The organism is Chitinophagales bacterium (genome assembly GCA_016787225.1).
In the GTDB taxonomy this organism is placed as follows: domain Bacteria; phylum Bacteroidota; class Bacteroidia; order Chitinophagales; family JADJOU01; genus CHPMRC01.
In genome coordinates this window covers 57672-173014 of record JAEUUY010000011.1, presented here as the reverse complement: position 1 = coordinate 173014, position 115343 = coordinate 57672, and the positions used below count along the sequence as shown (strand labels likewise).

110 protein-coding genes, 7 tRNA genes and 1 other RNA gene (2 of these 118 cut by a window edge) are annotated in these 115343 nt (G+C 36.1%); 62 read left to right on the top strand and 56 right to left on the bottom strand.

Annotated elements, in window-relative coordinates; genetic code table 11:
- From JNL75_03945 to JNL75_03925, 5 genes are all read right to left on the bottom strand, one after another.
- Nucleotides 1–1619: the 5' portion of a glutamine--tRNA ligase/YqeY domain fusion protein gene (locus JNL75_03945; protein ID MBL7788967.1), read on the bottom strand. It extends 49 nt beyond the left edge of the window; only the first 1619 of its 1668 coding nucleotides appear in the window; it begins with the start codon at nucleotides 1617–1619; its stop codon lies off the left edge, out of view.
- Between the two features lie 3 nt (nucleotides 1620–1622).
- Nucleotides 1623–2366, bottom strand: coding sequence for an META domain-containing protein (locus JNL75_03940; GenBank protein MBL7788966.1), 744 nt, complete (start codon nucleotides 2364–2366; stop codon nucleotides 1623–1625).
- Nucleotides 2367–2376: 10 nt separating this feature from the next.
- Nucleotides 2377–2604 carry a 4a-hydroxytetrahydrobiopterin dehydratase gene (locus JNL75_03935; protein MBL7788965.1) on the bottom strand — a complete coding sequence of 76 codons (228 nt, stop codon included), beginning with the start codon at nucleotides 2602–2604 and terminating at the stop codon, nucleotides 2377–2379.
- A 67-nt stretch (nucleotides 2605–2671) separates the two neighbouring features.
- Nucleotides 2672–3076: RNase P RNA component class A (rnpB, locus tag JNL75_03930), an RNA gene on the bottom strand.
- Between the two features lie 8 nt (nucleotides 3077–3084).
- Complete coding sequence (locus tag JNL75_03925) at nucleotides 3085–4011, bottom strand: sugar kinase (protein ID MBL7788964.1); 927 nt, start codon at nucleotides 4009–4011, stop codon at nucleotides 3085–3087.
- A gap of 167 nt (nucleotides 4012–4178) precedes the next feature.
- On the opposite strand from JNL75_03925, the gene JNL75_03920 reads away from it, so the two are divergent.
- From JNL75_03920 to JNL75_03910, 3 genes are all read left to right on the top strand, one after another.
- Nucleotides 4179–4252, top strand: a tRNA-Asn gene (locus JNL75_03920).
- 49 nt (nucleotides 4253–4301) lie between these two features.
- Nucleotides 4302–4607, top strand: coding sequence for a GIY-YIG nuclease family protein (locus tag JNL75_03915; GenBank protein ID MBL7788963.1), 306 nt, complete (start codon nucleotides 4302–4304; stop codon nucleotides 4605–4607).
- A 190-nt stretch (nucleotides 4608–4797) separates the two neighbouring features.
- A complete protein-coding gene (locus JNL75_03910) occupies nucleotides 4798–5523 on the top strand; it encodes a hypothetical protein (protein MBL7788962.1) in 726 nt (241 codons plus the stop codon).
- Between the two features lie 13 nt (nucleotides 5524–5536).
- On the opposite strand, the gene JNL75_03905 is transcribed toward JNL75_03910, so the two are convergent.
- Together JNL75_03905 and JNL75_03900 are read right to left on the bottom strand one after the other, a co-directional pair.
- Nucleotides 5537–6112: an N-acetyltransferase gene (locus tag JNL75_03905; protein ID MBL7788961.1), complete on the bottom strand. Its 576-nt coding sequence runs from the start codon at nucleotides 6110–6112 to the stop codon at nucleotides 5537–5539.
- Nucleotides 6109–7236, bottom strand: a complete 1128-nt coding sequence (locus tag JNL75_03900) for a DegT/DnrJ/EryC1/StrS family aminotransferase (GenBank protein ID MBL7788960.1) — start codon at nucleotides 7234–7236, stop codon at nucleotides 6109–6111. The genes JNL75_03905 and JNL75_03900 overlap by 4 nt, the downstream gene beginning before the upstream one ends.
- A 153-nt stretch (nucleotides 7237–7389) precedes the next feature.
- Between JNL75_03900 and nhaA the strand changes: the two genes are divergently transcribed.
- The 21 genes from nhaA (at nucleotide 7390) to JNL75_03795 (ending at nucleotide 25291) form a co-directional block, all read left to right on the top strand.
- Nucleotides 7390–8520 carry a Na+/H+ antiporter NhaA gene (gene nhaA, locus JNL75_03895; GenBank protein MBL7788959.1) on the top strand — a complete coding sequence of 377 codons (1131 nt, stop codon included), beginning with the start codon at nucleotides 7390–7392 and terminating at the stop codon, nucleotides 8518–8520.
- Between the two features lie 51 nt (nucleotides 8521–8571).
- Nucleotides 8572–9114 (top strand): YceI family protein, encoded by a 543-nt coding sequence (locus JNL75_03890; protein ID MBL7788958.1) that lies wholly within the window; start codon nucleotides 8572–8574, stop codon nucleotides 9112–9114.
- 271 nt (nucleotides 9115–9385) lie between these two features.
- Nucleotides 9386–9898 (top strand): YceI family protein, encoded by a 513-nt coding sequence (locus JNL75_03885; GenBank protein MBL7788957.1) that lies wholly within the window; start codon nucleotides 9386–9388, stop codon nucleotides 9896–9898.
- A 3-nt stretch (nucleotides 9899–9901) separates the two neighbouring features.
- A complete protein-coding gene (locus tag JNL75_03880; protein MBL7788956.1) occupies nucleotides 9902–10834 on the top strand; it encodes a hypothetical protein in 933 nt (310 codons plus the stop codon).
- 21 nt (nucleotides 10835–10855) lie between these two features.
- Nucleotides 10856–11191, top strand: a complete 336-nt coding sequence (locus JNL75_03875) for a hypothetical protein (protein ID MBL7788955.1) — start codon at nucleotides 10856–10858, stop codon at nucleotides 11189–11191.
- Nucleotides 11192–11243: 52 nt separating this feature from the next.
- Nucleotides 11244–11600 (top strand): hypothetical protein, encoded by a 357-nt coding sequence (locus JNL75_03870; protein ID MBL7788954.1) that lies wholly within the window; start codon nucleotides 11244–11246, stop codon nucleotides 11598–11600.
- 67 nt (nucleotides 11601–11667) lie between these two features.
- On the top strand, nucleotides 11668–12339 hold the full coding sequence (locus tag JNL75_03865; GenBank protein MBL7788953.1) for a zinc metallopeptidase: 672 nt from the start codon (nucleotides 11668–11670) through the stop codon (nucleotides 12337–12339).
- 17 nt (nucleotides 12340–12356) lie between these two features.
- Entirely contained in the window at nucleotides 12357–12665 is a 309-nt protein-coding gene (locus JNL75_03860; protein MBL7788952.1) for a rhodanese-like domain-containing protein, read from the top strand.
- Nucleotides 12666–12727: 62 nt separating this feature from the next.
- Nucleotides 12728–14560 (top strand): DNA mismatch repair endonuclease MutL, encoded by a 1833-nt coding sequence (mutL, locus tag JNL75_03855; GenBank protein ID MBL7788951.1) that lies wholly within the window; start codon nucleotides 12728–12730, stop codon nucleotides 14558–14560.
- Entirely contained in the window at nucleotides 14553–15227 is a 675-nt protein-coding gene (locus JNL75_03850) for a rhomboid family intramembrane serine protease (protein MBL7788950.1), read from the top strand. Before mutL ends, JNL75_03850 begins: the two co-directional genes overlap by 8 nt.
- A gap of 5 nt (nucleotides 15228–15232) precedes the next feature.
- The gene (locus JNL75_03845) at nucleotides 15233–16315 is read left to right on the top strand and encodes an endonuclease/exonuclease/phosphatase family protein (protein ID MBL7788949.1); all 1083 of its coding nucleotides are present in this window, start codon (nucleotides 15233–15235) and stop codon (nucleotides 16313–16315) included.
- A gap of 57 nt (nucleotides 16316–16372) precedes the next feature.
- Entirely contained in the window at nucleotides 16373–17140 is a 768-nt protein-coding gene (locus tag JNL75_03840; GenBank protein ID MBL7788948.1) for a hypothetical protein, read from the top strand.
- Between the two features lie 92 nt (nucleotides 17141–17232).
- Entirely contained in the window at nucleotides 17233–17829 is a 597-nt protein-coding gene (locus tag JNL75_03835) for a LemA family protein (GenBank protein ID MBL7788947.1), read from the top strand.
- Nucleotides 17830–17849: 20 nt separating this feature from the next.
- Entirely contained in the window at nucleotides 17850–18284 is a 435-nt protein-coding gene (locus JNL75_03830) for a TPM domain-containing protein (protein ID MBL7788946.1), read from the top strand.
- The gene (locus tag JNL75_03825) at nucleotides 18271–19056 is read left to right on the top strand and encodes a TPM domain-containing protein (protein ID MBL7788945.1); all 786 of its coding nucleotides are present in this window, start codon (nucleotides 18271–18273) and stop codon (nucleotides 19054–19056) included. The genes JNL75_03830 and JNL75_03825 overlap by 14 nt, the downstream gene beginning before the upstream one ends.
- A 15-nt stretch (nucleotides 19057–19071) precedes the next feature.
- Complete coding sequence (locus JNL75_03820) at nucleotides 19072–19755, top strand: Crp/Fnr family transcriptional regulator (protein MBL7788944.1); 684 nt, start codon at nucleotides 19072–19074, stop codon at nucleotides 19753–19755.
- 57 nt (nucleotides 19756–19812) lie between these two features.
- On the top strand, nucleotides 19813–20979 hold the full coding sequence (locus tag JNL75_03815) for a homogentisate 1,2-dioxygenase (protein MBL7788943.1): 1167 nt from the start codon (nucleotides 19813–19815) through the stop codon (nucleotides 20977–20979).
- A 255-nt stretch (nucleotides 20980–21234) separates the two neighbouring features.
- Complete coding sequence (locus JNL75_03810) at nucleotides 21235–22017, top strand: phenylalanine 4-monooxygenase (protein MBL7788942.1); 783 nt, start codon at nucleotides 21235–21237, stop codon at nucleotides 22015–22017.
- Between the two features lie 23 nt (nucleotides 22018–22040).
- Nucleotides 22041–23192, top strand: a complete 1152-nt coding sequence (gene hppD, locus JNL75_03805; GenBank protein MBL7788941.1) for a 4-hydroxyphenylpyruvate dioxygenase — start codon at nucleotides 22041–22043, stop codon at nucleotides 23190–23192.
- A 25-nt stretch (nucleotides 23193–23217) separates the two neighbouring features.
- Entirely contained in the window at nucleotides 23218–24168 is a 951-nt protein-coding gene (locus JNL75_03800) for a tryptophan 2,3-dioxygenase (protein ID MBL7788940.1), read from the top strand.
- A gap of 22 nt (nucleotides 24169–24190) precedes the next feature.
- Nucleotides 24191–25291, top strand: a complete 1101-nt coding sequence (locus JNL75_03795) for an acyl-CoA desaturase (GenBank protein MBL7788939.1) — start codon at nucleotides 24191–24193, stop codon at nucleotides 25289–25291.
- 255 nt (nucleotides 25292–25546) lie between these two features.
- Here JNL75_03795 and JNL75_03790 read toward each other — a convergent pair whose 3' ends face one another.
- Nucleotides 25547–30631, bottom strand: a complete 5085-nt coding sequence (locus tag JNL75_03790; GenBank protein MBL7788938.1) for a hypothetical protein — start codon at nucleotides 30629–30631, stop codon at nucleotides 25547–25549.
- Nucleotides 30632–30634: 3 nt separating this feature from the next.
- Nucleotides 30635–31486: a 50S ribosomal protein L11 methyltransferase gene (gene prmA, locus JNL75_03785; GenBank protein ID MBL7788937.1), complete on the bottom strand. Its 852-nt coding sequence runs from the start codon at nucleotides 31484–31486 to the stop codon at nucleotides 30635–30637.
- A 413-nt stretch (nucleotides 31487–31899) separates the two neighbouring features.
- Between prmA and JNL75_03780 the strand changes: the two genes are divergently transcribed.
- Nucleotides 31900–33354 carry a putative DNA binding domain-containing protein gene (locus JNL75_03780; GenBank protein MBL7788936.1) on the top strand — a complete coding sequence of 485 codons (1455 nt, stop codon included), beginning with the start codon at nucleotides 31900–31902 and terminating at the stop codon, nucleotides 33352–33354.
- A 245-nt stretch (nucleotides 33355–33599) separates the two neighbouring features.
- Here the strand turns inward: JNL75_03780 and JNL75_03775 are convergent, their stop codons facing one another.
- From JNL75_03775 to JNL75_03765, 3 genes are read right to left on the bottom strand one after another with little or no spacing between them, the layout of a single operon-like run.
- Nucleotides 33600–33776, bottom strand: a complete 177-nt coding sequence (locus JNL75_03775; GenBank protein MBL7788935.1) for a hypothetical protein — start codon at nucleotides 33774–33776, stop codon at nucleotides 33600–33602.
- The gene (locus JNL75_03770) at nucleotides 33766–34146 is read right to left on the bottom strand and encodes a hypothetical protein (GenBank protein ID MBL7788934.1); all 381 of its coding nucleotides are present in this window, start codon (nucleotides 34144–34146) and stop codon (nucleotides 33766–33768) included. The genes JNL75_03775 and JNL75_03770 overlap by 11 nt, the downstream gene beginning before the upstream one ends.
- Entirely contained in the window at nucleotides 34130–34546 is a 417-nt protein-coding gene (locus JNL75_03765; GenBank protein MBL7788933.1) for a hypothetical protein, read from the bottom strand. Before JNL75_03765 ends, JNL75_03770 begins: the two co-directional genes overlap by 17 nt.
- 119 nt (nucleotides 34547–34665) lie before the next feature.
- Between JNL75_03765 and JNL75_03760 the strand changes: the two genes are divergently transcribed.
- The 4 genes from JNL75_03760 (at nucleotide 34666) to JNL75_03745 (ending at nucleotide 39321) form a co-directional block, all read left to right on the top strand.
- Nucleotides 34666–36129, top strand: coding sequence for a GH3 auxin-responsive promoter family protein (locus JNL75_03760; protein ID MBL7788932.1), 1464 nt, complete (start codon nucleotides 34666–34668; stop codon nucleotides 36127–36129).
- A 109-nt stretch (nucleotides 36130–36238) separates the two neighbouring features.
- Nucleotides 36239–36754, top strand: a complete 516-nt coding sequence (locus JNL75_03755) for a hypothetical protein (GenBank protein MBL7788931.1) — start codon at nucleotides 36239–36241, stop codon at nucleotides 36752–36754.
- 78 nt (nucleotides 36755–36832) lie between these two features.
- On the top strand, nucleotides 36833–37324 hold the full coding sequence (locus JNL75_03750; GenBank protein ID MBL7788930.1) for a hypothetical protein: 492 nt from the start codon (nucleotides 36833–36835) through the stop codon (nucleotides 37322–37324).
- Nucleotides 37325–37461: 137 nt separating this feature from the next.
- Nucleotides 37462–39321 carry a DEAD/DEAH box helicase gene (locus tag JNL75_03745; protein MBL7788929.1) on the top strand — a complete coding sequence of 620 codons (1860 nt, stop codon included), beginning with the start codon at nucleotides 37462–37464 and terminating at the stop codon, nucleotides 39319–39321.
- Here JNL75_03745 and JNL75_03740 read toward each other — a convergent pair.
- The 12 genes from JNL75_03740 to JNL75_03685 all read right to left on the bottom strand — a co-directional run bounded on the left by JNL75_03740 (nucleotide 39318) and on the right by JNL75_03685 (nucleotide 50726).
- The gene (locus JNL75_03740; GenBank protein ID MBL7788928.1) at nucleotides 39318–40442 is read right to left on the bottom strand and encodes a glycosyltransferase family 4 protein; all 1125 of its coding nucleotides are present in this window, start codon (nucleotides 40440–40442) and stop codon (nucleotides 39318–39320) included. The genes JNL75_03745 and JNL75_03740 overlap by 4 nt on opposite strands.
- 35 nt (nucleotides 40443–40477) lie before the next feature.
- On the bottom strand, nucleotides 40478–41374 hold the full coding sequence (locus tag JNL75_03735) for a WYL domain-containing protein (GenBank protein MBL7788927.1): 897 nt from the start codon (nucleotides 41372–41374) through the stop codon (nucleotides 40478–40480).
- Nucleotides 41375–41403: 29 nt separating this feature from the next.
- A complete protein-coding gene (sucD, locus tag JNL75_03730) occupies nucleotides 41404–42294 on the bottom strand; it encodes a succinate--CoA ligase subunit alpha (protein MBL7788926.1) in 891 nt (296 codons plus the stop codon).
- Nucleotides 42295–42366: 72 nt separating this feature from the next.
- Nucleotides 42367–42651: a Rieske (2Fe-2S) protein gene (locus JNL75_03725; GenBank protein MBL7788925.1), complete on the bottom strand. Its 285-nt coding sequence runs from the start codon at nucleotides 42649–42651 to the stop codon at nucleotides 42367–42369.
- Complete coding sequence (locus JNL75_03720; protein ID MBL7788924.1) at nucleotides 42648–43352, bottom strand: RluA family pseudouridine synthase; 705 nt, start codon at nucleotides 43350–43352, stop codon at nucleotides 42648–42650. Before JNL75_03720 ends, JNL75_03725 begins: the two co-directional genes overlap by 4 nt.
- A 77-nt stretch (nucleotides 43353–43429) precedes the next feature.
- The gene (locus JNL75_03715) at nucleotides 43430–43783 is read right to left on the bottom strand and encodes a four helix bundle protein (GenBank protein ID MBL7788923.1); all 354 of its coding nucleotides are present in this window, start codon (nucleotides 43781–43783) and stop codon (nucleotides 43430–43432) included.
- 27 nt (nucleotides 43784–43810) lie between these two features.
- Nucleotides 43811–45565 carry an aspartate--tRNA ligase gene (gene aspS, locus JNL75_03710; GenBank protein ID MBL7788922.1) on the bottom strand — a complete coding sequence of 585 codons (1755 nt, stop codon included), beginning with the start codon at nucleotides 45563–45565 and terminating at the stop codon, nucleotides 43811–43813.
- A 92-nt stretch (nucleotides 45566–45657) separates the two neighbouring features.
- A tRNA-Ser gene (locus JNL75_03705) sits at nucleotides 45658–45744 on the bottom strand.
- A 49-nt stretch (nucleotides 45745–45793) separates the two neighbouring features.
- On the bottom strand, nucleotides 45794–47026 hold the full coding sequence (locus JNL75_03700; GenBank protein ID MBL7788921.1) for an imidazolonepropionase: 1233 nt from the start codon (nucleotides 47024–47026) through the stop codon (nucleotides 45794–45796).
- Nucleotides 47023–48303 (bottom strand): tRNA lysidine(34) synthetase TilS, encoded by a 1281-nt coding sequence (tilS, locus tag JNL75_03695; GenBank protein MBL7788920.1) that lies wholly within the window; start codon nucleotides 48301–48303, stop codon nucleotides 47023–47025. Before tilS ends, JNL75_03700 begins: the two co-directional genes overlap by 4 nt.
- Complete coding sequence (locus tag JNL75_03690; protein ID MBL7788919.1) at nucleotides 48293–50278, bottom strand: ComEC family competence protein; 1986 nt, start codon at nucleotides 50276–50278, stop codon at nucleotides 48293–48295. The genes tilS and JNL75_03690 overlap by 11 nt, the downstream gene beginning before the upstream one ends.
- 28 nt (nucleotides 50279–50306) lie before the next feature.
- Complete coding sequence (locus JNL75_03685; protein MBL7788918.1) at nucleotides 50307–50726, bottom strand: RidA family protein; 420 nt, start codon at nucleotides 50724–50726, stop codon at nucleotides 50307–50309.
- A gap of 520 nt (nucleotides 50727–51246) precedes the next feature.
- Between JNL75_03685 and JNL75_03680 the strand changes: the two genes are divergently transcribed.
- The 7 genes from JNL75_03680 to JNL75_03650 all read left to right on the top strand — a co-directional run bounded on the left by JNL75_03680 (nucleotide 51247) and on the right by JNL75_03650 (nucleotide 58647).
- On the top strand, nucleotides 51247–52332 hold the full coding sequence (locus JNL75_03680; GenBank protein MBL7788917.1) for a tail fiber domain-containing protein: 1086 nt from the start codon (nucleotides 51247–51249) through the stop codon (nucleotides 52330–52332).
- A gap of 1 nt (nucleotide 52333) precedes the next feature.
- Nucleotides 52334–52813, top strand: coding sequence for a hypothetical protein (locus JNL75_03675; protein MBL7788916.1), 480 nt, complete (start codon nucleotides 52334–52336; stop codon nucleotides 52811–52813).
- 8 nt (nucleotides 52814–52821) lie between these two features.
- Nucleotides 52822–53826 carry a T9SS type A sorting domain-containing protein gene (locus JNL75_03670; protein MBL7788915.1) on the top strand — a complete coding sequence of 335 codons (1005 nt, stop codon included), beginning with the start codon at nucleotides 52822–52824 and terminating at the stop codon, nucleotides 53824–53826.
- A gap of 11 nt (nucleotides 53827–53837) precedes the next feature.
- The gene (locus JNL75_03665) at nucleotides 53838–55172 is read left to right on the top strand and encodes a hypothetical protein (GenBank protein MBL7788914.1); all 1335 of its coding nucleotides are present in this window, start codon (nucleotides 53838–53840) and stop codon (nucleotides 55170–55172) included.
- A gap of 238 nt (nucleotides 55173–55410) precedes the next feature.
- Nucleotides 55411–56139, top strand: a complete 729-nt coding sequence (locus JNL75_03660; protein MBL7788913.1) for a hypothetical protein — start codon at nucleotides 55411–55413, stop codon at nucleotides 56137–56139.
- 153 nt (nucleotides 56140–56292) lie between these two features.
- Complete coding sequence (locus JNL75_03655; GenBank protein MBL7788912.1) at nucleotides 56293–57975, top strand: hypothetical protein; 1683 nt, start codon at nucleotides 56293–56295, stop codon at nucleotides 57973–57975.
- A gap of 84 nt (nucleotides 57976–58059) precedes the next feature.
- Entirely contained in the window at nucleotides 58060–58647 is a 588-nt protein-coding gene (locus tag JNL75_03650) for a hypothetical protein (GenBank protein ID MBL7788911.1), read from the top strand.
- Between the two features lie 63 nt (nucleotides 58648–58710).
- Here JNL75_03650 and JNL75_03645 read toward each other — a convergent pair whose 3' ends face one another.
- The 10 genes from JNL75_03645 to murQ form a co-directional block, all read right to left on the bottom strand.
- Nucleotides 58711–58995: a hypothetical protein gene (locus JNL75_03645; GenBank protein MBL7788910.1), complete on the bottom strand. Its 285-nt coding sequence runs from the start codon at nucleotides 58993–58995 to the stop codon at nucleotides 58711–58713.
- Nucleotides 58996–59037: 42 nt separating this feature from the next.
- Complete coding sequence (locus JNL75_03640; GenBank protein ID MBL7788909.1) at nucleotides 59038–59283, bottom strand: F0F1 ATP synthase subunit epsilon; 246 nt, start codon at nucleotides 59281–59283, stop codon at nucleotides 59038–59040.
- An 86-nt stretch (nucleotides 59284–59369) separates the two neighbouring features.
- Nucleotides 59370–60878, bottom strand: a complete 1509-nt coding sequence (locus tag JNL75_03635) for a F0F1 ATP synthase subunit beta (GenBank protein ID MBL7788908.1) — start codon at nucleotides 60876–60878, stop codon at nucleotides 59370–59372.
- A 119-nt stretch (nucleotides 60879–60997) separates the two neighbouring features.
- Nucleotides 60998–61813 carry a hypothetical protein gene (locus tag JNL75_03630; protein MBL7788907.1) on the bottom strand — a complete coding sequence of 272 codons (816 nt, stop codon included), beginning with the start codon at nucleotides 61811–61813 and terminating at the stop codon, nucleotides 60998–61000.
- On the bottom strand, nucleotides 61794–62801 hold the full coding sequence (locus JNL75_03625; protein MBL7788906.1) for a hypothetical protein: 1008 nt from the start codon (nucleotides 62799–62801) through the stop codon (nucleotides 61794–61796). The genes JNL75_03630 and JNL75_03625 overlap by 20 nt, the downstream gene beginning before the upstream one ends.
- A gap of 5 nt (nucleotides 62802–62806) precedes the next feature.
- Entirely contained in the window at nucleotides 62807–64327 is a 1521-nt protein-coding gene (locus JNL75_03620) for a hypothetical protein (GenBank protein MBL7788905.1), read from the bottom strand.
- Between the two features lie 57 nt (nucleotides 64328–64384).
- Nucleotides 64385–65836: an OmpA family protein gene (locus JNL75_03615; protein ID MBL7788904.1), complete on the bottom strand. Its 1452-nt coding sequence runs from the start codon at nucleotides 65834–65836 to the stop codon at nucleotides 64385–64387.
- Between the two features lie 46 nt (nucleotides 65837–65882).
- Entirely contained in the window at nucleotides 65883–67367 is a 1485-nt protein-coding gene (gene accC, locus JNL75_03610) for an acetyl-CoA carboxylase biotin carboxylase subunit (GenBank protein ID MBL7788903.1), read from the bottom strand.
- 90 nt (nucleotides 67368–67457) lie between these two features.
- Nucleotides 67458–68237 carry a hypothetical protein gene (locus JNL75_03605; protein ID MBL7788902.1) on the bottom strand — a complete coding sequence of 260 codons (780 nt, stop codon included), beginning with the start codon at nucleotides 68235–68237 and terminating at the stop codon, nucleotides 67458–67460.
- A gap of 977 nt (nucleotides 68238–69214) precedes the next feature.
- Nucleotides 69215–70021, bottom strand: coding sequence for an N-acetylmuramic acid 6-phosphate etherase (murQ, locus tag JNL75_03600; GenBank protein MBL7788901.1), 807 nt, complete (start codon nucleotides 70019–70021; stop codon nucleotides 69215–69217).
- 70 nt (nucleotides 70022–70091) lie between these two features.
- Between murQ and JNL75_03595 the strand changes: the two genes are divergently transcribed.
- The 7 genes from JNL75_03595 to JNL75_03565 all read left to right on the top strand — a co-directional run bounded on the left by JNL75_03595 (nucleotide 70092) and on the right by JNL75_03565 (nucleotide 74234).
- Nucleotides 70092–70448 carry a hypothetical protein gene (locus tag JNL75_03595; protein MBL7788900.1) on the top strand — a complete coding sequence of 119 codons (357 nt, stop codon included), beginning with the start codon at nucleotides 70092–70094 and terminating at the stop codon, nucleotides 70446–70448.
- A 40-nt stretch (nucleotides 70449–70488) separates the two neighbouring features.
- A complete protein-coding gene (locus JNL75_03590; GenBank protein MBL7788899.1) occupies nucleotides 70489–70695 on the top strand; it encodes a hypothetical protein in 207 nt (68 codons plus the stop codon).
- Nucleotides 70685–71014, top strand: a complete 330-nt coding sequence (locus JNL75_03585) for a hypothetical protein (protein ID MBL7788898.1) — start codon at nucleotides 70685–70687, stop codon at nucleotides 71012–71014. Before JNL75_03590 ends, JNL75_03585 begins: the two co-directional genes overlap by 11 nt.
- A complete protein-coding gene (locus JNL75_03580) occupies nucleotides 71011–71646 on the top strand; it encodes an MBL fold metallo-hydrolase (protein MBL7788897.1) in 636 nt (211 codons plus the stop codon). Before JNL75_03585 ends, JNL75_03580 begins: the two co-directional genes overlap by 4 nt.
- On the top strand, nucleotides 71643–72230 hold the full coding sequence (locus tag JNL75_03575) for a phosphoribosylglycinamide formyltransferase (protein ID MBL7788896.1): 588 nt from the start codon (nucleotides 71643–71645) through the stop codon (nucleotides 72228–72230). The genes JNL75_03580 and JNL75_03575 overlap by 4 nt, the downstream gene beginning before the upstream one ends.
- Nucleotides 72224–72805, top strand: coding sequence for a tRNA-(ms[2]io[6]A)-hydroxylase (locus tag JNL75_03570; protein ID MBL7788895.1), 582 nt, complete (start codon nucleotides 72224–72226; stop codon nucleotides 72803–72805). The genes JNL75_03575 and JNL75_03570 overlap by 7 nt, the downstream gene beginning before the upstream one ends.
- A 550-nt stretch (nucleotides 72806–73355) precedes the next feature.
- Complete coding sequence (locus tag JNL75_03565) at nucleotides 73356–74234, top strand: hypothetical protein (GenBank protein ID MBL7788894.1); 879 nt, start codon at nucleotides 73356–73358, stop codon at nucleotides 74232–74234.
- On the opposite strand, the gene JNL75_03560 is transcribed toward JNL75_03565, so the two are convergent.
- Genes JNL75_03560 through JNL75_03550 form a run of 3 tightly spaced genes read right to left on the bottom strand, consistent with a single transcriptional unit; the run spans nucleotide 74203 to nucleotide 77277 of the window.
- Nucleotides 74203–75177, bottom strand: a complete 975-nt coding sequence (locus tag JNL75_03560) for an SDR family oxidoreductase (protein MBL7788893.1) — start codon at nucleotides 75175–75177, stop codon at nucleotides 74203–74205. The genes JNL75_03565 and JNL75_03560 overlap by 32 nt on opposite strands.
- Nucleotides 75178–75180: 3 nt before the next feature.
- A complete protein-coding gene (rfbB, locus tag JNL75_03555; GenBank protein ID MBL7788892.1) occupies nucleotides 75181–76230 on the bottom strand; it encodes a dTDP-glucose 4,6-dehydratase in 1050 nt (349 codons plus the stop codon).
- A gap of 57 nt (nucleotides 76231–76287) precedes the next feature.
- Nucleotides 76288–77277 carry an FAD-dependent oxidoreductase gene (locus JNL75_03550; GenBank protein MBL7788891.1) on the bottom strand — a complete coding sequence of 330 codons (990 nt, stop codon included), beginning with the start codon at nucleotides 77275–77277 and terminating at the stop codon, nucleotides 76288–76290.
- 104 nt (nucleotides 77278–77381) lie between these two features.
- Between JNL75_03550 and JNL75_03545 the strand changes: the two genes are divergently transcribed.
- Genes JNL75_03545 through JNL75_03525 form a run of 5 tightly spaced genes read left to right on the top strand, consistent with a single transcriptional unit; the run spans nucleotide 77382 to nucleotide 80405 of the window.
- A complete protein-coding gene (locus JNL75_03545) occupies nucleotides 77382–78113 on the top strand; it encodes an OmpA family protein (GenBank protein MBL7788890.1) in 732 nt (243 codons plus the stop codon).
- On the top strand, nucleotides 78114–79154 hold the full coding sequence (locus JNL75_03540) for a hypothetical protein (GenBank protein MBL7788889.1): 1041 nt from the start codon (nucleotides 78114–78116) through the stop codon (nucleotides 79152–79154).
- A gap of 8 nt (nucleotides 79155–79162) precedes the next feature.
- Complete coding sequence (locus tag JNL75_03535) at nucleotides 79163–79531, top strand: hypothetical protein (protein MBL7788888.1); 369 nt, start codon at nucleotides 79163–79165, stop codon at nucleotides 79529–79531.
- A 6-nt stretch (nucleotides 79532–79537) separates the two neighbouring features.
- Nucleotides 79538–79840 carry a DUF3817 domain-containing protein gene (locus JNL75_03530; protein ID MBL7788887.1) on the top strand — a complete coding sequence of 101 codons (303 nt, stop codon included), beginning with the start codon at nucleotides 79538–79540 and terminating at the stop codon, nucleotides 79838–79840.
- Nucleotides 79841–79889: 49 nt separating this feature from the next.
- Nucleotides 79890–80405, top strand: coding sequence for a hypothetical protein (locus JNL75_03525; protein MBL7788886.1), 516 nt, complete (start codon nucleotides 79890–79892; stop codon nucleotides 80403–80405).
- A 22-nt stretch (nucleotides 80406–80427) separates the two neighbouring features.
- Here JNL75_03525 and JNL75_03520 read toward each other — a convergent pair whose 3' ends face one another.
- The 10 genes from JNL75_03520 to dut form a co-directional block, all read right to left on the bottom strand.
- The gene (locus tag JNL75_03520; protein MBL7788885.1) at nucleotides 80428–81120 is read right to left on the bottom strand and encodes an ABC transporter ATP-binding protein; all 693 of its coding nucleotides are present in this window, start codon (nucleotides 81118–81120) and stop codon (nucleotides 80428–80430) included.
- Nucleotides 81121–81127: 7 nt separating this feature from the next.
- Entirely contained in the window at nucleotides 81128–82288 is a 1161-nt protein-coding gene (locus tag JNL75_03515; protein ID MBL7788884.1) for an ABC transporter permease, read from the bottom strand.
- A 94-nt stretch (nucleotides 82289–82382) separates the two neighbouring features.
- A complete protein-coding gene (locus tag JNL75_03510) occupies nucleotides 82383–83462 on the bottom strand; it encodes an efflux RND transporter periplasmic adaptor subunit (GenBank protein MBL7788883.1) in 1080 nt (359 codons plus the stop codon).
- A 134-nt stretch (nucleotides 83463–83596) separates the two neighbouring features.
- Entirely contained in the window at nucleotides 83597–84013 is a 417-nt protein-coding gene (gene mscL, locus JNL75_03505; protein MBL7788882.1) for a large conductance mechanosensitive channel protein MscL, read from the bottom strand.
- A 34-nt stretch (nucleotides 84014–84047) separates the two neighbouring features.
- On the bottom strand, nucleotides 84048–85493 hold the full coding sequence (locus tag JNL75_03500) for a DUF5106 domain-containing protein (GenBank protein ID MBL7788881.1): 1446 nt from the start codon (nucleotides 85491–85493) through the stop codon (nucleotides 84048–84050).
- Between the two features lie 82 nt (nucleotides 85494–85575).
- On the bottom strand, nucleotides 85576–86859 hold the full coding sequence (locus tag JNL75_03495) for a peptidoglycan DD-metalloendopeptidase family protein (GenBank protein MBL7788880.1): 1284 nt from the start codon (nucleotides 86857–86859) through the stop codon (nucleotides 85576–85578).
- Entirely contained in the window at nucleotides 86846–87463 is a 618-nt protein-coding gene (locus tag JNL75_03490) for a DUF4292 domain-containing protein (GenBank protein ID MBL7788879.1), read from the bottom strand. The genes JNL75_03495 and JNL75_03490 overlap by 14 nt, the downstream gene beginning before the upstream one ends.
- A gap of 52 nt (nucleotides 87464–87515) precedes the next feature.
- On the bottom strand, nucleotides 87516–89246 hold the full coding sequence (locus JNL75_03485) for a tetratricopeptide repeat protein (GenBank protein MBL7788878.1): 1731 nt from the start codon (nucleotides 89244–89246) through the stop codon (nucleotides 87516–87518).
- Nucleotides 89247–89255: 9 nt separating this feature from the next.
- Nucleotides 89256–90251 (bottom strand): hypothetical protein, encoded by a 996-nt coding sequence (locus JNL75_03480; GenBank protein ID MBL7788877.1) that lies wholly within the window; start codon nucleotides 90249–90251, stop codon nucleotides 89256–89258.
- A 149-nt stretch (nucleotides 90252–90400) separates the two neighbouring features.
- Nucleotides 90401–90838: a dUTP diphosphatase gene (gene dut, locus JNL75_03475; GenBank protein ID MBL7788876.1), complete on the bottom strand. Its 438-nt coding sequence runs from the start codon at nucleotides 90836–90838 to the stop codon at nucleotides 90401–90403.
- A gap of 185 nt (nucleotides 90839–91023) precedes the next feature.
- Here dut and JNL75_03470 point away from each other — a divergent pair, with 185 nt between their 5' ends.
- On the top strand, nucleotides 91024–91647 hold the full coding sequence (locus JNL75_03470; GenBank protein MBL7788875.1) for a YceI family protein: 624 nt from the start codon (nucleotides 91024–91026) through the stop codon (nucleotides 91645–91647).
- A 59-nt stretch (nucleotides 91648–91706) separates the two neighbouring features.
- Here JNL75_03470 and JNL75_03465 read toward each other — a convergent pair whose 3' ends face one another.
- The 9 genes from JNL75_03465 to JNL75_03425 form a co-directional block, all read right to left on the bottom strand.
- Nucleotides 91707–92207: a T9SS type A sorting domain-containing protein gene (locus tag JNL75_03465; GenBank protein MBL7788874.1), complete on the bottom strand. Its 501-nt coding sequence runs from the start codon at nucleotides 92205–92207 to the stop codon at nucleotides 91707–91709.
- Nucleotides 92208–92229: 22 nt separating this feature from the next.
- The gene (locus tag JNL75_03460) at nucleotides 92230–94572 is read right to left on the bottom strand and encodes a hypothetical protein (protein ID MBL7788873.1); all 2343 of its coding nucleotides are present in this window, start codon (nucleotides 94570–94572) and stop codon (nucleotides 92230–92232) included.
- Between the two features lie 32 nt (nucleotides 94573–94604).
- On the bottom strand, nucleotides 94605–96212 hold the full coding sequence (locus JNL75_03455) for a hypothetical protein (protein ID MBL7788872.1): 1608 nt from the start codon (nucleotides 96210–96212) through the stop codon (nucleotides 94605–94607).
- Between the two features lie 83 nt (nucleotides 96213–96295).
- A complete protein-coding gene (locus JNL75_03450; protein MBL7788871.1) occupies nucleotides 96296–100669 on the bottom strand; it encodes a S8 family serine peptidase in 4374 nt (1457 codons plus the stop codon).
- A 380-nt stretch (nucleotides 100670–101049) separates the two neighbouring features.
- The gene (locus tag JNL75_03445; protein MBL7788870.1) at nucleotides 101050–102828 is read right to left on the bottom strand and encodes a hypothetical protein; all 1779 of its coding nucleotides are present in this window, start codon (nucleotides 102826–102828) and stop codon (nucleotides 101050–101052) included.
- A 67-nt stretch (nucleotides 102829–102895) separates the two neighbouring features.
- Nucleotides 102896–103360, bottom strand: coding sequence for a hypothetical protein (locus JNL75_03440; protein MBL7788869.1), 465 nt, complete (start codon nucleotides 103358–103360; stop codon nucleotides 102896–102898).
- 112 nt (nucleotides 103361–103472) lie between these two features.
- Nucleotides 103473–104129 (bottom strand): response regulator transcription factor, encoded by a 657-nt coding sequence (locus JNL75_03435; protein ID MBL7788868.1) that lies wholly within the window; start codon nucleotides 104127–104129, stop codon nucleotides 103473–103475.
- 15 nt (nucleotides 104130–104144) lie between these two features.
- Complete coding sequence (locus JNL75_03430; protein MBL7788867.1) at nucleotides 104145–105872, bottom strand: tetratricopeptide repeat protein; 1728 nt, start codon at nucleotides 105870–105872, stop codon at nucleotides 104145–104147.
- Nucleotides 105873–106239: 367 nt separating this feature from the next.
- Nucleotides 106240–107106 (bottom strand): hypothetical protein, encoded by an 867-nt coding sequence (locus JNL75_03425; protein MBL7788866.1) that lies wholly within the window; start codon nucleotides 107104–107106, stop codon nucleotides 106240–106242.
- 519 nt (nucleotides 107107–107625) lie between these two features.
- Here JNL75_03425 and JNL75_03420 point away from each other — a divergent pair.
- The 13 genes from JNL75_03420 to rpoB all read left to right on the top strand — a co-directional run.
- A tRNA-Thr gene (locus JNL75_03420) sits at nucleotides 107626–107698 on the top strand.
- Between the two features lie 31 nt (nucleotides 107699–107729).
- Nucleotides 107730–107813 (top strand) — tRNA-Tyr (locus JNL75_03415).
- A gap of 30 nt (nucleotides 107814–107843) precedes the next feature.
- Nucleotides 107844–107916: transfer RNA gene (locus JNL75_03410), tRNA-Gly, on the top strand.
- A gap of 91 nt (nucleotides 107917–108007) precedes the next feature.
- A tRNA-Thr gene (locus JNL75_03405) sits at nucleotides 108008–108079 on the top strand.
- Nucleotides 108080–108184: 105 nt separating this feature from the next.
- On the top strand, nucleotides 108185–109381 hold the full coding sequence (tuf, locus tag JNL75_03400) for an elongation factor Tu (GenBank protein MBL7788865.1): 1197 nt from the start codon (nucleotides 108185–108187) through the stop codon (nucleotides 109379–109381).
- Between the two features lie 57 nt (nucleotides 109382–109438).
- Nucleotides 109439–109514: transfer RNA gene (locus JNL75_03395), tRNA-Trp, on the top strand.
- Between the two features lie 23 nt (nucleotides 109515–109537).
- Nucleotides 109538–109732 (top strand): preprotein translocase subunit SecE, encoded by a 195-nt coding sequence (secE, locus tag JNL75_03390; GenBank protein MBL7788864.1) that lies wholly within the window; start codon nucleotides 109538–109540, stop codon nucleotides 109730–109732.
- Between the two features lie 24 nt (nucleotides 109733–109756).
- On the top strand, nucleotides 109757–110302 hold the full coding sequence (gene nusG / locus JNL75_03385; protein MBL7788863.1) for a transcription termination/antitermination factor NusG: 546 nt from the start codon (nucleotides 109757–109759) through the stop codon (nucleotides 110300–110302).
- 111 nt (nucleotides 110303–110413) lie between these two features.
- Nucleotides 110414–110860: a 50S ribosomal protein L11 gene (gene rplK / locus JNL75_03380; GenBank protein ID MBL7788862.1), complete on the top strand. Its 447-nt coding sequence runs from the start codon at nucleotides 110414–110416 to the stop codon at nucleotides 110858–110860.
- Between the two features lie 49 nt (nucleotides 110861–110909).
- Complete coding sequence (locus tag JNL75_03375; GenBank protein MBL7788861.1) at nucleotides 110910–111608, top strand: 50S ribosomal protein L1; 699 nt, start codon at nucleotides 110910–110912, stop codon at nucleotides 111606–111608.
- Nucleotides 111609–111610: 2 nt separating this feature from the next.
- Nucleotides 111611–112135, top strand: coding sequence for a 50S ribosomal protein L10 (locus JNL75_03370; GenBank protein MBL7788860.1), 525 nt, complete (start codon nucleotides 111611–111613; stop codon nucleotides 112133–112135).
- A 50-nt stretch (nucleotides 112136–112185) separates the two neighbouring features.
- The gene (gene rplL, locus JNL75_03365; protein ID MBL7788859.1) at nucleotides 112186–112560 is read left to right on the top strand and encodes a 50S ribosomal protein L7/L12; all 375 of its coding nucleotides are present in this window, start codon (nucleotides 112186–112188) and stop codon (nucleotides 112558–112560) included.
- Nucleotides 112561–112718: 158 nt separating this feature from the next.
- Nucleotides 112719–115343, top strand: partial view of a DNA-directed RNA polymerase subunit beta gene (gene rpoB, locus JNL75_03360; GenBank protein ID MBL7788858.1) — the 5' portion only. Its footprint extends 1182 nt past the window's final position; the window shows 2625 of its 3807 coding nt (coding positions 1–2625); the start codon lies at nucleotides 112719–112721; its stop codon lies off the right edge, out of view.

Genomic DNA, 115343 nt, shown 5'->3' with positions numbered 1-115343 from the left:
TTAAAGATGAGTTTATCTGCATTGGAGTTTTTATCTACTACAAAATATCCTTTGCGTATAAATTGAAAATTCTGCTTTAAGTGCGCATTTGCGAGCGATGGCTCTATATATGCTTTCGAAATAATTTGTAAAGAATCAGGATTCAAATAATCGAGAAAATCGCCTTCTTCGGCTGCAGGATTTTCTACTTTAAACAATCTGTCATAGAGTCGAACTTCGGCTGTGGCGGCATGTGCTTTGGATACCCAATGAATAGTCCCCTTCACATTGATACCACTTGTATCATTGCCTGATTTCGATTCTGGGATATACTCGCAGATAATTTCTGTGATATTACCTTGTTCATTTTTTTTATAATCTATGCACTTAACGATATAAGCACCTTTGAGTCTCACCATAGCGCCGGGAGCTAGGCGAAACCATTTCTTTTCCATGACTTCTTTAAAATCTTCTCGCTCTATCCATAATTTATTGGAAAAGGGCACTTCCCGCATCCCTGCATGTTCATCTTCTGGATTATTTTCTATAGAAACCATTTCTATTTGATCGCCAGAATAATTTAAAATCGTCAACTGAATAGGATCTAAAACCGCCATGACACGCTGTGCTGATTTATTCAACTCTTCTCGTACAAAAAATTCCAGCAAACCGATATCAACTAAATTCTCTCGTTTACCTATACCAATACGTTCACAAAAATTGCGAATAGCTACTGGCGGATAACCTCGACGGCGCATACCACTGATGGTAGGCATTCGAGGATCATCCCAACTCTCTACATGCTTGTCGGTGACTAGTTGAAGAAGTTTTCTTTTGGAGGTTATAGTGTAGTTTACATTTCTGCGAGCAAACTCATACTGATGGCTCGGATAGATTTCCAATTTTTCTATCAACCAATCATACAATTCCCTATGAGGAATAAATTCCATAGTACAAATACTATGCGTAATTTTTTCTATACTATCACTCTGTCCGTGAGCGAAGTCGTACATAGGATATATACACCACTTGTCTCCTGTTCTATGATGATGCGCTTTTTTTATTCTGTATAAGATTGGGTCTCGCATGAGCATATTGGAGTGCTTCATATCTATCTTGGCGCGAAGTGTACGACTACCATCAGCAAATTCTCCCGACTTCATTCTTTGAAACAAGTCCAGATTTTCTTCTACCGTTCTATTTCTATAAGGACTGTCATTTCCTACCTGAGTAGGAGTGCCTTTCATAGCGGCTATTTCCTCGCTAGTACTATCATCTACATAGGCCAAATTGTTTCTAATAAGCTTGACTGCATACTCATAAAGTGTATCAAAATAATCTGAAGCATACAGCTCGTGTTTCCATTCAAAACCTAGCCACTTTATATCCTCTTTTATACTATCTACATATTCCGTTTCTTCGGTACTCGGGTTCGTGTCATCGAATCGAAGATTGGTATATCCTGGAAATGTTTTGGTCAAACCGAAATTTAAACATATACTGCTTGCATGACCTAAGTGAAGATAACCATTGGGTTCAGGTGGAAAACGAGTTATAATTTGTGAGTACTTGCCAGCTTTTAAATCTGCTGCGATGATCTCTTCAATAAAATTTAAACTCTCGGTAGTAGACTCACTCATAATTTATTTTCTTCGTTTCTTTTTAGAAGCTTTTGCTTTAGTCTTCTTACTTCCTTTTTTTGATTTACGTGCTTCGCCTCGACCTTTTCTGCCTTTTTTGCCCTTTATAGATTTGCCCTTTCGTCCTTTTACTTTTCCTAGTTTTGCTTTTGATTGTAGCTTTATCAATTCTCGACGCTCCGCTTTGGTGAGCTTGCCTCTTTTTTGTTTTTTCTCAAGGTCGGCTTTTCTTCTCGTCTGCTTTTTATTTAATGCCGGTCTATCGTCATCGTCATAGTGAACTACTCTTTCTCGACGAGCTGATGGTGGCGGGGTATAGCTGCTTGGATTTCGTTCAAACTGAGAGTAAAATATAAGCATATCATTGCTTGTATTGATAAGTCGAAATTCGCTAGAGCCTTCTTCATATTCAAGTGTGTGAGACTGTGCCATAGCATTGAAATATTCAGACTCATCTAGTTCTAATGAGTTACATGCCATTCTAGTAGACATGATTTTATCGATTTGTAATGAATTACCATTGATAGTAAACTTAGTATGATAGGCATTACAACCTCCATTTCCTCGAATACTTCCACCACTAAATTGGAGGGTAGGTGCATTTGAATTTCCAGCTAAGGGATATTCTCTACCATTAATAACGGCATGTTTTAGTCTCCAGAATTTATTAGACAAATAGTATGAAATCTGAGACTGTGCTCCTAAATGAAATAAACAAATAGCAAGAAATACAAAAATCTTTTTCATAAAATCGAATTTAAATTTTATCAATGGCTGCGGCTAATTTTCTATCTTTTTCTGTAATAGTATTTCCCGCATCGTGGGTGGTTAATTCTATCATTACTTTATTGTAAACATTAGACCAATTGGGGTGGTGATTCATCTCCTCAGCTAAAAAAGCCACACGCGTCATAAAACCAAATGCTTGTTTGAAATCAGCAAACTCAAAGGTCCGTTTTAAAAAATTATTTTCTTCTACCCACATATTGTATAAAATTGAAAGTTAGCAAATTTATAAAAAAAGCTTGCCTTTGATTGGTTATAAAACTAAAAAAATCTGCAAATACCTAAGCCGGATTCTGTAATCTACCTAAAAGGCAGACGACTATCATTTATCTAGTCCCGATGTCACCATCGAGATCTAACGACCTACCCTTCTTGATTTCCAATAGATTTGCATCTAAAGGAGTGAGGCGAGCTACCTCGTACAAGATATATTTGGTCTTTCAGCGTCTAGGGTTTATCCGATTCATCGGTCACCCGATAAACCTGTGAGCTCTTACCTCACATTTTCACCCTTATCCCGACGATAAATGTCAGGACGGTTATTTTCTGTGACACTATCCGTTGCATTGAACTTGACTTCAACACACCTACCCGTTAGGTAGTAGACTGCTCTATGCTGTCCGGACTTTCCTCTTAATATGTTTCAATCAAGCGATAGTCGTATTTGCAGACGTTTTTTTTATTCTTCTATACTGACATCAAATTGTGACAGACTCACAAACTCTTCAACTCTATCATGAATCTCATCGATATCCAGCTCTTTGAGTCGTTCTGTTCCGAATTTCTCTACACAAAAACTCGCCATTGCAGAACCATAAATGATAGCTCGCTTCATATTATCAAAAGAGATATCTCCTGTCTTAGCTATATAGCCGATAAACCCACCTGCGAAGGTGTCTCCAGCACCTGTGGGGTCAAAGACTTCCTCTAATGGCAAAGCAGGAGCAAAGAAAATATTGTTGTCATGAAACAACAAGGCTCCATTTTCACCTTTCTTTATGATTAAATATTTAGGACCAAAGGTAAGGATTTTCTTAGCTGCTTTGACCAAAGAATATTCTCCTGAAAGTTGTCTAGCTTCACTATCATTGATAGTCAACACATCTACTTTAGCTATGACTTTCATTAAGTTTTCCAGAGCTACATCCATCCAAAAATTCATAGTGTCTAATACAACCAGTTTAGGTTTGCTAGGCATTTGATCAATTACTTTCATTTGTAACACAGGGTCAATATTTCCCAACAAAACATACTCACTACTCTTATAGCTTTCTGGCAAAATAGGATTGAATTCTAACAAGACATTCAAATCGGTAACCAAGGTGTCTCGGCTATTCATATCCATATGATATACGCCACTCCAAAAGAATGATTTGCCCTCCTTCTTGACCTCAACGCCACTCACATCGGCTCCTCGAGATTTCAAATTTTCCATTTCTTGAAAATCAAAATCTCCGCCAACAATAGACACCAGATTAATAGGCTGGTGAAAATAAGAAGCAGAATAAGCAATATAAGTCGCTGCCCCACCAATGATTTTATCCGTTTGTCCGAAAGGTGTCTTGATAGCATCATATGCCATCGTTCCTACTACTAGTATGCTCATTTTTAAGTGATTATTTGATTTTAAAAAAAATGTTTGCAAATATACGAATTCTCCTATATTTGCACTCGCTTTTGAAAAAATGCATTTTCTCGCTTAGCTCAATCGTTTGAGTCCCGCACATGTGGGATTAATCAGAGGGAAAAAGAGAAAAAAAAAGAGATAAAAAATCTCGCTTAGCTCAGTCGGTTAGAGCATCTGACTGTTAATCAGAGGGTCGCTGGTTCAAGTCCAGCAGCGAGAGCAAAGGAGTCCAGATTGGACTCCTTTTTTATTTAAAGCAATCCACGCTTATGTTTTACATATATATTATTCATTCAAAGACTGCTAATAAATATTACACGGGGTATTCAGAGAACCCATGGGAACGAATACAGCAGCACAATGAAAATGATTTGGATAAATTTACTGGAAAGTATGATAACTGGGAGTTAGCAGCTGTATTTAAAGTTTCGGATAATAGAGGTGAAGCTGTATTGATAGAAAAATTTATAAAAAAGCAGAAGTCAAGAAAATTGATTGAGAAGTTAGTCAATCCAAATTATGTTCCAACTGATAGCTTAGCTCAGCTGGTTAGAGTCCCGCACGTGCGGGATTAATCAGAGGGTCGCTGGTTCAAGTCCAGCAGCGAGAGCAAAGCCACCTCACAATGAGGTGGCTTTTTATTTAATATTATGTTTTTATCAATCATTTAAAGACAGCAGCAAGAGTATAACCCAATATAAAATTAATTGTCAGTTTAAATATTAAGGCTAATTTTGACTCTCAATTCAATAAACTTATAAGAACATGAATGCAATTCTAACACTTTTTTTAATAACAGTTTCATTACAAGTTACTAGTCAAAAGCTATATCAAATTAATACTCCCGTTGGCTATACTCTCCGAGCCACTTCAATAATGGACATGGAAATGAGCATGGATGAGAAGTCAAAACCTACGGTTTCTAAAACCAAAAGTTATTTTAGATTGATAGCTATAAAAGTCAATGAAAAAGATATAGATTTTAATATGATTATTGACTCTATTACCTTAACTGTAACTGACAAAGGAAAAACCAAAACAGCAAATAGCAACAAGCCAGAGACATTTAAAGATGATGAAAAATTATCTCGTACCTTTGAAGTTGTAGGACAAGAATTGAAAGTTAAAATAGGTAAGAATGGGAAGTTGATTAAAGATGAAATGACCCCGCAGATGGCAGAATATTGCGTGCTGGAATTTGGTGATAAACCAATATCTGTAGGAGATGAGTGGCAAACTAGTCAGGAGCTAAACAACTACGGTTTAAAAACAACTACAAACACAAAAAATAAATTAGAAAGTATCGACAATGGTATATTAAAAATATGGAGTGTTAGTCAGAATGATTTTCTCGGTCCAGAACCTGTATCAGCTTATATGTTAGCTTTTGAAAATTCGGGGTTACTCAAAAATTATGAATGTAGTGTCACTATGAAAATGTTTGGCACTATGGTAATGAAAATTCATTATAGTGCCGAAGAGGTGAAATAAAATTTATTAAGCTTTACATCTTAACCACTTTCCCTTCTCTAAACTCATAGATATCTCCACTTGGGCAATGGGCCTGACCTTTGTCGTCAAATTTTAATCTATGGCCTTTTTCGCTATACCAGCCTTTCTGCACAGCAGGATTACCTACGACCAGGGCATAGGGATCCACGTCTTTGGTCACTACACTTCCAGCTCCTATGAAGCAAAATTCGCCGAGTGTCACTCCACAAACTATGGTCGCATTAGCTCCTATTGAGGCACCTTTTTTTACCAGAGTTCTAGCATATTCCTCTTTGCGATTCACTGCGCTACGAGGGTTGATGACATTGGTGAATACGCATGATGGACCGAGAAATACATCGTCTTCGCATACGACACCTGTATAAACCGAGACATTGTTTTGTATTTTCACTCGCTGACCCAGCTTCACCCCTGGGCTAATAACTACATTTTGACCAATATTGCAGTTTTCACCTATTTCGCAGTCCTTCATAATATGGCTAAAATGCCAAATCTTAGTGCCGCTACCTATTTTACATGGTTGATCGATATAGGAGGATTCGTGACAAAAAACACCTTCTTGGGTCATAGAAAAAATGATTTTACGGTTTCAGTAATATAATTCAATTGTTCCTTATCCATTTCAGTATGAATAGGAAGAGAAATGACAGATTTAGCTAATGATTCAGAAATTTCAAAACTATCTCCCGGTTGCAGATTCTCTTTATATGCCAATTGATGATGCAATGGCACCGGATAATAAATCATAGAAGGAATATCTTTTGATGCTAAAAATTCTTTCAAAGCATCTCTGTCCACACCGTTTAACTTTAAGGTATATTGATGAAAGACATGGGTAGAATTAGAGGCCCTATATGGAGTCGTTATATTCGAGTGATTGGCAAATGCCTTATCGTAAAAGTCTGCGACTTGGTTTCTATTTTTCTCGTAGTCTCTGAGGTGCTTGAGTTTGATTTTTAGTATCGCCGCTTGAATGGTATCCAATCTAGAATTACAGCCTATAACATCGTGATAATATTTAATACGCTCACCATGATGCGCTATCATTTTCATTTTTTTAGCTAGATCCTCATCTTGAGTATAGATCGCACCTCCATCGCCGTAGCAACCGAGATTTTTTGAAGGAAAAAATGATGTAGTACCTACGTGTCCTATAGTGCCAGCTTGTTTTTTTGTGCCATCAGAAAACGTATAAACTGCTCCTATAGCTTGAGCTGTATCCTCGATGACAAATAAACTATGTTTCGCTGCTAGTTTCATAATTGGTTCCATATCTGCACACTGACCATAGAGATGAACGGGAACAATCGCTTTGGTTCTCGGAGAAATTTTACTTTCCAACTGGTTTACATCTAAACAGAAGGAATGAGGATCCACTTCAGCAAAAACGGGCTTTAATTTCAATAGCGCGATAACTTCTGCTGTCGCTACATAGGTCCATACGGGCACTATGACTTCATCGCCTGGCTGCAAGTCCATAGCCATCATAGCTACTTGGATAGCATCTGTGCCATTGGCGCATGGTATGACATATTTCGAGCCAGAAAAGCTAGCAAGGTCATCGCAAAATTCTTTAACAGCTGGTCCATTGATAAAGGTAGCCGCTTCCATAACTCCTATTACTGCTTGATCTACTTCTGATTTAATTTTTTGGTATTGACTTTTTAGGTCCACCATTTCTATTTTTCTCACGGAATATTACTTGAAATTCGAAGGCAAACTTATAAAAAAAAATATAGATGATATGTATCTCGAAGAAACGATTAATAGGTAGCTATCCTAAAATTTCCTAAATTAAAAATACGCAGCTGTTTATTTGTCTAACTTCGCCAAGTTAAAGTAATCATGCGGATAACCAAAATATTTACAAACTTTTTTGAAAGTGAGAAATCAGCTGGTCTCATACTCATCGCATGTACGGCAATTTCGCTCGTGTTGTCCAATTCCACTTCAGGTCATGAATATATTGATGTTTGGCACATCAAGTTCGCAGGAATGAGTTTAGAGCATTGGATCAATGATGGTTTGATGGCTATATTCTTCCTTATGGTAGGCTTAGAGCTAGAGCGTGAGATTTATAACGGAGAGTTGTCCAATTTTAAAGAAGCCTTGTTGCCATTTGGCGCTGCCTTGGGAGGTATGATCTTGCCAGCACTTATTTTTTATTTGTTGAATCGAGGAGAAACTACTCAGGCTGGAATTGGAATTCCGATGGCTACCGATATTGCTTTTGCATTAGGAATACTTTCGCTCTTAGGTTCTAGAGTACCTCTTGCTCTTAAAGTTTTTTTGACAGCCTTGGCGGTTATTGACGATCTAGGCGCCATTATTATTATAGCCCTGTTTTATACCAAGACCTTGGTTTGGCAATACCTACTTGGCTCGGCGATTATCATGTTAATTCTATTTATTCTGAATAGAAAAAAAATATATGTTCTATGGCCTTACCTTATAGGAGGGTTGATTCTATGGTACTGTATGCTAAAATCGGGAGTTCATGCTTCGATTAGTGGTGTACTTTTAGCATTTGTGATTCCATTTGGCAGTGGAAGTGAAAATTCTATTTCTAATAAACTCGAGAAATCGCTGCACACTCCAGTCGCTTTATTTATTATACCCATTTTCGCTTTAGCGAATACGGCTTTTGTTATCGAAGGCTTTTCTTTTATGACCTTGATGAGTTCCTTAGATGTAGGGATTATTCTCGGTTTGGTTTTAGGAAAACCTTTAGGTATTTTTTTATTCTCATATATTGTAGTATTATTGGGTTGGTCCAAGCTATCCACAACAATGAGCTGGAAGCATATACTAGGTGTAGGTTGTCTAGGTGGCATCGGTTTTACCATGTCTATCTTTGTTTCATTTCTTGCTTTTGACAATGTTCAATTCGTCAATCAAGCCAAGCTTGCCATACTCATAGCATCTACTATTTCTGCACTAATAGGATACTTGGTTTTATCCAAAGTATGTAAATAAAGGCAATATTAGTTTTAAGTTTTCTATCTTTGAATACCAAATTTTAAAAAAATGAAACAACTCATCCTTACTATTATTATGACATGGGTCATGTTTGATGCCTCCTCCCAAATTTGGATGGCAAAGAATGCTAAAATTCGATTTTTTTCTACGACTCCTATTGAGGATATAGAAGCTATCACACAAACTGCAGCGGGAGCTTTAAATTTGAAAACTGGAAGAATTTTCTTTAAAGCAACCATGAAGTCGTTTAAGTTTGAAAAGCCTCTGATGCAGGAGCATTTTAATGAAAACTATGTGGAGTCTGATAAATTTCCCTATGCGGAATACGATGGTGTTATACAAAACATACCTGAGCTTAAAGTAGATGGCACTTATGAAATATTAATAAAAGGATATCTAACTTTACATGGAGTTAAAGCACCGAGGGATGTAAAGGCTACTTTAAAGTTGAAGTATGGCAAGCTGGAAAGCAAAGCCGTATTCTTAGTTCCTTGTCACGAACATAGTATTAAGATTCCCAATGTCACGAGAAAGAATATTTCTGATAACATAGAAGTAACTGTTGACGCCAATTTTATTCTTAAAGGCTAAAAGTATTTTCTAGTGAAATATCATTTAGCTTATATTAGAGAGAACTACTCCAGTTGTAGAGGGCAAATTTGAAGTTGCTTTAGTCAGTTTGTTTTGAATTATAATAATAAATTCCTTATGAATTAATAGTTTAGTTAAAATACTTTATCATGGCTATTAAAACAAGTTTTAAAAAACTTTATGTTATCTTTGGTTGAAATAAAATTAAATTGACTACTTTTCGAGAATAATTCCTTAAATGAAAAAAATTATTATACTAACCTTGAATATTTTGGCTGTTCAAATTTTGTTAGCTCAAGTTTGGACATCTGCAAATTCAAGCGTACGTTTATTTTCAGAAAATGTAATTGAAGATATTGAAGCCAAAAGTGACAAGGCCAGTATCGCTTTTAATTCAGGATCAGGAAAAATTTTTGTTCGAATACCTATCAAAAGTTTTAAATTTGACAAGAAACTGATGCAGGAACATTTTAACGAGAATTATATGGAATCCGATAAATTTCCTTTCGCTGAGTTCACAGGGCAGATTGCAAATAAACCCGATCTTAGCATGGAAGGGACCTACCAAGTAGTTCTGAAAGGCACAATGACTATACATGGTGTCAAGAAAGAAGTTGAGCTTCCTGTAAATTTAACGGTATCTCAGGATAAAATTATTGGGAAATCTAACTTCAAGGTAAAATGCGTAGATTATAATATAGAAATACCCAAAATTGTTGTAAAGAATATCGCAGAGGAGATAGAATTAAATGTAAATGCAGAGTTAAAACCATATACCAAATAAATTATGAATAGGATAAAATTTAGTTCCACACTACTATTATGTTCATTATTTCTCAGCTTGAGCGCACAAGATGATGAATTGTCCAAATTAGTGGAAAGTCAAACAGACTCTAGCCTAGACAATCAAGTGACGGCTAGCTTTAAAACCACTCGCCTTATCAATTTGACCACGATAGAACAGGTGAAAAAAGGAGAATTGGATTTTCGTATAGCGCATAGATTCGGAAATCTGGCGGGACCCGGTGGGGGTAGTACGAATTTTTTCGGACTCGAAAATGTATCGGATATTCGTTTTTCTTTCGATTATGGATTGACGGATAGATTGGCTATTGGTATAGGAAGAAGTAAAGGCGCTTATGACCTCAATCAACTTTGGGACGCCAATTCCAAATATAAAATATTGATTCAAAATAAGAAAACCATTCCTATTTCACTCTCTGTCAATGCAGGATTGACATATACCACCATGCCTTCAGCGTCAGCTTCTAGTTCTGTAACACATTTTGACAGAAGTGCAGCCCATAGATTTAACTATTTTGGACAAGTATTAATAGCGAGAAAAATGAGCAATGCTATCTCTTTCATCCTAGCCCCTACCATAGTGCACCGCAATCTGGTAACTTTGGGTGATAACAATACGCATTATGCTATAGGTATAGGTGCTCGTGCTAAAATAAGCAATCGTGCAGCTATCATAGCCGATTACTATCAGCTAATAAACAAAAGTGGCTTTCAATCCCAAAATAAACACATACCACCTATTGGTTTAGGATTTGAGCTCGAGACCGGAGGCCACGTATTTCATATCATACTTAGCAATACGGGAGGGCTTATGGAAAATCAATTTATACCACTAGGCAATGAAGATCCAACCAAAGGCAATTTCCGTCTCGGCTTCAACATTTCCAGAGTATTTACCATTTTAAAAGATAAATAATAAACCTTTAAATTTTTAAATATGAAAAAAATTGTATTTGCTGTTTCCATTGTTTCATTAGTTACGATTTTAAGTTGTACAAAAGATACAACCTCGAATTGCGGTACCACTACATTTAAATATTCTTCAGATATTAGTGTTGTCCTCAATAATAAGTGTAATACTAGTGGTTGTCACAATGCAAGTGCCGCAGGCGGAATTAATCTAACAACTTATACCACCGTAAAAGATAAAAGCTCTAACATTAGAACTAGAGTAAATAATAATACCATGCCACCGGCTGGTTCTCCTGCATTAACAGCTGATGAAAAAAGTAAATTGTTTTCTTGGATAGATGCCTGTTCTCCTAATAATTAATATTTAGTATCTTTGTGTTACTTATGTGTTTATTCATTAAAACTTAATATCTATGACCAAATCTATTTATTTCATAACGACAATTTTTATACTAACTGTGTTAGGTTGCTCCAAAGACAACCATAGCCATGATTCTTGTACCACCTCAAATACTACGACAGTATCCTATAAGAGTTTCATAGCTCCTTTGATGACAGCTTCGTGCAATAGTGCCGGATGTCACAGTGTAGCTAGCAATGCAGGTGGCCATCAGTTTACTACGCATGCAGGGGTAAAAGAAGCTGTTGATCACGGACATTTTTACTCCGTAATGGCTAATGGTTCTATGCCCAAAGGTGCAGCCAAACTTCCCGACAGTATATTGACCAAAGTGAAGTCTTGGACGGATGCCTGCGGTCCTGATAATTAATTGACTTTTTTTTTGAAACCAATTTGCCCTAGTCTCTGTTATTAGGGAAAATAAATATTTACAAGATATGCAAATTTTAATTCTACTAGCCATGGGCGCTGGGTTTTTAGTGCAAATGATGCTTAAAAGCCGAATGAATAAGTATTCTCATGTAGTCAATCCACTCAATTTGACCGGTAAGGAAATCGCAGAAAAAATGCTCAAAGACAATGGAATCTTTGACGTACAAGTTATCTCTACGCCAGGTCAATTGACAGACCATTACAATCCTACTGATAAAACAGTCAACTTATCAGAAATAGTATATGGTTCGAATACTATCACTGCTGCTGCCGTATCCGCTCACGAAGTAGGACATGCGGTTCAACATGCTACAGCCTATGGAATGCTCGGATTTAGGAGTAATATGGTACCCTTACTTAATATTACGAATAAAGTAATGCCTTTTTTACTTCTAATAGGCTTTGCCTTGTTTCAAATGAGTCCTCTACCATTAATTATTGGAATCACATTCTATGGTCTAACCACCATATTTGCCTTAGTAACCCTTCCAGTAGAATTTGATGCATCGAATAGAGCCTTAGCTTGGTTAGATACCAAAGGACTTCAAGGTGAATCGTATGATATGGCAAAAGACGGCTTGAAATGGGCAGCTATGACCTATGTGGTTAACGCTATAGCTTCTGTTTTACAGCTATTATATTATATTTCCCTAGTTATGGGTAGAAGAAGAGATTAATTATAATAAAAATGAATATGCTGAAAGAAATAGCAACGGAAGAAGAATATCAACAACTATTAGCACAAGGAGTCATACCCATCGATGTCAGAAGCCATGCTGAAATAGAAGAGGGTAAAATACCACAGGCAGCAGTTGGCTATGACTGGAATAGTGGCGAGTTTCATGATAATTTCGACCAGTTAGACCCAGAAAAAGCCTATCTATTTATTTGTAGAAGTGGAAATCGAAGTATGCAGGCTTGTTTATTTCTCCAATCACAAGGCTTTGACAAAGTGTATAACCTCAAGGGGGGTATGATGAATTGGCAAGGAGCTGTGGAATAATCCTTATTTTTGTTTATCCTTTAAAAATAGATTAAGAGTCTAATTGACTCTTGACTTTTGTAATGCAAGACATCATACAACTTCTTCCTGATCACATATCTAACCAGATAGCAGCTGGTGAGGTTATACAGCGACCGGCTAGTGCAGTCAAGGAATTGATGGAAAATGCAATCGATGCGCAAGCCACAAAAATCTCTCTTATAGTCAAAGATGCAGGTAAAACCTTGATTCAGGTTATAGATAATGGTATAGGCATGAGCGTTACAGATGCTCGACTTTGTTTTGAAAAGCATGCTACCTCTAAGATTCGCTCTATCGACGATTTGTTTCGTATCCATTCCAATGGGTTTAGAGGAGAGGCTTTGGCCTCCATAGCGGCAGTAGCTCAGGTCGAGATGAAAACCAAGCGTGCTATCGATGAATTCGGAACAAGAATAGTCATCGAAAATAGTGAAGTGAAGGCACAGGAGCCCGCTAGTTTGCCACAAGGTACGCAGTTCGCAATGAAAAATTTGTTTTACAATGTGCCAGCGAGACGAAATTTTCTAAAATCAGATGCGCAAGAAATGTCCCAGATTATAGCAGAATTTAGTCGATTGGCTATCGCCTATCCTCAAGTTGAATTTTCGCTGCATCACAATGACCATGAAATGTATCGATTGCTCCCAGCGAGTTCTCTTCGCCGTATTACAGACATATTTGGCAAAAGCTACAATGAAAAATTTGTTCCGATAGAAGAAGAAGCTGATATTCTCAAAATATCAGGATTTGTATGCAAGCCTACTGCTGCCAATTCAAAATCTAAGGGCAAACAATACCTCTACGTCAATAAGCGGTTTATAAAAAGCAATTATATCCAGCATGCTATTTTCTCAGCGTACAAAGACCTCATAAGTCAAGGCGATTATCCCTTTTATGTCATATTTATTGACATCGATCCGAAGTTGATTGACATTAATGTACATCCTACCAAGCAGGAAATTAAATTTGAAGATGAGCAACTCATTTATGGATTTATCAATGCGAGTATTCGTCGATCCCTGATGCAATTCAATATAGCTCCCTCTATAGATTTTAACATCGACAGTGTTTTTCACAATATGGATGCCGTAGCCAATCCGAATGCTATGAAGAATCAAGTAGAAGTATTGAATAAATCTAACACTGGAAATGGTAGAGCAGGTTTTTCATTTGTCAAACAAAACGAAAAAAATTGGGAAGCTATTTTTTCTCAATCACTTAACAATGAGTATTACTCAGGAGAAATAGCTGGTCTGGAGCAAAAAGAACAAGCCAATGTAGAATTGCCATTTGAAAAACAGAATATAGAAATCATAGGTCGTGCTACCCAGATATTAAATAAATTTATCGTATTGCCTACCAATCAGGGACTGCTTTTGCTTGATCAAAGACGTGCACACGAGCGAATTTTGTTTGATGAAATGCTTCGACTATCCCTTAAAGAAAAAATTGCTAGTCAGCGGTTATTGTTTCCGATTTGTGTAGATTTTTCTATTCAAGATAGCTTCGTACTCGAAGAAATAATGGTTGACCTCCATCACTTAGGCTTTGATATCAGTCCTATGGGCAATCAGGTCTTTGCTATACAGGGCATACCTGCAGATTTGCCGAGTGGAAATGAGAAGGAGTTGCTGATAGAATTGGTAGAAAACTTTAAACACAATTTCAAAGCCAAAAATTCAAAAAAAGAAACGTTGCTCATCTCTATATGTAAAATTTCTAGTATCAAACGCAGTCAATCCTTGACTAATGAAGAAGTGGATTATCTGTCCGAACAAATATTTCGAGTCGAAAATTATTATGTAACACCGAGCGGCAAACCGATATTCTACAACATTCCTTACCACGATATTGAAAAACACTTTTATGAATAGACTCACTCCTGCTGTAAAAAATTTAATCATTTTGAATGTAGTCATGTTTCTTCTGCGATATGTAGTGATGTATGCATTTCCAGAATTGGGTTGGGAACTTAATTCTAAGCTGGGGCTATACTACCCAGCTCATCCAGACTTTCGACCTTATCAGATTTTTACCCATTTCTTTATGCATGCCAATGAAATGCATATTGCATTCAATATGATATCGCTTTTTTCTGTTGGTTCGCTGCTGGAAAGCTATTGGGGAGCTAAAAGAGTGCTCAATTTTTATCTTATTTGTGGCATTGGGGCAGGGATCTTCTACCTCCTCGTGCAGGGAATTACACTCTATATTGAGGTTGGTACATTTTTCCCCTCAGAAGAGCAACTGTTGAACGTTTTACATATAGTAGGGTCGCCAGCAGTTGGAGCATCGGGCGCGGTATTTGGGATTTTCGCCGCAGTAGCGTTATTGTTCCCCAATTCAGAATTCTATGTTTTTTTTATTCCTTTTCCCATCAAGGCAAAATATTTATTGTATGCCGCAGTTATTATAAGTGTGCTGTTAGGATTAGCAAATTTAAAAGGTGACCATATTGCTCATTTTGCTCATCTCGGCGGCATATTGACAGGTTATATTCTTACGAAATTTATAAACAAAGATAAACGGAGATTCTATTAAAAATTATGTGGGGGGCTATCTATCAGTTTTTTAAACGCATCAAGAATTTACTTATTCTCGGTATCTACTTGTGCTTTGTTTTGAGCATGTTAGCACAGATTGTTTCGCCAAGTCTAAGTGTTTTTTTTGCACCTTTTGGCTTGCTCTTTCTCCCATTATTCCTCTTAACTCTGACCATTGGAGTTATTTACTTTAGACGAAATAAGTGGATAGCTATTAGCGCCATCATTTTGGTAGCTTTTTCATTTAAATTTCTAGGTAACTCTATAGCTCTAAATTTTAATCAAGAAAAAAAAGGCTTGAAAGTAATGAGTTGGAATGTCAAAAATTTTGATTTGTATAATTGGACAAAAAATCAAGAAACTCGTCAAAAAATGCTGACACTTATTGATTCCCAAGACGCAGATGTGTTATGTTTTCAAGAGTTCTATAACAACCCTAATAGCTATAATAATATTGATGCTCTGAAAAAGCTAGGCTATCAGTATATTAGTTTTTTTCCTACATTCTCCCAAAAAGATGGCGATCAATGGGGTCTGGCTATTCTATCCAAATATCAATTATCCAATTCAAAGGCTATAACGCTTAGTAAAAAATCATCATCCCTCAACCATTGTGTTCGTGCAGATTTGACGTTTGAGAACAAAAAGTATACCATATTCAATGCCCATATGCAGTCTATTCATTTAGATTATACAGATTTAAACTATATTGAAGATGTAAAGAAGGAAATTTCACTAATTGATAAGATAAAATCCTGGCATATTTTGCGTAAAATTTTAGGCGCCTATACCCACAGACAAGAACAAGTAGGTATTCTAGCAGAAGAACTAAAGGCGAGCGAGAATGTTATTCTTTGCTGCGATCTCAATGATATACCTGCTTCCTACGCCTATCAACAATTATCAAAGGAATGCAATGATGCTTTTAAGGAAAAGGGATTCGGACTGTCCCATACAATATCTATAGGGCTTCCTTTATACCGAATTGATTATATTTTTATATCGCCATCTATTATTACAAACTCCTATCAAAGAATCGAAACGGAGCTATCTGACCATCACATGGTGATAAGTTATCTCCAATAAAATTTAAATACTAGCTAAACTTATTTCTATTAAATTTGTCTATTAGAAAAAATTAAAATGAAATTAAAGATTACTTTTTGCTATTTATTGGTTGTATTTACTTTATCAACTGCCTTCGCTCAAGATGCTAAAGATTTTATCTCAAAGCATAGATTCAAACTAATGGAGGAAAAACCCCTAAAGCCGATACAGTCTGTAAAACTTAATTTAGAGATTGAAACTAAGGATGGCAAGTTTCCGGCTACATTATGGATTCTCGAAAATATGATTTATAAGTTAGAAATGGTAGAGCCTAAAGGCAAGTCCATAGAATTTATTGATCAGCAGAGCTATAAACTAATCAGTGCGAGTGGCAAAGAGAAGCAAATAGGTGAAACTAACTCTGAATTGCATTTTAGAAAAAAATTATGGTTAAATTTTTATCCACTTCTAAGTTCACGTGAAGATGCTCCTATGAAAATGCTCGAGCCAGGTATGGATATGAATGGAAACATGGCCATCACGGCTCCTGTATTAGCGGTGGACGCACCCCCATCAGAGGACCTAGACCCTAGTTTGAAAAAAATAGTTCAGCCCCTCCCTTTTAATGATATGGCTCATATCTTCTTGATAGATATGAAAACGATGCATCTTGTAAGAGTCGAAACCAGATATTTCCAAGAAGGCCAAGAAAAGTTTGACAAAGTGGTCTATGGTCCTTATGCCAAAAGTCCAGAAGGCTATTCTTATCCGACCACTTTTACCACGGCTTTTGGTAAAGCCACAGTCAAAACTATTCAATTCAATCAAAAACTAAATCCTGCGGACTTAGAAGTTAAATTTTAACGAACTAGCCTTCTGTAGCTATTCCCTTACATTTCCGGAACTTAATTTCAAATTTTCCGTTTATCATTTAAACTTAAATCAAATTTAAAACAATGAAAAAAACAAGTCTTTTATTAACTATAGCAGTCGCTTTTCAAATGCTTATGACGTCTTGTGGATACAATGATATGGTAGCCAAAAGAGAAGGCGTGGACAAAGCATGGGCCAATGTACAGTCAGCCTATCAGCGCAGAATGGATTTAATTCCTAATCTAGTATCTACCGTAAAGGGTGAAGCCAGCTTCGAACAAGAAACCTTGACCAAGGTCGTAGAAGCTAGAGCCAGCGCTACACAGATGAAAATTGATGCTTCATCGGCTACACCAGAGCAAATGATGCAGTGGCAACAAGCACAAGGACAATTAGGCTCCGCACTAAGTAGATTAATGCAGATTACAGAAAATTATCCAAACCTACAAGCCAATCAAGGTTTTCGTGATTTGAGAGACCAATTGGAGGGGACAGAAAATAGAATCAATACTGAACGCAATAGATTTAATGAAGTTGTGGCTGAGTATAATACTTTAATAAAATCAATACCTCAAAATATCTATGCAGGTTGGTTTGGATTTACAGCAAGAACGCCTTTTCAGGCCGATGCAGCTGCTGCTACTGCTCCTAAGGTAGACTTCGGAACGGAGAAAAAATAAATTTTAGCTAGTCTCTATACATGAGTCATTTTTTTACTGAGCAGGAATCAGCTAGTATCATTCAGGCTATCCATGAAATAGAAAATTTCACAGCAGGTGAACTAAGGGTACACCTTGAAGACTTATGCGAAGCAGCTCCCGTAGATAGGGCTATTGAGGTTTTCAATAAATTAGGCATGTATAATACAAGTCAAAAAACAGGAGTGCTTATCTATATTGCTAGTGAAGATCATAAATTAGCTATCATTGGGGATAAAGGTATCCATGATATCGTAGGTGACGACTTTTGGCACACTATTATGAAAAATATGCAGGAAAAGTTTAACCACGAATCTATTTATTCAGGTATATTGTACGGAGTCATAGCTGTAGGAGAAAAACTCAAGGAGTATTTTCCTGAAATGAGAAAGCCAGTGAATGAATTGAGCAATGAAATAAGCTATGGCAAAATTTAAGCAGTTTTTTATTCTTTTCATTTTACTGGGGGCATTTGGTTTTTCAGCTAAATCTCAAAATTATCCTCCTCGCCCAGAACCAGCAGTCTATGTCAATGATTTTGCTGAAATATTTCAAGACTTTCAGCGATCAGAATTAGAAGCAATGTTAATCGACTATTATGACTCTACCTCTACGCAGATTGTTGTAGTAACAATGAAATCTTTAGATGGGATGGCAGCCTCACAATATGCAGTGGAATTAGGAGAAAAATGGGGTATAGGACAAGCAGATAAAGACAATGGTGTTTTGTTTTTAATTGCCCCGAAAGAGAGGACAATGTTCATACTTACAGGACGAGGTACACAAGAAAGATTAACCGATGTTTTTATTGGGAGAATTCGCGACAATTATATTCTTCCTGAGTTTAAAGTTGGCAATTATTATAGTGGTGTACGTCTTGGCATTATTCAAATGATGAATAGATTGAGTGGCAGCTTTCAGTCTGACAATAATAGCACAGAAGATGGTGAAATTTCATTAGGACTTCTACTCATGATACTCCTCATTATTTTTCTAGTTATGTGGTTTCTAGGTAAATTGGCCAAAGGAATGAACTATAGCGAAACCTATTCAGGCAGAGGCTATAGAGATAACTGGGGAGGTGGCGGCTTCTGGGGGACTGGAGGCGGTAGCTCTTGGGGAGGCAGTGGTTCATGGGGAAGCGGCTCATCCGGTGGTAGCTTTGGTGGTGGCAGCTTTGATGGTGGTGGGGCTGGAGGTAGTTGGTAAAAAAACAAAATCAAAATGCAGCATTTTACATGTCATAATTGTGCGGTACGTTCAGAGTCTATATTCAAAGGAATACACTCTGAAGAGCTCCATCAAATTGATGCTTTAAAACAGTGCAAGTTTTACGAAAAAGGAGATTACCTTTTTCATGAAGGGGACGATCCTAAAGGAATATTCTGTTTGAGAGCAGGAAAAGTAAAAGTCTGTAAAATAGGCTCTGATGGCAAGGAGCAAATAACCCATCTTGTTCACGCAGGGCAAAATTTAGGACATCGAGCCTTATTCGCTGAAGAAAAATTTAGTGGTTCAGCAGTAGCCCTTGAAAAAGTGCATGTTTGTTTTATCCCTAGAAATTCTCTACAAGAACTAGCAAAAAAAAATCCTGAGGTAGTGTGGGCTGTTTCCAAACTTTTGGCTAAGGAACTCGGAGAGGCGGAGCGCTCTATGACCCATTTGGCTCAGGATTCTGCTCGCAGCAGATTGATTTCGGCTCTTAAAACGCTCGTGGACAACTATGGATATTCAAGAGATAGCATGACTATCAATGCCCAAGTTACTCGACAAGATATAGCAGATATAGCAGGTGCGAGTCGCGAAACAATTACTCGCCAATTGTATAATTTGCAAGATGAAAATTTGATACTTCTTTCTGGCAAGAAAATTGTCATTTTAGACAAATCCATCTTTAATGTGACCTAGCGCACATTTTTATTTTAAACGCAGGCTTACTTTTGTTTTCAGAAAAAATAAAAGTCTATGCCTATCTATCAAGAACATGGTAAAATACCATACAAAAGACATATTGTAGCTCGTCAGGCTAATGGCAATTTATATCACGAAGAACTTGTAGGTACACAGGGTTTCGCAGGAATGTCTTCCTTGGTTTACCATCTCTATCCACCTACACGAGTCAAACAAAAAGAAAAAGCTTATTCTGTCGCTCCTAAAGTAGCGAGTGAAAACAGCTTAGATTGTATGAGTTTTCAAGGATTCAACATTCAGCCAGAAAAAGACTATATTAAAAGTAGAAAAACGCTATTTGTAAATAGTGCCATGCATATAGGTCTCGCTGCACCTATGGAGAGCACGACCTATTTTTATAAAAATGCGGATGCGGATGAAATGATATTTGTGCACGAAGGTTCAGGGACAGTCTATACTATGTATGGTGAATTGAATTTCAAATATGGTGATTATATCATCATCCCACGAGGTACTGTATATCAAATTAAATTTGATACCGATAAAAATAGACTCCTATATGTAGAGAGTTTTTCGCCCATATTCACTCCTAGTCGATATCGAAATCAATTCGGACAAATGCTCGAGCACTCACCATTCTGCGAGCGTGATATCGTGCGCCCAAAGAATTTAAAAACTTACGATGAACAAGGAGAATTTGATATTTATATCAAGAAAAAGGGCATGATGTATCCCTATGTCTATGCGAATCATCCATTTGATGTAGCTGGATGGGATGGCTATCATTATCCATATATCTTTTCTATTTTCAATTTCGAACCAATTACTGGTCGTATCCACATGCCTCCACCGATTCACCAGACATTTGAAAATGCGAATTTTGTGATATGCTCCTTCGTGCCTCGACTCTATGATTATCATCCAGAAGCGATTCCTGCGCCTTATCATCATAGCAATATCGATAGTGATGAATTGTTGTACTATGTCGATGGTGATTTTATGAGTCGAAACAATATACAAAAAGGTCAAATTACCCTGCACCCAGGAGGTCTACCGCACGGACCACACCCAGGAGCCATTGAGCGAAGTATCGGCAAGAAAGAAACTGGAGAATTAGCAGTTATGATTGATCCATTTGCCCCTGTCATGATTACGGAAGAAGCGCTTAAAATAGAGGTCAAAGATTATTATAAATCATGGTTGGAAGAAAATGAGAAGTAATTAATTGCCACGAAGACACAAAGGCACAAAGAAATTTTTTAGGATCTTAGTTCCTTTGTGATAAAAGAATACAAAATATCAACTAATAAAAACAAAAAGAAATAGAGAAAAACACTTTGTGTCTTATCCCCCCTGCCTGACGGCAGAAAGGTTTAAGGCATAAAAATATAAAATAATAAACCAGACACGAAGACGCAAAACACCAAAAAAACCTTGGAGTCTTAGCGCCTTTGTGGCAAAAAAATATCAATAAATATGAATCAAGAATACGAAAAATACACACCTGAAGATCATAAAGTATGGTCACTGCTCTATGAAGAGCAAATGCGTCAGTTGCCTAACATGGCTACACGAGCCTTTATGGATGGCATCAAAAAAGTAGGATTTAAATCCCATGAAGTTCCACGATTTACTGAGGTCAATGAAGCATTAAAGAACCTAACAGGCTGGACTGTATATGTGGTGCCTGGCTATGTAGATAATTTTCCATTTTTCTCCCACCTTGGTCGCAAGGAATTTCCTGTAACTACATGGTTACGCGAAATGACAAAATTTGATTACATCGTAGAGCCTGATATGTTTCACGATGTATTCGGTCATGTTCCCTTATTGAGCGAACAATTTTTCTGTGATTTTCTCGAAGGTATGAGCGCAATAGGCTTAAAGCATATTGACAATCCGTCTGCTTTAGAATTAATATCACGAATATATTGGTACACCGTAGAGTTTGGATTGATAAAAGAAGACGGAAACTTAAGAATCTATGGTGCTGGTATTTTATCATCACCGGGTGAATCACGATACTGCCTGAGTGATGAAGCTGCTTCCATACGCTTTCCATATGATGTCGATGCTATTTTAGAATCGTATTATATCAAGGAAAAATTTCAAGAAAAATATTTTGTACTAGAATCCTATCAGCAATTGGCAGAGAGCATTCCTGATATCGATAAGAAAATTCAGGAATATGTAGATAACGATATCTATGTAGAACCCAATGCAGTATTTACAGAGAGAATAAATCGCGTATTAGCCTAAACCATTAAAATTAAAATATCAAAATGGAAAATTTAACACAAGTAAAAAATTTCGATTACGGAATACAAAAAATATTTGAAGAAGCACAAGATTTTCTTCCAATCAATGGTACAGACTATGTAGAACTCTATGTAGGTAATGCCAAACAAGCTGCACATTATTATAAAACTGCTTTCGGTTTTGAAAGCTACGCCTACTGTGGTCTGGAGACGGGTAACAAAGAATACTGTTCTTATGTAGTGAAGCAGGATAAAATAAAGTTAGTGCTAACCACACCTTTCAATCCAGATAGTGAGATTTCACATCACATACGCAGACATGGCGATGGGGTAAAAGTCATAGCACTATGGGTAGATGATGCCAGAAAAGCATTTGTAGAGACAACGAAAAGAGGTGCAGAGATAGTGATGGAACCCACTGTATTGAAAGATGAACATGGAGAAATCGTTCGCGCTTCGATAAAAACCTATGGTGATACCATTCATACGTTTGTAGAAAGAAGTAACTACAAAGGTATCTTCATGCCCGGATTTGTAAAATGGGAAAGTGAATATAACCCTGGAACCAAGGGTTTGAAATATATTGACCATATGGTAGGCAATGTAGGGTTGGGGGAAATGAATAAGTGGGCAAATTTCTATGCGAATACTATGGGATTTGCTAACTTGATAACATTTGACGATAAAGATATTTCTACCCAATACACTGCTCTTATGAGTAAGGTAATGACTAATGGCAACGGCAGAATTAAGTTTCCAATTAACGAACCAGCGAAAGGATTGAAAAAATCACAAGTCGAAGAATATCTTGATTTCTACGGAGGTCCAGGTTGTCAGCATATAGCTGTAGCTACAGATGATATTGTATTTACCATTTCTGAAATGAGAAAGTCTGGCGTAGAATTTTTGCATGTCCCGGGAACTTATTATGATACTGTTCCAGCACGTGTCGGTGAAATAGCAGAAGATTTAGAGATACTAAAATCCCTAGGTATCATGGTGGATAGAGATGAAGAAGGCTACCTCCTACAGATATTTACCAAGCCAGTGGAGGATAGACCTACTTTGTTTTTTGAAATTATTCAGAGAAAAGGTGCGAAGTCATTCGGCAAAGGAAACTTCCAAGCTCTCTTTGAAAGTATAGAAGCTGAGCAAGAAAGAAGAGGAACATTATAAGTGGTCAGTAGTCAGTAAAAAGGGTATGGGAGGAAATTGTAACAAAGATTGTGCAAACTGCGGTTGTATTGATGATAAGCCTATGGTAGATCGCATCACAGATAAATATCAAAAGCTAGGACAAAATCCCGATGTATATTTAGAAGGTCTGCTATGGAGCACACCTATCACCTACTGGGATTATGTGATGACTGATAGTTTACTGAATCTACAAATTCAGCGTACCACTCTTCCCGATGAAATGGTGTTTATTGGCTATCATCAAATCAATGAATTATTGTTTAAGATGATTCTTTGGGAGATTCGTCAGGTTTTTGAAAAAGAAACTGTGAGTGATAATTTCTTTATTGAAAAGCTAAAACGTATCAGTCGCTATTTTGATATGCTGTCATCTTCTTTTGATGTGATGGGCGATGGTATGGAACGTGCGCAGTATGAGAAATTCAGAAATACCTTGACCCCAGCTAGCGGATTTCAGAGTTGTCAGTATCGGCAAATAGAATTGGCATCGACTAGTGCCATAAATTTGATCGATAATCGTTTTCGAAAAGATTTTGACCCGAATGGAAGTGCTGAAGACATTTATGAACACCTCTACTGGCAGGCAGCGGGCAAAGATTATACAACGGGAGAAAAATCACTTTTGATAAAACTTTTTGAAAAGAAATATAAAAAACAATTAATCGAAGACATAGAATGCGGAAGAGAAAACAATCTGTATTCTAAATTTCTATCATTAAGTGATGAAGCTAAAAATAATTCTTCCTTGATAGCCATGATGCGCCACTATGACTATACCGTCAATATAGAATGGGTCATGGCGCATTATAATGCAGCAGCTAAGTATCTAGGAGATAGTGCTGCTACAGGAGGTAGTCACTGGCAGAAATATATGCATCCAAAATATCAACGGAGAATATTTTTCCCTAGTCTATGGAGTACAGAAGAAATTGAAAATTGGGGACAAGATTGCTAAACGATAAATTAGTATAGTTAAAATGAAATTATTAGATTATATATTAATTGAACCACGCTATGGCTGGACAGATGCGAATGGTGAGTTTGTAAGACCTACTGTGGGGCAGATGTTGTCTGAATATTTTTATCGCATCAATATTTTTAGAGACTCTAAAAACTGGTTCCCGCTTTTTGCTTGGGTGCTTGTTTGGATTTTGATTCCTGTATTCTTGCTATTTATATTCAAATATTTTACCATTGGATTGGCTATAGCGGCATTCTTGTATGGTTTGGTGCTGATGGCAAGTCATGGTACAATGTGGTATCATCGCTATTCCACCCATAGTGCTTTTGTATTTAAAAGTAAATTTTGGAGATTTATTAGTCAGCATTTGGTTATAAAAATGATACCTGAAGAGCTTTATGTCATATCACATCACGTCCATCATGACCGATCTGACCGACCGGGAGATCCTTATAATGCTTTTGGAGGATTTCTTTATTGCTTCTTGGCAGACACGAATCATCAATTGATGAATAGAAATTTATCATCTGATGACTATAAGATAGTTTGCAAGATGATGGAGCATACCGGTTGCCAGCTCAATAGTTATGAAGCATATCAAAAATATGGAACCATAGTATCACCTTGGTATATTCTTTGGAGTTGGATACTTAATTGGTTGTTTTGGGGTACATTTTTTTACTTCCTTGGCGAGTGGATACCTGTTACTGGTGGCGGATGGGCATTAGTGACAGCCATGTTCGCAGGTACTTTTGTGTGGGCTGTCGGCATTCGTACGTTTAACTATGGAGGACATGGTGCTGGCAAAGGTAAAAAAGCTTGGGGTGATTCAGATTACTTTCGAGGCGATTATTCTATTAATCAACTGTGGCCAGGATTTGTAGCTGGCGAATGGCATAACAATCACCATGTCTATGGAACGAGTGCCAGAGCAGGCTTTCTACCATATCAGCTGGATTTGCCTTTCTGGTATGTGAAATTAATTAATTTTTTAGGAGGAATAGAATCGTATCGAGATAATAAAGCGGAGTTTTTGAAATATTATTATGAACCATATAAGCAAACTGGAAAATATGTAGAGCAAACCAATTTGCCCAAAGACTACGCAGAAAATTGACTTCAGATAAGCTATTCTTTATGGAATAGTGATTTTCATATTTTTAAATTTGGTAAAGGACGAGCCTCGTGATTTCACGGGGCTTTTCTGATTCGTGTTAGAACTATTTAGAATCCTAAATTATACCGTTTGGAATTCTGTAATAGTCCTCACGATAGCTATCGGGACGCTACGCTCCAAAGGACTAAACACAATTTACCACTCTATACATATAAAACACATCGAACTATTTTATATGTAAGATTGGTATTGCGCTTAAAACATAGAGTCAAATAAACTCTGTCCTTCTTCTTTTTTCTCTGGTTCAGATTCTTTCTTTTTCTCTGGAGTATCTTCAGGATTAGCTCTTGGATCTTTTGGTTGATCTTCATCTTCGCCTTCTTCACCCTCTTTTTTTTCTGTTTCTTCAGGCTTAGTTTCTTGCGTTTTTTCTTCCTTAGAAGCCTCTGGTTGTATTTCCGGTTCTGCTGTTTTCTTTACTTGCTCCAGATTTGGCGCCTTTTTATTCTCATTAGAAAATTCTTCTAACTCAACTCCTTTTTCTGCCTTCGCTTTTTGTAAGGCAGCTTTCTGATCTTCCAGTGCCTTCAGCTCTGCCTCCAGAGCTTTTAATTCTGCCTCTTCGGCACTGAGTTGTTTTTTCTCTTCTTCTTCCAAAGCTTTTAACTCAGGTGATTTATCGTCAATGATTTCTGTACCTTTGAGTTCTTTCTCAGATGGTTTTTCTTTATCTGGATTTGGCGCAATTCGTTTTTCATCTTCATTATATTTCCCACCTTTAGTCATTCTTTTTACAAAGGCATCTACTTCGTAGTTGCTAGCTTGCTTATAGAGATAATATTCACTAGCAGATTTTCTAATAGTCCTTTTTCGCGAATCTAGTTGATTTATCGATCCGTTTACAAATTCATTAGATGTGAGGATAGATAATTCGCCATCGCTATAACTCATGTAAAGCCATTCTTTATTCTTGGATTTCATGTAAAAGGTAAAATAGTCGAAAATTTCTCCATATCCTATTTCTAAATAGCCTTGCGTAAGTTTGTTCATAGGCATACCACCGAAAATAGCCACTCCGAATTCTGGCTTGGATCTAAATGCTACATCTACTTTATCATAATCCATGATAAGATCTGTAAATAGGATATTGAATGGGGTGTATTTAGGACCACTTTGAATATTAATTCCTTTTTCTATATCAGCATAAAAACTTGTATAATCTTTTGAGTGGCATAGTTCATTCAATGCATAGCGAGTTTCTTTCTTACCATATAGAATTTCCTTATTTTCTGCAAATTCGGTAGCAATAAAATTAGCTAAAGAGTACATGACCTTTTGATCAAGTGAGACATGCAAGCCAGCTCCTCCAAAAAATTTATATGTGGTCTCATTGAGGTTATTTTGCATAGTACCCGCCAATATGAAGGGAATTCCTCCGATTTTAAGTGATGGATTTATCTTTGCTTCTGCTGTGATAGTGCCTTCAGCATCGCTGTAATCTATTTTGACGCCTTTAGAGGCGCCACTCAAAATACGTGCTGAATCTCCGAATAGGTAATGGTTGTCTATAGGTTGGTGTTTGATAACGCCTCTGCCATCTAAGGCAATGTTATCTGATTCTCCTTTTAGTGGAGCTATGAGACCCGTATACCAACCGGTATGGGTTTCTCTATCAATAAAAAATCCTGTGTAGAGATCTTTTTCGTTCTCTGCTTTCAACTCTTTTTTGTACATAGATAGCTCCGCTACATTGATTTCATTGTCCACCGCAAACCAGTTCGTTTTATAGCTGGGATTTGTAAATTCTATGCGCTGCATACCTTCAAAATGCGGATACTTCTTGTTTAAAAAAATATGCACATTCCCATGGAAATCAGTGTTTCTATAAATTTTAAGATTTTGAGTTTTTTCCACTTTCCCTATACCTTCTATGGTATAGGCATATTGTATACGTTTCGCCTTTCTTTCCAAAGGCAGTTCTTTGCGATCTACTCGTATCGAATGTAATTTAATAGGGTGAACTTGATTGCTGACTATAAGATTATACTCCCCAAAGCCTAGAATATCATTTTTGCCTTTAATGTCTATGGTAGCTTTTTCTATGAGGTGATATTTATTCAATGTATCACCTTCTATGGTCGCATTTTTTAATGTCTCCATTTTAGCTTCTGGAAAAATATTCACCTTACCTCCATCAGGAATCACCTTAGAGTCCGCTATTAGTATTTCCTCTACCCCATCCATTTTTATAATAGATGATACCATATTATACTCAGCTTTTTGACAATAAAATGACAAGCTGTCTTGCATAGGGTGAGTGGACGTAAACCGTGAACCTTTCGTACCTTCCTTGGCGCTAAAGGTCAATATCTTTTTATTGATGTCCCAGCGAAATTCATTGATTTCTCCCTTGTACTGATTGTATGCAAAGTCTGTAGAAATATCCTTGTCATTGGATTTGAAGTCTCCAATTTTAGTTTCAAAATTCATGAGACAACTTACATTTGGAGTCTTAAATGTAATTTTGTTTCCTAGACTTTTAATTTCCATAGATGAAGTGTCGGCCTTCATCGTCGTAGATTTAAATCGCATCTGATTCGATGTAATTTTCGCCTCTTCGAAATCAAGAAACCCATCGCCTGATAGTCCACTATTTTCTAAAATAAGTAATCCATGCATTTTCGTTCCGCCATTGAACATGTCGAAGGGATTTCGTTTTGTAGAGGCTAGTAACATACTGTCTGAATAGGGTCTCCAAGCCACTAATGCACTGTCAGCAGCCATTTGAGGGTATTCTACTAGACCTTTTTGTTCTTTCATATCTATGGTTTTTGCTAGTAGATGGGACTCATCTGGAAAGTACATTATACTATCTGAGCTCATAGTTGTGGTCATGTAGGTTAAATTTCCTTTACCCACAAGCCCAGAATTGCTAAGTTTTATGGAACCTATAAAGTTTCCTTTGCCTTTGTAGTTCTTATAACCAGCAGCAGGAGTTTGTGTGGTAAATCCTAGAGATAGATCTTTTTGAATGACTAGTTTTTCTTTAAAGGGTTGGAAAACATCAGCAGAATTTAATTCTCCATCATAAAATAATGTGCTAGGATCGAAATGAAGAAGGGAATCTTTTTTAAATGGAAAAACTTTAAAGAAGAAATCGTCTCTCTTATATCTGCCGCCATAGATATTAGGATTGTCATAGTAAACATACGAATTGGCATAGGATATCAGCTTGGGATACATTCTTGCCATCTCTTTTCCAGATCGATTAAAACGACCATTGATTAGAATTTGTCCTTTAACTTTTTCAATAGTAGATTTTAATGGTTGTAACAACTCCTGACCAGTTGTAGGATCTTCACCATCGGGAATGTTAATTTTTACTTTATCTATGCTATCTGATTTGATAGAAAAGCTATCGTAGTTAAATCCATATCCATCTCCATATAAGTCTAGACGACCTGCGAGTAATTTTCCTGAGAAACCTAATTGTCTATTTTTTCCTATTTCCGTATTAGAGGTTTTGTATGGATAGGCATGAACATACGTCGAGTCATTGAACGGTATATGAGCTACACTATTCACCGAAATTTTTCTATTGTTTGTAGAAAATTTGCCAATACTTTTTTCTCCGTAACCTTTGAAGCGCAATAAATCATAGTCGATTTCTTTCTTATAGGCTTTTAGGTAAAAATTTACCTTTTCAGCATTGATACTGATAGTCTGGTCGGTACTGCTATAATTGACAAACCCATCTTTTTCTAAGGCAAATACAGCCGGAAGAACACTGGAACTAGAAAATGATGGGCCATAAGCGGCCACGTAATCATTGAGTGGTATGGAATAAGAGCCATTTTTACTCAATCTGGCTAAAATGCTCAATGGATTTACTTCTGCCGATGCTGTTCTAGCCTGACTATAGGTCTGCATATCAAAATTATTTTCAGAGATAAATCTTGAAGCATTTTTGCCGCGCCCTACGAGCATGCTAAGGTTCATATCATCCTCATCTATTTTCCAAGTGAGCATTTCAGCATCAAAGGCCATATTGTGGTAGCTGCTTCGGTATCTGGCTTTGCCAGAACCGTACTCCTCTCCCAATATGGTGATTAATTTTTTATCTACCTCATATTTTACGGATGCAAATGGATGGGTTAGAGAATCCTTGTCAGCATAGATTCGAACTCTTGATTTATCCATTCGGATATACATGCCACGCTTGAATAAACAGCTCAATCCCTCGGCTTCTAATAATTTTTTTGAATTGGCTAGATTGTAAATAACTACTTTGACCGCTGATCCATCTTCAGAACCTACGACGACATCGGGTCCTTTCATGACAAAGCCTCCGCTCATTCTCAGGTTTGCCGCTATCTTATTATCAAACGAATAGGTTTTTAAATAGGATGTAAACTGCGGGTATTTCACCGTGGTGAAGTCTTGTTCTTTGGTGATTTTATCGACTAATTTGCCCATAATAGGCTTAGGGAAATATTCTGGATAATTGAGCATCACAGAGTCAATAACATACTCAGGTTTGCTCATATCTATCTTGTATCGACCGAAACTGGCGCTGACTTCACTCGCAGCAAATCCAACTCTTTCCCAGTTGATGACACCCATATTACCTGTCCACATTTTTTCCATGATATTGTACTCTCCACTCGTATTGAAAATGTAAACGGTATCTGTTCGAAAGAATCCCTTAATGGTCGTTTGTGGCACTTTGACAATAAAATTCCCTTTGTCATAGGCAAAACTTAAATCTTTTGTAGCAATTTGATAGGTCTTGGACTTTTCGGCTATTAGAGCATTCTGACCGAATAAATCATTTGAGAAATCAATAAAAATTTTGAAGTCACGATTATTTCCCTTTTTGGCATTATCTAGAATTCCCTTGACAAAAAGATACCAGCGGTCTTGAAATTTTTCATCAAAACCAGAATTGGTAGCACTCAAACTAGCAGAGATAAAATCTTTGTACATGGGATATACATTCATCTTGCGGCTATGCATGGCATTGAGTATATCGCACATTTTATTCAGCTGATAATCATTGATTTTTTTAGCCTTGAACTCTTTCTCCAGCTTATCATAGAGCTCCTTCAATTCGTCGTGCTGATTTTCTTTGAATAGCACACCTAACTGCTTCATGAAATTTTCTGGCTGCGGATCGAAGTATTTTTCGGTTTGAGCGAAAAGCGAAAAGTGAAAAGTGAAAAGCAGGAGATACAATATTCTCTTACATATCACTTCCATTGACCAATCCCGATAGCTATCGGGACTTTCAACTTTCAACTTTAAACTTTTAACTTGCAACTTGTAACTTGTAACTTTCATCTATTATCTTTTAACTAAATAAAGGCATGCCCAATCATTCTCGATACTCGATTCGATGAGGGCGAATTGATATTGATTATATTTTTTTTCGATGTCTTGGATATCTTTTGAATAAAATCCGCTTAACAACAAATGTGAATTTTTATGACTATACTGGTTTATCTTAAACGCACTGTCGAGCAATATATTTTTAGTGATATTGGCTATGATAATATCGAATTTGTCATTAGGATTAAGGAAACCACTTAATTCGCATTCTTCAATCGTTCCATGGTGGAAGTTCAAATTCGAACATTGATTGATACTCGCATTTTCTATCGAATTGTGATAAGCCCATTCTTCATTATCATTTCCTAACACGCTCTCTACACCCATTTTCTCTGCCATGATAGCCAATATGCCTGTTCCGCTACCATAGTCCCAAACAGTTTTGCCACTAAAATCCAATTTCTGCATCATCTCCATCATCTGCTTCGTAGTCTCGTGGTGCCCTGTACCAAAGCTCATTTTCGGGTCGATGACGATTTCATTTTCCACGGGCAATGGCTTATGAAAAGAGGCGCGCACACCCCATAAATTATCGAGAATGGTGATGGGCTGAAAAGACTTTTCGTAAGTCTCGTTCCAGTTGATATCAGGTTCGTCTTCTATGTCGTATTTATCACACAGATTGATTTCTGTGAGGATTTCTTTCAAATCATCCTTGTTTTGTAAACGACTGTCATAGGAAAAAATCAACTGCTTATCCTCCTGTACCACCGATTCAAAATTGCTCTGAAAATTCAGTATAGCTATGGCATGCTCTTGGTTTTCTTCCCCTTCGATAGGCAGCACCAATTTATAATATTTAGACATAAGGCAAATATAGAGAAATAGCGAGATGGAAGGAAGTGGGTTTTCCACCGATGGCGCTGAACTGATGTCTATTGACGCCTGTGTAGAAGATTAATACTTATATTTGTAGCACATTAAAACCTAAAGTGAATAACAAAGAAGCAGCTTTACAGACAATTAAAGAGTTAGTCAGGAGATTTGATGAGCAACTGCCTGTGCTCAAAATCGGTAAATATAAAGATCATAATCTAAGACAAGAGTTTCTCAATCCCCAATTATAAAATTGTACGCTTAAAATGATGAAAGAACAAATCAAGCGAAAAATAGACCACTTTGAAGATAAAATCAATGAGCTTGTGTATAAGCTGTATGACTTGACGGAGGAGGAGATAAAGATAATTGAATTAAAGGAACATTATAAAAAATAATGACTAATGGTAGTTTCTAAAATTAATACTCAAATCACTATTGATTTTCTAATGAAAAAGAGAGAAAATCAATATTTTGAACGTAAAGGCATAGGTGAAAAGGATGCTAGTCATTCAAAAATTGCTAATGAACTGATTGGCATGCTCAATGCAGATGGGGGTGTATTGGCATTTGGAGTTGGTAATGATGGTACAATTCAGGATCTTTATAGTATTGAGGAAAAACTAAGCGACTATAGAAGTTTATTTTTTGACTTCATAGTTCCACAAGGGAATATTAAACTAGAAGAAGTAGAAATCGAAGGTCGTCTCATTTTTCTTTACCATGTAGAACAAGATATTGAGAGAGTTTTTAAAAGAAAAGATAATGAAGATATATTCTTAAGAGTTGACGATAAAAATAAACAACTTGACCGAGATGCTGTAAGAAATCTTGAATACGACAAACAGATAAGAAAATATGAAGATGAAATAGATGTTGAATTTGAACTTCAGGATTTTGATTTTAAATTATTAGATAGATATAAAGAAAAACTAAATTTCAAAGGAGATGTATTCGACTTACTTGAAAAACGGCATTTAGCAATCAAAAAAGATGGTGAATATAGAATCAAAAAAGCTGGTATTTTGCTTTTTGCCAAAGACCCTGAAAAATATATAACCTCTGCTTCTCTAAGGTACATAAAATATGAAGGTACTGAAGCCAAGACTGGAACGGAACTTAATGTCGTAAAAGATGTAAGATTTGAAAATAATATACCTTGGATTATCGATTCAGTTAAAAAATTTCTCATTGCTACTCTCAAAGACTACTATTTTTTGGACTTAGAAACGGGGAGATTTAACAAAGTTCCGGAATACCCTGAAGAAGCATGGCTTGAAGGTATTGTAAATGCACTTTGTCATCGTTCCTATAATGTTCAAGGTAGTGCTATTTATATAAAACATTTTGACGATAGACTTGAAATTTCAAATAGCGGGCCATTGCCTGCACAAGTTAATGTAGAAAATATAAGAACAGAAAGATTTTCAAGAAATCCGAGAATTGCAAGAACTCTAGAGGATATGGGATTTGTGAGACAACTGAATGAAGGCGTTTCAAGAATATACCAATCTATGGAAAAATCAATGCTTTCTATACCCGAATATGTAGAGAAAAATGGAAACGTTTATTTAACCCTACGAAATAAAGTGAGTAAACATACTAAAACAATATCCGACTCAATTCTCACAAAAATTCATGAAAACTGGCATTTTTATAATGACACTCAGAGGAGAATACTACAATATCTTTTTTATCACAATCAGGCAACTTTAAGTGAATTGATAGAAGCAACTCATATTCATGAAAAAAATGTTCGACAGTATTTAAATCATTTTATTGAAATTGAAAATATTTTAGACCGATTAAGCAATAAACAAAGAGATAAGAATGCTAAATACGCGTTTAAAAAACTCTAGAATCTACTTAAGGAATGTAATTAAATTAATTTATAATAAAGAATATCAATACTTTAAGAAAATTAAGGAACGTTTTCTACCTTTTAAGGAACGTTTATACGGATATCCATTAGTTATTAACTTGAAGATATGATCAACTGCTAAATTTATCCTAAGAATTAACTGTATTTTCTCTCCTCTCGACTTCTTTCTCGTCTTCCTCCTCTACCGCATAATTAAGCTATAATCTCTGTGGCTCGTTCCTGCTATTCTGTATCCTTCCACTTCCCCCTCGACAGTTTCTTTATCGCCTCTTTCTTTTTATTTCGAATAATTTTGGTTTTAAATCTACCATCATAGAAGCCTTGCTCCTTGGCTTTCTCACGGTTTTTACTTTCTATATGGAGGTAGAGTTTGGACTTCTTCTTTTTCTTAGTGCCCATATTGTGAAAAAAATTGAAGGCCAATGATACCTACTAAAATGAGAAGTAAAAATCCTATTTGTCTGAGACTAATATTTTCTTTAAAGTAAAACACATCAATCATGGCTTGAAGCAAGAGCGCCAATCCCATCCATACTGCATAGCAGATAGCGAGTGGTATCGTCTTTAGAGCCATGGTGAGAAAGACCATATTCAGAATGCCAAAAATAATATAGGTGCAGAGTGGCAGAAATGCTATGCCAAATTTCTGAGAAAAAAAGCCATTGCGACGCAGGCGTATTTTGATATGTCTAAAGTTGAGGAACTTTAGCGATGAAGCCCAGAGGGTTTCACAAAGAGAAGCCAACATGACACTAATCCACGCTATCATCGATTTCGATTTCTACAGGTTGAATGGATTTGGGTTTGGATAATTTCATGCCGAGTATGCCTGCCAAAATACAAGCAATAAATAGATGCTGAATAGCCTGCATAGGAATTTGATATAAAAATACATCTACAAGTACCTGAAGTAAAAGTGTCAAGCCCATCCAGGCAGCATATACTATAGACATTGGGAGCAGTTTGTATGCTTTGGAAATGACAATGGCTATGATCAGTCCGAGTATGAAATACGCTAGAATGGGTACAATTTGGCTAAAAAATGCCATATTCCAAACCTTACCTTGACTTATTAATTCAAAAGCTTTGCCGAAATCAAGTATTTTGAGCACAATGCCCCAGAGGGTTTGCAGCACTACAGCTATTAAAATATATATCCAAGCTCTCAAATCAAATAAGTCTGAATTAAAGAATAAAAACGAAATTTGTAACTTGCAAATGTCGTTACTCTATAACTTCAAAATTAATACGGAATCATCAACTGCCTAGATAAAAAAGCAAAAAACAAATGTCCGTCAAGTCATTTCTATTTTTTAAATACGCCCAATGGAAGGTAAGGAAAGAGTTAAAGACCCACGCACGGGCAGGATTTTATCAAAATAAATTCCTTATCCCATGGCTGCGGGAAAATAAAAATACAGCGTTTGGTATCGAACATAATTTTGAGAACATAAAAGATATTTCCACTTATTGGTCAAGGATTCCTATTCGAAACTATGAAGATTTTCTACCTTATATAGAAAAAATCAAACAAGGCAATTCTCAAGTACTGACAAAGAAAGATCCTCAATATTTCAGCCTGACTAGTGGTACCATTGCTGGCAGTAAATATATTCCAATTTCCAAGGCAGGAATACAACATCAAATAGAAGCCGCAGTAAAGGTATTGTGTTTTTATTCTGTAAACAGTGGTCATGCAGATTTTATGAATTATAAAATGATATTCTTGCAGGGAAGTCCTGCCTTAGATTATAGCTTTAAAATTCCTTCTGGAAGGCTTTCTGGTATTGTTTATCATCATATTCCCAAATTTTTTCAACGAAACAAATTGCCGAGTTATGAGGTGAATATTATTGAGGACTGGCAGACCAAACTAACTAAAATAGTGGAGGAGACCTATCGTGAAGATATTTCTATTTTAGGTGGTATTCCTCCGTGGTGCTTGCAGTATTTTGAGAAACTATTAGATATATCGAAAACAAAAAACCTTAAACAACTCTATCCTCATTTGACCATGTATATGCACGGTGGTCTTGATTTTAGTAATTACAAAGCCAGTATGATGCGTGTCCTCGGTGCCGATATACCCTGTATGCAAATATTTCCTGCATCGGAAGGTTTTTTTGCGCTACAGGATAGAATGGCTGCAGAAGATATGTTATTGCTACTAAATCAGGGTGTTTATTATGAGTTTAGGTTATATCCTAATGAAGGCAATACTACAATTACCTTAGAGGATGTGATCGTCAATACACACTATGAACTTATTATTACGAATAATAGCGGTCTGTATCGCTATGCTATAGGTGACCTTATTGAGTTTACATCTATAAGACCTTATCGTATAAAAGTAGTAGGTAGAACTAGGCAGTTTATTTCTGCTTTTGGTGAACATGTGATAGCTTATGAAATAGAGAGTGCTATGGCTGCTGCTAGTAAATCATTAAATATAGAGGTAAACGACTATTATGTATACCCTGATGTAAATAGGAAACAATACGTGTGGCTGGTGGAATTTCACTCTGAACTTTCAAAAGCTATACTAGCTGCTCTGACTCATCAACTCGACAAAAATTTAGCGAGTTTAAATAAATATTATGCTCACTTATTGTACGGGAAAATTATAAGTTCATGTCGCATTATATCGGTATGCAGAGGATTTTTTAATTTGGAAAGAGAAAAGGCTGGGAAACTAGGCGGGCAGAACAAAGTAGTACATCTAGGCATGAAAAAAATTTATGCACATAACTAGCAGAACATCAATAAGTATATAGTTCTAAAAAAAAAATATAAAAAAAAACGAATCATTTTTTTGCTTTCCCTATATATTTGCATAAACAATTTAAAACTTATATTAAATCATGAAAAAAATCTTTTTAATTCTTGCAACAATCGTTCTTGCAAATTCAGCTTATTCACAAGCAGCAGCAGGCCTTAGAGGTGGATTAACTTTAGCAGATGGCGCTACTTATTTTGGTCCAGGTGCTTCTTTCCAGTATGGAATTAACGAAAACATCGTTATTGGTCTTAATTTTGATTATCAGTTTGGAAGCGGTGGTGCTTCTTTGATGAACATCGAACCAAGATTTGATTATTATTTTAATTCTGCTTTCAATGGTTTTCACGCTGGTACAAACATCTCTTACTTGAGAAGTTCAGTTACTATCCCTGCAATTTCATTCGGTGGTGTTGTATTGTTCCCTGAGCAAACAGTATCTGCTGGTCAGATGGCTATTGGTGGTTTAGCTGGTTACACACACCCACTTAGTGATGCTATGTTTGTAGACGTATCTTGCGGTGGTGCTTACATGTTAGATGGTAAAGCATTTGCTGTTAGACCTACTCTTACATTTGGTTACAAGTTCGGAGGTAAATAATTATATCCTCTTTAATTTAAGAAAAGCCACCTCTTTGTAGGTGGCTTTTTTATTTTTCACAAATTATTATTGAAAATTATGAAAATAAAATTACAAGTTATTATACTTTCAATGGTTGCATTCTTTCATGGTCATTCACAGAATCAGTTAGTTTCTGTAGGATTTGGACTAGGTCGGTCATTTCAAGAAAATTCGGGTTTTTCCTATGGAGGTCAGTTGAGCTTATCCTCTTCATTAGATTCGTCAAAAGCGTTGACCGTAGGAATAGGATACAGTAAAAGCATAAAATATAAAGAAATATCGGCATTTTCATTTGGACTAGGACTCGATTTTTATTCGCAAGAGGTTTTCAAGGGGTTACATATTGGTCCTTCTGCTACCCTAGGTTTACAAAGTCCTGGCAATTTCAAACTTTTCACAGTTGGAGTGGGGTTAGGACATGTCATAAATGCGGGGTCAAATGTAGTTATTGATCCTAGTATTGGGTTAGGGTACACGTTTGTAATGGGCTATAGTCAATATAATGCGTTGGCAATGAGTGGAGTGGTGGCGATTGGATTTGTTTTTTAGCCAATTTTATTTTATTTTACTTAGTTTTGCACTCGCTTTTAAATAAAGCCTTCGTATAGAAGTTGTTCAATACCGGGTTTTTTCTATGATAGGTTTTATTTTCTAGCATTGAATTAGAATTTTTAAACTTTAGAAAAATGACTTTTGAACAATTAGGACTTGGGTCCGAAACGCTTCGCGTTTTATCAGAAATGAATTTTATAACTCCGACTCCGATTCAGGAGCAGGCCATTCCACATTTGCTTGATGGTGACGTAGATCTAATGGGTTTAGCTCAAACAGGTACAGGTAAAACTGCTGCTTTTGCTCTACCTATAATAGAAAAACTAGATATCAATATTCGCAAACCTCAAGCACTGATATTATGTCCTACAAGAGAACTTTGCTTGCAGATAACCTCCGACATTGAAAAATTCACCAAATATCATTCACAGGTTCGGACTGTAGCCGTATATGGTGGAGCTAGTATCGGTATGCAGATCAAAGACTTAAGACGAGGAGTTCAGATAGTAGTAGCTACACCAGGTCGATTGATAGACATTATTGACAGGGGTGAAATCAATTTTGAAGCAGTAAAAATAGCCGTGCTCGATGAGGCAGATGAAATGCTGAATATGGGATTTAAGGAAAGTATAACGCAAATACTATCTAATACTCCTGATGAGAAAAACATTTGGCTCTTTACCGCTACCATGCCCAAAGATATCAAAATGATAGCTAAAAAATACATGGAAAACCCTATAGAAGTGGCTGTAGCTGTCAATAAGAGTAATGAAAACATAGATCATCAATATTATCTCATAAATCCTAGAGACCGCTATGCCACACTCAAGCGTATCGTGGACTATTACCCTGATATTTTTGGTATTGTGTTTTGTCGTACAAAAAATGAAACCAAGGATATAGCAGACATGCTCATAAAGGATGGTTATAATTCGGATGCATTGCATGGCGATTTAACTCAGCAGCAGCGAGATATTGTTATGAACAGATACAGAGAGAAATCACTCCAGCTGCTCATAGCTACCGATGTGGCTGCTCGTGGTATAGATGTAAGCGATGTCACCCATGTGATAAATTATGCTCTACCAGATGATGTCGAAAACTATACCCACCGAAGTGGTCGTACTGCCCGTGCTGGTAAAAAGGGAATTTCAATAGCTCTTGTAAGCAAGCGTGAAATGCAAAGAATTTTTGAGATCGAAAGAATAATCAGTAAGAAGTTTGAACGTGTAATGGTTCCTACTGGAAATGAAGTCTGTGAGAAACAACTCTTTGCTATCATGGAGCGTGCGCATAATGTCGAAATCAATGAAGAACAGATGGAGCCATTTATGGACAGAATCAATGCGGAATTTGAAGAAATGACGAAAGAAGAGGTAATAAAGCGATTTGCTGCCTTAGAATTTAATCGTTTCCTAAACTATTACAAAGAAGCGGAGGATCTCAATATTAAAGAGGAGCGAAGAGACAGAAGCGAAAGGGGCATGGATAGAACGGATAGAGGAAACAGGGACCAAAATACACGTCCTCGAAATGAGCAAGGAGGTATATTGCCACAGAGAGGATATGTTCGTTTCTTTATCAATATAGGCAATCTGGATAAAATAGGAAAAGGAGAGTTGTTAAGATTAGTATGTGATCATTCAGGAATAAGAGGTTCTAGTATTGGTCGAATTGACATGAAAGATAAATTTTCATTTTTTGAGGTCGAATCCCGATTTAAAATAGATGTATTGAAAAACGCGCGTTCTATGGAGCACAAAGGTCGCGGTCTTCGCGTGGATGTAGCTAGCGAGAATGCTGGAGATTCTAATAGTACTAATTTTAGTAGATTCGAAGGTAGAAGAAATGAAAATAGAGGTAGCAGAGATTTTTCTGCCACTAGATCAAGAGACAATAATGATAAAAAATCTTCAGGATATGGTCAGAAAAGGTCTTATTCTAAAAAAGATGATAACTTTAAATTAGACTTCAAGTTTGATGGAGGTATTTAAATACACTTCCAAATAATATCAGCTGCATCATTCCAATTATAACGTGCTGATTGAGCGTATGTATTCAAGGTAAGTGTACGATACAATTCTTTATTCGATACTATCTTAGTCATAGCGTTTGCTATTTCTTCAGTTACATTAGGATTCACTAGAATTGCTGCTTGCCCGGCTACCTCTGGCATCGAAGACACGTTTGAGCATATTACAGGCACCCCACAGGCTAATGCCTCTACGATAGGTACTCCAAATCCTTCATAGATAGATACTAAAACCAATGCTATAGAAGCACCTATCCATTTGGCTATGATTTCAGGACTAGAGTGAGGAATTTCAATAACGTCATTTCTATATTTCATTTGAAGTAAGTAGTCTTTTACATCCTTATAATTCCAATTTCTACCTATCAATACAAATTTAGTATTAGCCTGGGTATGCGTTTTATATTTTTCGAAAGCTTGTAACATTCGCACAACATTTTTTCGCGGATGAATAGAGCCAACAAAAATGAAATAGTCGCAGTTATTAGTATTTTCACTCTTAAATTGTTTAATAGCATCTTCAGACATTGGTAGATATGCATCTGAGGCAGCATTGTTAGAAACTACTATTTTATTTTCTGGACAGTGATAGAAATTTATTAAATCATGCTTGGATGAATTGGATACCGTCACGATTTTTTCGGAGACAGAAATGTATTGGGGTATATAGTGACGAAAGAATTTTTCAGTTAGCCAACTCACCTGACCATCAAATAGTGCAAAAGCAATATCATGAATTCCTGTTATTTTTTTGCCCTTCCATCGAGTAGTTGTGTAGGTATCCAGAGAAACGAAGACATCGGGATTGAGCTTATTTAAAATTCGTGGAACCATCCATTCAAACCACAGATACCATAGCAAAGGATGACGAGCAGGTGGCGAAACAACTATGGGTGTCACATTCTTTCCAAAAATGAAAGAAGAATCATAGGGCCTATCAAAAATAAAAAAGAACTCTACATCCGGATTCTTTTCCACCCATCGTTTTACAACCTGATAAGTAAACCAGCCTATGCCATCTAATTTATTAGGCATCAAGACGCGTGTATTGATGGCAATTTTTTTAGTGGTTAGTGTTGTCAAAATAATGGATTAGAGATTATTACAAATCAGTTTGACTATTGATTATTTTTTAAAAATTCTTGATGGCGTTTTATCATCATTTTTTTAAGTCTAGCTGGTTTGATTATTTTAATATCATCTGAGAATTGCATGAGTTCATTTACTAATTCTAGGTTAATATAGGTTCTTAACTTTACCGCTATGCCGTTTGAGTTTTCAGACAAGATAACTTGACTAGGATGAAGAGGAAAATTGCGAATATAACCCGCCAACTTACTACTAAATTCAAGTTCCACGAATTCTGAAATATCATCATTATCTACTGAGATACCTATCGAATGTTTAAAATAGTTGTGTATATTAAAATTATTGGAGGATACCATTCGAGTCTCCGATTCTATCAAGTTGGTAATTCTATCGAGTCCGAAGATTCGTATTTCATTTTTATGATTATCAAGACCTACGAGATACCACCTTCCTTTATACTCTTTTAATCCATATGGAGATATATCTCTTATTTCATTTACATTTTCTTTCTGATTGTATTTTGTATAGTCAAATCGAATAGTTTTTTTTTCTTTTATTGCATTTTGAATATCATAAAGAAACTGTTGACCAATCAAGCAACTTTTGTCATAGGCGATCTTATTTTCAAAATTTTCTAAGTATTTTTGATAGTTGAAAAACTGAAGTGACTGGGTGATTTTTGAATTCTCCATATCAGATTCACTCTCCAAGATATAATAAAAACCTTCCCGATTACATTTAATAACTACTTGAAACAATTCTTCTATATCGTTGATCATGCGCTGAAAAGTGCGTTGTGATATCTTCATATCTTCTCCACCCATGCGCTCTATAGCATCCATGAGTTGTTGAAAAGTGGCTTTTTTTTGATTAGAAAGTCGTCCGAGAATCGCGATGTATCGCTTGACGATATAACTGACCTTCATTTATGCCGCAGTCGCAGTTAAAATTATGACTAATTACTCTTACTGCTTACTTTTAAAAGTGAAGCCATAGTCGCGCCTATTTCCGCAGGGCTGTCACAAACAGTAATGCCACATTCACGCATTATAGCCATTTTAGCAGCAGCAGTATCATCTTTGCCGCCTATGATAGCACCGGCATGACCCATACGACGACCTGCAGGGGCTGTTTGACCTGCTATAAAACCTACAACTGGCTTTTTATTACCATTGGCTTTTATCCAGCGACTAGCCTCAGCTTCCATACCACCGCCTATTTCGCCTATCATTACGATAGCATCTGTATCTGGGTCATTCATAAATAACTCGACTGCTTCTTTGGTAGTGGTACCTATGATAGGGTCGCCACCGATTCCTATAGCAGTAGATATTCCCATACCCGCTTTTACGATTTGGTCTGCAGCTTCATACGTCAATGTTCCAGATTTCGACACTATACCTACTCTTCCAGTTTTAAATACAAAGCCTGGCATAATACCTACTTTAGCACCATCAGGAGTTATGACACCTGGGCAGTTAGGGCCTATTAAACGAGAATTTGATTTTTCAACAACCGCCTTCACTTTGACCATATCCTGTACCGGAATACCTTCTGTGATACAAACTATGGTCTCGATACCAGCATCTACAGCTTCTAAAATGCCATCTGCTGCAAATGCAGGCGGAACAAAAATAATTGATACGTCGCATCCAGTAGCCTTACGAGCATCTAACACGGTATTGAAAACAGGTTTATTGAGGTGAGATTGACCGCCTTTACCAGGAGTGACACCACCTACCACATTCGTGCCATATTCTAGCATTTGCTCTGCATGGAAGGTTCCTTCTTTTCCTGTAAATCCTTGAACGATAATTTTTGAGTTTTTATTGACTAATACGGACATGGTATGATTTGAATTTTATATATTAATATAGAATAAGGGCAAATTTAATAAATTATAAGTCTGTGGCTAGAATTAATCTGCTATTTCCACCTGATACCTATCCACACAATACTTCTCTACATTGCATGCCCCTGTTTTGACATTAAAACGCCACTGATGCAGCGGGCAAATGATTTCTTCTCCTTTTATTTCACCTAGACTCAGACTAGCGCCTTGATGAGGGCAGATATTGTCGATAGCATAAATTTTTCCATCGAGATTTACTATGCAATATTCCTTTCCATTATGTATATAAATAGTGGTCTGTTGTGGTTTGGGAAGGTATTTTTGAGGGATAGTTATTTTTTTGTCAATCACTTTTCGCTTCTCAGTTTTACTTGTTCTTCAAACAACTGCCATAATTTATCATCTCGCACTGGCGCATCAATTACTATTTCTTCATTCGATACCGGATGGGTAAATCGGATGTATTTAGAATGTAAATCAAAAAAGCCATCTTCATTGGCACGCTTATAATTGTATTTGACATCGCCACGAATGGGAAAGCCATGATGTGCAAACTGCGCTCGAATCTGATGATGACGACCCGTCATTAAATCTATTTCGGTCAGCATGAAATTATCTAATTCCGCTATAATTTTATATTTCAATTCGGCACGCTTATGCATTGGCTTATCGACATCACTCACATAGGATTTATTATGGTTTTCTATTTTTCTTAGATAGTTTACCCAGTGTCCTTCACGAGGCAAATCTCCTTTTTCTATAATAGCCCAGTAGGTTTTGTGTATTTGTCGATTGCTAAATAAATCACACATTCGCTCTAGCGACTTGGAAGTTTTACAAACAATAACGATGCCACTGGTGAGTCTATCGATTCGGTGCGGTAGACCGATATACACATTTTCATCAGGATTTTTGCCTTTCTTTTCTCGCTGGTAGTCACGAGCTATTTCTTCTAAGGGTTTTACAATGCGATCTTTGTCCCACTGCACGAGCATGCCCGGGGGCTTATTGTAGATGATAAGATGGTTATCTTCGTGGAGGATGGAGAACATAGGGATAGGTAATAATTAATAACTAATAGTTAATAATTGTGTGAAATTAGGCAATATGCTATCATAATCAATTTTTATCATCGATTAGAAATTGTTTTAATACTTGAAGTTAATAGTTTCAGAAGTTCCGTATTCAGTTTGTGAAGTTCATTAAAAACCTCTTCGTTCATTAATTCTGATTCAAAAAGTAACTCAAGCCAATATTCGGTTTCGTTTGCTTCTTTCAATGAAATTTTGTACTTATGAATAAAGTCATTTTTACTTTCTGCATATTTAGCTTCACGGATATTTGCGCCAATACTAGTCCCGCTCTTCATTAATTGCCTTGTAAGAATATATTCTTTCTTTTCCTCTGAAATATTTCGGCAATGCTTAATAACTTGAAGCGCCAGTGATTTACTTTTATCTAAAAGGATGTTTTTATTTTCCATAACAAACCAATTATTAGTTATTAATTATTACTTAATAGTTACTAGTTTCAAAGCTAACTCATCTAACTGCTTGTCATCTATTATACTCGGCGCATCTATCATAATATCTCGTGCACTATTGTTTTTAGGAAATGCGATATAGTCACGTATAGTTTCACTACCGCCGAGAATTGACACAAAGCGATCAAATCCAAAAGCTATCCCAGCATGAGGTGGAGCTCCATATTTGAAGGCATTCATCAAAAATCCAAACTGCGCCTCGGCTTCTTCTTGGCTAAAGCCTAGAAGCTGAAACATTTTAGATTGTAAATTTTTGTCATATATTCTGACAGAGCCACCTGCTACCTCATTGCCATTAAGGACTAAATCATAGGCATTCGCTCTGACTTCAATTGGATTCGTTTCCAAAAGCGCTTCATCTTCTGGTTTGGGTGCTGTGAATGGGTGGTGCATAGCATGGTATCTGGCGCTTTCTTCGTCCCAATCCAGCAATGGAAAATCTACTACCCATAGAGGTGCAAATTCATCAGGTTTACGCAGACCTAATTTTTCTGCTATCGCCATTCGCAAGGCGGATAGTTGAGGTCTTACCTTCTTAGCTTCTCCAGCTAATATGAGCATTAAATCCCCTGCTTTCGCATTAAATTTTTCAGACCATTTTTTCAAATCTTCTTCGGCGTAAAATTTATTTACAGAAGAAGTAAGCGTATTATCTGTATTGTACTTAGCCCAAATAAGCCCTGTAGCTCCCACCTGTGGGGTTTTGACAAAGTCTGTCCACTCATCGATTTGTTTTCTAGTCCACTCTGATACCCCTGCTACCTTGATACCCACCACCAATTCTGCATTATCAAAAATAGCAAAATCTTTGCCTTTAACTAGGTCTTGCAATTCGCAAAATTCCATACCAAATCGAATGTCTGGTTTATCATTTCCATAAGTACGCATCGCATGGTCGTAGGTCATTCGTGGGAAAGTATCTAAATCAATTCCTTTAGTCTCTTTGATGATATATTTGGTTGCTTCTTCGAAAACTTGTAAAATATCTTCTTGTTCGACGAAGGACATTTCACAATCCACTTGTGTAAATTCAGGTTGTCTATCCGCCCTTAAATCTTCGTCACGAAAACATTTTACAATTTGGAAATATTTGTCGAGACCACCCACCATTAATAATTGCTTAAAGGTTTGTGGAGACTGAGGTAGTGCGAAAAACTGCCCAGGATTGACTCTACTAGGCACTACGAAATCTCGAGCACCCTCTGGCGTAGATTTAATGAGCACAGGTGTTTCTACTTCTATAAATCCTTCCTTAGATAAATATTGACGGAAAAGCTGAGCTACCTGATGTCGAAAAATAAGTTTCTCTTTGAGTGGATTTCTTCTAATATCTAAGTAGCGATATCGCATACGGAGTTCCTCACTTCCATCGGTATCATCTATGATGGTAAATGGAGGTACTTCGCTAGCATTAAGAATGGTGAATTCTGAAGCTATAATTTCAATTTCACCTGTGGGAATATTTAAGTTTTTATTCTCTCTCTCCTTGACCAGACCTTGAACTTGAATAACATACTCCCTGCCGAGATCATGCGCTTTTTCATACAATGCTTGATTTTCTTCGGCATTGAAAACCAACTGTGTGATGCCATAGCGGTCTCTTAAATCAAGAAAAGTCAACTTCCCAAAATCTCGCAAATTCTGCACCCAACCAGCTAGGGTAACAGATTGTCCTTGATGTTTTAAATTTAATTCTCCGCAAGTGTGTGAACGATACATAATGAGTGGTCGGTTTTCAGTCTTTAGATATCAGTAGAATTTTGCCTACCAGAAAACTGACGACCGACTACTGATTACTAGTGACTATTATTTTGAGGAAAGTAAGGGATTCGAACCCTTGATCCGCCAAGGCGGATACTCGCGTTCCAGGCGAGCCAGTTCAACCACTCCTGCAACTTTCCAGTGGTTATTTTTTTAAGGATAGCAAAGATAGTAAAAACCAGCTTTTATCTAGTGAAATCTTTCCCCATTGATATAAACCTCATCTATTAATGGCCGACCGAAACTATAAGGAATAGATGCCAACGATTGTAAGTCCGAGGAAGTAAAGAAATTGGCCCGTTTGCCGATGGAAATGCTTCCAACCTCATGACTCAAATCCATAGCATAAGCTCCATTAATGGTAGCGGCATTAAAAGCCTCGGCTGGTAGGAGTTTTTGATAAATACAAGCGAGGGATATGACAAAATTCATATTGCCACTTGGTGTAGAACCAGGGTTATAGTCGGAGGCTAGAGCTATAGGTAGGCCGTTATCTATCATTTGGCGCGCTGGGGCATAAGGTATTTTTATAAAAAATGAACAAGAAGGGAGAAGCGTTCCTATAGTTGATTTATTCTTTAAATATTCGATTTCTGTCTGAGTCAATTCTTCTAAATGATCGGCAGACAAAGCACCTCTATCCACAGCCAATTGCAAGGCCCCCATATTCGAAAGTTGATTGACATGCAATTTTGGTCTAAGTCCAAACTTATCAGAATAATCTAAAATTCTATGGGCATCTTCTAGAGAGAAGTAATTTTTCTCAATAAAAATATCGATATACTCTGCTAAATCTTCTTTAGCTACAATTTCAATACAAGGATAAATAACTTTTTCTATGTATTCTTTTGGATTGGATTTGTAAATGGTAGGTATGGCATGAGCCCCGAGAAAACTTGCTTTGATAGGAATAGCGAAATTTTCATATAATTTTTGAATCACGCGAAGCATTTTTATTTCTGCATCGACGGTCAATCCATATCCACTCTTTATTTCCAAGGCTCCTGTTCCCATCCTTATCACTTGCTGCACTCGTTTCGTCGCTGATTCTAATAATTTTTCTTCACTCGTTTCACCTAGTTTAGCTGCACTATTTAAGATACCACCTCCTGCTGCGGCTATTTCCTCATAGGTTTTACCCTGAATCTTGAGTTCGAATTCGTGTTCCCTGGGTTCTGCGAAAACTATATGTGTATGGGAATCTGTATAACTCGGTAGTACCGATTTTCCCTTCAGGTCAATGATAGGCGCTGCATTCTCTATCCAGTTCGTCATTTCTCCAAACTCAATAATTCGTCCATTCTCTACCTTCATATAGGCATTGGACAACGACTCAACCGCTTTCATCTCCGCACCAGAAAGTCTTTTAATATCAGAATCTAGTATGCCATATAGATTCTTTATATTGATAAAATTTTTCATTGTCTGATTATTAGAATAGTTTTCGTTTTGGAGTCTAATTTTACTTTTTCAGAAATTCGATAGCCTAAGATAGCTATAATATCATTATCACCATCGACAAAAACTCTATTTGACAATTTTTCAGACCTCGACCATTGCAATTCTTGAGCTATGTCAGACAGTTTTCTGGATAAGCCCCTCATGCCGAATGGTTTGATTTTATCACCTATTTGCATAGGTCTGGCATTTATTGGAAAATTAAGCTTATCTATATCGATATATAAACTAGTTTCATTAAATAGATTAGGTTTGTTTTCTACTATTTCTGTATGAAAAGCGCTATCCGAAATCAAATCATGGAGCGCATGGTAAATTTTAATTTTAGAATGAACTTCAGATATCTTTGAAATGCGAAAGTTCTTAACTTCAATTTCGTATGATGACAACTGAAAGAATTTAGATTCTTGGCTAGACAAAGCATGAACTATATATTCCAACTGATCTTTGTGTGAAATTTCTTTATCAAGTATATGTGAGATGATTAATGGCAAATATGGTTTATCGGTATAGTGAGTTAAATCTAAGTTACCTGTGCTATCCCAAATTTCAGTTAAGGAGTAGCATACATCATCAATCAAAGATTTAGTTTGAGAGCTTAAATTCCCAAGATGTATCAATGCACTTCTAAAGGAAGGATTTATTTTATCTATTGATGGAAGAATTTTATTTCTGATGTGATTCCGCTGATAAATATTTTCATTATTGGATGCATCTTCTCGGTATTCAATTTTATTTTCTCTAGCGTAGTCTAATATGGTTTCTTTTGTTATATTTAAGAAAGGGCGAAAATATATGTCATCTCGAATTTCTTTCATGCCTGATAGTCCTGATAGTCCTGTACCTTTGATGAGGCGCATAAAAATAGTTTCCGCCTGGTCATTTTGATGATGTGCTAAAAGAATGAGGTCTAATTCTTGCTGATGATAGATTTCTTGAAAAAATTTGTAACGCAAATTTCTTGCTTCCATTTCAATAGAAGTGGAATTTAGTTTAGCAGAATTTTCTGTATCAAACGACTTAGTGAATGAACGAAGATTATTTTTGGCTGCATAAGATTTGACAAATTTTTCATCCTCAAACGATCCTTCTCCACGTAGTTGAAAATTGCAATGAATTATAGAGAAATCAAATTTGTATTTTAGAAGACAATCCGCAAGCACCATACTGTCGACACCACCACTGCAAGCGAGAGCCATCTTTTTATCATTTAGAAAAAGTAGTTGAGACTTAGTAAACATGATAGTGCTTATTCTTTTGCTTCAAGGTGTTAATTAAATCTGATTTTCTATATCCTATATTGGACACCAATACAAAGCTATCTCTTTTTTCTATATAATCATCCCAGTGCTCTTTATTCTCTTTTGCTAAAACCAAGAATTGTGGCTGAGCTGCTAAGTGATAACTAAATTTATTTCTTTGTTGGACTATATAATCATAACTAGAATGTATTTTTGAAGCGTCGATATTATAAAAGGATTCTAGGCTATTGAAAAAGTATCGCTGCATATTGTCATCTATTGTGTCTGTAATTATGTGAAGTTGATTCTTGTTTTTATAGGCGATAGCGCTATGTTTATAGTTTGAGACGAGAAACCAATTCTCTTCTATAGCCAATCTAAAAGAATGAAATGAGCTATAGCATGTAAAGATTGTTGTGCAGATAAGCGTTAATCTTAGACTGAATCTTGTTTTAGAGTATATTAAACTCATTCCAAATCCAATGAGTGCAAATAGCAAAATCAATCCTATTATATCAAGTATATTCGAGTGAATACTAGCATATGGAATTTGACTAAAAAACGCTATGATAGTATTTTGTATTTTGATAAGTAGCGTCAGGAGATCGCCTAGTAAATTCGATAGTAAATCTAGTTTAGAAAAAAGGATAAATATGAATCCTACATACATGATAAGAGTAGTCAAAGGCACGACTAGAATATTACTCAATGAACCAAACCAAGAAAATTTATGATAATAAAAAATAGTCAGAGGAGCAGTGAATAGCCATGCTGCTAACAAAGTTACTGTTGATTTCCAAATGAAATTAAGTATAAAAGAACCGAATTGAATTTTCCAAATGGCTCGATGATAGATGAGCATAATGCCTAACAAAGCACAGTAGGAAAATTGATAACCGATATTGAATAATTGATGTGTGTCAAATAATAAAATTAGCCAGGCAGAAAGAAACAAAATATTATACGAACTAACTCGCAATTGTTTCCATTTTGTGAAATCAAAGAATAAAAACATGATGAAACTACGCATGATAGGTGCGCTAAATCCTGTCATAAGGGCATAAAGAAACGAGACACTGTGTTTAATAATTAATCGTAAACCTTCTTTTTTTATCGCAAAAGACAATAGATATTCTAGAAATAAAATAAGTATACCGAAATGTAATCCTGAGATAGAAAGTATGTGAATCGTTCCAGTATCGGCATAGGCGGTGTATAGATCTCGATCAACATCGCTGCGAATGCCTATAAGTATAGACTTGGCTATAGCATTAGAGGATTTATCGGATAGCACTCGATCAATTTCATTTTCAAAATAGTCTCGCAGTTTAAATGGAATCTTAGATAACTGGTAAAAACTACTAGAATCCATACTAATGGACGAAAAATCTTTTGAATAAAGTGTGGCGTAAATCCCATTGCGCTCTAACCATTTGGCATAGTCAAATTCAAAGACATAATGCGCATGAGAAGGTTGAACTAAACGACCCTCGACTTGTAAAATTTGACCATAATATGGTTGTTTTATTTGAATATCCTTAGGTAGATAAATTAGAATTTTCTCATGGAGAATTACTTGACCAGTATCAGATTGAGACCTCAATAAGGTGGCTTCGAGTTGAAGTGAGTTAGCTTTTAACAGAGGTTTGTCTTCTAGGCGAATGATATGACTTGCTTCTTTTTCTAAAATAGGTTTTAGCTTTTCCAAGCTATCTGTTTTCTCCTTCCATGTCCAGCTATGAAAGAAAATACCAAAACTAAAAATGAGACAAAATACAAAGCTATCAGAAAACTTACTTCTACTCACTTTGATAAAAAAGTAAAGTAAATTGAGAGCAACAAAAAAGAGGAAAGGAAGACTTATTAATACCCAGTAATTCGATATAAATTCTGAAGAGATGATGCCAAAGGTAAAAGCGATAAAAACTTTGAGGTATAATAAATTGGTCAATAAAAACTTTCGCCCTGATTTCATAATGTATGGTTAAACAATTGGCAAACGACTAAATAGTCGCCATGCATTTCAATTCTATCGAAATAGAACTCGGCAGGGATGATACCTCTACGGTGGTTCTACATGGCATCGCATCTTTAAAGTATTCAGCGTAGATCTTGTTATAGATATGAAAGTCCCGTTTCATATTGACTAGAAATACCGTGACATCTACTAATTTATCCCATGAAGACCCGCTCTCTTCCAGTACCGTTTTCACATTGTCAAAAACAGAGCGCACTTGGGCCTCAAAATCAAATTCTAAATAATTACCATATTTATCCAGCTTCAATCCTGGTATTTCATCTGTTCCTGCTTTACGAGGACCAATTCCACTAAGGAATAAAAGGTTTCCTACCTTTCGGGAATGCGGATATAGACCGAGCGGTTTAGCGGCCTTGTCTGTGAGTATGGGATTATTTTCTGACATATTGTAATTCTTGATTAGCAAAGGTAAGAAAAATCAATTTTGACTTCTATAGATAATTTTCTTTACATAATTGTCATTTTTTTAATATATCTTTGCAGAGAAAGGAATAAATGAAAGGGATAAGATTCATTCACCTTTTAAACTTAAACATATGATTTAAACTAGAAAAAACGTAAAAATATAAAACGGTCGCACGACTTTCCTCTCCGTGATAAAATCGGAAATTTTATAAGGAGGACGAGGAGACGGGCAAGACTACCCTTCGGGGTGTGTCCTTGCTTGTTTTATTAGTTCTCCAGGTTTCCGATACCTATCACGGTTAGTAATTCAGGCATGGCTCCACACCCTTCTTTATATTTTTAATCATGTTTTACTCGCAGATCCGGAGCCAATGAGTACTCAATCATACGATGCAATATTGATATGAGGTTCTTTACAGTTTTTGCTACTAAATACCAGCCATTGGCTTGAATGCCTTTGCATATAAAATCAAATTAATAAACTCTTAAATTCAAATCATATGAAAAAAATAATATTATTACTCATAACAATATCATTATGCAAGTTATCCGCCCAAGTGGGCGCTTTTCAGGTAAGACGACAAAACACAAGTGACGCAGCCATTATGCTAGGGTATAATGATTATAGATACCTAACCTTTGGCAGGGCATCTGCTAATCCGAATAATGGTGCGTGGTCTATCGAGCATTGGAATAGTGGTCTTAATTTCTGGAGACCATGGAATACTTGGAACTCTGGAAACTATAAAATGTTTATCTCTGACGGAGGTTTTGTGGGCATAAACATGCGTCCAATCGATTGGTATTCGATTTCTGTCCCTGTATCGTCCTATGCGTGGTGGCTGAGAAGAACTATTAGCAATTTTAGGCTACAGATAGAGGGCAATGCCATCTCTCACGGCTGGTACACTTGGAGCGATGTGAGTATCAAGACCAATATTGAAAATCTACCTACGGTATTAACTAAAGTTCTCGCTCTAGAGCCGAAAATGTATAATTATACCAAAGAAAGATCAAACTCGGATATACCACTTACAGATAGTATAGATATAAAGGACTCCACGATAAAGGCAGACTTTCATCTACCAATACCTACTGAAAATGAACCCAAGCACTATGGTCTAATAGCACAGGATGTCAAGGTTCAGTTCCCCAATATTGTAGGTACTGTAAAAGAAAATTTAGAGGCTATCAATTATGTAGAATTAGTCCCTATATTGATCAAAGCTATTCAGGAGCAGCAGCAGACGATACAAGATTTGCGCCAAGAGATTATCAACTGGCAGGGACGATCTATCGATACCATTGGTCAGTCTCGGTCTCGATTGTTTCAAAATACGCCCAATCCTTTCGATGGCACTACGACCATCACATATTTTATAGATGAGACGACGGCTGTGACCTCAGCTATTATAGAAGTGAGAAACATTATGGGAGTGCTACAGTCTACCATAACCCTCAGTGATGGCACAGGCTTAGGCAGTGTGCTCTATAATGGTTCTGGTCTAACCCAAGGATATTACATCTATACGCTCAAAATCAATGGTAGTGTCAAAGATTCAAAAATGTTTTTAAAAGAACAATAGTATGAATAAAAGAGCTTTCTCTCTTCTCGCTGTCATTCTAGCGCTCTTATTTTATATTTCTTGCAGTAAAGATATAATTCAAGATCAGAAGCCATCAGACCCTCGAGATAATCTTGTAGGAGCGTATAATTTTGATATAGTGAATCATTATCTCGAGTTTGAAATAGATACAATTAGAACGAATCATGCTCCGGGGTTTGTTTGTAACTACAGATACACGCATGTATTTAAAAATTATACATCTCGAGGCAGTGTAGTCAAATCGGATAGTTCACACCAGTTTTTAGTCTATTGGGGACATGATACGATTCCAATATCTAATTCATATAGTCCTACAAGTATTAATATGGTCAATGGAGATTTTCAATTTGAGAATAAATTATCCTTTTCGGACTATTATTTTGAGCAAGAAAGTCTAAAATTCGTATTAAATCCCTTTGGTAGTTTTGGATGGACAATTAAAGGTAAAAAAATTAAATAGAAATAAATATGAAGAATCTAAGATTATTATTTCTAATAAGTTTCATTGGTATCAATAGTTCTACTGTCGCTCAGCAAGAATTTAAAGAATGGGCACCTATAGGCGCTAATTGGTTGTATTGTGACCAGACTATCGGTGGCGAGTATTTTTGTGTGAGAATAGCGCATGAAAGAGATACAACTGTTCGCAATCATAGGTACAAGGTGTTTGATGTCTTCGACCTTCAGGTAAGACCCACTTTTGAAAATCGATCCGAGGTCTTATTGGGCAGTTATTTTATATCTACAGTCGGAGATACTGTTTTTGAATATTGCCGCAAGGAAAAAAAAGAAGTCTACTATGTGGATAGAGAATTGGTGGGTGATACCATTTATCCATATAGAAGCTGTGACCCCAATGATACCGTCTGGGTCAGATTAGATACTGTTTATTATAAAATTATGAATGGTTTCGGTACTTCAGCAAAATATAAAATGAAGATATATTCAAGCAATGCCTCATACTTTAGTTGGGGAAAATATGTGTCGAAAGATACATTAGCTGAATTCATGCCATACAAGGCAATAACATTCTCATATTTAATCAGGTCTAACAATTTCAATTATCATAAGTATTTGGTTCATAATGCTACATGTCGATGTAACAATCCAAATTTTAATCAACCAAGAGTATCGCCTCAGCATTTTGATTGTTATTATGATCCGAATCTAGGAAGCTACATATTTTATTCTGGTTTCTGCTGGCTGAGAAATGCTTATATGTCTATACAGGGTTCAGATAGACCAGGTTTGAAAATCTATCCTAATCCTGCCAAAGATCAGTTGTTTGTACAATCGGATAATTCGGAAGAATTGCTCTATATTATCTATGATAGCCAGGGGAAATATATTTCCTCTGACAAATTTCATCAATCTGCGAGTCTAGATATTTCTCACTTACCTCCTAGTACCTATTATATATGTATTCAGAATAAATCAGAAGTTCTAGGTCGTCAAAAATTCGTTAAAAATTAAATAAAAAGATTATGCATAAAAAATTAATATCAATGGCTGCAAGTTTTTTCACTTGCCTAATTATTCTAGATGCTCAGAATACCTGTAGAGAGGTTCATCCTCCTGGTTTCCGCTTTTTTCGGCAGCATCTGCTTAATCAGATGCGAGAGTACCCTCGATTAAAATCAGGTACAGAGTGTGACAAAAAAATAGTTAGGCTCAATATTTATTTTATGCAAGATGATAATGGACTTAAGAACTTTAATGCACAGGGAGATGGATTAGGGAATAGTTATTCTGGTAAGGACTTTGCCTATGATATGGTGCGAGAGGTCAATCATAGGTATAACTTAAATGTCAAACTGCGAATCCCTCCGAACAATAATATCCCAGTCAATCACAAAGATATTCAGTTCGTCATCGAGGGTATTTATTATATTCGAAATTCCAGAATAAATCGCGAGATGGATACCGCATCGGATGGTGCTGGAGGTTGGCTAGAAAGGCAGCCAACAGAAACAGATCTAGCCGCTCAGAGACTAGGTCCTATAGATAGTGTCGTTCATGTGTTTATACATGGGGTTGGTATATTTCCTGAGAATCCTTCACCTGGCGTATGGGTTTTTAAAAATACTTATGGCGGTGGCGGCTGGGGAGGCCCTATTGTTAAAATGGGTAGCTATGCGAAGTATTTTTCATTTTTTGCTTCTTCTGGTATCAATAAAAACCATCCGAGAGATTGGTTCTGGGATGGAGAAATTAAAACTTGGGAGCATGAACTTGGGCATTCGCTATCGCTCAGTCATACCGTCCGTTATAATAATGGTCCATTATGCCCTACTATCAGAATTTTTGGAGCTACCAATATAGATACAACATGTGATGATGGAATTCCTAATAATGAAACACCATCGGCATGGTATATGACAGATACCCTATTAGCACCTATTCATCCTGGGGAGCGTAATGATTCATTAAGAACATTACACCCTACATGGTGGTCAAATAATACTATGGATTATGACCATAATCATGCAATGAGCCCTATGCAGATCGAACTTATGCATTATTTTCTAACCTTTACGGGCACGTATACCCATAATGGAAACATCATACAAGGCAATGCAAGCCGATGGTTGGTAGAAAGTGAGCAAAGAATAGATCGCAACTACTGCTCTTGGATAGCGAATAGAATAGCCCACTATGGCAGAAGAGTCAATCTCAATAGACTATGTTCGCCTAATCTCAGAGTGTTAGGAGGGACTAATCGTAAAGTGATAGCGTCACAAACTACAGAGATTTTTGGGGGATTTGAAGTCTTAGCAGGTGGAGAGTTTGAAATCATTAATACCTGCCCTAAGCCATAAAAAATAGGTATGTATTATACACAGCCTAGCCTCGCAGCTAGGCTTTTTTTATGCAAAAAAAAAGGAGTTCGGTAGGGGGAACCGAACTCCAAAATACTATGAAAACAAAACTAACATAATCTCGTCATTGTTGACGATACTATGAAAACCTGATGCAAATATAAAAAGAAAATTGCCTTAATCAATATTTTTTTACTCGCTCCGTTATCTAGATGTTAACAATCTAAATTTTATAGTTATGACATCAAAATCAGAAATCGGACACCCAAAAAATGTTGCTTATTTGCATGAACTCATAGACTTTTGTCTCGGATATGGGGGAGCTTACAATCCTACTAGAACCGAATATAAGGTCTCAGAACTTCAAGCCTTAGAGACTAATGCAGATGCAGCAATCAATCTAGTTACCGCCAAGCGCACTGCTTTTAATAACGCTATTAACGACCGCATCGCAGCTTTCAAAGACCTGCGAGCACTCTCTACCAGACTCGTCAATGCACTCTCAGCCACCTCTGCACCCAAGGCATTGATAGACGATGCCAAAGGCTACAACAAAAAAATACAAGGCTCTAGAGCCACTGCCGTAGAGACTCCTACTGACCCCAATGCACCAGTACCCACTACCATTAGTGTCTCACAGGTATCTCGAGACCAGTTGATACAGCACTTTACTGGGCTTATTGAAGTACTAAGCTCAGAGCCTAGCTATAATCCCAATGAAGCCGACCTCAAAATCTCATCCCTCAATACAAAAAAGTCTCTGCTTATCACCACCAATAATGCCGTATCGGCTGCCTATGCAGACTATAGCAATGCTATTATTGCGCGCAATAAGACTCTCTATGCAGATGAAAAAGGACTTGTACCCATAGCTCTAGGTGTCAAGAAGTATATCAAATCCATATTCGGAGCTACCAGCGACGAATACGCCCAAGTCAAAGGACTACCCTTCAGAAATCTGAAGTAGTTATAAGTGATAGAATATTTCCAGTGCCATCGTTGAAAAACGGTGGCATTTTTTTTATAATCAATGAAAAAATCTAACTTAATTATTTTGATTATTTTTGCTAAGTCATATCGGACGGATTAATTTAATATCATTTAATCTTCAATATTATACATGCAAGCAATCAATAAACTTATATTAGGAGATAATTTAGAGATTCTAAAAACTTTGGAGAGTGAATCTGTAGATTTAATCTATCTAGACCCACCATTTTTTAGCAATAGAACCTATGAAGTTATCTGGGGAGATAGCGGAGAGGTGCGTAGTTTTGAAGATAGATTTTCAGGAGGTATAGACCATTATATTTCTTGGCTCAAAGAACGAGTCATAGAAATGCACCGCATACTAAAACCTACGGGCAGTATTTTTCTGCATTGCGATTGGCATGCAAATTCTTACATAAGAGTTCAAATTCTTGATAAAATTTTTGGAGAAAGTAATTTGAAGGGAGAAATTATTTGGCAGAGAACTAATGCGCATAATGATGCTAAAAAGAAACTTGCAGTTCTATCAGATACAATATGGTACTATTCAAAAACCAATAGGAATATTTATATTCCACAGTTTGCTGATTATTCTGAAGAATATATTAATCAAGTTTATAAATATACGGACGAGAAAGGTAGAAGATTTCAATCAGTCGATAGTCGAAGTCCAAATCCAAGACCAAATCTCACCTATGAATACAAAGGATATAAGCCACATCCAAATGGATGGGCTGTTTCATTTGAAAGGATGAAAGAACTTGATGAACAAGGGTTGCTTATTTTTCCAAAAGACGTTTCTGGTAGAATTCGTTTCAAAAAATATCTCGATGAAATGAAGGGGGTCATAGTAGGAAATATTTGGACTGACATATCAGTTATTTCCTCTAAGTCTAACGAAAGGATTGGCTACCCTACTCAAAAACCAGAAGCATTATTGCATAGAATAATTGAAATGGCAAGTAATGAAGAAGATACAATTCTTGACCCATTTGTAGGGGGTGGTACTACTGTAGCAGTTGCTGATAAGCTAAATCGAAGATGGATAGGCATTGACCAGTCTGTAGCAGCTATCAAGGTCACTGAGGCTCGTATGCAGAATCGGCAAGATTTATTTTCAAAGCCATTTATTACCCAGTTGCATAAATATGACTATGATACACTCAGATACACAGATGCTTTTGAGTTCGAGAGTTTTATAGTAGTTCAGTTTGGAGGTACTAATAATACAAAGCAGCGAGGGGATTTTGGTCTTGATGGCAAGACACGAGAGAACACACCTATTCAGGTCAAGCGCAGCGATAATATTGGGCGCAATGTAGTTGATAATTTTTTATCGGCAGTAAAGAGATATGACAAAAACCTATACGATAAAAACAAAGCTGAAAAGAAACCTGTCGGTTTCATTATCGCTTTCTCGTTCGGCAAAGGCGCAGTTCAGGAAGTCGCTCGATTAAAAAATGAAGAAAATATTATTATCAAATTGGTTACTGTAGAAGATATTATCCCTATTGCTAAAAAACCAAAACTATCAGTAGAGATTAGAGATTTGGTCACAGACGATAAAGGATTTCGAGAAATTGAGTTTATTGCTAAGGGTGAAAGCGAAGCGGGTATCGAATTTTATATGTGGGATTTTGACTACAAAGACGATAAATTTAGTGCGGATATACTGTTAGATAAAATTGGTCAGCACACACAAAAATTCAAGGCAGGAAAATATAGTATAGCAGTCAAAGTAGTTGACAATGAAGGCCTAGAAAGCATAGAGGTCATACAACTAAAAGTTAATGGAAAAGTGGAGAGGTCGTAGCGATATTTATAATTTGCTTTATATCACTTTACGCAAACAGAATATGAATATAGACATCGACAGAGAGGTTCTCATTAAATTTATATGCCAGTAATAGATATAAATAGTCCTAATCATAATTTGCCATTGTCACTATTGACCCCTATAGCTGCCAAAGATTTATCTTCAATCACCAACCATATAGGGAATTATACATTTATTGATGGGAGTGATAAGAAGGCTTTAATAGTTGACTGGTTGCCTTATGATAATAAGCCTAGTGCTAAATTACAATGCTTAGAGCATGGTGATAATATCCATCAGGCAAAGCAAGTATGGGTTACTCCAGATTTTAAAGGCTACCGAAAATGTTATTTTGATTATTTTAGTACCATAGAAAACTCATATAGATTAGTAGTTGATCATTTATTTAATAGACGGCTAGCGAAAATATGGAACTACCAGTATATTCGTTTAATACATATAGATAGAGCGGTCAATTCAAGCAGTGGTAGAGGTCAAGAGAATTTTAGCGTAGATTTAATGAAAGATGATACTAAGTATTGGATGAGAATTAGAGATAGAAATATCTCCTACGCTGACCCTTTTGATTTGCTCAAAATTGTAAATCAGAAAATCGGAAAACATCCATACCATAGCGTTAGCGATATGTTTGCTTTCTGGTATTCTTAGAATTAGGTTTATAGTTAAGTATTTAAGTTCATTGATTAGAGAAGTATCATATTGAATAGATAATTAATGATGACTATCAGATGAGCCGACAAGGTGAATAGTTGACCCACAATGAAGTATAGATGACGCATGATGACGAAAAAATGAACCGCCAGTGTGCATAGATGAAGCGCGATGACGAGGAGTAGACTTAGCAAGACGAATAGATGAGTCGTGATGACGAGCAGATGACCAATGATGAGGAGTAGATGAGGCGTCATGACGAGCAGATGATCCATGATGACGAGTAGATGACCCATCATGAGTAAAAAAAACGACCCACCGAAGTGGGTCGTCGAAATACAACATAAATTAGTAGCTTACCACTAATTTTGTCCAAAAATAAAGTTTTTAATTCTCTTCTACTAATATGTTCACCACATTTTTTGAACATTCTACTAAACCAGAGACTATTGGAAATTCTAAGGCTTTATTTTCACTATCAGCTACGATCACCTTGCCTTTTTTTAAGGCTGAGACCAATGCAGAGTGGTTGTTCAAAAGCTGAAAAGCACCATCCATGCCAGGACATATCACCGAACTAGCATTTTCAGAACTATAAAGTGTCTTTTCGGGAGTGATAATGTTGAGTGTCATATATTATAAGAAATTAGAAGTTAGAAATTAGATATTAGAAAATTAAGAAAGAGTTCTAAATTCTTACTTCTAATATCTAACATCTCTTAAGCTTGCGCCATTAATTTTTTACCTTTCTCGATAGCTTCTTCGATAGTACCTACAAGGTTAAATGCTGCCTCTGGATACTGATCTACTTCTCCTGCCATGATCATATTAAAGCCTTTTATAGTCTCTTCGATAGGCACAAGTACCCCTTTCAAGCCTGTAAACTGCTCTGCTACGTGGAATGGTTGAGATAAGAAACGCTGCACTCTTCTCGCTCTATGCACCACCAATTTATCCTCTTCAGACAATTCATCCATACCAAGGATGGCGATAATATCTTGAAGTTCTTTATATCTCTGTAATAATTCTTTTACTCTTTGAGCACAGGTATAGTGTGCCTCACCTACTACTGTAGGACTCAAAATTCTAGAAGTAGAATCCAATGGATCTACCGCTGGATAGATACCTAGCTCAGCTATCTTTCTAGAAAGTACCGTAGTAGCATCTAAGTGCGCAAAGGTAGTAGCTGGAGCTGGGTCGGTCAAGTCATCTGCAGGTACATAAACCGCTTGTACCGATGTGATAGACCCTTTCTTTGTTGAAGTAATACGCTCTTGCATGATACCCATCTCCGTAGCAAGTGTTGGCTGATAACCTACCGCTGAAGGCATACGACCTAGTAGTGCCGATACTTCAGAACCTGCTTGGGTAAATCTAAAGATATTATCTACGAAGAAAAGAATATCCTTTCCACCTTTGTCTGCATCAGGACCTCCATCACGGAAATATTCTGCCATAGTCAAACCTGAAAGAGCTACTCTCGCTCTCGCTCCAGGAGGCTCATTCATCTGACCGAATACCAAGGTAGCTTGTGAAGTTTCTAATGCTTTTAAATCCACTTTAGATAAATCCCAACCGCCTTCTTCCATGACATGTTTGAATTCATCACCGTATTTGATAACGTTTGATTCAATCATCTCTCTCAATAGGTCATTTCCTTCTCTTGTTCGCTCTCCCACACCTGCGAATACAGACATACCATCGTATGCCTTCGCTATGTTATTGATCAATTCCATAATCAATACGGTCTTACCTACCCCTGCTCCACCAAAAAGTCCAATTTTACCACCTTTTGCATAAGGCTCAATCAAGTCAATAACTTTGATACCTGTAAAAAGAACGTCGGTAGAAGTCGATAAATCTTCGTATTTCGGCGGTTGATTATGGATAGGATATCCACCTTCCTTAGTCAAATCACGCTGAATGCCATCGATAGCCTCGCCCATTACGTTGAATAGACGACCTCTGATAGCATTTCCGGTAGGCATGGTGATAGGAGCACCGGTATCGGCTACTTCCATTCCTCTTGTGAGTCCATCGGTAGAGTCCATAGCTATGGTGCGAACTTTATTATCACCTAAATGCTGCTGAACTTCCAAGATAGTTTTCTGACCATTACCTTTGTTGATTTCCAAAGCGTTCAGAATTTTTGGTAGTGCTGCACCTTCACCGAAGTAAACGTCTACTACCGGACCGATAACCTGCTGAATCTTACCGTTATTTGACATGATTATTTATTTAAATTGAGTTTGATTTGATTTTTGAGAGTGCAAAAGTAAGGAATTTCAAACGAATAAGGAATAGATAATAAGGAATTTAGTAAAAATTTATTCAAAATGTTGAAGCCCTAGGCTAGAACATTGAATTTCAGAAACATACCGCCCATACCTGCTCCGCAGAGTTTCATGCAGTAATCTCCAGACTCCAGTCCCATTTGCCACTCATGTTGCATGTTCAATGGGATAAAGTCTTTGAAAGCAGCGAATTGTTTTTCTGAATAAGATTTCATTTCAAGTAAAATATCTTCACCTTTCACATACTTATTCACCATTTCATTCGATATTTCAGTTAATTCGGACAAACTTAGTCTGAAATTAGTATCTTTTGATAATTTATTGAAATGTTGAATAGCTTCTCGGGCACTTCTTTTTTTTCCGCTGTCAATTAAGTTAAATTTCCCCAAACGAAGTATTGGAATGACTTTTATACCATTTTGGTCAAAGAGTATAGGTTTATCGAGAAAAGATGTGAGTGGGTCAATTCCGCTACTTTTATCATGAAAAAAGGATTCTAACTCTGCTAAATCTTTTTTTAATTCTGTATACTCAGTAGCCTTGTCATCTATAAAACTATCGTAGATAGCTGCCACCAAGGCGCCCGAACTTCCCAATCCATAACCTACGGGAATATTACTGTCAAAGTGAAGACCCTGATTTACTTGAATCTTAAATTCTGGATTTATCTTTGTTTTTAGGTTGTCATTTTGCTCAATATACTTTACCAGTTTGTGAAAAAAAAATCGATTTTTATGAGAAAATTCTGGACTGCGTTTAAGAGAATAAGTTGCATACGGAAAAGACAGGGATTGCCCACCTTGTAATACGAGGTATTCACCAAAAAGTAAAATTTTTGACGAAAAACTTCTAAAGTTTTTGTGGTCCATTGCCTACAAAATCAGGAATCCAAACACTATTCTCGCAGAGTGCTACCATTTCATTGGCTATAAACTCCCCCACCTCTTTTTGAATATTTTTCGGATAAAGAAGGTGAATATTAGGTCCAGCGTCTAAGGTGAAGTATATTGGCAATTTAACTGCAGCTCTATATGCTCGAATTTTTTCTATCATAGTAATCGTGTTTGGTTTCATGAGAATAAATGAAGGACGAGACATCATCATCAAGGCGTGCAAAGAAAGAGCCTCATATTCTACAATTTCACCCCATTTTTCGATATCTCCTTCTCGCATAGCACCATACAGTTCTATTATATTTTGATTAGCATTTTGAAAGCGAATATCCCCGTAGATGTGATTCTGCATTAATTCATGTCCAAGGGAACTACTGACAGATTTTTCGCCAGAAGATGCTATGAGTATCGCATTTTGAAAATCATGGAAGACATCATCAGTTTCCTCCCATACCGGTATAGCATATTCATTGGAACTTAATGGCTGGGCATTATGCGCTCCCCACCAACCTAATTTGGGGATAACTGAGCGCGAAGCGCTGCCACTGCCTATTCTAGCAGTATGCGATGCTCGTTGTATATCTGCCATGCCGTACTGCAATTCTTCGAGACACATAGCCAGCGCAGCCATAGATGATGCACTCGACGCTATGCCACTAGAATGAGGAAAGGTGTTTGAGCTCTTAATTTCAAATTTGTATTGCTCTACTATGGGATACTCAGCAGCTATTTTGCCAAAAAATTTCACTATTTTTTCTGCAAATTTTGGATTGTTTTTCCCTTCAAAATTGATATCTACTTCTATTTCCTTAGCGCATTTATCGAATAATTTTACCTCAAATATTGATTTACAATTAGACAAGGTAAAACTCACAGAGGCGTTTCTAGGTAGTTGATTGCCATATTTCCCCCAGTATTTGACCAGTGCTATGTTAGATGGAGCTTCATATTGGACGCTTTTCATATTCATTAGTTCTTAAAATCAAAATAGATAGTCTTTTTTATTTTTTCAGCAAACAGTACTCTGCCATTGACATTTGGTAGAATATAGGTCTCACTTGTATTGGGCAATTTCTCTACATTATTAAAGTCTAAAGTGCCATTCTTGTTTTTTGTAAATCTGCCAATCTTAAACTTACCGCCACTTATGGCTTCCAGTCGGAAATTTTTAAAATAGATTTCAAATCTGTCTTCTCTGACCTCTGTGCCTAGGTAGTCAAAAAGACCATAACGATTATAGATTTTACCTATTTCAAATATCGGCTGATTGAAATGATAAGAGAGTTGAATGGCATTACCAGGTTTTTCAATTATCTGAGAACCTTGATATGCAAAATCACTATCAAATTTTGATAAAGCTAAGTCATAGGTTTTGACTCTGGTATAATCATAGACATTGCCCATGCCCATTACGCTTACCCCTATTGCAGCACTTTGAGCTACTTTTTGGTAACCTTCACTCACTAGATATATAGAACCATGTCCATCTGTAAAAATATTTTGTAGAAAAAGATAGCCTAAATTTTTACCTTGATTATCTTTTTTAAATTTTAGATCAGATATATCTTTCTGAAAGGATAGATATTTTTCGTTTTTAAAATCTCCTTTCGGGTCAAGATTCCAAAATGCAAACCCATCATAGAATTCTCTTTCCATATTTTTTTCAGCCTCGAAGAAATATCCTACTAGTTTAATTTGATCTGAAGTATCCGTTGTCAGTGCCATCTTTGGAAAGAAAAAATAATCTTGATCTTTCATTTGTTTTATTTCAAATACACTATTGAAGTTAGCTATATTTAAGGCAATACATTCTGTAAAAAAGGTTCCCTTTTTTGAACCATCAATTTCAAATGAGAAATAAATCTGATTTTTACTTTTCCCTAAATAGTTTGTTTCATAAATAGGGCTTTCTGTCATAAAAGTATAAAACTTGTCTTGACTGCTATCTGGAGATATCTTAAAAATTTGGCAGGTGTTAAGATTTTGTTCCACGGAATGATGGATAAGTAAAAATCCATGTTCGCCTATTTCCTGAACAAACTGATTGTATCCAGTGTAATTATTATTGTGTGTTACATGCGCTAAAAAATACTCTATATCTGGTGGCGTGAGTGATTTTGTAATTTCTCTCAATAGCACACCTTTCAAGCTATACACTTGCAAACTTAAATGCCTTTTTGAGACGTCGAGAAATAGAAAAGCATAGCTACTGCCATTAAAAGCAGTTTCAATTAGGTAATAATTAGCACTATTGATAAATTCAAGTTGAAATATCAAGTCTGCCTTGGTATCTAGTATAGATATGACTTTGCTCGTGGTTTTTTTATGTTCATTGTTTACGGAAGCTACATATCCTATGATATGTCGGTCTCTATGTATGGTAGCAAATCGCTCTACGTTAATACTTCCTTTTCTGTCAGAAAAATCTAGCTGAGCATCTAAGGGAAACGCAAGTGCTAAAACATATATAAAAAAAATGTACTTATTCACCAATTAAAAAAGCGCTTAATCTTATGATTAAGCGCCTCAAATTTAAAAAGAAATTATTTATCGTTTGACTGTAATGTCGACCCTTCTGTTTTTAGCGCGTCCAGATTCCGTTCGATTATCAGCTATTGGGTATTTCATGCCGAAACCTACTGCTTCCAGATACACGCGGGCTACCCCTTTTGAAACAAGGTATTCTGCTACTGAATTTGCCCTGTTTTTGGATAGTTCGAGGTTATATAATTCTCCACCCCGTATATCTGTATGTCCTTCAATTAAGAAGATCATTTCGGGATTTGCTTTTATTATTTCTACAATCTCATCTAAAATTTTGTAAGACTTCGGTAGAATTTTAAACTTAGCAGTTTCAAAGAAGATAGACTGAGCCTTGAATGAAATCGTAGAGTCAAGGGCTTGTTTTTGTTTTTCATTCGGATCAGGGCAGCCTTTAAACTTCACCAGACCTGGAGTATCAGGACAATCATCCATATAGTCTGGAACACTATCATTATCTCGGTCAGGGCATCCCTGGAATTTAACAATACCTGGAGTATCAGGACATTTGTCAAATCTATCTTGTATTCCATCATTATCTCGGTCAGGACAACCATTAAACTTCTTGATGCCTTTTATTTTAGGACATGAATCTTGATAATCAGGGATACTGTCTTTATCAAAATCAGGGCAACCTTGGAAGATAATCAAACCTGGTGTATCAGGACATTTATCATCAATATCAGGAACCTTATCTCCATCTCTATCTGGACAGCCTTCAAACTCTTCTAAGCCTGCATCATCAGGGCATCGGTCTTTAGTGTCAGGTATTCCATCTCCATCTTTGTCAGGACAACCATTAAATTTCTTTGGACCCGGAGCATCAGGACATTCGTCTTTATCATCAGGTATTCCATCTTTATCTCTATCTTTCATTCCAAATCGATATCCTAAAGAGGCAGAGTATTCAAAATAATCTACGGATGATTGTTTAGTGGTAAACATTGGCAAGGTATGGTACATTTGCTGCAGCTGGAGACCAAATGTCCGCTTATTATTAAACCAAAAAGCTAAACCACCTCCAAAACTATAGGTAGGTAAAAACTTATCGTTGTCACGAGCATCTAAATAGGTCATTCCTGCACCACCTTTTAAGTAGGGCTCGAAAAATGAGTTAACCCCTAGCAGATAACCATTAGCGAAGGAATATTTCAAATTAAACATACCATTAGCTAAAAGTATCTTACTTATTTCTTTTTTAGGATCTCTGGCTACTAAATTCGTGGCAAATTTTATTTCAGGGGATAATCCACCAAACATATGCCTAGAAACACTAAGGTAATTGAGTGGAAAGCCAAGGTTGAACTTGTCCGTCTGGGTAAGATTTTCAACCATTCCTACATCTTGGTCCATTAGTTTATGAATGCTCCAGCCTGCATTGAATTGCCATTTTTGCATTTTGTTCTGAGAGTGTAAACTGCCCCAAATTAGAAAAAAAAGTATAAAAATCTTCTTCATTAGAAGTATATCTTAATAGGATATTTTCACAAATATATAGTTTGTTCTATCTTTGAACTCTATTTTTTTTCCAATTGCTTTGTTTTATGGACGTAGTCACAGCTTTTACCTCATTACTTTCAGATGGTAGACAAGCAATAAATTTTTCAACAACATCTACTTGCTCCTCAGTCAGCACTCCATTGAGATATTCTGGTTTATAAAATTTATCGACGAAGCCAGTATCAAAATCACCGCTAATAAAATTGGGGTGATTCAATACAAAGAGCCCGAAATCTAAGGTCGTTTTGACTCCTCTTATTTTGTAGTCTTTGATAGCACGTTTCATTTTTTGGATGGCATCTGTTCTATCCTTACTATGAACAACTAGTTTAGCTATCATGGGGTCATAGTAAATAGGTATGTCCATACCTTCTCTAAAGCCATCGTCCACTCTAATGCCTAATCCTTCGGGTTTTTGATAAACTTCCAATTTACCTATATCAGGGAGAAAGTTGTTTTGAGGATCTTCGGCATACACTCTTAACTCTAGAGCATGACCATTTATTTTTAAATCTTCTTGTTTGAAACCTAGTTTTTCGCCTCTAGCTATTTTAATTTGTTCCTTGACTAAATCGAGGCCAGATATCATTTCGGAAACAGGGTGCTCCACCTGCAGTCTCGTATTCATTTCTAAGAAATAGAAATTTAATTTATCGTCCACTATAAATTCAACTGTACCAGCATTGGTATAGTTACATGACTTAGCAGCATTGATTGCAGCTTCTCCAATTTTTTCTCTGATTTCTGGCGTAAGAATGCAGCTTGGTGCTTCTTCGACTACTTTTTGGTGACGACGCTGAATACTACATTCACGCTCGAATACATAAACATAGTTTCCATGATGATCGCCTAAAACCTGAACCTCAATATGACGTGGATTGGTGACATATTTTTCTAGAAAACAGGCGTCGTTTCCAAATGCATTGCGCGCTTCGCTCATAGCGCGTTCCATCTGCTCTTCAAATTCTTCTTCTTTTTGTACAATACGCATGCCTTTACCTCCACCACCTGCACTAGCCTTGATAATTATTGGATAACCGATTTCTGCCGCCACTTTCTTAGCTGCCGCTACATCTGAAATAGCATCTTCTATTCCCGGAACCAGGGGCGTTCCATACTTCTTAACTGCAAGCTTCGATGAAATTTTATCACCCATAATGTCCATGGCTTCTGGGCTTGGACCTATGAGGGTGATTTTAGCTTCTCGAAGTTTTCTGGCAAAGTCTGCGTTTTCGCTCAAAAAACCATAGCCTGGATGAACGCTATCCACCTTTAGTTTTTTACAAATCTCAATTATTTTATCACCTAATAAATAGGATTGATTACTCGGTGGAGGACCTACGCAAACGGCTTCATTTGCATAGAGCACATGAGGACTTTCCCTATCTGCTTCCGAGAAAATAGCTACCGTTTTGATACCCATTTCTTTGGCTGACTTCATGACGCGCAACGCTATTTCGCCACGATTAGCAATAAGTATTTTTTGCATTTTGATGAATTACAGTGGTAAAAATAAAAGGTTTTTATTAAGCTGGCTATTTTAAACTAACTTGATTTGTTTCTTATAGATTCGAATTGACTAGTGATTATTTTCCAACTCTATCAAATCTTTTCTTGAGTATTGCTTTTGGTTAAAGTTGAGCTCCAACTGGAAATCCTCAATGGGTATAGTTAATTTTATAAGTGAAGAGATATCATAGATAGGTAGAACAACAGTGCCTCGCATAGATTCATTGCTATTGATATGGGATTTTCGAAAAGAGTTTCGCTCCCAGTAGACTCTTTGGTTAGCATTGAATGACTTTTCAGCTGATTGATAGATAGAACTCTCTAATAGAGCTGCTCCAGACTGCATTCCTGCATTTCCTGCTATATTGGCTGCTACCGCTTTATTATATCCTTTTTCCGTTTCTGAGGTGGCTGCAGCCACTTCGGAAACAATAGCTGTAGCTGCACCCAGCACCAATAAGGTAGCTCCAAGAGCTTCAGAATTCTTGCGGCTTGCTTCCAGTTCGTTTTCCTTAATTTTTGATTTTAAGATTTCTATTTCTGGATTGAATGCTGCTACTTTTTCTAATTGATCCTTAAACTTAAACTGATAATAAATTTTGTCTGGATTGAATAAAATTGGATTTTGCTTTTTATTTGTAATTTCTAAATCTAGAAATACACGATCATTTTCCATAGAACCCACACCACAGATCGCATAAACACTATCCTTCTCGACAGCTTGATACTCCACACCTTGAAGAAAGAACGTTTTACTGGAACTAGCCTCCCATTTATTTACCTTTCTAGGTGTAGCGCAAGAGGTAAAAATAATAGCTATAAAAAGACTAGAAAAAATGTATGCTCTCATTTGATTTATAATTTTAATAAAGATAACCCACATTCCGTCCATTACTTAGAATTTAACTCAAAATGACATTTTTCAAGATAAATTTAGAAAACCTATACTTATAGCTCCTTATTCTTTCGCTTTAGCATACTGACTTAAACCCAAATTCCGCATTAGAAAATGTAGACGTCAATTAAGAATTATACCAATCTTGAAACAAATTCTAAATCGTCCCGAAGGTTCTTCGGGACAACTAAATCCTATAGTTCGCCACGCAGTGGCTTCTAATGATTAATTTTGGGTTTATGAAATAAAGAGAAAAGATTAGCAGAAAATTTTTAGTAATTTTAAAGTTGGTTTCTAATTTTGTATTGTATCTTTTAAATTAAAATGTCAGATGGAAGCACATGACAAGGCGGAAAATCAATTAATGGATGGAGCTATTTTTGAAAAGTTAAAGCACTAGATTTTATGGAAGTTCTACTTCATATTGTATCTTTTTTGATTTTTTTTATTATCTACGGATTTATTTTTTACAAATTTATCTTGCCTAAAATTGACCTAAAAACAAAAAATAGAATATTGCTATATTTTTCATATTATGCTTGTATAGTAATTATAATAGCAAATGTATTATCAGATTTATTAAGAAAACTAAATATTGAAAGTGATGTTCTTAATATTATCAGTATAGGTATTTTATTTAATATTTATTTTTTAATTCTACTTGTTCCCTTTTTTGTAATTCTTTGGACTTATAATATATTTAAGTGGTTAAGAAGGGACAATAAGTAATGTATCAAACTGACTGATAAATTATTTTTAAGTTTCAATTAATTGAAATTCAGAAAAAAAATAAATTTCAGTCGTTTTAATAGAGTGGAGATAGAGAATAAAGTATAGAGAACTTTCATACTAGCTACTGAAATTCATTTTCAAATTTTCAAATTGAACCATTTTCAAATTAATCATTTTCACATCATCATATCAGCTAATCATCATATCAAATAATTATCCACCGCCTTTCGCACACTTCCATATTTCAATAATAAATCTTTACAAAACTCATAGTCCTTGTCTATTTCTGCCATAATCATTCGTGTACCTCTATCTACTAGCTTCGCATTTGAGAGTTGCATATCCACCATTTTATTTCCTTTGACATGACCTAGTTTTATCATGAGCGAAGTCGATATCATGTTGAGGATAAGTTTCTGTGCCGTACCTGCTTTGAGCCGTGTACTACCTGTGATAAATTCAGGACCTACCACCGCTACTATAGGGAAATCAACCTGTTCTATGAGTGGAGCAGCAGCATTGCAGGTAATACAACCTGTCATGATTTTATGCTCTCTACATTTTTTCATAGCTCCAATAACGTAGGGCGTCGTACCACTGGCAGCTATCCCTAGCACGACATCGTTCTCAGAGATATTCCATTTCTCTAAATCTCTCCAACCTTGTTCTGTATCATCTTCTGCGCCTTCTACTGCCTTGCGGATAGCTCCGTCGCCGCCCGCTATGATGCCAATCACTTTTTCGAATGCCACTCCAAAAGTAGGTGGAAGTTCTGACGCATCGACCACACCCAGTCGTCCGCTCGTACCCGAACCCATATAAAACATTCTACCACCATTTTGAAGTTTCGGTAGCACTGCAGCTACGAATTTTTCGATATCTGGCAAAATTGATTCTATGACTAGAGGCACTTTTTTATCCTCTTCATTCATCCAATGGAGAATATCCGCCATAGACTGCTGCTCTAATTCTTGATAATGTGACTCGGATTCGGTGGTTCGCTGCATATGCTACAAATATAACTAGATTTTCAATACACTTCTTGCACTATTTCTATTTTTGCACAAAAAGAAAGATTTGGCGAAGCGTGACAATTTATTCAGTATTGAAAAGGTAATAGAACTCAAAAGCGAAGAACTTTTGCAAATTCGTACCATGATTGTAGATCAAAATATATCTAATTATCCAATCTTTGTTTTCCAGAAACCCTCGCAAACGATTCTAGGTAAAAAAATCATAGACCAAAGTCAAAGCCAAGAAAAGTGGAATGTTTTTATCACCCACCTCGAAGAATTGTATCACAAGAAAATAGTTGTAGAAGACAAATTGGATGATTTCAAATTTCAATATAAAAACAATAATGACAAATACTGTATTTTGCTTATAGAAAATGAAGAGGAATATTCATTTTTGTTTACACCTATTATTTATTAGAATTTTTGTATTTTTATATTCAATAGTTAAATATTAATTGATGAAATTCATTCTAGATATTAAAGACGATAAGGCTGACCATCTTCTTGAAGTTTTGAAAGATTTAGCTTATGTTAAAACGACTTTGATTTCTGCCGAAAAATCAAAGTTTATGGAAGAAATGAAAGAAGCCGTTATCAACTTGAATAAGGTCAAAAAAGGCAAGTTAAAGGCAAAGCCTATAAAGCAACTAATTGATGAGTTATAGCGTTTTATCAATATCTCCATTTGATAAGCAGCTAAAGAGATTAATAAAAAAATATCCTTCTCTTAAAGAGGAGTTTCTAGACTTAGTAGATATGCTAATCCAAGACCCATTTCAAGGCAAACCACTTGGCAAAAACTGCTTTAAACTTCGACTATCCGTTAAGTCAAAAAACAAAGGAAAATCAGGAGGAGTAAGAATTATTACCCATATTGCTGTTATAGATAGAAAACTATATTTGTTATCTATTTATGACAAATTAGAGATAGAGTCGTTGTCAGATAAAGAAATCTTAGACTTATTAGAATTTATAGAAGAATAATGCAGATAAAAAAATTCACCTTCAATCCTATTCAGGAAAACATGTATGTAATCTATGATGAAAGCAAAGAATGTATTATCATAGATCCAGGTTGTTATTTTCATAATGAAAGGTTAGAGTTCAAAAATTTTATAGAAGAAAATGAGTTGAAGCCGGTCAAGCTCATCAATACACACTGCCACCTCGACCATATCTGTGGAAATAAGTACGTAGCCGAAACTTGGTCACTAAAACTCGAAGCCAATAAGCTAGATGAGTATAATTTGCAGCGAAGTATTGAAGCTGGAATCATGTATAATATGCCTATAGAGCCGAGCCCTCCTATTGAAGTAGAGTTGAATGAAGGTGATGATATTCGTTTTGGCAATTCTACCTTAAAAGTACTTTTCACTCCAGGTCATAGCGCAGGCAGTGTCAGCTTTTATAGTGAGAAACATAATTTCATCATAGCAGGTGATGTTCTTTTCAGAATGAGCATAGGACGTACAGATCTGCCAGGTGGAGATTTCGATACACTCATTCAGTCCATCAAGACAAAATTGATGACTCTACCCAAAGATACAATAGTGTATTCAGGTCATGGAGAAGAAACCACTATTGGCTATGAGATGAAGAATAATCCCTTTTTATGATGCAAAAAGTCATCGCAATCTTCGCCTCAGGAAGCGGCACCAATGCAGAAAATATTTACAACTATTTTCTGGGAACAAATATTTCAATTAAGTATATAGTTTGTAATAATCCCAATGCAGGCGTACTGCGACGATTTGAAAACACAGATGTTGAAGTAATTCTCATTCAAAAAAAAGCACTAGAGTCTCCAGATTTATTAGCCAAACTGTATGGAGTTGATTTAATCGTCTTGGCAGGTTTTTTAGTTTTAATACCCGCAAGTTTCGTTCAGGCTTTCCCCAAAAAAATTATCAATATACATCCTGCTCTGCTGCCAAAGTATGGTGGCAAAGGTATGTATGGAGACCATATTCATAAAGCGGTATTGGAAAATAATGAAAAAGAGCATGGCATTACCATCCACTATGTCAATGAAGAATTTGATAAAGGGGAAATTATTTTCCAAGAAGAGTTTGTAGTAACAGAGAATGATAATTTAGCATCGATTCAAGAAAAAATACATACATTAGAGTTTCAGAATTATCCTAAAGTCATAGAAAGACTTTTAACTTTTGACCTTCTACTTTCCACTAAATTATGCTAGGCCTCAAACTCCCCACCGATCCGCGCTGGGTCCATCTCGTAGATAAGTCTATAGAAGAAATTCTTACAGACCATGCCTATTGTGAACAGAAAGCGGCTAGTTCTGGAATATCGCTGATTATTAATTATCCACATCTCGAAGATTTAGTCGATGAAGTAACGAAAGTGGTGGACGAAGAGTGGGGGCACTTTCGAATGGTTTTGGATGAATTAAAAAAACGAAATCTAAAATTTGGGCGTGCGCGCAAGGATGAATACGTCAATGAACTTCAAAAGCGTATCAAAAGTGATGGTTCTCCTGACGGAATATTACTCGACAGATTGCTGATGTGTGCTTTGATAGAGGCTAGGAGTTGCGAGCGCTTTAAGCTACTCTCTCTGCAATGTTCTGATTTAGATCTCCGTGCTTTTTATAAAAGATTGATGGTATCGGAGGCTGGTCATTACAAGTTATTTCTTGATTTTGCATACCACTATTTAGGGGAAGAAAAAACGGATAAGCGTTGGAAGTTTTTCTTAGATACCGAAGCACAGGTTATGCAGGAATTGAGCCTTCGTGGCGATAGAATGCATTAACCCCATAATCTGAATTAGAAATGCAAATTCAACGAAGTGTTTGTAATTCAATAAATTGAAAACAAACACTATGTCGGGTCTGATGACTCTGACGAGTATCAGACTCCGTCAGAGATTACTCTCATTATTAGGGTCTGCTGAAAAACTCAGAAGTGCGTCAAATACGAGTCATCAAGCCGAAGCTGCATAGACATACTGCGAGGTGAAGATGGCGAAGTAGTTGGTGTGCTTCTGAGTAGCCCAAAATTCTTGCCGGTAACTGCATGATCTTTAGGCACGAACTCCAGTAAACTTGTTTTTACAATTTACATTTTTGGTTAGAATTTTTTTGCAATACTATGACTATCAATTGTTTTGGCGTTTTTCAGCAAACCCTATTTAGCACTAATCGGTTTTCAAACCTCTATGGCTGAATTCGGGTTAAAAAAGAGCTGATGATTGCTAGCTGAATCCGAGATTTCTAACAAAATTGTATGAATTTTAATACAATAGTTAACAAGTCGTTTTGGTATCTAAAGCTTTGTTTTTAGATTCGCATTACCTAAAAGGTATGAGGAAAAAGATTGTCGGAATTATATCGCTGTTATTTTTAATAACTTGCACTACAGTAGTATCAGATAAAGCGGACTATGTCCATAGGGCGTATGTAAAGGAGGTTGTCAAAAGAAATGACAGCACGGTAGTCCTGTACATGAATATGATAGACTCTACTTTGGTTCGTAATGTGCGAATGGTAGAATATAAAGCTAAGGTCAGTAATATATTTGCGAGTATGTCGCACTTAACATCAGTAACCCAAAAATATGGTGGATACGTCTCTAGTGACCATTTTAAAAACAATTTCTTAGCATCTACGGTTACGAAGTTAGCAGAAGATAGTAGCTTATGTGTAAAACAATATTATACTTCAAATACTATTGTTTTAAGAATACCTCATTTTTTTATAGATACAGCATTGATAGAAATTAATAAGAACTTAGAATTTATCGATTATATGTATTCAAAGGTGAATGATTCTCTTATTGGTATTTATGCTGCTAGCAAATATTTACAGGGATTAAATATTAGCTATTCCAATGAGACTTCTTTGCAAAAATGGGGCGCAAACGTGAATTATGATGAACTTATCGAAGAGTATACCAATAATTATGGTGCGATTATCTTATCTATATATCAAAATCCTGAATTGAAAGTCGAAGGAATAAAGCACCCTAAAATACCTAATGAATATAAAGCGCCCTTTTTAGTGCAAACTAAATTAGAATTGGGTAAAGGTTGGAAGATAATAGTTGATTCTTGGTTTTTCGTCTTAAGAAATTGGCCGATTTTTGCTCTTGCCTTGTTAACAATTTTAGTATTATGGATTAACAGGCAAACAGTAACCCCCGCTCGTCATTTTAAGAATTGGTTTGATTCTCCGAAAAACTAGCTATCGTCTCCTTTAATCCTGAATAAAAATCTACTTGAGGTTGATACCCTATCAATTGCATGGCTCTAGAAATATCGGCAAGAGAATCTCTGATATCTCCTTGACGAAAATCTCTGAATTCTATGTTAGCTTTTTTACCAGTAACCTGTTCTAAATTGTTCACTAGGTCCAAAAGTGAATAATTTTTGCCACAAGCTATATTATATACTTGGTTGTATGCAGTTTCATTATCTATCAAAAGAGCGCAAATATTTGCATGGACAGCATTCGCTACATAAGTGAAATCTCGTGTAGTTTTGCCATCTCCATTGATATATATGGTTTTGTCCTGTAGTATACTGGAAATAAATAATGGAATGACGGCAGCATAAGGTCCATTTGGGTCTTGATTTGGACCGAAGATATTAAAGTATCGCAATCCAATAGTTGAAAGACCATAGGCATTTGCGAATACTCCAGCATACAGTTCATTGGTATACTTAGTAACAGCGTAAGGAGATAGTTGATTGCCTATAATGTGTTCTTTCTTTGGCAGGCTATACTCATCGCCATATACCGAAGAACTACTAGCGTAAACAAAGCGCTTTACCTTATGGTCTTTAGCGGCTATTAGCATATTGACAAAGCCTGAGACATTGATTTCATTTGTTTTTTCTGGGTATAGTATGGAGCGCGGAACCGAACCTAAGGCTGCCTGATGGCAGACATAGTCCATTCCTTCGCATACTAATTGACAAGTGTTTATATCTACAATATCACCATGAATAAATTCGAAATTCCTAGAGTTTAAATGTTCATTAATGTTATTCATGCTCCCCGTAAGAAGATTATCTAAAACACGAACAAACGCTCCATTATTTATTAGGTAGCGAACGATATGAGAACCAATAAAGCCAGCACCGCCCGTAACTAGAAATTTTTTGCCAGCTATTTGCTCCTTCATAGTTTAGTGCTGGTACTGTTTACTATAGTATTCTTGGTAGCTACCGCTCGTGACATGTTCTAGCCACTCTTCATTTTCCAGAAACCAAGTAACCGTTTTCTCTAAGCCCTGTTCAAAGGTTACAGATGGACGCCATCCGAGTTCTCTTTCTATCTTCGAAGCATCTATTGCATACCGCAAATCATGACCTGGTCTATCTTTTACGAAGGTGATCAACTTTTGGCTAGTCCCTTTTTCTCTGCCAAGTTTTTCATCCATAACATCGCAAAGCAATTTGACTAAATCAATATTTTGCCATTCATTGAAGCCACCAATATTATAGGTTTCTCCTAATTTCCCTTTGTGAAATACATCATCAATAGCTCGAGCATGATCTTCTACAAACAGCCAATCGCGTGTGTATTTGCCATCTCCATAAATAGGAAGTGGTTTATTGTGCTTTATATTGTGAATACAGAGTGGGATTAATTTTTCAGGAAAATGGTGCGAACCATAATTATTAGAACAATTTGATAGAACAACTGGAAGACCATAAGTGTCATGATATGCTCGCACAAAATGATCGCTGCTCGCCTTGGAGGCTGAATATGGACTATGTGGGTCATATTTCGTATCCTCAGTAAACAACCCTATTTCTCCTAGTGCCCCATAGACTTCGTCGGTAGATATATGGTAAAATCTCTTGTCTGCAAGATTACTTCCCCAATGGTTTTTTGCAGCATTCAGCAGATTGACTGTCCCTACTACATTCGTCAGTACAAACTCCATAGGATTCGCTATGCTTCTATCTACATGACTTTCTGCTGCTAGGTGCAGAACCCCTTCTATATGTTTATCTTGAAACAATTTATTGATAAAATCGAAATCCTGAATGTCACCCTTGATAAATTCGTAGTTTGGCTTATCCTCTATATCTTTCAAGTTTTCGAGATTGCCTGCGTAGGTAAGTTTGTCCAGATTATAAATTTTATAATCTGGATAATTATTGACAAATCTTCGAACGACGTGGGAGCCAATAAATCCCGCACCACCTGTTATTAATATAGACCTCATTTGAAATAATAAAAGACAAATTTAATACTGTTATCATGAATTGAAGTTATTAATATCTCATTTAGTGAATTTTTTTAATCGGTCTATTGAAATTTCTATAGGCAAGCTTTCATTGTTCTTCAACAACTTAAATAATTGCAGGGAGCACCATGGTATAAGTGATGCTCCTTTCGTGCCAAAGCCATTGAATAGAAACAAGCCCTTGTGACTAGGGTGTTCTCCTATGATAGGTCGGCGGTCTGGGGTTGTAGATCGCAAAGCACCTATATGATCCATGATTTGGTATGCTACATGATGCACTAAATTGGGTATAGCATTTATCATTTCCAGTTTTGCTTTTTCGGTCAATAATGGAGCGCCCATATCTACCTTATCAAAGGATGAACCTAGCCAAAAATGCTCGCCGTGCGGACAGATAAATTTACCGTGTTTTCGTACCGCATCAGGTTTATCATCTGGTATGTTTACAATGAGTGCTTCCCCTCGATTGGGTTGAAAAGGTAGATGACAGAAAAATGGATTTTTTTTAACTTGAATGCCTTCTGCAAAAAATATTTGATCATAAATTTCACTTTGATAATGCCATTGATTATTGCTAAATTTAAGTAGAGAATGGTTAAAAGAATTGGTCACGATATTATCACTATTCTTAAGTTTAAGCTTTGTATTCTCAATAAAGGCATTCGTTTGAAGCTGATAACTCTCTTTCACTTCAATCCACTCATCATTTATTTTACTTAAATACTTTTCTTTTCCATGTATGACTTCATCTATTGAAACTTCATTATTAAAAGGGCTGAAGTGCTTTTCCAGTCGAATGGGCGTAAGATAATTCCCATAAAATTCTTTCGCTATATTTAATAGTTCATCATACCTCCAGGCAAGAGCATAGCGTCTTCCTGTTATAGGATTTAGAATGCCAGAGGAGATATGACTAGCAGCAGATTGATTATCGCTATACCAATGGATATCATCGCCATTTTCTGTAAATAGCTTTGCCAAACATGTTCCAGCTAGTCCTCCACCTACTATTGCTATTTTAGTCATGCGCTACAATATTTCAAGATTTCATTTGTTTTTTGGCAATTTTAAGATTAAATTATAATCTCTATCGAAATCAAATTGGTTATTTTTGCTCAAAAGTATATACAATGAGTCTAAATGAAAAGGATTATATAAGAAAGATAGCGGAGGATGTGAAGGAAAATCCTGATTTGAGTTTGAAACTTTTAAAGCGTTTTTTGCCTCTACTCATTGTTCTATGTTTAGCGAGTTTACTTTGGCTTTACTTCACAAAATCTGAGTATACCACCTCTGCTCAGTCATTAAAATCGATTGAAAGCAGTGCAGCGAAAACAGATAGTGTGATATTGGACGCAGAGGGAAAAGCGGCTACTGAGATTTGGGCAAAGACCTTAGGAGGCAATATCGAACTAAATCTACCCAATGGCAGTAAATTAATTGTTCCAGAGAAGGGCTTTGAAAAATCATTATTGTCTTTTTTAAGTCAAGATTGTCCAGGAGACTTAAAAGCTAGTTGGTTTAACTGTGATCGATTACTTTTCAAAACGGGTTCAGTAGAATTAAATACAGCTTCTCTAGATCAGGTAGAAGATATTGCGAATGTGATGAAAGCGTTCCCTAATTCTAAATTTAAAATTGGTGGTTATACCGATAATACTGGTGATGCTCTTGTCAATGTAAAATTATCTCAAGATAGAGCCTCACAGGTTATGCTAGCTTTAGTCGACAAGGGTGTGCCAGCTGCTAGTTTATCCTCTGAAGGTTATGGACCAGAATTTCCAGTTTGCCCAGCTAATGATACAGAGGAATGTAAGGCAAAGAACAGACGCGTGGCTATTCGAATAGAAAAGTGTAAATAGATGTCTAATTTTAAACTTTGGACCTTTGGGTTCACCACCTTAGTTTTTTTATTTTCTATTTTTTCTTGTGATAACGAGAATATAGCCGAGATACCTCCTATAAAAATTCAGCGGTTTGAACTAGATTTAAAGAGTTTCGATACAGCTAATTTTGAAGCATCTGAACGGAAAATGATAGATAAGTACGGAGAAGTATATTCATTCTATATTGAGAAATTAATGGATTTAGGTAGCCTGCAAATAAATCACCGGTATTACTATAAACCTTATTTAATAAATTTTCTCGCCGAGGAGTACCCATCTATTATGGATACTTTTGAAAAATATATTTTTAAGGATATAGAACATATAGAAACTGATTTAACTAAAAGTTATGCTAGATTGTGTGCAGAGTTTCCAGAGAAAAAGCCTAGTATAGTATACTCATTTTTCATTTCCCCTATGGGAGCTAATCCTGCCTCTGCCTTTACTTATGGAAAAGATACCGTAGGGTTTAATTGGTTTAATTATTTAGGCAAAGAATTTCCGCTTTATACCTCTCTGTATGAAGGGTATAATTATATGATAGAATGGAATCAAAGAGAATACATCGTGCGCAATATTATGCTAGTTGAGTACAATCTACTACTAGAAGCTAGCAAAGAAAATAAAGAGTATAGTGAAGTGGTATATAATATGATTGAAAAGGGAAAGGAGTTTTATTATTTGGATAAGGTATGCCCATATCTTAAAGATGAAGTAAAAATAGGATATACGGAAGCTCAATATAAATGGTGTGAAGAAAATGAATTTGAAATTTGGGCGTATTTAAAGGAAAATAAAGTGCTTTATAGTGCAGAGGCTATGGATATAAAAAAACTGACAGAGGCAGGACCTAATACGCCTGGAATGCCAAGTGAAAGCCCTGGAATGGTAGGGGCATGGACGGGATGGCAAATTGTCAAAGCCTATCAATCAAAATACAATAAATCGCTCAAAGAGTTACTAAATACATCTCCAAAGGAAATATTAAAAAATTCAAATTATAAACCAACAAAATAATGTCTGGAATGAAAGTAGTGATTGTTTTTCTGTTTTGCTTCATTTTCTCACAAGGTTATGGACAGACAAAGTCTATGAATATAGAAGGGGAATGGATGGTGAAAGACTTATCTAACTCTGTGGTTAGTTTTTACAAGGGAGCGGATGGATATTGGTATAGTAAGATTTTAAAATCGGATAACAGCGTGTATGTAAACCAAGTTATCTATAAAGGTAAGAGCCCTGAAGGTGCTAATTATCTGGAAGGTACCTTCACTACTCCAAAGTCAAAAATGAATATTTCTACGAAAGTCTACCTAGATAACGATCAGCAAATGCGATTTGTGGGCAAAAAATTTTTTATAACCAAGACATACGAGGGCAAACGAATAAAGTAGTCAGAAATGAAATTATTAAAATCAAGTATTGGCAGATTGCGGTTAGCAGGATTTTTTGAAGGATTATCACTGATAGTACTTATGGGTTTTGCCATGCCTATGAAGTATATCTTTGGAGACCCATCTTATGTTAGAATGATAGGATCTATCCATGGGGCTTTGTTTATCCTTTTTGTTATTCAATTGTTTTTAACCACCGAAGAGTATAAATGGAAGTATAACAATCTTCCTCTTAAGTTACTGATTTCATGCTTTATCCCGTTTGGCACTTTTTATTTAGATTATAAGGTATTGAATAGAATAGTTTGAAATTAGCAACTCATATCAAAAGCATTGTGAGATTTAAATTACTATATACATGAAACATTTTTTACTATTTTGTTTTATAGCCTCTATCTCTTTTGTTAATGGTCAGTTAGTCGAAGGAGTAGACTTAAGCCAATATCCAGCACAGCAATATGAGCTAAAAGAGAAGGCTGCGATACGATGGAATACCAATCCATTCAAAAATAAAATTAAGGAAATTAAGGAGGGCTATGCTAATAATGAAATCAGTTTTGCAGGTTTTTATATAACTGTTTTATGGCAAAAGGGCTTGGATACGGTGCAGGGGGTAATGATAGATTCCCGAAATGGCATCATACATAGGCTGCCAATATCTGCTCTCAATTGCACGAATAAATGTATGGATATAGATGATATTTTTGATCGCTACTTATTTCTCCCAACGAGTAATTTATTCATAACCTCTACTTGTAAAAAAGTGAAAGTGAAGAATGAGAATAAAGTGAGACAGGAGTTTTATTATTATTTATGGAATGAAAGTGCTAAGAAGTTTAGCTTGATGAAACAAACTCAGAAAGAGCGTCCTTAAAGATAGACTATACAGACTTCTGTTAGTTATCCATAATTCTTCCATCCTCCATTTCAATGATGCGATGAGTTTTTTCTGCAAATCCCATGTCGTGCGTCACAATTAGTAGAGTTTGCTTAAACTCTTCGGCGAGTTGTTTAAACGTATCGAAAACTATTTGACTATTTCTTAAATCTAAATTACCAGTGGGCTCATCACCCATTATAATAAGAGGCTCATTGATAAGCGCTCTAGCTATGGCTACCCGTTGTTTTTCACCACCTGATATCTGACCAGCATTTCGATTTGCTAATTTTTGAATGCCTAGAAGTTCTAATTTTTGCATAGCTCGATATTCAATCTCTTCTTTAGAAAAGCGATTTAATTTTAAGGCTGGGAGCATGACGTTTTTCAAAACAGAAAACTCATTCAGGAGATAATGAAATTGAAATACAAAACCAATTTTCTCATTCCGCACATGAGCTAGTTCATGACTATTTTTTGCGCTCATCAATTCGTTATCTATATATAATTGCCCCTCATATGAACTATCCATGGTAGATAAAATATATAATAAAGTAGACTTGCCGCAACCTGATTTTCCTATGAGCGATATGAATTCTCCTTTATTGACCTCAAAGCTCACCTTATCTAGAACCTTCACTTCTAATGGGTCATAGAAGAACTTCGAAATTTTATCTGCTTTTAATACACACATTGATTTAGATTTATTCATAGAATCCTTATTTGCCTCTTATAATATCTACAGGGTCTATTTTGCTAGCTTTACTAGCAGGAAACCAACCAGCAAGAAAGGTTGTAATCAATGAAAAACAAAAGGCTATAAAATAAAACAACAGACGATAAGAAACTGGATAGGTTTTAATGGTCGGAAGAGCTTCTGTATTAAATGGTATCGTACTAATGAAAGCCGTAAATAGAAAGCCAAAGAAAAGACCAGCTATGCAGCCAGCAATGCCTATCGTGAGAGAAATAATAATAAATATAGATTTGACATCACCGCCAGAAAAACCAGTTGCTTTCAATATGGCTATGGTATCCATTTTTTCGTAAATCATCATATTGAGAATATTGTAAATGCCAAATCCTGCAACAATAAGAAGAGTAATACCCACAGCGTATGAAATAATATTTCTCACTTTAGTTCCCGTCTCAAACTGTGCATTGGCTCTTTGAATATCCATAGCATTGGTCTTAAATTTTTTTTGAAATTCTGGTGCCACCAATGGTGCTTGTAAAATATCCTTCAACTTTACCTGAATATCAGTAATGTAATCTGGACCTTTTCCTAGGATTTTTTGGGTAGTGGCCACTGAGGCAAAACTTTGGGTTTTATCAAAATCTGCTATTCCAGATTGATAGTAGCCCACTACCTTGAGCTGAAAGCGATCGCCCTGCGAAGTTGTAATCTGAATGATGTCGCCAAGATCTGCCAAAAGTTTATCGGCAAGCGGTTTCCCTAGTATAATAGAATTGGGGATATTTTTAATATCAATTGGATTTCCTTTCGTAACATAGTCTGTAAATCTATAATATTTAATTTCTTCTTCCACGTCCACGCCATTTAGAAATCCTGCTATATCAATTGTACCTAGATTGAAAAATGCAGGGGATGATATCTTGCGAGAATACCCTAATACCCGGTCGTCTTGGGATAAGGTATTTAGAATTTCTCTAGATTTTAGAATTTCTACTCGCGAATTACCAGCTTTTACTGATTCTATAAAATGATAGTTGTTTGGGGAATTTAGCCACCTTTTTATCGGCTGGTCTGTATTGACAGATATTTCTTTATAAATTCTAATATGGGGAGTTCTGTTGACAATTAGTCCATCGAGCATTTCATTTAAGCCTGTCATAAAACTCAATAGCGTAATAAACATAGCTATCCCAAAGGTGACTCCTACAGCTGCTATAATGCTTTGCCTTTTTCTAGCTTGAAGCAATGCCCAAGCAATATCTACTAGTAGTTTCAATCTACTTCTCGGGTTTAATTATTTCCTCATTTTCTTTTAATCCTTCTAAAATTTCTACCATTTCAAAATTCTTGAGACCTGTTTTGACAATTCTTACTTCACCTGATTTTAAGACAACCTCATTCTGATTATTAATATATTCTACTGGAATAAGGAGGGCTTTATCTTTTTTGGAAATGAGTATATTTGCTTCTAGGCTGAGATTAGGATATAATACTGGAGGTTTTTTAGTGAAATGAGCTATGACCGTAAAGGTCTTTGTACGCTCGTTCATCAATGGATATATTTTGGTGACACTGGCTTCATAGCTCTTATCTTCATAACTTTCCAGATTGACCAATACTACCTGACCAAGTTTTATTTTTGTAATATCGGTTTCATCTATATTGAGTTCTAAATAAAACTCATTTTCGGAACCAAGCAATGCAATTGGTGTTTGTGGACTGACCATTTCTCCTTTCTCCTTAAATAGACCATAGACCTTTCCATTAATCTGACTCTTTACCAGTCTATCATTGGATTGTGTGTTAGATATCTTAAAAGCAAAATTTGTTTGTTTTTCTAATAAGTTAATTTGTTTCACGAGTTGCTGATATCTCAGTCTGAGCGCGCGATAGTTGGTTTTACTATTTTCATATAATAATTCCTTTTGCTCAAAATCAAATTGAGAGCCTATGCCTTCCTGCCATAATTTTTTTTGCCGAACAAAAAGTAAAGAATCACTCTTGAGTTTTTTCTCTGAAAGTATTAAGCTTTGGTATAATTCATCTAGTTTGTCTCGATTGTTTACCTGACTATTATACTTCGCATTGACCTCAGATAATTCCTGATTATAGGCTAGAACTTCGTTCTCTATTTTCATAAGTATAGTTCCTTGATTTACCAAGCTGCCTTCCGATACATACAAGTCAGATATGATTCCAGTTGATTTTGGAAACACTTGGTATTGGTTCTCACTTTTAATGGTGCCAGAGGCATAGACAGATTGAGTGATGCTTTGTAGTCTAGGCGTGAAAATTTCTTTCTTATCTTTACAAGAGGAGATTAGAAACGCAAGAAGAAATATTGTATATGATCTCATATGTTTAATGAAGAAACAAAACTAGTTAGATTTAGTTTTGCACTCAAATTAACTTTACAATATGAGAAATAAGTCACAAAAAAAACGACCTGCAAATTGGCAGGTCGCTTTATACAATTGATTGTAGGAAATGACTATCTTTTTCTTAACTCTGAAAGAATATCTTCAAGAAGACCTTCCGTAGTAGGTCCTGCTGGTGCAGCTGGCTCTTCTTTCTTCATTTTATTCATAGCTTTGATGATTAGAAACATTACGAAAGCTACGATTACGAATTGGATAAATACAGAAATAAATTCACCATAAGCTACTACTGGTCCTAGTTCTTTAGCTTTAGCTAAAGCTAATCCTTGGGCAGAAGCTTCGCGAGTAGCATCATTTAGACCCATATATAGATTCGTAAAATCCTTTCCTTGAATCATTCCTACGAGCGGCATTACCATTCCATCAATAAATGATGAAGTCACTTTTCCAAAAGCTCCTCCCATAACAAAAGCAATTGCCATATCAACAAGATTGCCTTTTAATGCAAATTCTTTAAATTCTTTCAACATAATTTTATAAATTTAGGTTGAGACAAATATAAACTTATTTATTGTATTTCTTATAATTTATTATGAAATCGAGAGCTTGTTCTGGTGCTAATTTTTTAGCGATTATGACATTTTTTTCATCTAAGATATAATATTCTGGAGTACCTTTTATTTTATAAAGTACCTTGAAAAGGGGGTTCATCTTATAATCTGGGTCACCATAAGTTTTAAACTTGAATTTCTTTTCTCTCAGAAAATTTAGTAATTGTGCTTTGTTTTCTCCTTTCCCATCTTCTGAAACAGTGCTAACTGAAAACACATCACAGTCATTCGCTAATAGACTAGGATATATAGAATCTAGAACAGGAATCTCTTTTTTACAATGACCGCAATCGGCACTCCAAAACGCCAATAGTTTATATTTCTTTTTATTTTGGTCATAAAGTCGTGTGTAATTAACCCATGTCGTATCAAATACTGCAAAATTAGGTGCAGTCTTACCTATCAATACGGGAGCCAAATCATCGGCATCATTTTTCATCTTTACCAAGGTAGCTGAATCAGTCCAAGGAGCCTTGCCCTTCGCATAATAATTATAGACAATATGCACGTATAGGGCATCCTGCCCCATGATTTTACTGTTAGCATAGTCGTTTAACAAGGAGGCAAGACAATATCGCATCATGTCAGAATTAGGATCTTTGATCTTATTTAAGACATAATCAACTTCTTTTTTTAATGTATCAGGATGTTTTATGACTAACTTGTCAAAATAATATTTGAATTTGTTTTCAAAAATCGGAGTGTACAATAATCTATCATCGTTGAAATCAGTATAATCCCAATAATGATTTTTAAAATAATAATATTTGAAGTTGGAATCAATAGTGCCGTTTGGTTTTTTAGGTGGTTCTGGCACATCAATGTCCCTCATTAAGTTCAGTAATCTGCTATAAAAAGTATGACCTTTTGTATTTATTACTCCTAGCCTTCTATTGAGGAGTTCTTTTTCTTTAGCTATAAGTTTTGTTTCGAGTTCTTTCTTTCTCAGTGAATCTTTTGTTGATTTATATTCTTCGGAGAGCGTATTGACTTCTCGCTGATAGGGGCCTAGAAACTTGACATCTGCGTAGAATAAATCATTTTCCTCGCTATTTTTGAAGCTTACTTTAGAAAAATCATTACTGTCAATACTTATTTCTAAATTTTTCTCTTTACCTGACATTATTACTTCCACGTATTGATTTCCTTTGGTTGGAAATACAAACATGTATATACCTCCTTTGACAGTTCCCTTCTTATCTTTAAAGACTCCAGCTCCTTTAGAATCTAGAGGAATAGAATCTACCTTATATTTTTGACTACCAAAATGATTCGCAAATAAGCAATAGGAATTAGGGATATTAGTTTTCAACTTAATAGTAATGGGACTCTTATCTTGTGCGAAAACAAAATTGAAAACTGTTACCAATAAAAAAATGAAGTAAAATTTAGATTTCATATTTATAAGGTTTAAGGCAATAGAATTTTAGATACAATATTAACGTCATCTCAGAATTATATTGATTTAAAAATAATTAAAATCATCTGCCTGAGAGCCAGTTTTGAGGATTTTGTTTGTTTTGGTAGTGCCATATTTGAAGATTCACTAAGGAATAGCCATGTGTTTCATCAAAACCACATACTCCTAAAGCTTGCCCAGCGTTTATTTCCATTCCTTCACGAACATTAACAGATTTTAAATATGAGTATACTGTAAAGTAGTCCCCATGCTTGATCATAACGCAGTTTTGATAGGTTGGCATTTCGAATATGCGCACGACCTCACCTTTATATATTGACTTGACACTGCTATTTTGGGCAGTACGAATATCCAATCCACTATTATCTATAAATAAATCAGGTGCTAGAGGGTGAGGTTGTCTACCAAATTTATTAGTTATCTCTCCATGGGCAACAGGCCAAGGCAAATTGCCTTTACTCTCTCTAAAACTTGCAGACAATTTTCCTTCAGGAGTTTGCGAATAGTCTTCAGGTTCTTTTTTTGCAGATGTTCCTGATGTGCCTGTTTTTTTAGCATCGCGCTCTCTAGCTGCTATTCTTCTTTCTTGTTCTTTGCGTACTTCGTCTTCTATTATTTTTTTAATTTTTCTATTGATAGCTTCAGCTTGTTCATTCTTAGCTACAATTTTTTTACGTAAATCATTGAGTTCATTATCTAATTTTTTGACGATAAAATCACGGTTATTCTTCTCTGCTGTAAGTTCTTTTTGTTGCGTTTTATTGATGTCAATGATGTTGATTTTTTCTTGTTTAATCGTATTGAGCGAATTAATTTTTTCCATTATTCTGTCTACCTGATTCGATAAATATACCGATTGTCTGGCTCTATAGTCTCCGTATTTTTTAATGTATTGTATTCTATGGTAGGCTTCTTTAAAATTATTCGCTTCCATTACAAATGCTAGTTTATTTACGCTATTATGATTCTTGTTTAGCCATAAAATGAGCTTAGTGTACTCTTCCTTCAATTTGGTTATTTCTGCACCCAAATTCCCCACGTCTTTAGTTCTCATAACTAATTCAGTTTCTATTACTGCGGTTTGAGATTCGATATTGCTAATTAATTTTTTCCGCTTCTCTATTTTTGTGTTGAGCATGGCTATTTCATGAACGCCTATATTTCGTTCACGTGCTGTTTTATCTATGTTGTTCTGTATTTGCTTTATCTCTTTTAAAATAGTATTATACTCTTTTTGAAGTTCTTTTCGCTTTGAACTTTGACAAAATATACTGCTCGCCAATAAGACTAGCATAAAGAGGATAAGAAGTTTTAAACCAATGAAACTATTCTTAATTTGAACCATCTTTGTATTTTGAAAAATTGAAATTAAATGGCTTTGGCTGATTAAATGCAAAATCAATATAGCGTATCAAGATTTTCACAGGTTCTGAAGCGGATTGATTGATTTGAATTTGTCTTTCTTTAGCTAGAGACCAAGATTTTTCTGATTTATCATAATTGCTATAGACTACTTCACAAATTCCACCATGTCTTGTATTATTAAACTGACACTTCAAAATTCTATTATTCTTTTGATATGTTTTGTGGATTCTGTGACTATAGTATTGTGTACTTATCTGTATTTCATTCTCTACGACAATTTCAGTACTTGTGTCTGGTTTCGGTGGAATATTTAGTAACAGTATCTTCCAGTCATCTAGGGAGAATGCATATGGTATGAGATAATTTTCATTATCTTGCGAAAAGGCAAGATTTGATTTTTCAAGTTTATTCAAAATATAGGTCGAGTCTCTGGTGATTAGCATTCTTGCACCTTCTATACCTAGTGCCCCAGTAAATGAAACCCATAAAGTGTCTTTGAGATTATAGCGAATGTGAGCTGTAAAATCTTCCTTTTCCCCATTTCGTTCAATAACGATTTCTGATTTTGCAGTGAAAAAAGTCATATTTTCTTGAGCAAGTCCTAATGAGGTCTTGAAAATTAGAATAAACAACATTCTAATCCTGATATTCCACATACTTTCTGGTAGAAATTTTCGTAGGCAAGGATTTATTTTTACTTCCACTTTCTTTGGCTTTTGTCCAATATATTAGAGCTTTTTCTATTTCATTAAGTTTAAAAAGTATATCGCCATAGTGCTCATAAATAGTAGCCATATCTTCTTTGCCATTGGCTAATGCCTGTTCTTGATAATATTTAGCATCGGTGTATAGCCCTAGTTCAAAACATATCCATGCATAGGTGTCTAGGAAAGAAGCACTGTTCTTATCTATATCAAGTGATTTTTTGCTCATCTTTTTTGCTAGTTCTAGTTTGTCTTTTCTCAAACTAAGATAGTAGGCATAGTTGTTTAATGTATAGGCATTATCAGGATCAATTCTCAGCGCTTCTTCAAAACTTTCATCCATTTCTTTGAATCGCTTTTGTTTGTGGTATAACTCAGCTAATGAGCTATATAATTGTCCCTCTAATGCCTTATTTTCTCCTACAAATCGTAGCGCTCGACGAAAACCTTTTTCAGCTTTGTCTAGCTTATCTATCTGATAATTAGCTAAGCCATTGTAGAAATAGACAATAGAATTAGCAGGAAAAAATTCAAGAGCTGATTCTGTGGAATCGGCCATTTCTTTAAAGAGTTTTAATGCATTTTGTGTGTAAAAAAGATTTTGCCAGACATTATATTCTTTTGAATCAAGGGACAACGTTTTTAAGTAAGACTTCCGAGCCTCTTCATATCTACCCCCTATATAATACATGTCTGCCAGTAAGTGATGCGAGCGGTAATCATCTGCATATTGTTGTGTCAAGTTTTGACACATTTGTATTAAAAAAAGTTTGTCTGTGCTGTCTACTTTACTGGCGTTAGCGAATTTATCTGTAAGTACTGTAATTTTCGTATCAAGGTTTAGATCTTTATTTTCAACAAGCGCTATGATAGTTTTTTTGTAGTTTTGTTCATCCTTTTTCATTTGATAATATTGCGCCTTGTATAGTAGGGCGCTTATATTCGCAGGCTCAATTCTTAATAGGTCATTAAATGCCCGTTCTGCTTCCTCTAAATTTCCACTTTTTAGATAGAATTCGGCTAAATTCCCTAGAAATCTTGTGTCACTAGGATTGTTTTTAACCATTTTCTTTAGCTCGTTTTCAGCGCCTGTTAAATTGTTTTGAGACATGTACAATTTAATTTTTTCATAGGCTATTGCATCGTTATAGTCTCCATTTCTTTCCATCTCTTCAAAAATAGCAATTGCCTTTTTCGGATTATTGCTTAACCCTAATAAGTATGCATATTGCATTTTTAAGATTTGGTCAGAATTTTTGTTTTTCATTACCTCTTGCAACACATCTATGGCTTTATCTATGTTCTTAGTCTGTGTAAGTAGTCGAATGTATTGGTCAAGATAAAATTTATTCGTTTTATTTAATTCGTAGGCTTTTTGAGCCTTTTCTAATGCTCCTGAATAATTTGCTAATTCTTCTTCTAACTTCGATAATTCAAAGAGCGCAGCATCATTCTTAGGGAATCTATCTAATACTTGATTAAATAGTTTTCTAGCTTCTAGTGTGTTTCCTAAGCTCTTTTCTTTTAAGGCGTCGATAAAAATATCTATTTGAATGACATGATTGCTATCCAATTGATAGATATTGGTTTTTTGACTGCCATGCTGAGCCATTATGCAGCTAGAGTAGATGGAAATAGCGCAAAGGAGAATTATCTTGAGCATATTTATATTTTATTGTATCTGATTAAAATCTCCCACACTGAGATCTTCTGCACGACCTAGGACGAGTGCTTTAGACCCTATCATAGTATTATCTAGGATTCTATTTTCGATGATAGAGCTTTCTTGTATAATGGTATTTGAGATTACTGAATTTTTTATTTTACTTCCCGTGCCTATGGATACATGAGGTCCCACAATAGCATTGATTATTGTGACACCAGATTCGATATAACATGGTTGAATAATAGTCGAATTTGTTAGTTCGCCTTCCATCAAGCTATCGTTCCCTGCCATAAGTATAGCGGTATTTGACTCTACAGTAGCATTCTTATTTCCGCAGTCTAGCCATTCTTTGACCTGACCAGGACGCATGACTTTACCTTTTTGACGCATGTGCTCCATGGCTGTGGTCAGCTGATATTCACCCTTTTCTCTCATGTCCTTGTCTATTAGGAATTGGAGTTCGTCTTTTAGATTTTTACCGTCTTTGAAGTAGTAGATACCTATAATGGCGAGGTCTGAGATAAAGTCTTTTGGCTTTTCAATAAATTCTGTGATTGTACCTTGCTCATCTAATTTGATAACACCAAAGGCTTCTGGGTTAGGGATTTGCTTCACCCATATGACAGCGTCACTATCGGTGTCTATTTTAAAATCAGCATCAAACATCGTATCTGCAAAACCAACAACAACAGGTCCGCTCAATTGCTCTTGAGCGCATAATATAGCGTGCCCAGTTCCTAGAGGTTCATCCTGATAGCAAATATGAGCCGACGTATTATACTTTGTAGCGATATTTACTAGCTGATTTTCGATTTCCTTACCAAAATCTTCTCGAATGATAAAGCTAATACTCTCAATTTTTTCCTCCACCGTATTTGAAATATTGGAGATCAATCTCTCTACAATTGATTTGCCAGCTATTTTGAGCATAGGTTTTGGAACAGTCAAGGTATGTGGTCTCAGTCTAGAACCCCATCCAGCCATGGGTACGATAATTCTCATTTATACTAAAGTTTATTCTTTTTAATCGTGGTTGTCAGTTTAAAGTGAAAAGTTGAAAGTAAAAAGTTGGACTCAAACTTTCAAAATTATTTATATCATTAAAAGCGCTATTCATTTTCAAATTTTTAGATTGAATCATTTTCAAATTGCTACACCCCCGTACTACCAAATCCTCCGCTTCCTCTCTCTGTTTCCTCAAGGTTTTTCACTTCTTTCCATTCTGCTCTTTCATATTTTGCTATCACCATTTGTGCTATTCTATCTCCATCTTTTATCTCAATTGGCTCGTTCGATAGGTTAGCGACTATCACTTTGATTTCACCTCGGTAATCACTATCGATTGTACCTGGCGAATTTGGGATAGATAACCCTGTTTTTAAGGACAATCCACTTCTAGGCCTTATTTGCGCCTCATATCCTTGAGACAATTCTATAAATAGTCCCGTTGGCACAGCTAAGCGCTCAAAAGGCTTCAATGAAATAACCTCTCCTATGTTTGCTCTTATATCCATGCCTGCGCTGCCTGCAGTTTCATATGCAGGTAGTGGATGCTTAGAGTTATTAATTATATTGACTTCAATGCTCATTTCTTGTACAATAACTAGCAAATGTAGTTTTTATGTGGAATATTGCGTATTAAAAAGTATGAAATGTAGATATGATCTTTGATAGCGATTGAATTTCGTTAAAATAACTTTAAATTACTTGTTGTTTAGAACTATTCTAAAAAGAAATCAGTTTAAATCACTATTCACATTAAAAAAATTATCAGATGAAAAAACTAATTATTCTAGCGCTAGTGGCTTTAGCAGGTTATTCCGCACAAGCACAAGCAAAAATGAAAAAATCACCTGCACAGAAATCTACGACAGTAGCTACCTATGAGGTGGACAATAATGCTACCTCGGTTTTATGGACTGGAAAAAAAGTAGGTGGAAAGCATTTCGGTAAGATAAAAGTAGCACAAGGTAGCCTGACAGCTACAGGCAATCAAATCACAAACGGTTCAATAACCATTGACATGAATTCTATGACATGTGATGATATAGCTGACGCAGAATACAATGGCAAATTGATTGGACATTTAAAAAATGAAGATTTTTTCAATACCGCTAGTCATCCTGAGGCTAAACTAGATATTACCAAAGTTACCTACAAAGGTAAAATGGCTGTAGTAAGTGGAAATTTGACAATCAAAGGTATCTCTCAGCCTATTAGCTTCAATGCTAGAATAGGCAATAGTGGAAATCAGATAACAGCAAATGGAAAATTAGTATTCGATAGAACGAAATATGACATCAAATACGGCTCTACGCTTTTTGGCGCTGCAGCGGATAAGGCCATTGAGAATAATGTAAGCCTAGATATCGTGTTAGTAGCCAATAAGAAAGGTTAGGAAAACACTTCATAGTAAATAGAAAGGCAGCTTGAAGATTTTCAAGCTGCCTTTTTTTATTATCGTTTTACAATCTGGTAGCTTATTTTACTATACCTAGCCGAGCCATCATTTGCTAGGATATTGAGTAGATAAACACCATCAGAATAAGTTGATAAATCAAAACTAAAGACTTTATTTAGGCTTTGAATTTTTTCATCTCTTTGAATGAGTTTCTTGCCAGAGATGTCAATAATTTCGATATGAATATCTGCATACGGGGAATTATTAAATTGAAGACTCAATAAATCAGCAGTTGGATTAGGGAAAACATCTATCTCTAGCAGCATACCCGAATTTTCAATAGATAATGGAGTAGCTTCTATTTTTTGTAAAACTCCTTGTGTTATATGAACTCCCCCTGCTGAGAGGGTCTGCACGGCCGACATTTCACCTATGCTAGCCTCATGAATGATTCCGTTGAGAACAGCGGCTCCTCCCATACAATTTATGGTGGACTGCGCAAATGCGATATTTAAAAGCGAAGCAGGAATTATAAGAATTAAAAACAATTTTTTCATGACTTGGGCATTTTATAGGTAACTAATTCATTTTTCTCCAGACAGTGCCATCATAGATGAGCTGTATAGTTGCCCCACTATTAAGGACATTGGATGTGGCGCTAGAGCTTATCGTATAACTAGGGTTGATATTCCACGATTGTGTGCTATGATTGACAATAGTCGCTAGTCTTCCTGTAGCTGGCGTAGTAGGTAAAGTCAAGGTTTGACTAGCCGTAGAGCCCGTAAGAATGGCACAATAGCTTTGTATGGGCATAGTCGCAGAGGTAGTATAAGAATTGACCTTCATATATAGATTGGCATTTTGCAGATTGACTGCATTGGTTACATTGACAGAGCCTGTATGTAAGGTATCCAAAATTTGTGCATCATACATCGTTACCCAGCCAGTACTTCTACTAATGCCAAATGGAGTATTACTTCCTCCAAAATCTCCTCCATTACTTTCATAGCGTTGAATAATAAAATCACTCCCAGAATTATTTGCTCCCTCATTGCCGTATTTTGAGATTCGCCATCGAAGAGATTGTGTAGCGTTTCCATAGTTTCTAGTCAATTCAATTCCATTGGTTTCATTGTCTTGTGAACTTATACTTAACGAAGCTATAGAATCGAAACTAACCATATTTTGCTTGATAATTCCATTGCCTTGAAGATGCAATTTGGAACTCGGAGTTGATGTACCAAGTCCTAAATTTCCATTTTTTAGCAAGGTCAATGCATCGGATCGTGTAGTAGCATTTGTTCCATTTCCTATATTAAACAATCTATCAGTGTTAGTATAAGTTTGAGTGTAGTCTGTAGAGTAGGTACCAAGAATGGACTCGTAGGACACTTTTGGTTTATTGCCTTCGCCAGCAACAAAGCTAGTGCTAACCCATGAAGGCACTTCATTGTATGCACCAAAAACACTAGCTTCGGCACCATATGATTTGTTTCTATACCCTGATACAATCGAAGTTTGTCCAGTTGCCTTATTTTGAGTTCCTACTACTAAGCTGCTATTGCTGGTAAGTGTATCACTGTTTCCTATTACGATGGATTGTGTAGCCGATAGAGTATGAGAAGACCCTAATGCTATACTATAATCCCCCGTTACGGTATCTCCAGATCCTATTGCTAAGCTGTTATTGGCTGCCACTCTATTGTTGACTCCAAATATCCCAGTACCAAAAACATGTAGATTGGCACTTGGATTGGTCCCACTAAAATTCCCAATCCCTAATTTTCCAGTTATATATTGATCATCGCTTAGTGTGGGTTTAATGATGGCCGTACCTGCTTTTGTCCAGCTAAACCGATTTGCATTGACCAAACTTACATTGCCTCCCCCTTGATTTAATTTTAAGGTATCATTGACCAGACTTATTGTTTGCAACTCATTGATTGAGGATGAATCAGGCAGATTGATGAAGCCTCCACCATTGGATAAGTTTATTGTGCCATTGGTGCGAGAAATTATTTGAGCCCCTCCGCCAGCAGGTAGTTTCACGAATCCTCCGTTGGTGAGATATATAGTATCATTGCTACGACTGATTGTCTGTATCTCATTCATAGTAGAGCTATCACCATCAAATACATTATCATTAGAAGGAAGCCAAGTTGTGCCATTCCACTTAAGTGATTGACCAGAATTAGCCCCTTGCTGAGCTAGCTTAAGTGGATTGCTTGATGTTCCATTCCCAGTTAATGAAGCGTCTGTGGATACTGTTTGTGCACCCCAGTTATCTCCGCTGCCACCTATACCTAGGCTATCATTTTTTGGAGTCCATTTACTACCGTCCCATTTTAAGACTTGACCAGTCGCTGCGCCAGTGCCAGAGATTTGATTTTGATTGATAATAGCTGATGGAGCTAAAGCATTGGCAGTTGTTGCTGTAGTTGCGTTAGTGGCATTTGTAGCATTCGTTGCATTCACAGCATTGGTAGCTGATGTAGCAGTATTGGCGGTGTTGGCAGAATTAGCATAGAGGGCGAGGGGAACACTCAATAGTTGAGAGGTTCCCATTTCTACAAAGGCACTACCTCCGTTAGGGTCCATTTCTATTTTGAGAAATTTGTCCCCGCTTGCCCAGTTGATAGTAGTCATACTTCCAGAAGCTACAGAGCCTGTGCCGATACCGATTGAATATAATCCGAAAGCATTTGTAGTTTGACTATGTACTTCCGAATAGACGACACTTCCAGCAGGACTTCCATCTATTATGCTCAAGCGCAGCGCCAAAGGCTTATTTGCCAGAGGTGTACCATCAGCATTGCGGGCTATACCTTGATAATTTATTTTATTAGGAGCTTGTGCTTTTAATAAAATAAAGCCGTGAAAAGTGAGTAAAACTATAAGTAGTTTTAAAATGGATCTGTTCATAAGACGTTGATTTAAGTGATTACATAATTTATTTATAAATTATTTAAATGCTCGACTAGGCCATCGTCGGCAGATAAATTCATTTTCTTTTTTATTCTATATCGGTGTTGTTCATAGCTTCTATCGGATAGTCCAAAAAGCTTAGAGAGTTCTTTATTATTCATCCCTGTTTTGAATAGTCCACACATCCTCACTTCCAATGCAGAGAGACTCGGATGCTTTTCTGCTAGTTTTCTTGCAAAGTCCACATCGCTATTGTCGATTTTATGCATGAGCACAGAGCGCTCTTCTTCACTCACTTTGATAGATTCTATTTTGTTGGAAATTGTTAGAATCAATTTTCCCATTTGATAATCTGTTTTCTTCAATGAGTTGACATATTTTTTCAATTCATCGAGAGTATTTATTTTTTCTTGAAGATGTAGAGAAGTCATTTTGAGTTCTTTTTGAAGTTGAGAAGCTTTGATTTTTTCTTTTTCTAGTTCATGTTCTTTTGTCAATTTTTCTACACGAGTTTTTAATTGCTCTGATTTTTGTTTTTGCGATATATCCAATGCTTTATCCCAGTGTCTAGTAATCTTATACAGCCCGTCTAAATTCTGATTATCTTTTGACATAGCAGAATAAATCTTTGCCGCAGTATAATGTAAATAGAGATAATTGGTATTATCCAAATAGGTAGAGAAAAATCTAAACGCTTTCGCTAGATATGTAATAGCTTCTTTATAATGACCTAAGTTATAATGCAATGTAGCTTGTTGCAAATACTGCGTATTAATATGAAGCGGATTTTGGTAAACTTTTTCTAGCTCTGAAAATATATAAAGTTGTTCATGACTCCATTTATCTATTTCGGCTTTGGATAAATTATTTTTTATTGTAAAGTTTGTAATTGCATTAGAGTAAAAATGGAGTGCTGACATTTTTGTTCCGTCTTTGTAAAGAGGAAGCTTATACAGCTTTTTAATTTCTCTTTTCAAATTCAGTAATCCTTCCTCCTTTTTTAGTATTCCATGAAAATCCGCTTGATGACTATAAAAGTTTAAGGTAACATGAAAAGAAAATTTTGACTTTTCGATTAATTTCTTTGCAAACAACTCACATGCTATTGCTTCATCATTTTTTTCATTTAAGTAGTGAAAACGCATGAGTTGTGAATATTTATTGACCAAAAGAGCTTCCATTTCAAATTTGCCTAGGCATAATTTGTCATCGATAGCATTTAAATGATGAATGGCTTTGTCCCGCACATTCAATAAATAATAAATCTGAGCAAATCGGAGGTGACAGTTGTAGATAAGGTCGATATCTTTATATTTTTCTCCAAGTTTAAGAGCTTCTCCCATGGCAAATGCAGCCTTCTCATTAGTTAGGTGTTGAATATAGTAGAGTACAAAATGGCCGTAAAGAAGTTCTAGTTTTTGTGCTTTAAGTTCCTTGCCCAGTGTACCATATTTTTCATCATAATTTTGTCTAATATTCGCACGGAAGTCTATAATGAACTGTACAAGATTTAAAATAGTTTTTTTTGTTTTATCTTTCTCGCTAGTTAATTTATTGACTACATTGTCCTTCGCCTTAACCATATCTCGATAGATAGGAAGATAATACTGATTAAAAAATTCTAACTCTTTTTTCATGCTCAATTACTGGTTACAAATTTACCATCATTCTAGCTCAAAAATAAACCTTGTAGTGAATTTGTCGTGAGTTGTTTTTCGATTTATTTTTCAACGATTAACTTTGTTTGGATGCTTCCTTCTTCTGTATTAATGCAAACTAAGTATATGCCCTTACTCAAATCGTCAATATTTATGCTATAAAGTAATAGTTGTTTATCTAATAAGATTTCTTTTAGCTTTTTGCCTAGTACATCATGGATGGATATTGACTTTATAGGCATTTGCGAATTTACTTGGACAATAGATTGTGCAGGGTTAGGATATAATTCTAATTTATTTATTGCAACAGATGAAATAGAATTTGTGTTGGCTCTGAAATTTGCGACAAGAGTTCTGTTATTATTGAGAACAAAGGAATACGAAGAATTGGTACTCATTACCGTTCCATTTTCTGTCCAATTTTGAAATACATAGCCAGCATTTGGTGTTGCTTGAATAGTTACGGTAGTGCCACTATTGTAAGAACCCGTTCCTATCATAGTGCCTCCTTGAATTGGATTAGCAGACAAAGCGACAGTATAGTTCACAACATTCTGTATAAAGTTAGCAACCAAATTGCGATTAGTGACAATGGTAAAAGTGAAAGAGGCATTTGTGGATACTATGATTCCATTTTCTGACCAGTTAGCAAATGTATAGCCTGCATTAGCAGTAGCATTTACTGTAACGCTAGCGCCATTTGCAAAACTGCCACTTCCTGTTGTTGTACCGCCGTTACTAGGGCTAGATGCTGTCGTTACCATATAATTTACGACATTCTGAGTGAAGTTTGCTACTAAATTTCTATTTCCACTAATCGTAAATGTATAGCTAGCATTAGTGCTAACAGGATTTCCATTTTCCGTCCAGTTGGTAAAGGTATAACCTGCATTAGCGGTAGCTGTTACCGTTGCGTTCGCGCCTCTTGCCAAAGTACCACTACCCGCTGTGCTGCCTCCTATGCTTGGGCTTGCTGATGTGAGAATAGTGTCCATAATTTGAGTGAAATTTGCCACCAATGTTCTATTTCCACTAATCGTAAATGTATAGCTAGCATTGGTGCTTACAGGATTACCGTTTTCTGTCCACTTGATAAAAGTATAATTGGGATTGGCAATAGCTGAAACTGTAACGCTCGAACTTCTAGTATAGATACCATTTCCTGATACTGTGCCTCCAGCTAGAGGATTGCGATTGAGGGTTAGGGTATCTCGATAAATACTATCTCGAATGCTTATTCTATCAATAGCGATATCTGACCCCAACTCCCCTTTTACTTTGGCAGTCCATCGGAGCATAATTTTCTGCCCTTTGTATGGAGTCAAATCAATTCGGTGTTGTTTCCAAGCAGATCCTTGATATCCAACTTTGCGATTTACAGTATCAAAATTCCATTTTCCATTTCCGAAAATTTCTACCCGGTGTTCGCCCATATTGTTTCCATTCATAGAATAGAAATATGTAAGATAAGGATTTTGTGCTGTATCGAGATTGATGCACCCCAGATTGAGTTTGGCTACAAAATCTTCACAATTTCCTGATTGTACAAAAGCGTATTTTCCATTAGCTGAGGCTGAAGTAGTATCACCGTTGGGTCCTGATTCTGTGGACGGAGTAGCTCCACTCCTTATTCGCCAATCCATATCGTCTTGGGCAGGATTGAGGTCATTGTACCAGGGAGCTGGCAGGATATGATCTATGTTACAATCGAAAGCAGTATCTGCATCGGCATAGCTATCAAACTCTTCTACAAAAGGAATAGACACACTATACGCCGCTACATTATTCCAAAGAAAATATAGGGTATCATTGGCTCTATAGGCATCGGCAGGATGAGCGAGGTATATCATCATTGAGTCAATTCCTGTGGACTTAGCAGCTATCGTCTTAGTGAGTGTGATGATATATTCTGAATTCATCTGTAATGTTTGGTTGATAGTATCTCTAGCTATAGGGTTTTTATTTAGATAATAGGATACAGGAACCGAGTTAACGGCCATTCCATTATTTATAATTTTCAAAACTAGTTTTAAACTATCTCGTTTGATACAGCTAGAAATACTACCTTCAGGACTTATGACTGCTGCTAATTTTAGATCTACTTGAGATGCACAGTTAAACATTCCTCGTTCTTTCTCTACAGCATACCCTCGGCGACTAAATGCGTTATTAGCTCCCATAGATTGTGCACTAAACCAATCTTCGTTGTTCGGATTAAGGTTTTTAGCTACAAAAAAACTATTCCCTGTAACAGAAAGAGAATCCATATATTTTGTGCCGAGCTTATATACTTTGTATTGGCTGACATTGGCGACAGTGTCCCAACAGAATTTAGCAGAGTCTGCACATACCCAATCGAGTCGGATATTTTCTGGTCTATGAATTATAGAGAAAGAATTGCTCGTATCTGCGACCCCATTTCTAGAAATTCTACATTTGTATAAACCGCTATATGATACTCCTGCTGGAATAGTATAATTGTACCATCGCTTATCTCCTGCTATGTTATTACTGATAGTAGTCCAGCTAGTCCCTGTTGAGTTAGAAATTTCCAGATGAAAACTACCTGAATTGTGCGATGCATCCCATCGAAATGTGTGCTCAGAACCCGGAGCCATGGCCTCGCCTCCAGCAGGAAAAATCAATCGCACCTCATCCATTTGTACTTCGTAGATAACCACATAAGGTTGGTTCCCCATCGGGATGTCATGTCCTTTGACGATGATTTGATAATTTCCAGATGGTGGATCATTTAAGGTTACTTGCTCGTGATTGTTCATCGAATCGATGCCTCTTACCGCTGGATTGTCTATTGTAGCAGGATTAGGCGAATGATTAAGCACCCATGGATTTAAGGTTCCTATGCTATGAACCACCCGCATGTTGAGGTCATTGACCAAGTCTTTAGCAGCATTGGGTGAGGCTTCCCTGTCATGATAATACAGCATTATTCGCAACGATTTAGCATTGGCAGGAAGTGTAATCGTGTGAATATTAGAATCTCCCTGACCAATACTACTCGTGAAATAAGAATTGTTATCGATCATTCGCCAAGAGCGCCATACATTTATTCTACCGTATCCCGTGCGGAAATCTGGACCATTGTTGTGCAGATCTTCACAGCCATTCATTATAGCTGCTTTGATAAGGGCTGATGGCGCATTATTCCCTGTCTTGGATTTATAGGCATGGTACAGTTGAGCCAAAGCTCCCGCTACCCCAGGAGCAGATTGCGAGGTGCCTTTGGCTAGATTGTAGTTATCCCTATTTCCTGTGGTATAGACTTGTTCCCCATCGGCGCAAACTTCTGGTTTCAAACGTCCATCTTTAGCAGGTCCTCGACTGCTAAAACCGCTCATTGCATCGTAAGAATTGACACTCCCTACCGTGAGACAATTTTTGGCAGCCTTGTGCCCTCCAGTTATCGTTCCCCAATTATTTCCTGCACCATACCCACAGTTTTTATCTCCATCGTTCCCTGCGGATATAACGTGCATAAGGGATGTTCGAGAGCGAATTTGTGCATCGATATTGGCACTAATAGTTTTATACCCCTCATTACAAATCTGACTATAAGAGGTACTCGTAATATAAATACTATCATCAGTATATAATTGAGCTATCGTAGAATTGGTAAAAAGTGGATAGCCACTCTGCTTAAACACATGCAAATTTGCGCCCCATGCAGCTCCCATACCTAGAGGGTCTCGATTGCCTGCTGCAGCTATTGAGCCAGAACACAAATCGGCATGAGCGCCATTATTATCTTTGACATTCTTCAATAATCTATTGTGAAAATCGACATGGTCATTGACATTGCCATCATCTTGAATACCCACGTTAATTCCTGTCCCATTGAATTGCATGCCATAATTAGCATTCAATGAAATAGAAGTGGAGCGTTTATTACCAAGGTCTAGTAAACCATCTGGTGCAGATACCATATCGTCCGCTTCTATATATTGTACTGAATTTTGATTTGCCAATTCTAGAATTTCATTTTCATTAGCTCTAATTGTTATGGTATGAGCGAGACTATCAATTTCTAAAATTTTGTATGTAGATAATATTGCATTTAAGTCTGAAATTTTTCTCGAACTATAGATTTTAACGATAAAATTCTCGTATCGGGAGCGATATTTTGAAGGACTAAAGCGTATAAATTTTTCATGAGGTTGCACGGAACTGATATTTGCAATTAATGAAGTGTACTCATCTAGTATATGTTGAGGGTCATCCACGAGATACGTTTGTCGACCCATATATTCTAAAAAGCAAACTCCCTTATCTTTGAAGTATTCATATTGAATACTTGACAAAGTTTTGTGAAATTTTATTCGCTGAATATGGGGTACTTCCTTTTTTTCTATTTGATTTTGTCCTTGTGCATAGTAACTCAAAACTATGACTAAGCAGTAAAGAATAAAATGTCTCATACGATTCTAGTTTAATGTAATTATTGATTACAAAACTAGCTCGTCTTAGAGTATAAAAAAACTATGTAGTGAATTTGTAGTGGGTGGTGATTTAGGCCATTTTGACTTATTTGCTCTTCAAGGTAGCCATTATTTAACTCATATTCCGAGAAGTAAATCAAAAAGTCCAATTTTGAATTAAATAGGTTAAGAATTAAAAGCTAAGGGAAATTATAAGCGTAAATCAAGGTTTATATAGTGTTTAAATTACATGGAAAGTCAAAACTTATATTTCAGCATATATGGAATTACTTCATACCAGGGGTTTTAATCAACAATCGAATGAGATAAATTAGAAATTTATAATGATACTAAAAATGAAATTAAGAATTGTTTAGCTATTACTTTTGCAAATTCCAATAGGTTTCATAATCGCCTATAGCTCGCTCTTTGGCTTGGAGTTCTTTGAGTTTTTCTTTGAATTGACTGACAAAATAATCTACTTGAAAAACTTTTGCAAAATCAACTTGTTGATCTTTCTTTAACTCATAGTTTATACCATCTAGGCGCATGGTAAAGTATTTCGTGTTACCTGCAAAAGAACGAAAGCTGCCATTAGGAGCACCTAAAAGTTCAATCTCCATATAGGTATTCATAACTGATTTGCTCCCTTGGGGATAGAGTTTGGATATTAAAGACACCTTAAGAAAAGCGTCAGCCTGAACGTCTTTTAGAAGTGATTCTACGCCGTAGTGCATGTTGAATACGGTAGATAATTTTCGTACAGGTCCTAAATTTTGATATGCTCTTAAGTACTCACTGTTGTTATTTTCATTTTCATACATAAATGGTTGACTTCGTCCAAAACTTGCTGCACTCGGTATTGCATTAGGTGGTAGGATTGTAGAACTATTAACTTCGGACAATACAGAAGACATTTTAGTATATACATTGGCTAATATTTCATCCAAATATGAATTTGGTATTGGAGGAAATTGCACATCTCTCGTTTCTCTAGTTTTGGTTTTGGTTGTTTCTTTATAAATGGCATGATCTCTTACATCATAAGTGGTTTTCTCTTCTGTTTTTTCTTTCTCAGTTTGATAAGAAATTTCACCTTTAGCATATAAACTACCCACTGCGATTTTTTTGGCAAAAGATAAAGGCATTGCATAGGCTGCATTGCGTTTTTCCACATTAGTGATACCCTGAATGCCTTTGCTGACCTCACCACTATTTGTAGCTTCTACCCACATTCCATCATTGCTACCCGTAATGACCATTTGATTCGAAGGGATTTTTCCGGTTGGCTTTATAGCTTTGACCATTAGCTGGTCGCTGATAGAAAGATAACAGTCTTTGAGATTGAAATTTCCTTCATTCTCTAAGTTTCTAAATGCAGCTGCCGGTATGGTAATCTTAGCAGCGGGTTTGACATAAGCCAAAAGACTCAAAGTACGCATACCTATCATCGTTACTACGATATCCACTCGGATAAGTGAATTGACATTGGTAGAGTAATTCGCTACTTCCAGTGTGATATCTTTGGTGAAATCTACTTTTGCAACTTTGTTTTGTCCATTAATAGAGAGTAGTTTTATATTTTTCTCAGGAACTGGAATCTCAAAACTGCCCTCTATACTTCCATTTTTTTCAAATGTAATCTTCTTATTACCCTTGGAAGGCGCCTCTGTAACTGTATGGATTCCCATAGAAGCATGTTTTAATTCCTTTCCATTGATTTTAATTGTTCCATCGTATTTGAAGAATTGAAATCCATCTTTGGAGGCAATTTGTAGCATCGTAAAATCACCATTATCAATCCATTCTCCTCCCAAAAAATCGGTGAATAGCAGCCCCAAATCTTTGGAATATATATTGGTACCCATCGATACTATTACATCCGCATCTGCTAAATCGCCTATGGCAGTCATATTGCTGGTAGACATAACGGTATTTCCAGCTACTTTAGCTACTTTGCTCATAACTTTTCCAAAAAAACCTCCACCGGACTTCTTTTTACTTTCGGTGGATTCGCTGTTTTCGTTAGATTTTTGTGCTGTAGAGTCAGAGGAATGTTCTGTATTGTCTTTTTTCTTTTTGAGAATATTTCCAAACTGGGCATTACTTGAGTTGATTGACATTAGGACAATAACTATGACATAAAGAAGTTTTCTCATTTTTTTTGTAAGTTTATTCTGTGATAAAAATTGATGCCTTGCTTGAAAATATTTTGGTTCAGAATAATTACTTAACGAGAATGTCAGTAAAACTTCCTGTAACTGAAGAAACCCCGCCTGCTGTAGTCCCTGTGCCTTGGAATGTTCCACTTGCCTTACCGCCAGCATTAGAAGTAATAACTACACTGCCACTCGTAGGGATAAAATAACTGTTATTTACTATATAGGTTATGACATTAGCAGAATTTAAAGCATATGTTCCCGCAGTACTTGCCGATAGATTTATTTCAAAAATTGTCTTATAAGTAGTTCCACTTTTTTGCTGTGCTATTATGGTATTATACTGTGAAGTTAGATAGGCAGTATCTGCTATATGAACAGTGGTATCACTATTTTCTTTCCAAGTAAATTTTTTTGTAGTGGCAGTGGGTGTAGGGGAAGTTGTGCTTGTATTTGTCTTGCTGCAAGACATAGCCAATACAAAAAGTAACGATACAATACTCAAAGTAGAATAAAAAGTTGATTTCTTCATTTGTATATAAATTTAAAGTTAAGATAAAAATTACACGGCAAAATTAGAATCAATTCATACCCTTGTCAATCCCTATAGCTAGGGATTTGAGCATCCATATAAGTATGGATATTTACTTAATATATCCTGATTGAATAGCGTATTTCATCAAACCGACTAAGGTTTTGCAGTTCGTTTTTTGCATAATATTTATGCGATGACTATCTACAGTTTGCTTGCTAATATGGAGTTTGTCAGCTATTTCTTTACTAGTCAGTTCTTGCACTATTAGCTCCAATACCTCCTGTTCTCTAAGTGTTAATAGTGGTTTCGTTAATGTGGAGTTCCCATTTTGAAAGTGATTTAATATAATAGGCAATATATCGTTTGAAAAATATGCACTATGGTTTATTACTCGGTCTATTCCCATTAGGAATTCATCTTGTCCTGTATTTTTAAGCATATAACCATCTGCTTCAGCAGCTAAAGCATCTTTGACCAAGGCAATGCTATTGTGCATTGACAAAATGATGACCTTAATAAAGGGATATTGTGTTTTAATCACTCTACACAAGTCTATTCCATTCATCAACGGCATCGTAATGTCAGAGACAACCAATTGAAAATAATCTGGATTTGATGCGATAACATCTATCGCTTGTTGTCCATTGATAGCCTCACCCGCAACTACATATTGCGGATTGTCTTTGAGCATTTTTTTAAGTCCATCAAGGACGATTTGATGGTCATCCACTAAAAGAATATTTACCTTGGTATCTTTGGAGTCCATTTTGTTCTATTATGTTTAAAGAGGAATTGTAATATGATATTGTGTGCCTTTCCCTAGTTTTGAGGATAGTTGTATGCTACCAATGAGTTGGGTTATTCGGTCGCTGATATTTTGGATACCAATACCATTATTTCGTGTCAAACTATCTACATCAAACCCCTTGCCATCATCGGATAAGTCTAATTTTAATAAAAGTTTTTCACAATCCATATTGATATAAATATTTTTCGCTTCTGCATATTTTATTGCATTGTGTAGCAATTCCTGAATCATTCTGTAGATAAGTAATGTGTGCTGATGATCAATATACAACTTTCGTACTTCAGGGCTTATATTTAAATGAATGGTAAGATTATTCGGAACACTATTAACCTGATTAGACATAGATTCTATGGCAGGTATAAGACCTTTATCTAAATCACTTGGTAATAAATTGTGCGATACATTTCGTACGTCTTGTATAGCATTGTCCAATAAATATGTCGCAGCCTTAATGTCAGTATCCTTTGAAGATAGTTGCATTTTGACTACAGACAGTTTCTGTCCTACGCTATCGTGTAAATCTCGAGCTATTCGTTCTCGTTCGATTAATTCAGTTTCGGTTACTGCTTGGTGGATAAGCTCTCGCTGCTCTATAAGAGCATTTTTCTTTTTGCGATACCACAGTATCCAAAAGGCAATTCCCGATAATCCTAAAAGGGCAATGGAAGAAAAAATTATCAACCGATTTCTAGCTTGTATCTTGGTGTTCTCAATCGTCAGTGATAGATTCTCTTTTTCTTTTTCAAACGTTTTAAAGGCGATTTGTTCTTTAGCTATTGCTTTAGCCCTACTATTTGAAAATATAGTGTCAATAGTAGTTTTATATAAATTGTAATACTTAAGGCTCGAATCTTTCTGATTTAGTTCCAGATAATTGGCGAATAATATATCATATACTTGCTCCTTTTTTTTGAGTGCACTTAGTTCTTCGGTATATTGTAGTGCATTGTATGCAAAGCGATTTGATTTATGATACTGATTTTTTTTGCTATACAACTCACTCAAAGATATATTAATATTCGCTACACCTAAAGTATGTCCTATTTTCTTTTTAAGTTCAAGTGCTTTCAATAGTTTTTCTTCTGTGCTTGCAGTAATACTAGTATGAATTTCGCTGGCTGCCATGGCGGCGAGGAATTCAGATTTATAAAAATCATCAAGTTTATTTACATACTTGGAATAAGTTAATAGCAATTTTTTCCCTTTTTCATTTTGATTGATTTCAAAATAATTGATAGCTAAGTTAATAACTGTACCTATTGCTCCTATGGTATCTTTATTATTTAAGCTAAGTTGAATAGCCTCCTCAAAGTTTTCGTTAGACTGATTATAATCTTTAATATCATGATATATTAAACCCAAATTGTTGATTACATTCGCAGTAAATTCATACTTGTCAGTAGTTGAAAGTATTTGTTTTGCTTTATTAAAGTTCTTCAATGCTAATACATAATTGTCTAAATTCCAATATACCAATCCAATATTAGAATATATTCCTCCTTTAAATGCCTCAAAACCCTGAAGAGGTATTTTTAGCGCTTCATTGTAACAATAAAGAGCAGAATCATACTTGCCCATCATATCATTACATACACCTTTTATATTCATAGCAATGTAATATCCAGATGTATAGTTAAGTTTTTTACTTTGATCCATTGCCTCTTTTGCATATCCGAACGCCGCACTAGGATCCGCCTCCATGCATTGTAAGCCTAAAGCATTTAGAGTTCTAATTCTATGTGTATCTTTTTGAGTAGTTAATAATTTTCTAAGACTATCTATTTTGGATAGTTGTGAAAAACTGTCTATTCCAATTAAAAACAGAATAGTTAAAGTTAATAGTCTTCTACTCAGATTAAATCATTGCTAATTTTATAAACAAATATAATATCTTTTATTAATCATATTCTAATTTTACTTAACCAAGCGTCTCTACATTTAGCATTTAATCTTAAGAATTTTGAAGAAGTGAATTCTCGGCTAAGGAATATCGATTGATAGTATATAACATTTAGTCATTCAATTTGAGTTTTGCCAGGAATCAATTTAGCATACATTACAAATTTAATTATTCTCTCAGGATTTTGAACACAAATAGCGGTGCGTTTTGAGATTGAATTATAGCAGTATATGCACCTCTTGTTTTCAAAATTGCGCCTATCATAATCGGATCTTTGAGCTCTTCCTCCATGACTTTTTCACCAACTAAGTTATATATAGTCAAGGAAGTTTTAGTATGTAAATTATTTGGAATAATCACAGATTGATCTGTAACAGGATTTTCAAACCGTGAAAATATATCGTTTATCCTAGGCTCGTCTATTGAAGCATTGGAAATAGTTACCCACTTGTATACGGGCATTTGACATCCAATAGAATCTGTTATGACATAATCATACCTCATCTGCACGGGAGTATAGGTTCTAGCGACGCATTTCGTAGAATCTAAGAGGTAGGTAGTCGGCGACCACGTGCATTTTATATGTGGGAAAATACTCTGGCAGCCTGAAGCAGAAATATAGACCGTATCGTATTTGTTCTTAGTCATATACTGTTCACCTGCCGCACATATCCATTTTGAAAAATACACTACTATAGTATCCAAAGAAATATTCCCAATAGCGTCCGTTACTTTCAATTGAAATGGATATTGAGGTATATCTCCGTATTTTATTCTAGGATTAGGAATGGTGTCTGAAGTGAGGATAAGATACGTTTTTGCAGAATCCTTGAGGTATTTCCATTTGTATTGGTATGGAGCGACTCCTCCAGTTGCTGTAGGTTTGCCTCCTAGCTCAATGTAGCCTCTACTTGCGTTTATAGGTGCCAAATAAGATTGAGAACAGAGGTATAAATCTGAGCCCGCATCGACCTTTAACTGTGCTTCGAGTTGAAATGAGAATATTGTAGCGGTAAAGAATAAAACTGTTTTCATAGAACAAAAATTTACAATTACAAAGTTAACTCAATATTGCTGAAAATAAAAATTACTCAATCCTTCCATAGAAGAAAAAACAATAGACAAACTTTAATTCAAATGGTATTTAGTTATGTGACTAAGTTTGTAAAGTTATAACTATACTCAACATCTTTTCTCAACTCATATTGCGCTTCCATATTCGGAATGTAATTTAGTATGAAAATAGAAATTGGAAGTCACTTTAAGTCAAATTCTACATTTACAAGAATACCCAAAAGGGTCTAGTATCCAGTTGATTAGGTGGGCAAAACGTGCTTTTATGCGATAATGAAAGGCTAATATTTTAGTTTCTGGTAAAATATCCTTTGCCGAGACTGAAAAAAAACTTGCATTAAAAATAATTTTCCGTACATTTGCACACCTTTTTCACAAAGGGAGTTTTCATAAGAGTTGAGAACGATAGTATTTAATTAGTTCTTTGATATTGAATTTATTTAAAAAAATAGGCGAAACATGCTTTCGTACTAGGCTTAGGCCGAAGTAGCTCAGTTGGTAGAGCAGCTGATTTGTAATCAGCAGGTCGGGGGTTCAAGTCCCTTCTTCGGCTCTCATTCTTTATATTTTTATATAAAGATACTGGGTAGTTACCAGAGTGGCCAAATGGGGCAGACTGTAAATCTGCTGCGAAAGCTTCGGTGGTTCGAATCCATCACTACCCACCACAATTCAATATCATTAAGAACAGCAAAGATGCGGAAGTAGCTCAGTTGGTAGAGCATCAGCCTTCCAAGCTGAGGGTCGCGGGTTCGAGTCTCGTCTTCCGCTCACCTTTTCCCTACTCTTTTTTGGAATAAACGAAACATCTCAAGAAGATGGTTCTTTTCATTTGGGGTAGTGTAAATTGTGATGGCAATCAGCCGACGTAGCTCAGGGGTAGAGCGTTTCCTTGGTAAGGAAGAGGTCGTGGGTTCAATTCCCATCGTTGGCTCAAAATTTTATACAAAGAGAGAAAATGAATAAGTGAGAGAATAAAGAGATTATTAATTAAACGTTAATATAACCATCATTAAAAAATCAATTAAAAACCAATAAAATGGCAAAAGAACAATTTATCAAAACCAAACCGCACGTAAACGTCGGTACCATTGGACACGTAGATCACGGTAAAACAACCTTGACTGCTGCTATTACTTCTGTATTAGCTAATAAAGGTCTAGCTGAAAAGAAAGATTATGATTCTATCGATGCTGCACCAGAAGAAAAAGAGAGAGGTATCACTATCAACACTGCTCACGTAGAGTATGAAACTGAGTCAAGACACTATGCACACGTAGACTGTCCTGGTCACGCGGATTATATCAAGAATATGATCACAGGTGCTGCTCAGATGGATGGAGCTATTCTTTGTATAGCTGCTACTGACGGACCTATGCAGCAAACAAGAGAGCATATCCTTCTTTCAAGACAGGTAGGTGTGCCTAAGATTGTTGTATTCTTAAACAAAGTGGATTTAGTGGACGATCCAGAAATGCTAGAGCTTGTAGAAATGGAAGTAAGAGAATTGCTTTCTTCTTATAAGTACGATGGAGATAACACTCCAGTTATCAAAGGCTCTGCTTTGAAAGCATTGAACGGTGATGCAGAAGGCGTAAAAGCTATCGAAGAGCTTATGGCTACAGTAGATACTTATATCCCAGTTCCACCAAGACCTACTGAACTTCCTTTCCTACTTCCAGTAGAAGACGTATTCTCTATTACAGGTAGAGGTACTGTGGCTACAGGTAGAATTGAAAGAGGTATCGTGAAAACTGGTGAGTCTGTTGAGATCGTTGGTCTTCAGAAAGAAGGTGAAAAAGCATTGACTTCTACCGTTACAGGTGTAGAAATGTTTAGAAAAATTCTCGACATTGGAGAAGCTGGTGAGAATGTAGGTCTTCTATTAAGAGGTATCGACAAAGAAATGATCAAGAGAGGTCAGGTTATTTGTAAGCCAGGATCTATCACTCCACACACAGAGTTCAAGTGTGAGGTTTACGTATTGTCAAAAGAAGAAGGTGGACGTCACACTCCATTCTTTAATAAATATCGTCCTCAGTTCTATTTGAGAACTACAGACGTAACTGGTGAAATCACTCTACCTGAAGGTAAGGAGATGGTGGTACCAGGTGATAACTTGACATTGAATGTAAAATTGATTTACCCAGTAGCTCTTGAGAAGGGTCTTAGATTCGCTATCCGTGAAGGTGGTAGAACAGTAGGTGCAGGTCAGGTTACTGAAATTATTAAATAATTGATTAAATTAACTGTAGGGGCAAGGTCATGCCTTGCCCCTACAATTATATTTTTTACGGGCTTAGCTCAGTTGGTAGAGCGAAGGTCTCCAAAACCTTAGGTCGTGGGTTCGAGCCCTGCAGCCCGTGCCAAAATATATTAATAAAACTAGAGTATGAACAAGGTAATAGAATACGTCAAAGAGTCCATAAACGAGGTAAAGTCAAATGTGACTTGGACCAGTATGGCAGAATTACAAAAATTCACTACCATAGTTATTGTATCACTGCTTATTTTGACCGTTATCATTTGGATACTAGATAAGGCTAGTGAGTTTATAATGTTGGATACTATCTATAAGAGTGTTTAATCGTAGAATAGAAAATAATTAGGTATGGAAAATAGAAAGTGGTTTGTCTTAAAAGTAGTTTCAGGTCAAGAAAATAAAATTAAAGGATATATTGATGCTGAAATTCTGCGTTCAAAATGGGAGAATGCAATCACTACTGTATTAGTTCCTACCGAAAAGGTGTATAAGATAAAAGCCGGGAAAAAAGTGATAAAGGATAAGACACTCTATCCGGGCTACCTATACATAGAAGTAGAGGATAAGGTTGTAACTCCAGAAATGCTTGCTACCATTAGGAATATTTCTGGTGTAATGAATTTTTTAGGAGGTAATCAACCGCAGGCCTTGAGACCAGCTGAGGTCCAAAAATTATTAGGAAAGTTGGATGAAGTGTTAGGTGCTGGAGAATCGATGATGGAACCATTTATTATCAATGAATCGGTAAAAATCATTGATGGACCTTTCAATGACTTCGTTGGAACTATTGAAGAAGTAAATGAAGAAAAGAAAAAGCTAAAAGTAGTAGTAAAGATATTTGGAAGAAAGCAACCAGTAGAGGTAAGTTTCGGTCAAGTAGATAAGATTAGTTAGAGATTAGACTCTGACATTTGCAACTAGAAAGAATAAATTAAAATTAAATATTATCATTAACATAGTGGGAGTCCTTCTAAAAGACAATTGACCACTAAAAAATTAAAAAGAATGGCAAAAGAAATTGAAACGTACGTCAAACTCCAGGTTAAAGGAGGACAAGCAAATCCAGCACCACCTATTGGACCAGCTCTAGGTTCCAAAGGTGTGAATATTATGGAATTTTGCAAGCAGTTCAACGCAAGAACACAAGATCAAAACGGAAAGGTATTACCTGTTGTGTTAACGGTATACAAAGACAAATCATTTGACTTTGTAATTAAAACCCCACCTACTCCGATATTGTTATTAGAGGCTTTAAAAGCAAAAACCGGTTCAAAGGAAAGTAATCGTCTTAAGATAGGAAGTGTAACTTGGGATCAGGTAAAAACGATAGCAGAAACTAAAATGCCAGACCTCAACTGTTTCACAGTAGAGTCTGCTATGAAGATGGTAGCAGGTACAGCTAGAAGTCTTGGTATCACGGTGTCAGGAACAGCTCCATGGGATAATAATTAATTGCTGACAACTGAAATATTTAACTGAATCAACTGAAAAACTATAAAGTATGTCACGTATAACGAAAAAGAGAAAAGAAATAAATAAGCTAGTAGATAGCGCAAAATTATATTCTATTGATGAAGCTTCCAATCTTGTCAAAAAGGTGAATACCACCAAATTTGACGCATCAGTAGATTTACACATTAGATTGGGAATAGACCCTCGTAAGGCTGATCAGGCGTTGAGAGGTACCGTATCGCTTCCAAATGGTTCGGGAAAGTCTAAATCCGTCTTAGTATTCTGTAAGCCTGAAAAAGAAGCCGATGCTAAAGCAGCAGGAGCAGACTATGTAGGCTTGGAAGAATATATTACAAAAATCGAGCAAGGATGGACAGACATAGACGTGATCATCGCTACCCCTGATGTCATGGCTACTATTGCCAAACTTGGTCGTGTATTAGGTCCTCGTAACTTGATGCCAAACCCTAAGTCAGGAACTGTTACACCAGACGTAGCCAAGGCTGTAGAGGAGGTAAAGAAAGGAAAAATAGCCTTTAGAGTGGATAAATTTGGTATCGTACACTCTTCAATAGGCAGAATTTCTTTCTCTCCTGAGCAAATCAAGCAAAATGCCGAAGAATTTATTTCTACATTGGTAAAGATGAAGCCTAGTACTGCAAAAGGAACATATATGAAGTCTATTTCTATGGCTTCTACTATGAGTCCAGGTATTAATATTGACACAAAATCTGTAAGTAGTATTTAGTTATGAAGAAATCTCAAAAAAGCGAAGTAATAGAATCACTCAAGCAGAAGTTTGACGATGCCACCTTTTTCTATTTTATAGATGAATCGACTTTGTCAGCAGACAAAACCTCTAAATTGAGAAGAGCTGCATTTGACAAGGGGATTAGCTATTCAGTAGTTAAGAACACATTGATAAAAAAAGCACTAGAGCAGTCCAATAAGAGTGCTGATTCTATGTATGATGTACTGCATGGCCCTACAGCAGTATTTTTCTCGACTAATTCGAATGATATAGCTAAGCTTATCAAGGAATTCAGAGGAGAAGATGCTAAGCCTGAATTAAAAGCAGCTTATATAGATTCTGATGTATTCATTGGCGATGGTGAGTTGAAAAACTTAGTTGCCTTGAAATCCAAATCTGAATTGCTCGGTGAAATTATCGGACTTCTACAATCACCTGCTACCAACCTTATCAGCGCCCTTCAAGGAAATGCTGGCAACAAGATTGGCAGCCTAGTAAAAGCACTAGAAGAAAAAGCTCAATAAAACAAATCAAGTATTTAAACAATTAAAATAAACATTTAAATTTAATAATCATGGCAGATTTAAAAGCAATGGCAGAAAGTTTAGTAAGCCTTTCTGTAAAAGAAGTAAAAGAATTAGCAGACATTCTTAAGAATGATTATGGTATAGAGCCAGCTGCTGCTGCACCAGTAATGATGGCTGGTGGTGGCGGAGGAGCTGCTCCAGCTGCTGCTGAAAAAACTGAGTTTGACGTAGTACTAGTAAGTGCTGGTGGAACGAAACTAAACGTAGTAAAAGTAGTTAAAGACGTTACAGGTTTAGGTTTGAAAGAAGCTAAAGATATCGTAGATGCTAATGGTGTAGTGAAGGAGAAAGCTTCTAAGGCAGATGCAGAAAACATCAAGAAGCAACTAGAGGAAGCAGGAGCTACTGTAGAGCTAAAGTAATTTGATCCTTGGTTCTCAGGGACAAATTAGACAAATAATCGTATAAGGCTTGTATCATATGGTACAGGCCTAAATACGTTTATGAAAATGACATCAAGGTGTAGTCAAAGACTTATGATGTAAACCTAACTTTTGACAAAAAAAAACAACCCAATAATATGCCACAAGCTAGCAAAGCAGTAAGAGTCAATTTTGGCAAAGCAAAAGTAAAATCAGAATATCCAAATTTATTGGATATACAAAGACAGTCCTTTAAGGAATTTTTTCAGGTAGATACCACTCAGGATCTACGAAATAAGGAAGAACTATACAGAGTTTTTGAGGAGAATTTCCCTATTTCAGATGCGAGAAATATTTTCTTGCTCGAATTTTTAGAGTATCATATTGATCCACCGAGATACTCCATAGAAGAGTCTATACAACGAGGTCTTACATACTCGGTTCCATTGAGAGCTAAGTTGAGATTGTCATGTAATGATGAAGAACACGTAGATTTTAAAACAATAGTACAAGATGTCTTTTTGGGAAATATCCCTTACATGACCGATAAAGGTACATTTATAATAAACGGTGCAGAGAGAGTAGTAGTCACGCAATTACACAGATCTCCTTCCGTATTTTTTGGACAATCCGTTCACCCGAATGGTACCTCCATATATTCTGCACGAGTAATTCCTTTCAAAGGAGCTTGGATGGAATTTGCTACTGATATCAATAATGTGATGTATGCATATATTGATAGAAAGAAGAAGTTTCCAGTAACCATGCTACTAAGAGCTATTGGATATGATACAGATAGAGATATCTTGAATCTTTTTGATATAGCGGATGAGGTAAAAGTAACCAAAGCCAATGTAAAAAAATTAGTGGGTAGAAAGTTAGCTGCCAGATTACTCAAAACATGGGTAGAAGACTTTGTAGATGAAGATACAGGGGAGGTTGTTTCTATTGAAAGAAATGAGGTCATTTTTGAAAGAGATATGATTATCTCAGATGAGATGACTGATAGAATTATAGAAGCGCAAATTGAAACAGTTACACTTCAAAAAGAGGAGAGTGTTCTAGATTATTCGATTATCTATAATACGTTACAAAAAGATACATCAAACAGTGAAAAAGAGGCATTAAATACCATCTACAGGCAGTTAAGAGGCGTAGAGGCTCCAGATGATGAAACAGCAAGAGATGTTATCGATAAACTATTCTTCTCTGATAGAAGATATGATTTAGGCGAAGTAGGTCGATTCAAAATCAATCAAAAGTTGAATTTAGATGTGCCTATGGAAACCAAAATTTTGACTAAAAAAGATATCGTAGCTATCGTGAGCTATATGGTAGAATTAGTCAATGGTAGAGCAGAGATTGATGATATCGATCACTTGAGTAATAGAAGAGTAAGAACAGTTGGTGAACAATTGTTTGCTCAGTTTTCTCTAGGTCTATCCAGAATGGCTAGAACTATTCGCGAACGTATGAATGTAAGAGACAACGAAGTATTCTCTCCGATTGATTTGATTAATTCTCGCTCTTTGAGTTCTGTGATTAACTCATTTTTCGGTACTTCACAGTTGTCACAATTCTTAGACCAGACAAATCCATTAGCTGAAATTACGAATAAGAGAAGGGTATCTGCTTTAGGCCCTGGAGGTTTGAGTAGAGAGCGTGCAGGTTTCGAAGTACGAGACGTTCACTATTCTCATTATGGTAGATTATGTACTATCGAAACACCAGAAGGACCAAATATCGGTTTGATTTCAACTTTATGTGTATACGCAAAAGTAAACGATAGAGGATTTTTGGAAACTCCTTACTTAAAGGTCAAGGATGGGAAAATAGACTTAAAGGCTAAGGCTGAATATCTCTCTGCTGATGATGAAGATGAAAAAATAATAGCTCAAGCTAAAATAAACATTTCAGATAGCGGAAAGATCGAGGATGATGCAATCGTGGCTAGAGAACAAGGTGACTTCCCATTGGTAACTCCCGAAGCGCTGGATTATATAGACGTAGCACCGAATCAAATTGTAGGTGTTTCAGCTTCTTTAATTCCATTTTTAGAGCATGATGATGCAAACAGAGCCTTGATGGGATCGAACATGCAAAGACAGGCAGTGCCTTTGTTAAAACCACAATCGCCGATTGTCGGTACTGGATTTGAAGCTATTGTAGCTCAGGATTCTAATAATCTTCTAAACGCAGAAGGAAATGGAGAAGTCGTATATGTAGATTCTGAAAGAATCCAAGTACTTTATGAAAGAACAGAAGATGAGAAAATAGTGAATTTCGATGATGAAATTACCACCTATCATCTACCTAAGTTTAAGCGCACCAACCAAGGAACTTGTATTAACCTAAAGCCTATCGTAAAGAAAGGAGAAAAAGTAACTAAGGGTCAGGTACTTTGCGAAGGTTTCGCTACGAATCAAGGGGAGTTAGCACTCGGACAGAATTTGAAGGTAGCATTCATGCCATGGAAAGGTTACAATTTCGAAGATGCGATCGTTATCTCTGAGCGAATTTTGAAGGATGACATATTTACTTCTGTTCATATAGAAGAGTATGATCTGGAGGTGAGAGATACCAAGTTAGGCGAAGAAGAGCTTACTGCAGATATTCCGAATGTTTCTGAAGATGCTACCAAAGATCTTGGAAAAGATGGAATCATTCGATTAGGAGCCAGAGTGAAAGAAGGAGATATTTTGGTAGGAAAGGTTACTCCTAAAGGTGAGACAGATCCTACTCCTGAAGAAAAACTTTTAAGAGCTATATTTGGTGATAAGGCG

Coding starts and splice junctions, on each gene's coding strand:
- JNL75_03940 (MBL7788966.1), bottom strand. CDS start 2,366: ATGAAAAAGATTTTTGTATTTCTTGCTATTTGTTTATTTCATTTAGGA.
- JNL75_03935 (MBL7788965.1), bottom strand. CDS start 2,604: ATGTGGGTAGAAGAAAATAATTTTTTAAAACGGACCTTTGAGTTTGCT.
- JNL75_03925 (MBL7788964.1), bottom strand. CDS start 4,011: ATGAGCATACTAGTAGTAGGAACGATGGCATATGATGCTATCAAGACA.
- JNL75_03915 (MBL7788963.1), top strand. CDS start 4,302: ATGTTTTACATATATATTATTCATTCAAAGACTGCTAATAAATATTAC.
- JNL75_03910 (MBL7788962.1), top strand. CDS start 4,798: ATGAATGCAATTCTAACACTTTTTTTAATAACAGTTTCATTACAAGTT.
- JNL75_03905 (MBL7788961.1), bottom strand. CDS start 6,112: ATGACCCAAGAAGGTGTTTTTTGTCACGAATCCTCCTATATCGATCAA.
- nhaA (MBL7788959.1), top strand. CDS start 7,390: ATGCGGATAACCAAAATATTTACAAACTTTTTTGAAAGTGAGAAATCA.
- JNL75_03890 (MBL7788958.1), top strand. CDS start 8,572: ATGAAACAACTCATCCTTACTATTATTATGACATGGGTCATGTTTGAT.
- JNL75_03880 (MBL7788956.1), top strand. CDS start 9,902: ATGAATAGGATAAAATTTAGTTCCACACTACTATTATGTTCATTATTT.
- JNL75_03875 (MBL7788955.1), top strand. CDS start 10,856: ATGAAAAAAATTGTATTTGCTGTTTCCATTGTTTCATTAGTTACGATT.
- JNL75_03870 (MBL7788954.1), top strand. CDS start 11,244: ATGACCAAATCTATTTATTTCATAACGACAATTTTTATACTAACTGTG.
- JNL75_03865 (MBL7788953.1), top strand. CDS start 11,668: ATGCAAATTTTAATTCTACTAGCCATGGGCGCTGGGTTTTTAGTGCAA.
- JNL75_03860 (MBL7788952.1), top strand. CDS start 12,357: ATGCTGAAAGAAATAGCAACGGAAGAAGAATATCAACAACTATTAGCA.
- mutL (MBL7788951.1), top strand. CDS start 12,728: ATGCAAGACATCATACAACTTCTTCCTGATCACATATCTAACCAGATA.
- JNL75_03850 (MBL7788950.1), top strand. CDS start 14,553: ATGAATAGACTCACTCCTGCTGTAAAAAATTTAATCATTTTGAATGTA.
- JNL75_03845 (MBL7788949.1), top strand. CDS start 15,233: ATGTGGGGGGCTATCTATCAGTTTTTTAAACGCATCAAGAATTTACTT.
- JNL75_03840 (MBL7788948.1), top strand. CDS start 16,373: ATGAAATTAAAGATTACTTTTTGCTATTTATTGGTTGTATTTACTTTA.
- JNL75_03835 (MBL7788947.1), top strand. CDS start 17,233: ATGAAAAAAACAAGTCTTTTATTAACTATAGCAGTCGCTTTTCAAATG.
- JNL75_03830 (MBL7788946.1), top strand. CDS start 17,850: ATGAGTCATTTTTTTACTGAGCAGGAATCAGCTAGTATCATTCAGGCT.
- JNL75_03825 (MBL7788945.1), top strand. CDS start 18,271: ATGGCAAAATTTAAGCAGTTTTTTATTCTTTTCATTTTACTGGGGGCA.
- JNL75_03820 (MBL7788944.1), top strand. CDS start 19,072: ATGCAGCATTTTACATGTCATAATTGTGCGGTACGTTCAGAGTCTATA.
- JNL75_03815 (MBL7788943.1), top strand. CDS start 19,813: ATGCCTATCTATCAAGAACATGGTAAAATACCATACAAAAGACATATT.
- JNL75_03810 (MBL7788942.1), top strand. CDS start 21,235: ATGAATCAAGAATACGAAAAATACACACCTGAAGATCATAAAGTATGG.
- hppD (MBL7788941.1), top strand. CDS start 22,041: ATGGAAAATTTAACACAAGTAAAAAATTTCGATTACGGAATACAAAAA.
- JNL75_03800 (MBL7788940.1), top strand. CDS start 23,218: ATGGGAGGAAATTGTAACAAAGATTGTGCAAACTGCGGTTGTATTGAT.
- JNL75_03795 (MBL7788939.1), top strand. CDS start 24,191: ATGAAATTATTAGATTATATATTAATTGAACCACGCTATGGCTGGACA.
- JNL75_03790 (MBL7788938.1), bottom strand. CDS start 30,631: ATGAAAGTTACAAGTTACAAGTTGCAAGTTAAAAGTTTAAAGTTGAAA.
- prmA (MBL7788937.1), bottom strand. CDS start 31,486: ATGTCTAAATATTATAAATTGGTGCTGCCTATCGAAGGGGAAGAAAAC.
- JNL75_03780 (MBL7788936.1), top strand. CDS start 31,900: ATGGTAGTTTCTAAAATTAATACTCAAATCACTATTGATTTTCTAATG.
- JNL75_03775 (MBL7788935.1), bottom strand. CDS start 33,776: ATGGGCACTAAGAAAAAGAAGAAGTCCAAACTCTACCTCCATATAGAA.
- JNL75_03770 (MBL7788934.1), bottom strand. CDS start 34,146: ATGATAGCGTGGATTAGTGTCATGTTGGCTTCTCTTTGTGAAACCCTC.
- JNL75_03760 (MBL7788932.1), top strand. CDS start 34,666: ATGTCCGTCAAGTCATTTCTATTTTTTAAATACGCCCAATGGAAGGTA.
- JNL75_03755 (MBL7788931.1), top strand. CDS start 36,239: ATGAAAAAAATCTTTTTAATTCTTGCAACAATCGTTCTTGCAAATTCA.
- JNL75_03750 (MBL7788930.1), top strand. CDS start 36,833: ATGAAAATAAAATTACAAGTTATTATACTTTCAATGGTTGCATTCTTT.
- JNL75_03745 (MBL7788929.1), top strand. CDS start 37,462: ATGACTTTTGAACAATTAGGACTTGGGTCCGAAACGCTTCGCGTTTTA.
- JNL75_03735 (MBL7788927.1), bottom strand. CDS start 41,374: ATGAAGGTCAGTTATATCGTCAAGCGATACATCGCGATTCTCGGACGA.
- sucD (MBL7788926.1), bottom strand. CDS start 42,294: ATGTCCGTATTAGTCAATAAAAACTCAAAAATTATCGTTCAAGGATTT.
- JNL75_03720 (MBL7788924.1), bottom strand. CDS start 43,352: ATGTTCTCCATCCTCCACGAAGATAACCATCTTATCATCTACAATAAG.
- JNL75_03715 (MBL7788923.1), bottom strand. CDS start 43,783: ATGGAAAATAAAAACATCCTTTTAGATAAAAGTAAATCACTGGCGCTT.
- JNL75_03700 (MBL7788921.1), bottom strand. CDS start 47,026: ATGAAAAATTTTATCAATATAAAGAATCTATATGGCATACTAGATTCT.
- tilS (MBL7788920.1), bottom strand. CDS start 48,303: ATGTTTACTAAGTCTCAACTACTTTTTCTAAATGATAAAAAGATGGCT.
- JNL75_03690 (MBL7788919.1), bottom strand. CDS start 50,278: ATGAAATCAGGGCGAAAGTTTTTATTGACCAATTTATTATACCTCAAA.
- JNL75_03685 (MBL7788918.1), bottom strand. CDS start 50,726: ATGTCAGAAAATAATCCCATACTCACAGACAAGGCCGCTAAACCGCTC.
- JNL75_03680 (MBL7788917.1), top strand. CDS start 51,247: ATGAAAAAAATAATATTATTACTCATAACAATATCATTATGCAAGTTA.
- JNL75_03675 (MBL7788916.1), top strand. CDS start 52,334: ATGAATAAAAGAGCTTTCTCTCTTCTCGCTGTCATTCTAGCGCTCTTA.
- JNL75_03670 (MBL7788915.1), top strand. CDS start 52,822: ATGAAGAATCTAAGATTATTATTTCTAATAAGTTTCATTGGTATCAAT.
- JNL75_03665 (MBL7788914.1), top strand. CDS start 53,838: ATGCATAAAAAATTAATATCAATGGCTGCAAGTTTTTTCACTTGCCTA.
- JNL75_03660 (MBL7788913.1), top strand. CDS start 55,411: ATGACATCAAAATCAGAAATCGGACACCCAAAAAATGTTGCTTATTTG.
- JNL75_03655 (MBL7788912.1), top strand. CDS start 56,293: ATGCAAGCAATCAATAAACTTATATTAGGAGATAATTTAGAGATTCTA.
- JNL75_03650 (MBL7788911.1), top strand. CDS start 58,060: ATGCCAGTAATAGATATAAATAGTCCTAATCATAATTTGCCATTGTCA.
- JNL75_03645 (MBL7788910.1), bottom strand. CDS start 58,995: ATGTTGTATTTCGACGACCCACTTCGGTGGGTCGTTTTTTTTACTCAT.
- JNL75_03640 (MBL7788909.1), bottom strand. CDS start 59,283: ATGACACTCAACATTATCACTCCCGAAAAGACACTTTATAGTTCTGAA.
- JNL75_03635 (MBL7788908.1), bottom strand. CDS start 60,878: ATGTCAAATAACGGTAAGATTCAGCAGGTTATCGGTCCGGTAGTAGAC.
- JNL75_03630 (MBL7788907.1), bottom strand. CDS start 61,813: ATGGACCACAAAAACTTTAGAAGTTTTTCGTCAAAAATTTTACTTTTT.
- JNL75_03625 (MBL7788906.1), bottom strand. CDS start 62,801: ATGAAAAGCGTCCAATATGAAGCTCCATCTAACATAGCACTGGTCAAA.
- JNL75_03615 (MBL7788904.1), bottom strand. CDS start 65,836: ATGAAGAAGATTTTTATACTTTTTTTTCTAATTTGGGGCAGTTTACAC.
- accC (MBL7788903.1), bottom strand. CDS start 67,367: ATGCAAAAAATACTTATTGCTAATCGTGGCGAAATAGCGTTGCGCGTC.
- JNL75_03605 (MBL7788902.1), bottom strand. CDS start 68,237: ATGAGAGCATACATTTTTTCTAGTCTTTTTATAGCTATTATTTTTACC.
- murQ (MBL7788901.1), bottom strand. CDS start 70,021: ATGCAGCGAACCACCGAATCCGAGTCACATTATCAAGAATTAGAGCAG.
- JNL75_03590 (MBL7788899.1), top strand. CDS start 70,489: ATGAAATTCATTCTAGATATTAAAGACGATAAGGCTGACCATCTTCTT.
- JNL75_03585 (MBL7788898.1), top strand. CDS start 70,685: ATGAGTTATAGCGTTTTATCAATATCTCCATTTGATAAGCAGCTAAAG.
- JNL75_03575 (MBL7788896.1), top strand. CDS start 71,643: ATGATGCAAAAAGTCATCGCAATCTTCGCCTCAGGAAGCGGCACCAAT.
- JNL75_03570 (MBL7788895.1), top strand. CDS start 72,224: ATGCTAGGCCTCAAACTCCCCACCGATCCGCGCTGGGTCCATCTCGTA.
- JNL75_03565 (MBL7788894.1), top strand. CDS start 73,356: ATGAGGAAAAAGATTGTCGGAATTATATCGCTGTTATTTTTAATAACT.
- JNL75_03560 (MBL7788893.1), bottom strand. CDS start 75,177: ATGAAGGAGCAAATAGCTGGCAAAAAATTTCTAGTTACGGGCGGTGCT.
- rfbB (MBL7788892.1), bottom strand. CDS start 76,230: ATGAGGTCTATATTAATAACAGGTGGTGCGGGATTTATTGGCTCCCAC.
- JNL75_03550 (MBL7788891.1), bottom strand. CDS start 77,277: ATGACTAAAATAGCAATAGTAGGTGGAGGACTAGCTGGAACATGTTTG.
- JNL75_03545 (MBL7788890.1), top strand. CDS start 77,382: ATGAGTCTAAATGAAAAGGATTATATAAGAAAGATAGCGGAGGATGTG.
- JNL75_03540 (MBL7788889.1), top strand. CDS start 78,114: ATGTCTAATTTTAAACTTTGGACCTTTGGGTTCACCACCTTAGTTTTT.
- JNL75_03535 (MBL7788888.1), top strand. CDS start 79,163: ATGAAAGTAGTGATTGTTTTTCTGTTTTGCTTCATTTTCTCACAAGGT.
- JNL75_03530 (MBL7788887.1), top strand. CDS start 79,538: ATGAAATTATTAAAATCAAGTATTGGCAGATTGCGGTTAGCAGGATTT.
- JNL75_03525 (MBL7788886.1), top strand. CDS start 79,890: ATGAAACATTTTTTACTATTTTGTTTTATAGCCTCTATCTCTTTTGTT.
- JNL75_03520 (MBL7788885.1), bottom strand. CDS start 81,120: ATGAATAAATCTAAATCAATGTGTGTATTAAAAGCAGATAAAATTTCG.
- JNL75_03515 (MBL7788884.1), bottom strand. CDS start 82,288: ATGTTTATTACGCTATTGAGTTTTATGACAGGCTTAAATGAAATGCTC.
- JNL75_03510 (MBL7788883.1), bottom strand. CDS start 83,462: ATGAGATCATATACAATATTTCTTCTTGCGTTTCTAATCTCCTCTTGT.
- mscL (MBL7788882.1), bottom strand. CDS start 84,013: ATGTTGAAAGAATTTAAAGAATTTGCATTAAAAGGCAATCTTGTTGAT.
- JNL75_03500 (MBL7788881.1), bottom strand. CDS start 85,493: ATGAAATCTAAATTTTACTTCATTTTTTTATTGGTAACAGTTTTCAAT.
- JNL75_03495 (MBL7788880.1), bottom strand. CDS start 86,859: ATGGTTCAAATTAAGAATAGTTTCATTGGTTTAAAACTTCTTATCCTC.
- JNL75_03490 (MBL7788879.1), bottom strand. CDS start 87,463: ATGACTTTTTTCACTGCAAAATCAGAAATCGTTATTGAACGAAATGGG.
- JNL75_03485 (MBL7788878.1), bottom strand. CDS start 89,246: ATGCTCAAGATAATTCTCCTTTGCGCTATTTCCATCTACTCTAGCTGC.
- JNL75_03480 (MBL7788877.1), bottom strand. CDS start 90,251: ATGAGAATTATCGTACCCATGGCTGGATGGGGTTCTAGACTGAGACCA.
- dut (MBL7788876.1), bottom strand. CDS start 90,838: ATGAGCATTGAAGTCAATATAATTAATAACTCTAAGCATCCACTACCT.
- JNL75_03470 (MBL7788875.1), top strand. CDS start 91,024: ATGAAAAAACTAATTATTCTAGCGCTAGTGGCTTTAGCAGGTTATTCC.
- JNL75_03465 (MBL7788874.1), bottom strand. CDS start 92,207: ATGAAAAAATTGTTTTTAATTCTTATAATTCCTGCTTCGCTTTTAAAT.
- JNL75_03460 (MBL7788873.1), bottom strand. CDS start 94,572: ATGAACAGATCCATTTTAAAACTACTTATAGTTTTACTCACTTTTCAC.
- JNL75_03455 (MBL7788872.1), bottom strand. CDS start 96,212: ATGAAAAAAGAGTTAGAATTTTTTAATCAGTATTATCTTCCTATCTAT.
- JNL75_03450 (MBL7788871.1), bottom strand. CDS start 100,669: ATGAGACATTTTATTCTTTACTGCTTAGTCATAGTTTTGAGTTACTAT.
- JNL75_03445 (MBL7788870.1), bottom strand. CDS start 102,828: ATGAGAAAACTTCTTTATGTCATAGTTATTGTCCTAATGTCAATCAAC.
- JNL75_03440 (MBL7788869.1), bottom strand. CDS start 103,360: ATGAAGAAATCAACTTTTTATTCTACTTTGAGTATTGTATCGTTACTT.
- JNL75_03435 (MBL7788868.1), bottom strand. CDS start 104,129: ATGGACTCCAAAGATACCAAGGTAAATATTCTTTTAGTGGATGACCAT.
- JNL75_03430 (MBL7788867.1), bottom strand. CDS start 105,872: ATGGAGGCGGATCCTAGTGCGGCGTTCGGATATGCAAAAGAGGCAATG.
- JNL75_03425 (MBL7788866.1), bottom strand. CDS start 107,106: ATGAAAACAGTTTTATTCTTTACCGCTACAATATTCTCATTTCAACTC.
- tuf (MBL7788865.1), top strand. CDS start 108,185: ATGGCAAAAGAACAATTTATCAAAACCAAACCGCACGTAAACGTCGGT.
- secE (MBL7788864.1), top strand. CDS start 109,538: ATGAACAAGGTAATAGAATACGTCAAAGAGTCCATAAACGAGGTAAAG.
- nusG (MBL7788863.1), top strand. CDS start 109,757: ATGGAAAATAGAAAGTGGTTTGTCTTAAAAGTAGTTTCAGGTCAAGAA.
- rplK (MBL7788862.1), top strand. CDS start 110,414: ATGGCAAAAGAAATTGAAACGTACGTCAAACTCCAGGTTAAAGGAGGA.
- JNL75_03375 (MBL7788861.1), top strand. CDS start 110,910: ATGTCACGTATAACGAAAAAGAGAAAAGAAATAAATAAGCTAGTAGAT.
- JNL75_03370 (MBL7788860.1), top strand. CDS start 111,611: ATGAAGAAATCTCAAAAAAGCGAAGTAATAGAATCACTCAAGCAGAAG.
- rplL (MBL7788859.1), top strand. CDS start 112,186: ATGGCAGATTTAAAAGCAATGGCAGAAAGTTTAGTAAGCCTTTCTGTA.